The organism is Actinoplanes sp. TBRC 11911 (genome assembly GCF_012933445.1).
Lineage (GTDB): Bacteria > Actinomycetota > Actinomycetes > Mycobacteriales > Micromonosporaceae > Actinoplanes.
In genome coordinates this window covers 1-115,343 of sequence record NZ_JABBNC010000023.1, presented here as the reverse complement: position 1 = coordinate 115,343, position 115,343 = coordinate 1, and the positions used below count along the sequence as shown (strand labels likewise).

Here is a 115,343-nt window from a genome sequence, read left to right as displayed (position 1 = left end):
TGGCCGCGCTGACGCCCGGCGGCTCCTACCTGGCCGCGTTGCCCGCCTTGGCCGGCGCGATCTGTGCGATCGTCGCGATCCTGACGCGCGGCTGGTGGTCGGTCCTCGCCGTCACCGCCGGGGCCGCGGTCGCGGTGATCATCCTGCTGCCCACCGTGGTGATGCTGTTCCCCGCGCTCGGCATGCCGCTGGGCGGGGCGGACGCGTTCCTGGTGGTGCTGCTCGCGCTCGCGCTGCTGCCGGTGGTCGATCTGGTGCACACGGAGGCGTACGGGAAACGCGGTCTTGAGGCTTTGAATGCGGGTCGCCGGGGTGCCTTGCCGACCGCGATCGCCCTGCTCGCGGTGATCGTGCTGAGCGCGGTGGGGCTGCGGGTCGACCGGTTCGACGCCACGCATCCGTCGCTCACGCAGTTGATGTACGCGCTGAACGCCGACACGAACACGGCTCAATGGGTCAGCGACGAACCCAAGGTGCAGAAGTGGACGTCTCAGTTCGTGTCCGGCGATCTGCACGCGGTGCAGGAGTCGATGCCCTGGTTCGGCTCCGCGAAAGTGCGCACCGGGCCGGCGACGGCGGCACCGCTCCCGGCCCCGAATCTCACCCTGGAGCGGGACGCCCGCCAGGGTGACACGCGCACGATGACCTTGCGGCTGACCTCGCAGCGACCGGTCCGGCTCACCGGGCTCAACCTCGACCCGGCGACGCCGGTGCTCGCCTTCACGGTCCAGGGGCAACCGCTCACGGCCGATCAGCGCGGCTTCGTCTTCCACGCTCCCCCGGCCGGCGGCATCGAGATCAATTTGACCGTACGCGCGTCCGGGCCCCTCAGATTCCGCGTGATGGACGGCAGCGACGGGCTCAGCGACCTGCCCGGCTTCAAACCGCGGCCGACCGGCGTGGGGATCGTCGGCTCACACACCAGCGAACTGTGCGCGGTCGCGAAAACCTACTCACTCTGAGCGAGGATGGGGCGCATGGCAAAGGTGCTCTACTCGGCGACTATGTCCCTGGACGGCTACATTTCCGGCCCGGGCGGCGACATGTCGTGGATGGCCCCGTACTCCGGGCGCAACCCGACCGCGCGGGACCTGGCGACGCGCACCGGCGCGCTGCTGGTCGGGCGCCGGACGTATTTCGGCGACGACCCGAACCAAGGCACCGATGCCGAGGGCGCGTTCGGCGGGAAATGGCACGGTCAGCAGTTCGTGCTCACCCACGAGCCGCCGGTGGAGATCCCGCCCGACACCACCTTCGTCACCGACCTGACCAGCGCGGTGGAGGCGGCCAAGGACGCGGCCGGCGACAAGTACGTGTGCGTCCTCGGCGCCGACGTGGCCCGGCAGGCGCTGGCCGCGGGCCTGGTCGACGAGGTGCTGACGTTCATCGCGCCGGTCCTGCTCGGCGACGGCACCCGGCTGTTCACCGGGTCGCCGGTGCGGCTCGAGCCGCTCACCCAGAAGGAGCACCCGAGCGCCGCCGAGCTCTGGTACCGGGTGATCCGCTAGCGGCCCCGGCCGCGGCGCCCGGTCGACTCGTTGAAGCGGAAATGCACGAACAGCCGGCCCCAGTTGTCGCCGTCCTTCTCAACCCGGTGGTAGAGCTGCTTGATCTCCTTCTGGTCGAGGAACCGCAGCACCTTCTTCTTCAGGGCGCCGCTGCCCTTGCCCGGGATGATCTCGACCAGGGTCGCCTTCTTCTGGACCGCCTCGTCGATGATGCCGCGCAGCGCACGGTCGATGTCGCTGCCCTTGTTGAAGATGTCGTGCAGGTCGAGCTTGAGTTTCACGTCACGATCCTACGGAGTTCTTGCCGAGCCACTCCTCGACCCGTTGCAGGGCCTCGGTGTACTCGGTCTGCTGTTTCATGGCGGCGGCCAGCCGCAGGTGCGGGAGCGCCTCACGGAATCGGCCGCCCCTCTCCAAGGTGCGGCCGAGCACGTGATGCGCGTAGTGATCCGATGGATCACGCTCGACCAGGAATCTGAGCTGGGCTTCCGCGCCGCCGAGCTGGGCCGAGTTGAAGTATGCCCGGGCGAGCAGCTGACGAACGGCGGTGTTGTGGGGCTCGGCCGCCACGATCGGCTCCAGCAGTTTGGCGGCGCCGAGCGGGTCCCCGGACTCGAAGAAAAAGGTTGCCCTGCGGTACTCCTCGAGAAGATCCACTTACACGCTCCCCACGCTCGCGCCGCCGACAGAGACCAACGCTGGCACAACATCGGGCCGACGGCGAGTGTTCCGCCGATCCGAGCTTGGCGACAAATCGCCGCAAACGGCAACCTGCTCCGCGCACAATGCCTGCGTGGGGGACATTCCGAGTCATGTGGTGTTCGTGCCGGCCCGTCCACGATTCGGACGGCTCAGACCGGCCCTCGGCGCGGCCCTGCTGGTCGCCCTGTGCCTCACGCTCACCGGCGGCACCTCGATCCCCGCGGTCAACTCGCCGGCGTTCCTGATCGCCGGGATGAGCGACATCCCGTCGCCGCCGCGCGGCACGTCCTGGTCGCCGGCGCCGGTCACCGCGAACGGGTTGTCCGTGCTCGCCGCGGCCGACGGGCAAACGCTGGAGCTGCACACCGCGGCCGGCGACCGGACGTTCCTGCCCGGCGTCAACCTCTCCCCCGGTACGCCCGGCGGGTCGCCGATCTCCGCGGCTCAGTACCGGGCGTGGTTCGCGGCGATGACCTGGCTCGGCATCCGGGTAGTACGGATCTACAGCGTTCACCCGCCCGAGTTCTACCAGCAGCTCGCCGAGTACAACCGCACCAACCCGGACCAGCCCCTCTACTTCATGCAGGGGGTTGAGCAGCGCGGTGACCAGTCCTTTCAGCGGGCGGTACGGGACACCGCGACGGCGGTGGCCGGCGAGCACGGCGCCTGGGACACCGACGCCAACCCGTGGCTGGCCGGCTGGATCATCGGTTCTGAACCCGACCCGCGCACGACGATCCCTGCGGCGAAGCCGGCCGACGGCAAGTATTTCCGCAGCACCGAAGGTGCATCGCCGACCGAGCGGTGGCTCGCCACCCGGATGGACGAGCTGGCCGGGCTGCAGGCGAAACGCGGGTACAGCCAGCCGATCGCGTTCGTGAACTGGGCTACCACGGATCCGCTGCGGCACCCGGACGAGCCGCTCGAGCAGGAGGATCTGCTGCAGCTCGACGCCAACCACGTGCGGCCCACACCGCAGTGGCCGGCCGGGACGTTCGCCAGCTACCACGCGTACCCGTACTACCCCGACTTCCTGCGCTTCGAGCCCGGCCTGGTGAACACCGGCGACCCGTACGCGGGCTATCTCGCGGCGCTGCGCCGGCACCACCGTGACATGCCCACGCTGATCACCGAGTTCGGGGTGCCGTCGTCGCTCGGCTCGGCGCACGACGGGCCGCTCGGCCGGAACCAGGGCGGGCTCGCCGAGCAGGCGGCGATGCGGATCGACGCGGACCTGCTGCGGATCATCGGACGGGAGGGCCTGGCCGGTGGCTTCCTGGCCGGCTGGGCGGACGACTGGAACCGGTCCACCTGGAACACCGTCGGGCATCAGGTGGACACCCGCCGCTCGATGTGGCACGACCCGCTGACCAACGAGCAGTACTTCGGGCTGCTCTCGATGGATCCGGCCGACGACGACGCACCGGGGCGGCAGCTGTTCGACGCCGACGCGGCCTGGCCGGCGACGAAGGTGACGGCCCGGACCGACGCCGCCTACCTGCACCTGCGGATCAAGCTGGCGGACTCGCCGCCGACCACCTTGCTGATCGGCTTCGACGTGCTGCCGGAGCTGACCGGGCCGCCGATGGCCGGGAGCGCGGACCGTCGTCCGGACGCGGCCTTCGCGCTCAACCTCGCCGGGCACGACGGACAGGCGTACCTGCGAAATCAGCTGGATCCGGTCCGCCTGGACGTCGGAGTCCCGGCCTCGGCACGAGGGCCGGCGCCGGAGGGCTGGAAGCCGTTCGAGTTGCTGATGGGCCGCGCGATGACGATACCGACCAGCAAGATCGAAGTGCCGGTGGCGCTGCAGAATCCGGGGCGGCTGGAGTACGGCGATTGGCGGTCGGGTGCCAGTCTCGCGCTCTGGCATCGCGACGACGACACCGTGGACGTGCGGGTGCCGTGGGCGATGCTCGGATTCGCCGACCCGTCGACGCACCGGGTGGGCGTGCCCGCGAAGGGCAGGCTGACCACGAAGGTCAGTCCGGGGGTGACAGTGTCGCTGACGGCATCCGGGACCGAACAGGCCATCGGTCAGGTGACCTGGGAAAGCTGGAACCGGCCGCAATACATCGAGCGCTTGAAGCAGGGAGCCGGCCAGTTCCGGGACGCGGCTCTGGCGCAGACCTCCGACTGACCTCACGCCGACCGGCGGCCAGCAACAACATCGCCCCACCCGCGATCAGCAGGGCGCCGAGCGTCACCAGCGCCATGAGCGCCAATACCCTCTCCGAGATCCACACGCAAGCATTATGCGGATTTTGTCCGCTTTTGAGGCTCTCGACACACCGGTTTGCATGACCTACCCCAAACACAGCTGGTACACAGGAAGCGAAAAGCTGACGCAAAGCGTGGCCCGCGAAAGTGGGGGCATGACGATGGCGAACGCAGATCCCAGCACCGACCTCCGGCGGGCCGACGGCACCCCGGTCCGGGTCCTCGTGGTCGACGACGAGCCGACGCTGGCCGAGCTGCTGTCCATGGCCCTGCGCTACGAGGGCTGGGAGGTGCGTAGCGCCGCCGACGGGCAGTCCGCGGTGCGCACCGCCCGCGAGTTCCGCCCGGACGCCGTCATCCTCGACATGATGCTGCCCGACATCGACGGGCTCGAGGTGCTGCGCCGGCTGCGCGGCGAGACCCCCGAGGTCCCGGTGCTGTTCCTGACCGCCAAGGACTCGGTCGAGGATCGCATCACCGGCCTCACCGCGGGCGGCGACGACTACGTGACCAAGCCGTTCAGCCTGGAAGAGGTGGTGGCCCGGCTGCGCGGGCTGATGCGCCGGATGGGCCGCGCCCCGATGCGCTCCGACTCCGAGCTGGTCGTCGGCGACCTGTCGCTCGACGAGGACAGCCACGAGGTGCGCCGCGGCGGCGACCTGGTCACCTTGACCGCTACCGAGTTCGAGCTGCTGCGGTATCTGATGCGCAACCCGCGCCGGGTGCTGAGCAAGAGCCAGATCCTGGACCGGGTGTGGAACTACGACTTCGGCGGCCAGGCCAACGTCGTCGAGCTCTACATCTCGTACCTTCGTAAGAAGATCGACGCGGGCCGCGCGCCGATGATTCACACCATGCGTGGTGCCGGCTATGTCCTCAAACCCGCGGACTGACATGTCCGTCCCCCACCCCGCCCGCTGGCGTAGCCCGGCGGGCTGGTCCATGCAGGCCCGAATCGTCGCGATCATGCTGGGGCTGCTGACCCTGCTCGGCGTCGCGGTCGGCGGGACCACCGAGCTGTTCCTGCACAAGAACCTGTACGGCCAGGTCGACGCGAAGCTGGACCAGGCGTCCGGCGCGTTCCACGGCGGGCCGCAGGGACCCCGGCCGGGCGGCAACGCCGCGGAGAGCCGCCCGTACGGCGAGATCAACTCGATCTCGCTGCTGTTCGACAACGGCACCGTCGTCAACGGCGGCATGATCGTCGGAAAGCAGGACCCGTACGGCCAGCCGTACGCCGACTGGGTGCAGCTGAACTCGGGAAACCTGGCCAGGCTCACCGCCGTCACCCCGAACGGCACCAAGTCCAACGTCACGATCGACGGCTACGGGGACTACCGCGTGATGGCCGTCGCCTTCCAGACCCAGGACGGCACCACCGGTCTGCGGATCATCGGTATGCCCTTGAAGTCCACACAGGACACCCTGATGCGGGCGGGCATCGTCATCGGCGCCGCGCTGCTGATCACGCTGATCATCGCGGGCTGGGCCGGCGCGGCCATCGTCCGGCGCACCATGCGCCCGCTGGGCCGGGTCGCCGCGACCGCCACCCGCGTCTCCGAGCTGCGGCTCGACCGCGGCGAGGTGGAGCTCGCGCAGCGCGTGCCGCTGCCGGACACCGACCCGCGCACCGAGGTGGGCCGGGTCGGCGCCGCCCTCAACCGTCTGCTCGACCACGTCGGCAACGCTCTCGAAGCCCGGCACGCGAGCGAGATGCAGGTGCGGCAGTTCGTCGCGGACGCCAGCCACGAACTGCGCACCCCGCTGGCCGCCATCCGTGGCTACGCCGAGCTCAGCCGGCGCAGCCCGCAGCCGGTCCCGGACGAGATCGCGCACGTGCTCAACCGGGTCGAGTCCGAGGCGAAACGGATGACCCTGCTCGTCGAGGACCTGCTGCTGCTGGCCCGCCTGGACGCCGGCCGGCCGCTCGCCCACGATCCGGTGGACCTGACGATGCTGGTGGTCGACGCGGTGAGCGACGCGCACGCGGCCGGACCCCGCCATCAGTGGCACCTGGACGTGCCCGACGAGCCGGTCACGGTCGACGGCGACGGCGCCCGGCTGCATCAGGTGCTCGCCAATCTGCTCGCCAACGCCCGTACGCACACGCCGGACGGCACCTCGGTGACGGTCTCGGTGAGCGCGACGCCCGAGGCGGCCGTGTTGCGCGTCACCGACGAGGGCCCGGGCATCCCCGCGGAGCTGCAGCCGCACATCTTCGAGCGGTTCGCCCGCGGCGACAGCTCACGCTCGCGCGCGGCCGGGAGCACCGGGCTCGGCCTCTCCATCGTGTCGGCCGTGGTCGTGGCGCACGGCGGCGGCGTCTCCGTGGAGAGCGTCCCGGGCCGGACCGTCTTCACCGTGCTGCTCCCGCTGGCGGCCACACCCGCGATCACGCCGGCCGCATGACCGCGCTATGCTCCCCCACGTGTTACGTGGTTATTGGCGCTTTACGAGGCCGGCTCTGCAGCCGGTGCCTCGGGCGTAACCACGTGACCTGAGACACCACACAGAGCCGGTAGAGGTAGCGACAGTGTCGCTGCCTTTTATTTTTGCCTAGAGCAAAAGCCGGCTCTCTTGGTGGGCGCCGGCAGAGGAGATGAAGACCGTGATCGTCCCCGAGGTCCAGCGCGTGCGTGACCAACGCATTGACCGCATCGTCCCGCTGATGAGCCCCGCCCTGCTGCACCACGAGCTGCCCCTGACCGCCGAGCTTCAGGACACGGTCCTGGCCGGGCGGCGAGAGGTCGAAGAAGTGGTCGCCGGCCGCGACCGACGACTGATGGTGGTCGTCGGTCCGTGTTCGGTGCACGATCCGGTGGCCGCCGGCGAATACGCCGGCCTGCTCGCCGAACAGGCCGCCCGCCTGCAGGAGGACCTGCTCGTGGTGATGCGCGTCTACTTCGAGAAGCCGCGTTCCACCGTCGGCTGGAAAGGCTTGATCAACGACCCGGGGCTGGACGGCTCCGGCGATGTCGGGACCGGCCTGCGGATCGCCCGCAAGCTGCTCCTGGAGATCGTCGGACGAGGACTGCCGACCGCCGTCGAGTTCCTCGACCCGATCACGCCGCAGTACATCGCCGACACCGTGTCCTGGGGTGCGATCGGCGCCCGTACCGTCGAATCGCAGGTCCACCGGCAGCTGGCCTCCGGCCTGTCCATGCCGATCGGCATGAAGAACCGCCCGGACGGCAGCATCGCCACCGCCATCGACGCCATCCGGGCGGCGGCCGCGTCGCACGTCTTCCCCGGCATCGACTTCGGGGGCACCCCGGCGGTCCTGAGCACCAACGGCAACCCGGACACCCACCTGGTGCTGCGCGGCGGCGACGGCCGGCCGAACTACAGCGCCGCTGACGTCGAGGGCGCGCTGCAGCTGCTGCGCAAGGCCGAGCTGCCGGAGCGCGTCGTGATCGACTGCTCGCACGGCAACAGCGGCAAGGATCACACCCGTCAGCCGAGCGTGGCCGACGACGTGTCCGGCCAGATCGAGGCCGGGCAGAACGGCATCGTCGGGGTGATGCTGGAGAGCTTCCTGGTGCCCGGGCGGCAGAACCTCGGCGGCGAGCTCACCTACGGTCAGTCGGTGACCGACGCCTGCATGGGCTGGGACACCACGGTCGAGGTGCTGGAGAGGCTGGCGCGGGCGGCGCACTCGCGACTCACAGCCCGCCCACAGTAGCGGCACATCGGCGGGATAGGGCAACCACCGACAGTTACCGAGGTAAGCATCCCCTGCCCCGTGGAGAGCCTCGATGACCACGACGTTGCCCGTCCCGCCGCTTGTCGTCCCTCAGGCGCCGCCGCCGACCCGCCGCTGGATCCGCCCGGCCCTGGGCGTCCTGCTGCTGCTCACCGGAGTCCTCTACCTCTGGGGGCTCGGCAAGAACGGCTGGGCCAACTCGTTCTACTCGGCGGCGGTGCAGGCCGGCTCGGTGAGCTGGAAGGCGTTCTTCTTCGGCTCGTCGGACGCGGCCAACTCGATCACGGTCGACAAGACGCCGGCGTCGCTGTGGGTGATGGCGCTCTCCGCGCGGGTCTTCGGGGTGAACGCCTGGAGCATCCTGGTGCCGCAGGCGCTGATGGGCGTGGCCAGCGTGGGGCTGCTGTTCACGTCGGTGCGCCGCTGGTTCGGACCGGCCGCGGGACTGCTCGCCGGCCTGGTGCTGGCGCTCACCCCGATCGCGGCGCTGATGTTCCGGTTCAACAACCCGGACGCGCTGCTCGTGCTGCTCATGGTGGCCGGCGCGTACGCGACGACCCGCGCCATCGAGAACGGCTCCACCAAGTGGATCATGCTGGCCGGGGTGTTCGTCGGGTTCGGTTTCCTCGCGAAGATGCTGCAGGCGCTGCTGGTGGTGCCGGCGTTCGCGCTGGCCTACCTCTTCGCCGGGCCGCCCAAGCTGGGCAAGAGGATCTGGCAGCTGCTGCTCTCCGGTCTTGCGGTGGTGGTGTCGGCCGGGTGGTACATCGCGATCGTCTCGCTCGTGCCGGCGTCCATGCGGCCCTACATCGGCGGATCGCAGAACAACAGCCTGCTCGAGCTGGCCCTGGGCTACAACGGCCTGGGACGGCTCAGCGGGGACGAGACCGGCAGCGTCGGCGGTGGGGGCGGCGGAGGCGGGGGTGGCGGCTTCTGGGGATCGACCGGCCTGTTGCGCATGTTCGCGCCGGAGCAGGGCGGTCAGGTCGCGTGGCTGCTGCCGGCCGCGTTGATCCTGCTGGTCGCCGGCCTGGTGATCACCTTCCGCCGGGTGCGCACCGATCGGCAGCGGGCCGGCCTGATCCTGTGGGGTTCGTGGCTGCTGGTCACCGGGCTGACGTTCAGCTTCATGCAGGGGATCTTCCACGCGTACTACACGGTCGCGCTGGCGCCGGCCATCGGTGCGCTGGTCGGCATGGGTGCGGCGGTGTTGTGGCGGCATCGGCGGCACTGGGCGGCGGCGGTGACACTGGCCGTGGCGATCGCGGTGACGGCGTGGTGGTCGTACGTCCTGCTGGCCCGTAGCGCCGACTTCCTGCCCTGGCTCAAGTGGGTGGTGCTGGTCGGCGGTCTGCTCGCGGCGGTCGCGGTGCTGGGCTCACTGCGCCTGCCCACCCGGGTGGGCGCGGTGGCTGCCGGCCTTGCGCTGATCTTCGTGCTTGCGGGGCCGGCCGCGTACGCCGTACAGACCGTGTCACAGCCGCATACGGGTTCGATCCCGTCGGCGGGGCCGGCTACCGACGCGGCATTCGGGCCCGGTGGTGGGCGCGGGTTCGGCGGCGGACGCGGCGGTGGCGGATTCGGCGGCGGGCGCGGCCAGAACGGGACGTTCCCCGGTTTCCCCGGCGGCACGCAGAACGGCGGCGGCTTCCCGGGCGGTTCCCAAAACGGCGGCGGCTTCGCCGGCGGTGCCCAGAACGGCGGCGGCTTCCCCGGCCTCCCGGGCGGCTCGCAGAACGGCGGCCTGCCCGGCGGATCCCAGAACGGCGGCGGCTTCCGCGGCGGTGGCGGCATGGGCGGCCTGCTCGACTCGGCATCGGTCAGCGCCGAGATGAAGGCCCTTCTCCTGGCCGACGCCGACAAGTACACCTGGGTCGCCGCATCGGTCGGCTCGCAGAACGCGTCCGGCTACCAACTGGCCACCGGTAAGCCGGTGATGCCGGTGGGCGGCTTCAACGGCAGCGACCCCTCCCCGACGTTGGCCCAGTTCCAGGAATACGTGGCCCAGGGCAAAATCCACTACTTCATCGGCGGCGCCGGCTTCGGCGGGCGCAGCGCGGGCGGCAGCAACGCGAGCGCCCAGATCGCCGAGTGGGTCCAGGCGAACTTCACCGCCAAGACCGTGGGAAACACGACGGTCTACGACTTGACGGCGCCCACCACGAATACGACAGCCTGACACTTCCCCGAATCGCGGGCGGCTCCCACACGGGAGCCGCCCGCACGCGTTTTCGCTGTTCATAGCGAGGGCACAGGGCGGGCACAAATGCAGCTCAGGACCGAGCGCGACCTTGGAGCCCATGAGCCTTGAGACACTGTCCGCCGACGCCCCCGACACGACCCCCGCCGGCGCCCCGGTCCTCGACGTGGTCGTCCCCGTCTACAACGAGGAACGCGACCTCGAGCCGAGTGTGCGACGGCTACGGGCGTACCTCAAAGCGCATTTCCCCTACCCCTTTCGGATCACCGTCGCCGACAACGCGAGCACCGACGCCACGGCCCAGGTGGCGCGGCGGCTGACCGAGGAGTTTCCCGACGTACGCTCGGTGCGCCTCGACGAGAAGGGCCGCGGGCTCGCGTTGAAGCACGTGTGGACGCGCTCGGACGCCGCGGTCCTGGCGTACATGGACGTCGACCTCTCCACCGACCTGGGTGCGCTTCTGCCCTTGGTCGCGCCGCTCATCTCGGGGCACTCCGACCTTGCGATCGGCTCCCGGCTGGCGCGTGGCTCCCGGGTCGTCCGTGGCCCGAAGCGCGAGTTCATCTCCCGCGGCTACAACCTGCTGCTCCGGGGCACGCTGGCCGCCCATTTCTCCGACGCGCAGTGCGGTTTCAAGGCGATCCGCGCGGAGGTGGCCGCCCGGCTGCTGCCGATGGTCGAGGACCCCGGCTGGTTCTTCGACACCGAGATGCTGGTGCTGGCCGAGCGCGCCCGGCTACGCATCCACGAGGTCCCGGTCGACTGGGTAGACGACTCGGACAGCCGCGTCGACATCATCCCCACCGCCGTAGCCGACCTGAAGGGCATAGTCCGCCTGGCACGCGCGCTGTCCACCGGCCGCCTCCCCCTGGCCACCCTGCGCGACCAGCTGGGCCGCGATCAGCCGGCCCGGGAGCAGCCCGGCGGCGGTCAGCTGCCCGGCGGCGGTCGCCTGGCCGGGGAGCAGGCCGTCCGCGATCAGGCGGGCCGGGATCCGCTGCGCGTGGCCGGCCTCCCGGCGGGGCTGCCGCGCCAGCTCGTGCGCTTCGCGGTGGTCGGTGTCGCGAGCACGCTAGCCTACCTGGCGCTGTTCGCGTTGCTGCGCACCGGAATGGGCCCGCAGTGGGCGAACTTCACCGCCCTGCTGATCACCGCGATCGCCAACACCGCGGCGAACCGGCGCCTGACCTTCGGCGTACGCGGCACCGAAAGCGCCTGGCGTCACCAGGCACAGGGCCTGATCGTCTTCGGGATCGGCCTGGGCGTCACGAGCGGCTCGCTGGCCCTGCTGGACGCCACCACGGTCCAGCCCGCCCGGCTCATCGAGCTGTCGGTGCTGGTCATCGCCAACCTGATCGCAACCGCCGCACGCTTCCTGCTCATGCGCATCTGGGTGTTCCGCCCGGCCCGAGCCCTGCCGGCCGAGCGGTAACGTCGTCGCCCGGGTTGCTAGACCCGGTGCCGCCTCCGCTCCCGGATCACGCCGTAGATCATCACGGCGAACACGACGATGCCGCAGAAAGCCGTAGCCGCGGCCGCGATCCACCACATGAAGACCGCGAGCACGATGGCGCAGGTCCACACCACGATGGCGGTGAGGATGAGGGACAGAGGAACGCGCTTACGTGGTAGGGGTGGGAGCTCGCCAACTGTGAACCGCGCACAAAACTCTGGATCGTCCTCTAGCAGTTGGCGCTCCAACTGCGCCAGTCGCTGGTTGTCTTCCCTACTCAGCATCGTCGCCACCTCCGGTCTGGCCCGGGCCGCACATGATCGGAGGGGCAGCCTCTCCGATCAATGACATTGTTACCCGCAAGTTGCCGTTGCGAAAACTGTTCGCGTGCCAGTTGACGCGTGTGAATCTGGCGACACGTCCACAGTGGTCACTCCACAGCCACCGTGACGTCGGAAACTCCCCGGCCACGGGCCACCTCGGCCGACTCGTCCTCGAGTTTCTTGCGATGCGCCGCGGTCAACCGGCCGAACGGTGTCACGGTCAAATCGACCCGCTTGCGGCCGGCCATCTTCGCCCGCCAGACGCCGGCGACCTCGCCGTCGACCAGCAGCGCACCCGGGTTGCCGAGGACGCGCCACACCTCTTTCTGCCGGGCACGATCAGGAATCAGCAGGTCACGGTCGCGCGCTTGCAGGAACGGATCCATCGGCGGGATCAGCCGGACCCCGGTGACCGGAGCCGCGGACGTCAGCTCGTCGACCGAGGTCTCGGGCAGCCACGTGGCGCGCCCATCGAGAGTGATCTCCACCACTCCGGACGGCCAGACCTTCTTCATCTCGGCGGTGCTGCTGCCCAGATACTTCCCGACCTCCACGGGGGTGGCTGGGCCGAAGAACCGTAGATACGTCGTGATGAGCGCGCCGACCCCGGAATTCTTTTTGGGCTGCGGCGGCGCCTTCGTGATCGGGGCGAGCATGGCGTCCTTGCCCCGCGACACCACCTCGACGCCGCCGGCCAGCCCAGAGTGTTGCCAGACGTTGCCCGCGATGTGCCGCGCCTTGCACGTGCGGCAGTCATACGTCAGGGACCGTGGCACCCGCTTGCTGACCTCGGTGCTCACCTCGCCGCGCGGCATCGGCTCGTGCAGCACCTCGCGGAACGCGGCCGCGGTGACCCGGAACGCCTCGACGCCCAGTTTCACGCCGTCGGGGATCTGGGCGCTGTTGATCCGCACCGAGGCATCCGCGTCGCTGACCGGCCACAGCTGTTTGACCAGGGCCGCGAGGTCGGCGCGGCGCAGCAGATGGGGAGCCCCACGAGCCGCCCACACCATGATCAATCGGTCGTCGTCGAAGTCGGCGGTGGTGCGCGCGGCGAGCGCCACTTGGACCGAGCCCGGCGTGTATTCCTGGATCCCCAGGTCGAGCACGTGCAGGTCGCCCGGTCGCTCGGAGCCCCTGGTCGCGAGCCCGAGAGCGCGCGCCCGGTAGGCCATCACGTGTGCACGATCAACGCTGATCATGACACCTCCAGCAATGAGGAATCTCAGGTGCGACGACCGTACCGCCGGGCTGCGACATTTCTCAGCCGTTCCAGCCGGGCGCCGGTCCGCCCCTCGACCAGCTCCCACGTGTCCAGGCTGGTCGGACCGTACGGGCCCTCCTGGAGAATCGGCGGCTCACCGGTCAGCCGGTAGCCGCAGCGGCGGGCCACGGCGGTGCTCGCGGTGTTTCCCGGATCGATCCGGAGCAACAGCCGGCTTAAGTTCAGCGAATTCTGGGCGTACGACGAAAGCAGCGACAACGCACCCGACGCGAGTCCTCGTCGCCGATGCCCGCGGCCCACCAGATAGCCGAGTTCGGCCTCCTTGAGGCCGAGATCCACGCCGAAGAGCAGCACCTCACCGAGCGGCCGGCCGCCGTCCGTGGTGATCGCGAGCTGGATGCGCTGGCCGCCGATGCGTCCCTGGTACGCCCGTTTGAGGTACGCGATGCCGGCCTCGACGTCGAACGGCGACGGCATCGGCGTCCAGCGCGCGATGTCCGGCTCGTCCAGCATGATGACCAGGTCGTCGAGGTCCTCGGAGCGCCACTCGCGCAGGATGATGCCGTCCCCCGTCAGGGTGAGTGGATACGGAAGACGGCTTGCGGCCATGATTCGATCCTGCCCGTATGGACCCGGTTCCGGCCAGTAGCGATCGATATGAAGCCCATGAGTGATTACTCATGCCCTGCGAGTCGGGTTTCTGCTACCGCTCTTTGTGAAGGTGTTGTGTGCGACCTGGCAGAACGCCGTTTCGGCCGCCTACGTTGTTGATCATGAGAGCGATCCGCGTGTGGCTGGCGATCTTCATCATCGGGCTGGTGCTCAGCGGCGCCACCGCGTTTCCGCTGGTCAGCGAGGTGCGGCTGCTGACCTTTGTGCTTCATCACGCGCCGGCCCCGGACGCGCTGGTGGTGTTCCTCGACCGGGTTCGCGAAGGCCTGCTGACAACTGACACTAATTACCCATTTATCGCGTACGGGACAGATTGGCTCGCCTTCGCGCACCTGGTGATCGCCGTCGCGTTCGTCGGTCCGTGGCGTGATCCGATTCGCAACATTTGGGTGATCGAGTGGGGAATGATCTGCTGCGTCGGCATTGTCCCGCTCGCCCTGATCGCCGGCCCGATCCGGCAGCTGCCCTGGTGGTGGCTCCCGATCGACATCTCGTTCGGAGTGTTCGGCATCATCCCTTTGATCATCGTCCACCGATTGATCAAGCGACTTGATTCCGCGCCCACCGCACATTCACCGATCGCCGACCGGCACACAGTAGACGATCACGCATAACGTGGGAGCGTGGACGACCATACAGCGGTAGCGACGAAACGGGGCGAAAAGTACGGCGGCCTCTCCCGCACCGAACGCGCCTCCGAGCGACGAGCACGCATCGTCGCGTCGGCCGTGCACCTTTTCGGCACCCGGGAGTACGAATCGATCACCGTGGCCGAAGTCTGTACCGGCGCGAAGGTCTCCAAAAGGTACTTCTACGAGCATTTCCACGACCGCGAGGATCTGATCGTCCAGGTCCACCGCGAGACGAACGAGTGGCTCCTGACCGGCGTCGTGCGCTCCGCCCCGGAACACCCCGCGAGCATCGAGGAGTTGCTGCGCCCCGCCCTGCGGACGCTCGTGCGCATGCTCCGTGACCAGCCCGAACGCGCCCGCGTCATCTACATCAACGCACCCCGCATGGAGACCCGCCGCCGCGGCGTCCTGCGCCACGACGCCGAGTTCCTGGCCCACGTGCTGCGCCGCGTGTCGACCGGCCCCGAGGACCAGGTGCGCTACGGCCGCACGCTGCTGGCCCTGGTCGCCGGCATCAGCGAGGTCATCATCGACTGGATCACGAACGGCATGGACGACCCACCGGACCTGCTGGCCGACCACCTCACCGGCATCGCACTGGCCCTGCTGAACAACTAGAGACGCTTCGGGGTCGTGGTCCGAATCCGCACCGTTCCCAAGCCGGGCCGCAGCGGATCTCGATGCCATGCGGGTCCAGCAACCGGCGACCCGTAATCGGCGACCCACAGCAGTCCGCGGCGCGCAGCAGTCCGCAGCCCGGCAGCGGCAGCGGCAGCGGCAGCCGAGGTGACCACGAGCCGCACAGGTGTCCAGGTCGACGTGCACCTCGTCCGTCCATCCCACTATGTGGCGACCCCGGCCATATTCTGGACTCTCTTGAGACCTTGGAGAGTTGCGCCCACATGTGAGCCCGAACTCTCCAAGGTCTACCAAACATGGCGAGAAGCGCCGGAGCAAAGGGTACGAATGTGAAGAAAACGGCGCTCCACTGTGGACGCGAATCTCGCATTGTGGACGCGCTGCCACGATGTGGACGCCGGTCCCATACAACGGACAGGGATCCCACATCATGGCCTTGCACGGCACTGACTGGCGCTACCTGACGCTGCCTGGCGCGCACCCCGGTCGGCGGCGCGCGGCAATGCCCATCCCGAGCCGCCGTGTTACGGTCGCGGCCGCGAGGCTGCGAAACGACCCAGGCTGCCATCGACAGAGCCGACCCGACCAGATGAGCCGAGCAGCAAGGCCGACAGCGCCGGTAACAAGCCGATCAGCACCGAGACCTCAGGCGCGAAAGATCTCTAGCCCGGTCACGCAGGCCACGGGCGCAGGCCGAACACGCGGGGCGGCCTACGCCCGGTGTGCCGAGATCTCCACCCCGGCCGCCCGCAACCGGGTCACCAGCGGGTCGCCGAGCGCCGTGGCCGGGGTCAGCACGCCGCCGGCGGAGGGCGGCAGCTCGTCACGGTCGGCCGTCAGCGTGAGGGCCGATTCCCCCAGCAGAACGGCGGTCGCCGCGTATCCGGGATCGCCCTTCTGCCGGACCCGCGCCCGATACCGCTCACCCTTGGCGGTGGTGGCGAAGAAATCGAAGGTGTAGTGCCCGGCGCTGCGGATCCGCTCACTCGGCCCTTGGCCCGGCTTCGGCAGCACGCGGTCCAGCACGAACCGCGTCGGTGGCAGGGTGAGCCCGACGAAGAGAGCCCCGATGCCGGCCTTGATGCCGTTGGCGACGACCGGCGAAAGCGCAGACGTGCCGGCACTCATCAGCTCGCGATAACGGAAGCTTCGTCCGTACGCCCATCCGCGTAACGCGTTGCTGCGCCGCACCACCCGCGTGTTGTACGACGCCATGAAGAACGGCGCCAGCGTGCCCCGTAACGACGGGTCGACGACGTCGCCGCGAACGGTGGCCATGTCGCTCTGCCGGCCGAGATCCGGTTCAGCGGCGCGATCCGGAGTCAACGAGTACGGGCTGGCTGCCATCCGCCGCAGCACGCGATCGTCGTTCACGACGTCGAGCTGGCTGCGGATCGAGTCGATGGTGCCGCCGCTGGCCGCGCCACGCAGCCCGGTCACCACCATCGAGGTGTCGGCGAGCTCGCCGGCCCCGTCCGCGATCACCGCGTCGTACAGCACGTGCACGCCCAGATCGGACGGGATCGAGTCGAAGCCGCACGAGTGCACGATCCGCGCCCCGGTCCGGCGCGCGAGCTCGTCGTTCGCGTCGATGCTCCGCCGCGCGAAGACCACCTCACCGGTCAGATCGACATAGTCGGTGCCGGCCGCTGCGCACGAGTGCACGAGGTGCTCGCCATACCTCACGTACGGCCCGACGGTGGTCACCACGACGCGCGTCGAGACGGCGAGCCGATTGAGCGCGACCGTGTCGGAGGCGTCCGCGACCACGATCGGCCAGTCGACCCCGAGCCGGTCCCGGACCGCGGCCAGTTTCGCGCCCGAGCGCCCGGCCAGCGCGATGTTCGTGCCTTTCGGCGCATGGGCGGCCAGATATTGGGCGACAAGCACGCCGACGAAGCCGGTGGCGCCGTACACGACGATGTCATGATCGCGGTCAGGTTGGCTCATGACAGTCGATTGTGCCGCAAAGTAAGCTTCCAGCATTACCCATGAGTAATTTATCGTTCTCGCACGTGGGCCGCCTCGATCGTGATTAGCGTCGGCCCCGACCCGTGAAGACGGGCACCGCGGGCGGAACGCCGAATCCCAGCCGCCGCCGCGCGGAACTCGAACTCAAGGCCTGGGAGCGGGGGACCCAAGTTCCACGGCGTGCCACGCATGTCTCGGGGTGAAGCCGCCACCGGCGGCCGGGCTCCTCGGCCCGAACCCGACAGCTGACCTCGCAGGCGTGGAGGTTTCAAGCTCATGGCACAAATGAAGAAGAACGCCCGGCTGGCCGTCGGGCTGGTGAGCGCTTTCGCGTTGCTCGCTCCGGCGGCACCGGCGGAAGCAGACGTGAACTGGGACGCGATCGCGCACTGCGAGTCGAACGGGAACTGGGGAGCCAACACCGGCAACGGCTATTACGGTGGGCTCCAGTTCAGCCGGGGGACGTGGCGGGCGCACGGCGGCGGCAAGTATGCGCGAACGGCCAACCGGGCCACCCGTGCCGAGCAGATCAGCGTCGCCGAGAAAGTGCTGCGGCGGCAGGGATTGGGCGCGTGGCCCACGTGCGGCAAGAGGGCGCATCACGCGAAGCGCCACAAGGTGACGAACCACCGGACAACGGCCCGGAAACCGAACACCCGACGGGCCGGCGCAACCTACGTCATCCGCAGCGGTGACACGCTCAACCGGATCGCGAAGAGGTGGCACGTCAGGGGCGGATGGCATGCGCTTTACCGCCTGAACCGGGCGACCGTCCACAATCCACATCAGATCTATCCCGGCCAGCGCATCAGGCTCTGAGGCCCGGGGCCGCCGCGGTCGTCCGCTCGCGGCGGCCCCACTCACGCCTTCGAACCCGCCCCCGGCGAGTTATCCACAGGCCGGCAAATCGGCATGACGCCCGAGTCGCCGCCGGGCTAACTTCTCCGCATGAACGAGACCCCACTGCGACAGAGACTCCGAGAAGCGTTACCGGCGGCGATGAAATCGCGCGATCGAGCGGCGGTGTCCGCGCTGCGGGCGACGCTCTCGGCCATCGACAACGCCGAGGCCGTCGCGGTGGATGACGGCGTCCGGCAAGGTCTGGCCATCGAGCAGACACCGATCGGGGCGGGCGCGGCGGAGGCCGAAAGACGGGTGCTGAGCGAGGCGGACGTGGAGCGGATCGTCCGGGCCGAGATGGCGGAGCGGGAGGCGGCGGCAGTGGAATACGAGAGGGCCGGCCACACGGATCGGGCGGCGCAGTTGCGGGCCGAGGCCAGAGCGTTGGCGGCGAGCGCCATGGGCTAATAACTTGTGATCCGGACCACCATTAGGCTCCCCAGCGTAGTGGCACTATTGATCAAGCCGTCCCCCGGTGCACGTCACCTGACTGATGCTAACGAGCCCGTCCCCTGGTGAGGATCTCCTGCAGAACTCCACGATGAAAGGGCGAGAACGCAGATGCCAAAGCTGACTGTCGGGGAAGAGAACGGCTCCCCGATTGAGCTTTACTACGAGGACTTCGGCGCCGGTACGCCGGTTGTCCTCATCCACGGATGGCCGTTGTCCGGTCGTTCGTGGGAGCGTCAGGTTCCGGCGTTAATTGAGGACGGTTACCGGGTCATCACATATGACCGACGGGGTTTCGGTAACTCCTCGCAGCCGTACGGCGGGTACGACTACGACACCCTCGCGGCCGACCTGAACCGCGTCCTCGAGCACCTCGACCTGCACGACGTGACGCTGGTCGGGTTCTCGATGGGCGGCGGTGAGGTGGCGCGGTATGTGAGTCGCTACGGCGTCGACCGGGTCACCAAGGCCGTGTTCGCGGCCGCGGTCCCGCCGTACCTGTACAAGACGGACGAAAATCCGGAAGGTGCGATCGACGAGGCGCTGCTGACGTCGTTCCACGAGAGCATCCGGCAGGACCGGGCCGCGTTCGTGGACGGGTTCGTGACGAACTTCTTCTCGGTCAAGGGACGCACCGACCTGGTGAGCCCGCAGCAGCAGGCCTACAACTCGCAGATCGCCGCGTTCGGGTCGCCGCAGGGCACGCTCGAGCTGACGACCGCCTACACGAAGACCGACTTCCGCGAAGATCTTCGGCAGTTCTCCATTCCGACGCTGGTCATTCACGGTGACTCCGACGCCATCGTGCCGTTCGAGGCCAGCGGGCGGCGGACCGCCGAGATCGTCACCGATGCCAAGCTGGTGGTGGTGCCGGACGCGCCGCACGGGTTCAACGTGACGCATGCCGACATCTTCAACGCGGAGCTACTCGCCTTCCTGCGCGGCTGACTTCTTGGGGGAGAGTCAGCCGACTGGCGGCGGGGTGCGTGGTCGCCCGCACCCCGCCGCCCTGGGCGAGACGTTCAGGTATTCGTCCAGCCGGGCCGCGGCGGTGAGCATTGCCCGCCCGCGAGCGGTCAACCGTTCGCGCCAGTCGTGCAGGGAATCGGCGAGAGCGTTCGCCCCGCCCGCCTCCCGCACATGCCTGAGCACGGTCGCGATGTGGGCCAGCGGATAACCGCCGCGCCGCAGCAGATGGGCGAGGTCGGCGTCGCGTACGTCGTCGGATGAGTAGACCCGGTAATGCGTGACGGGATCCCTTACCGGGGTCAGAATTCCGGCCCGCTCCCATTTGCGTAGTGTCGCGGGCTTCAGCCGCAGCCGATGCGCGAGCGCACTGATCGGCAACGCCCCGCCGGGCGCGCCAAGGCCGCGGGCCATGCCGCGCGGCGCGCCAGGAGTGCCGGCCGCGCCAGGAGTGCCGGCCGCGCCGGCCGGGATCGGGGCGTCGCCGGTCAGCTCTTCGATCGCGGCCGAGACCGCGTCCAGCGTTTGCCGGTCGCGGGACAGCTGCTCGTGGCTGGCGTCGAGGGCCTGCAGCGCCACGTCCAGCGCGCCGTCGTTGACCGCGCGCATGATGGTTCCGCTGGTCGCGTAACCGTGTGCCGAGATCAAGGCCAGGTACGCGCGAAGGGCGGCGGCATGGACCTCGGTATACCGGCGGTAACCGGAGGCGCTGCGTTCCGCGGGTGGGAGCACGCCGTCGCTTTCGTAGTTCCGCACGGCCTGCGCGGAGAGGCCGTGCTCCCGCGCCAAGTCGACCGGCCTGCGGTTTGAGGCTTGAGCGGTCATTTCCCGAGAGCCCTCCGGGTAAAGTCTCCATGGGCGGTTCAACGATACGGTCTAGTCTATGACCTTCGATATCGGTGCCTTCCTGGACGCGTACGCCATGAAGCCCGGCCTGCTCGCCCTGGGTGAGCCGACGCACGGCGAGCCGGCCTTTCCGCAGTTGCGTAACGACCTGTTCGAGGCGCTGGTGGAGCGTGGCTTCCGGTCGATCGCGCTGGAATCCGACCGGGTGGCCGGGCTGACCGCCGACACGTACGTGCGTGGTGCGGACGTGTCGCTCGATGGCGCGTTCTCGCACGGCCTGGGAGAGTTGCCGTCCACGCGCGACCTGATGGTCTTCATGCGCGACTACAACGCGGCACATCCGGGCGATCGGCTGACGTTCTACGGCTTCGACGGCCCGTACGAGATGACGACCGCACCAAGCCCTCGCCCATATCTGAAATATGCGCACGATTTCCTCAAGCACGGCCAAGCCCGATGGGCGCAGATCGACACGCTGCTCGGCCCGGACGACCGCTGGGCCGACACCGCCGCGCTGATGGACTACCGAAGGTCGATCGGCCGCACGCCGCAAGCCGACCGCCTACGCGAGATCGCCGACGAGATGATGGCGAGCCTCGCCGAAGCCGGCGATACCGCCGAACGGCATCGCGCCCGAATCAACCTCGCCACCGCCATCGACCTTCTCCGCTACCACGCACTGGCCGCGGAGCCCCTCCCGCAGGCCGCACGCACCTCCCGCCTCCTGGCCGAACGCGACGCAACCATGGCCCGCAACCTGATGGCGATCCGACGCCGGGAATCCGACCGAGGGCCAACCCTCCTCTTCGCCCACAACCGACACATTCAACGCAACCCAAGCAAATGGACGCTGGCCGGCATGGACCTCGAATGGCCAAGCGCCGGCGCCGCAGTCAGCGAGCACCTCGCCGACCGATACGTCGTCATCCTCGGCAGCCTCGGCGCGAGCCCCACCCTGGACATCCCGCCCGCACCCCCAAACACGATCGAGGACCAACTCCCGTACGGGCTGAGCAGCGCAACAAACGCACCAACAGCAACCCCGAGGCCCGCCACCCCCGGCTACTTCCCGTTGGACGCCGAGACCCTCAACCATGCCGACGCGGTCCTGCACATAAACACCGGCCTAACCCCCGCGACCGTCGCGACGCTGATCCGCTCCCACCCCGACGTCGACGAGCTGATCGCGAGCATTGACAACGGCGCTCCCGAGGGCGCCTGGGGCGACCGCTTCTTCTACGTAGGCCCGGACCGCCGCCAACCGTTCGCGACCATCGTGGAGCACGACGTCCCCGGCTTCGACGAGGATTCCCTGCTCGACCGGCCCGGCGTCTTCCGGCTCAACGTCGAGCTGGGCCGTACCGAGTTCGAGCGACGCTTCGGCTTCCCCCCGAAGGAGTTCGACAAGCATCGGGCCGAATACGACTTCGCCCGCGCCGACCGGTTGATGCCGCATCCGGGATACGCGCTCTACGGCTGGGCGAGCATCGTCAGCCCGGGCCCGCAGCTGCTCGACGAGATCGACGCGCTGGTCACGCACGCTCGGGCGCGGGCAGCGGAGCGTCATGCTCGATCGCTGCGGCGTCCGCCGGCTCCTCCTCGGGATTGACGTGCCGCACCGACCGCAGCGCCCACGCCAGCAGCGGCACCCCGAGCGCGACGACGATGCCGCCGACCCACATCGCGACCTGGTAGCCGGCGATGAACCGGTGCGCCTCGCTGCCGGTCGCGGCGTTCGAGCCGGCGGACAGCACGGCGCCCAGGATCGCGACGCCGAGCAGGCCGCTGACCTGGATCGACACGTTCAGCGTGCCGGAGGCGACACCGTTACGCCCGGGCGGGACGGCCGCGACGACCACGCTGTTGATCGGAACGAACGCGCCCGCCCCGATGGCGTACAGGAGATAGGCGGGTTGCAGGTCGAGCCACGAGGTGCCGGCGCCGTAGAAGCCGAGCCAGGCGACCGAGATCGCGATCAGGGCGAGGGCGGTCGCGAGGGTGCGGTCGTTGCCGAAGCGTAGGGCGATCTTCGGCGCCAGGCTCGCGGCCACGGTCATCAGCGCCGCCATCGGGATGAAGGCGGTACCGGCCAGGGTGGGCGAGAAGTGGAGTCCGTTCTGGAGATAGAGCCCCAGGTAGAAGACCGCCCCGTAGATCCCGAACGCCCACAGCCCGACACCGACGATGCCGCCGCTGAACACCCGCAGCCGGAAGACGCCGAGGTCGATCATCGGGTTCCGCGACTTCGCCTCGATGAGCAGGAACGCGGAGGCGGCCAGCACCGCGACGACGAACGAGCCCACGATGAGCGGCGAGGACCAGCCGCGTGCCTCCCCTTCGATCAACGCGTAGGTGATCGCGAGCAGCCCGAGCGCGGACACGACGAGACCGGGCAGGTCCATGCCCGAGGACCGGTGACGCTGCGAGCGCGGCATGCTTACCGCGGACAGGACCACCGCGAACACGCCGACCGGAGCGTTGACCAGGAAGATCCAGTTCCACGAGGCGTACTGGCTGAGCACTCCGCCCAGGACCGGGCCGAGAGCGACCGGGACGGCGCCGATCGCGCCCCAGATGCCGATCGCGGTGGCGCGTTCGCGCGGGTCGGGGAACAACTCGATGAGCAGCGCGAGGCCGGCCGGGGTGATCAGCGCGCCGCCGACGCCCTGCAGGACCCGCGCGGCGATCAGGACGGTCTCGTTCGGTGCGACACCGGCGGCGACGGAGGCGATGGTGAACAGCACCAGGCCGGCCAGGAACGCCCGACGCAGGCCCAGCACGTCGCCCAGGCGGCCGCCGACCAGCAACAGGCTGGCGAAGGCCAGCAGGTACGCGCTGACGATCCACTCCAGGGACTGCAGGCTGATCCCGAAATCCCGCTGGATGGACGGCAGCGCGAGGCTGACGATGTTGGTGTCGAGGTCGGTGATGAACGTCCCGAGCGCGACCGCGACGAGTGCCCACCATCTCTTGCTTTTCAATACAACTCTCCGCACGTTGTCCGGGGGTGCCTGCCACCCCGGACAACGTGCGGATCGATGAACAGTTCTAGATGGCTGCGATAACTTCCTTTTCTGGCACGACCTCCGGCTCGCTCGCCCCGGTGTGCCGCAGCGCGATCCAGCTGACCACCGCGCCGGCCGCGATCAGGGCCGCCGCGACGAGCAGCGAGAACTGGTAGCCCTGCAGGTAGCGGTGCAGTTCGGTGCCGGTGGCGGCGTTCGAGCGGTTGGTCAGGATGGCGCCGAGGATCGTGATGCCGAGCAGGCCGAACACCTCGCGGGAGACGTTGAGCATGCCCGAGGCGATGCCGGCCCGCTCGGTCGGCAGCGCCGAGACGATCACGTTGGTGAGCGGCACGAGCACGCCGCCGCCGAGCCCGTAGAGCACGAACCACGGGAGCAGATCCCAATAGGTGGTGCCCTCGCCGTACAGGGAGATGCCGGCGATCGCCGCGGCCATCAGCGCGAGTGAGACGGAGACCGTGCGGGCCGTCCCGAAACGCGCCTCCAGCCTGGGCGCCAGTGTCGCCATCACGGCCAGGACCAGCGCCATCGGCACGAACGCGGCGCCCGCCTCGGTGGGCGAGAAGCCGAGCACGTTCTGCATGTAGATGGCCGTGTAGAAGTAGATGCCGAAGACGCCGAACGCCCACAGGCCGATCGCGACCAGGCCACCGCTGAACACGCGCTGCCGGAAGACGGCCAGGTCGATCATCGGGTTGGCCGAGCGCGACTCGATGACGAGGAAGGCGGCCGCACCCACCGCGGCGAGGGCGAAGGCGCCCAGGATGTCCGGCGAGGTCCAGCCCCGCGACTCGCCTTCGATCAGGGCGTACGTGAGGGCGAACAGCGCGATCGACGAGCTGAGCAGGCCGGGCATGTCGAAGCCGCGGCGACCGGTCCGGCGCTGCGAGGCCGGGATGCTGACCGCGGCCAGCACGGCGGTCGCGATGCCGATCGGCACGTTGATCAGGAAGATCCAGCCCCAGGACGCGTGCTGGCTGAGCCAGCCCCCGGTGAGCGGGCCGATGGCCAGCGCGAGGGCGCCGACGCCGCCCCAGACACCGAACGCGGTGGCGCGTTCGCGCGGCTCCGGGAACAGCGCCGGGAGCAGGGCCAGCGCGGCCGGGGTGAGCAGGGCGGCGCCGATCCCCTGGACGGCCCGCGCGCCGATCAGCATTTCCTGGTTCTGCGCCAGGCCGGCGGCGACCGAGGCGAGCGTGAACACGCCGAGGCCGGTGAAGAAGGTGCCGCGGGCGCCGAGCACGTCGGAGATGCGGCCACCGGCGAGCAGCAGTCCGGCGAAGACCAGGATGTACGCGCTCGCGATCCATTCCAGTCCTTCGATGCTCAGCTGAAGATCTCGCTGGATCGACGGCAGCGCCACGTTGACGACGTTGTTGTCGAGATACGTCATGAAGGTGCCGAGAGCGACCGCGAACAGCCCCCACCACCTGCGGTTTTTCTCCATCAGGTCCCCCTGTACGGTGTCCGTGTACGTCGTCCAAGTACGCCGTACATGTACGGTGTATATGACACCTGTACGTTGTATGGTTGTCAAGTGGCAGGCGAAAAACTGACGAAGGCTGCGGTCGCCGAGCGCGCGTTGCGCCTCGGGGACGAGGCCGGCGTGGACGCGGTGACGATCCGCCGGCTGGCGCAGGAGCTGGGGGTGACCCCGATGGCCCTGTACTGGCACTTCAAGAACAAGGACGAGCTCCTGCAGGGCGTCGTCGATCACGCGCTCAGCGGCGTGCGGGCCGACCGCACGACCGGCGATCCGTGGCAGAAGCAGCTCCGCTCGATGGTGGAGACGCTGGTCACGGTGATGCGGAGGCATCCGGTCCTGCCCGACCTGCTGTTCTCGGTCGAGAAGGACACGGTGCTGAGCTTCAACCGGGCCACCGACGACGCGCTCGCCCTGCTCCGCGACGGTGGCTTCAGCGTTCAGGAGGGCTGGTGGATCGCGACGTACCTGCTGCACGGCTCGATCGGCCTGGTCCGGGCCCAGCCGGACTGTCCGTCGAACGTCCCGCCCGAGCAGGCCGGGGAGTGGCGGCGGCAGCGCCGGCTCAAGATCGAGCGCCTGCCGGCCGACGAGTTCCCGATGCTGGTGGCCTTCGCCGGCACGTACGCCGAGCCACAGGACACCGAGGCCTTCTATACGTTCGGGGTCAACCTGCTGATGGCGGGGGTCGAGGCCGCGGCGCAGCGCCGGGAGTGACGAAGCGCCCCTTACATAGTTGCTTGCGCAAGCGTATTTTTTGGGCGTGACCAAAGTCGACTTCTATTTCGACCCCGCCTGCCCCTTCGCCTGGATCTCCTCCCGCTGGATTCTCGAGGTCGCGCGCCAGCGCGACCTCGACCTTCGGTTCCGAGTCATGAGCCTGTACGTGCTCAACGAAGACCGTGAACTCGACGAGAAGTACCGGTCCTTCCTCGATCGCGCGATCGGACCGGTGCGGGTCCTGACCGCCGCCGCCGAGAAGCACGGCGAGGAGGTTCTCGCGGACCTCTACACCGCCCTCGGCACCCGCATCCACAACCAGGGCAACAAGGACTTCCCGGCGGTGATCCGGGAAGCGCTCGCCGAGGTCGGCCTGCCCGCGGAACTGGCCGACGCCGCCGAGAGCACCGACTACGACGAGGCCCTGCGCAAGAGCCACCACGAAGGCATGGACCCGGTCGGCATGGAGGTCGGGACGCCGACCATCCACATTGACGGGATCGCGTTCTTCGGCCCGGTGCTGAACAGCATTCCCCGTGGTGCGGACGCCCTGCGGATCTTCGACGGTGCCGTGGCGCTCGCGTCCTATCCGGACTTCTTCGAGCTCAAGCGGACGCGTACGGGATCGCTGAATTTCTCCTAAATGGACGTTGGTCGGGCGGCGTTGCGGCGTCGCTCGGTCAGCCGGCTGGACTTCACGGCGGTGCCGCAGTCGTCCATCGAGCACCACCGGCGCGAGGCGTTGCGGCTGCGGTCCAGGAAGAGAAAGCCGCATCGCGGACACGCGCGCAGCCGGCTCCGGTCGGCGTGGCGGACCAGGTCGACGAGGGCGTCGGCCAGCCGGTCCGGGATCCGGTGGGCGGCCTCGGTGCCGACGTGCAGAACCGCTCGGCCCTCGCCCGCGGGGTGCAGCGCCGAGCGGGCGATCGCCTCGGTCCAGCGCCAGGTGAGCGCGTCCAGGTCGCGGCCGTCGAGCACGGGATCGATCAGCGCGCGCAAGGTCAGCGTGTCGCGCCGGGCAGTCTCGGCCGAGACCGGTGCGGCCGCCCAGGCCTCGGCGACCTCCGCGGCCTCGTCGCCGCTTAGCAAGCCGACCAGTTTTGCCCAGGTCAGGAGCGCGGCGGGGTCGGTCAGATAGTCGGTGCCATCCGGGCCGCGCGGTGCGACCGTATTCGCCAGGTCGAGCGCCGGGTGGCCGCCGACGATGCGCAGTCCATCGAGATCTCCCGTTCCCATGTCTCCACTGTAACGCCAAACGGTGGTAGCATTCCTGAGGGCAGCACCCCCACTGCAAGTGGCGCCTGCTGCTGGCCGAGCCGAGGCGCGCCCGTCAGCTTGTCGGTGCAGACTGATCGCCATGCGCGCATTCGTGATCACCGGGCCCGGCAAGTCCGAGGTGATCGAGGTGGAACCGCCGGTCGCCCGGGCCGGCGAGGTCGTCGTGGACGTGGAACGGGCCGGCGTGTGCGGCACCGACATGGAGTTCTACTCGGGCGACATGGCATACCTGGCCAGCGGCGACGCGACGTACCCGATCCGCATCGGCCATGAATGGTGCGGCGTCGTGTCGGCGGTGGGTTCCGCGGTTTCGCCGGAATGGATCGGCCGCCGCGTGACCGGCGACACCATGCTCGGCTGCGGACGATGTCGCTTATGCCGCACCGGCCGCCAGCACACCTGCGCCGACCGGTACGAGATCGGCATCCGGCACGGCTGGCCCGGCGCGCTGGCCGAACAGCTCGCGGTGCCGGTGACGGCGTTGCTGCCGCTTCCCGATGCCGTCAATTCCATGCTGGGCGCGCTGGTCGAGCCCGGCGGTACGGCTCGGCGTGCGGTGCAGGCGACCGATCCGGTGCCGGGCAAACCGGTGCTGGTGACCGGCCCCGGCACGATCGGCCTGCTGGTCGCGATGTTCGCCGCCGCGCGCGGCATGGACGTGCACCTGCTCGGCGCCGACCCCGGCTCACTGGAGTTCGCCCGCTCGCTGGGCTTCGAGCAGGTGTGGACCAGGGACACGCTCCCGCCGGTGCCGTTCGACGCGATCGTCGACGCCACCAACGCGGCTTCGCTGCCCGCTTTCGCGATCGACCGGGTCGAGCCGGGCGGCCGGGTGGTTTACATCGGGCTCTCCGGCGAGCCGTCGCTCATCGACACCCGGCGTGCCGTTCTGAAAGACCTGACCGTGGTGGGCGTGCTGAGTGCGTCCGGCGGTCTGGCCGACACGATTGAGGCGTACGCGTCCGGTGCGGTCGATCCCCGCCCCCTGGTCGCCGAGACGGTTGGCCTGGATCAGGTCGCCGACCTTCTGGCCGGTCACCGCCGTAGTGTTGCGGCAGGTGAGCGGCGCGGTGCCGGTCCGAAGACACTTATCAATCCGCGAGGATGAAGCCATGACTTATGTCGTAGTCGGCGGCGGCCTGGCCGGCGCCAAGGCCGTCGAAACGCTGCGGGACGAGGGCTATACCGGCCCGATCACCCTTTTCTCGACCGAGACCGACCGGCCGTACGAACGTCCGCCGCTCTCCAAAGGCCTGCTCCTCGGTACGGACGAGCCGGACAGCCCGTTCGTCCACGAGTCCGGCTGGTACGCCGCACACGACGTGGACCTGCGCCTCGGCACCACGGTCACCGCGATCGACCGCGCCGCGAAGGTGGTCCGCACCGGCGAAGGTGAGTCGGTCACCTACGAGCGTCTGCTGCTCACGACCGGATCCTCGCCGCGCCCGCTTCCGGTCCCCGGCGGCGAACGCGCGCTGCTGCTGCGCACCCTGGAAGACTCGAAGCGCATCTCGGACGCGGTGACCAGCGACACCCGCGTGGTGATCATCGGGGCCGGCTGGATCGGCCTCGAGATCGCCGCGGCCGCCCGCAGCCGTGGCGCCGACGTCAGCGTCGTGGAGATGGCCGCCCTGCCGCTGCAGCGCGTGCTCGGCGACGAGATCGCCTCGGTCTTCGCCGACCTGCACCGCTCCAACGGCGTCAAACTCCACATGAACGCGCGGCTCGACCGGGTAACCGCCGACACGGTGGAGCTCGCCGACGGCACGTCGCTGCCCGCCGACGTGGTGATCGCCGGCATCGGCGTGACGCCGAACGTCGGCCTGGCCTCGGACGCCGGCCTCACCGTGGACAACGGCGTCCTGGTCGACCGCAGCCTCGCCACCAGCGACCCGGACATCTTCGCGGCCGGCGACATCGCCAATGTGGACCATCCGTTCCTGAAGGCCCGCGTCCGCGTCGAACACTGGGCGACCGCGCTGAACTCCGGCCCCGCCGCCGCCAAGGCGATGCTCGGCCAGGACGTCAGCTACGACCGCCTGCCGTACTTCTACACCGACCAGTACGACCTGGGCATGGAGTACACGGGCTGGGTCGACCCGAGCGCCGCCGCCCCCGAGGTGGTCATCCGGGGCAACGTCGCCACCCGCGAGTTCATCGCCTTCTGGCTGGTGAACGGCAAGGTGGTGGCCGGCATGAACGTCAACATCTGGGACGTGACCGACCAGGTCGACGCCCTGATCCGCTCGGGCGTCGAGGTGGACCGCGCCCGCCTGGCCAACCCCGACGTCCCCCTGCCCGACCTGCACGCCTGACCGGTTTCCGGGGCGCCGCGTCGGCGGCACCCCGGTAGCCAACCAAGGGACTGCCGGCGCCGGCTCGGGAAACCGTCGATCCGGTGGCGTCCGTCTGACGGGCGATCCCGGCCGCAGCCCGGTGTCGCCAGGGTATGGGACGAACGTCTCCCGGCGGTGTCGCCTATTTAGACGGGTAAGTCCTAAGCCGAGTCAGCGGCCGCAAGCGAATCAGCGGCCGCAGGCGAGTAAGCGGCCGCAGGCGAGTCGGCGATGTGATCGCCGTCCGTCCGCCAGCCAGCCCCGACCCACCCCTCTCGCATATCCGACATTTCCTGAGATTCGTCGGATTGACTGGGCCGCTGGACGGGCGGGCTCGGCGCGCGGCCGCGCGGCGCTTCCATTCCGTGAGACGGGCGACCGCCTGCTGAGACCCGCGCCCGCATCATGGACCCACCGTCCACGATGCGGGATCAGCGTCCATTGTAGAGAGTATCTTTGTCACGTAACGAGGCTTTCGCCCGTCAGACTTCTCCGGCCGAATGTGAACCTTGGAGAGTTATGGCTCGTATGTGGGCACAACTCTCCAAGGTTCACAAAAATCCATGATGTGACCACGGTGTCCCACATAGCGGGACCGCCCGGCCGCGAACGGATCGCCACGGCGCCTCAGCTCCGGCACCACCACACCACTGCGCCCGGCGCGGACGTATCGGCGGCGCACGCGAACGCGCAGCGCCGCCGTCCTCTCACGTCAGTAGTGCCACTTCTGGTTGCCGGTGCCGCCGCAGTCCCAGATCTGGGCGCGCACGTTGTTGCCCGCGTCGTGGTCCTGGACGTCGACGCAGCGGTCCGGCTGCATGGCGACCAGGTCGTACGAGGGCTTCAGGGTGAACTTCTGGTTGGACGCGCCGGTGCAGGAGGCGGTGTGCAGGCCGGCGCCGTTCTGGACGCCGGCCAGCTGGACGCACTTGCCGAGGACGCGCAGGGTGCCGTCGCCGGGGAAGCTGAACTTCTGGCTGTCCACGCCCTGGCACTGCCACAACTTGATGTAGCCGCTCGGGTCCCGGGCGTCCAGGCAGGTCGACGTCTCGAAGCTGGAGATCTGCTTGCCGACCGCGGGCGGGTGCGCCGGCGGTTTCGTGGTGGCCGGCGGCGTCGTCGGGACCGTGGTGGGTCCGCCGCCACCGGTGGGCGGTGGGGCTCCGGGCGTGGTGGGGATCGGCTGGCCCGGCGGCGGTGGCGACGAGGGGGCGCCCGGCGGCAGTGCCGGGGTGGACGCGCCGGCGCTGGTGGAGGGCCTCGGGACCGCGCCGGAGTTGCTGGGCGCGCCGGGCTGCTCCGGGTTGCCCCAGATCGCCGACGACTCGCCGTCCGGGTTCTGGGCCGCGGCGGCCGTGTCGCCGGTCGCGGGCGAGTCCGTGAGCAACGGCCGGGTCACCGCGACACCGACGGCGATCAGGATCACGGCGAGGCCGGCGCCGACCGCCCACCAGCGGCGCGAGGTGCGGTTCGGCCGGGTCGGGTCGGACGACAGCGTCGAAAAGGCGGGGGCGGGCGCGGGGCTGCCGGCCGGGTTGCCGGTTTCGCCGAGCTTTGCCTTATCTCCCGATTTTTCGAGTTTTTTCGTGGCGGGCGGCGCGGAGCCATTGGCCGCTGGCTGCCCGGAGCCGTTGGCGTCGCGCTGGGCAAAGGGATGCGAGGCGGGCCCGTTCGGGCCGGGCTGGGCGAAGGCATTGGGGGCGGGCTGCGCAAACCCGTTCGGGGCGGGCTGCGCAAACCCGTTCGGGGCGGGCTGCGCAAACCCGTTCGGGGCGGGCTGCGCAAACCCGTTCGGGGCGGGCTGGGCGGACCCGTTCGGGGCGGGCTGGGGGGAGGCGTTCGGGCGCCTGGGCGCCGGGTGGCCCGCGGTCGACGGCCCGGGGACCGAATGGCCGGACGTCGGATACCCGAGGGACGACTGCCCGGGGCCCGGCCGCGGGGACACCTCGGGCATCACCCCGTTAGCCGCGTCCCGCAGCAGCCGCTCCGCCTCATCCGCGTACGCGCGCTCCGACGGATCCTTCCGCAGTAACGCCTCCAGAGCCGGCCCCAGCACCCCGGCCCGCTGCGGCACCGGCGGCGGGTCCACCATCAGCGCGGCCAGCGTCGCCATCGGGGACGACTTCACGTACGGCGGCCGGCCCTCCACCGCGGCGAACAACGTCGCGCCCAGCGACCACAGGTCCGAGCCGGGACGGGCCGGCTCGTCGAGCGCCCGCTCCGGCGCCAGATAGGACGGCGAGCCGAGCACCACCCCCGTACGGGTCATCGTCGAGTCGCCGGCCAGCGTCGCCAGGCCGAAGTCGGTCAGCACCACCCGGCCGTCGTCGGCGATCAGCACGTTCGCCGGCTTCACGTCGCGGTGCAGGATGCCCGCCCGGTGTGCCGCCTGCAGCGCGCCGAGCATTTCCAGCCCGATCCGCGCCACCCGCTCCGGCGGCATCGGCCCCTCGTCGTTGACGACGTCGAGCAGCGACCGCGACCGGACCAGCTCCATCACGATCCAGGGCGCGCCGCCCTCGGTCACGACGTCGAAGATCCGCACGACGTTGGGGTGGCTGACCTGGGCGATCGCGCGTGCTTCGCGGTTCGCCCGCTCGCGCAGGTCGCCGAGCTCGGCGGCGGACAGCCCGTCGGGGCTGATCTCTTTGATCGCGACATCGCGACCGAGCAACTCGTCGCGTGCCTCCCAGACGCGGCCCATGCCGCCCTCGCCCAGCAAACTTACCAGCCGGTAACGCGCAGCAAGGAGGCCGTGTGGTATATCGGACACGACGGCACCGTACCGACCTCAGGGCTTGTCATGGGGACGGTAGCCATGCGTCAATCCTTCGCTTGAGATCACATTTACGCTGGTCAGAACCCCGGTGTGAAGTGGCTTACATCGGCACGCGGCACGGGGTATGGCGCGCATCACGCCACATATTGATGGATTGCTATGGAGCGAAGGGCCCAGTAGCGTACTTAGGCACTACTTCGGTGCGAATCGTGGGCGCGCCGTCTCTCTCCTACCAAAAGGTTGGTCATGAAGAGACGACTCACCACGTACGCCGCCGCGGTGCTCGCGGCCCTCGCTTCCGTCCTGTTCTTCGTGCGTCCCGCGTACGCGGCGACCGGCCTGCACATCAGCGGCCGCACTATCGTCGAGGCGAACGGCCAGCCCTTCGTCATGCGCGGCATCAACCATCCGCACGCCTGGTACGCGAGTCAGACCAGCTCGTTCGCGGCGATCAAGGCGGCCGGCGCCAACTCCGTACGCGTGGTGCTCAGCGGCGGGCGCTGGACGACCAACACCGCCTCGGACGTCGCGAACGTCATCAGCATGTGCAAACAGAACAAGCTGATCTGCGTGCTGGAGGACCACGACACCACCGGTTACGGGGAGGACGGCGCGGCGTACACCCTGGATCAGTCGGTCAACTACTGGATCGGCCTGAAGAGCGTGCTGGTGGGCCAGGAGGACTACGTCGTCATCAACATCGGCAACGAGCCGATCGGCAACACCAACCCGGCCCAGTGGACGAGTGCCACCACCGCCGCGATCCAGAAGATGCGCACCAACGGCTTCCAGCACCTGCTGATGATCGACGCGCCGAACTGGGGTCAGGACTGGCAGTTTGTCATGCGGGACAACGCGCAGACCGTCCTGAACGCCGACACCCAGCACAACACGGTGCTGTCGATTCACATGTACGCGGTTTTCCATACCGCAGCGTCGATCACGTCCTACTTGGACTACTTCCAGAGCCGCGGCTGGCCGCTCGTGGTGGGCGAGTTCGGCTGGCAGTTCGCCGCCGGTGAGGTCGACGACCAGACCGTGATGTCGGCCGCCGTGACTCGCGGCATCGGGTACCTAGGCTGGTCCTGGTCCGGCAACACGGATCCCATCCTGGACATGACGACCGGCTTCAACCCGGCGCAGCTGACCACCTGGGGCCAGCGGATCGTGAACGGCACCAACGGCCTGAAGGCCACCGCCAAGCAGGCCACGATCTACGGCGAAGGCGGCGGCGGCCCGAGCACGCCGCCGCCGACGGCCGGCTGCGCCGCCGCGTACACGTCAATAGGACAGTGGAATGGCGGCTTCCAGGGCGAGGTCAAGGTCACCGCGGGCAGCGCCGCCATCAACGGCTGGACGGTAACGCTGACCTTCGCGAACGGCCAGGCCGTCACCCAGTCCTGGAACGCGACCCTAACCAGCAACGGCGCCACGGTCACCGCACGCAACGCCGGCTACAACGGCCGCCTCTCCGCCGGGGCCACCGCCACCTTCGGCTTCCTCGGCTCGTGGAACGGCACCAACAACGCACCCACCCTCTCCTGCACCGCGAGCTGAGCGATCCACCCGCGGGCGCGGCGCACCAACGCCGCGACCGCGGGTCCAGCCGGATCCTCCCGATCGAGCCGGCCGGACCAGATCGCCGCGTTCAGCGCCGCCCACGCGGCGCCCAGCAGCAACGCGGCGATCGTCTCGCTCAGCCGGCTCCAGCCCAGGTAGACCCACGACCCGGCGCTGACCGTCGCCAGCGTGACCGCGGCCGCCCACACCACCGTCCGCAGCGAGCGGGGCAGATGCCGGCCGATCAGCCAGGCCAGCAGACCGCACGCGGCGGCGAGCGGCGCCACCGAACCACCGGCCAGCTGCGCGAGCCGGGCACCCGCGGCGACCGGCAACGGTCCGTCGAACTCGGTCACCGGCGGGAAGAACACGACCTCCGGCGGCGACCAGCCCTTCCAGTTCACCGCCAGCACAAGGACCGCCAGCGGCACGACCGGGCCGAGCGCCAGCAGCATTCCGGCCGCGTCGCGCCGGCCCCGCCGCCGCGCCGCCCACCAGGAGCCGAGCGACACCAGCGCGGCGACGAACAGCAGCTGCGGCCACTCGATCGTGGTGGCCGCGTCCAGCGCGAAAAGATATCCGTCGGACGTCCATTGGCCACGAGCCCAGAAAGCAACGGCCGCGTCCGCCGAAGCGAGCCCGCTGAACCGGACCACCAGCGGAACGACCAGCACCAGCACGATCGCCAGGACAGTGAGCGCACCGAGGCTCAGCACCACCGACGACCCCAGCCGGCTCCACCGGCCCGGGTGCCGGCCGAACCAGCGACCCGCCAGCACCAGGCCGACGACCATCGCGGCGAAGACCGCCAGCGCGCCACCGGCCTGGCCGACGCGCGCCGCGAGCACGTGATACGACGCCCCGGCCAGGTACGACGCGCCGACCATCCACAGTGACCAGAGGACCCCGGAGGGCATCTGCCGCATCGCGAACCGCCGGTACGGCATACCGTTCAGTCCGGCCAGCCGCGGCACCAGGGTCCGCGCGCCGACCAGCCACTGGCCGAGGAACACGGCCCGCCCGCCGTAGCGCTGGAAGAGCCGATCGGCGCGCTCCCAGCGCTCCGGACGGCGGGCACGCAGTTTCGGGCCGGTGCGCTTCCCGGAGGCGTACGCGAGGGAACCGCCCAGCACGGCGGCGAGCGCGCCCACCAGGATGGCCGGCACCACGGCCACCACGCCCGCGTTCGCCAGCAACCCCATCGCGATCAGCGCCGTCGCGGCCGGCAGAACCAGTCCGGCGACGAACGCCGATTCCGCCGCCACGAGCAGCGCCACGACGGCGTACACGAGAAGGGGTGGAAGTCCCCCGAGAAACTCATCGACCACAGCTGAACCCTAGGAACTGGGGGTCACGCTCCGGATCGGTGAGATTCCCCTAAGGTCTATTCAGGCCAGTCGGAGTTCTCGATGACCTCGACGAAGTCGATGTGGCGATAGCCGGGCACGCGATGCTCCAGCACGTCACCGTTCACCGTGCCGAAGGTGGAGTCGGGCCGGTCCCGGAAGCCGTTCGCGAACGCGTCGACGATCGCCTTCTTGAAACCCGGACGCGGGTGCGCCGCGGTGACCGCCTCGATGTCGCGCACATCCAGGTAGTGGTAGCCGATGCCCAGCACGTCGGTCTCGACCCCGGCGGTGACCAGCGCGACCTCGGCCTCCATCCGCCACGGGACCTCGGGCGTGGTGTGCAGCGCGATCGCCTCCCACACCAACCGGGTGGACGCCTCCGGCACGCCGTGCGCCTGCAGGAAACGGCGGGCCTCGTCCGCGCCGTCCAGCTCGAAGCGCTGGTCCTCACGGCGATAGAGCGGGGTCAGGCCGAGGTCGTGGAACATCGCACCGACGTACAGGAGCTCGGGGTTGAATGGCAGGCCGAGGCGGCGGCCGTGCAGAGCGCCGAACAGGAAGACCCGCCGCGAATGGTGGAAGAGAAGGTCGTCCGTGGCGATCCGGACGAGGTCGGTGGCTTCGCGGATCATCTTGGAGTCGGGGATGTCGATTCCCGCGATCGACTGGTACACGGCATTCCTCCGGGGTCGGGTGGCTGATGGGCCAAGCGTCACCGAGCGGAACGGGGTAACGCCCCGAATTCTCTGCCATGCTTCCCTTGATTTGGGACATGACCAGCGGAGCGGTGGAGGCCGGCCCGGGAGAGTCGCGGGTCCCCCGAGCCGGCCCGCCCCGGCACCGGGCCGCGCCGGGGCGTGGGCGAAAGTCAGGGCGTGACGTAGCCGAGCTCGATCGCGCGGCGGGTCAGCTCGGCCTTGTTGCCCGCGTTCAGCTTGGTGCGGATCCGCTTCACGTACGTGCTCACGGTCGCCTCGGTCAGTCCCATCCGCTGGCTGATCTGGCCGTGCGTGAGACCGCGTGCCACCCACTGCAACGTCTCGACCTCGCGGTTGGCCAGCTGCGGTTCGCGCGACGGCGGTTCCGGCGCGATCTGCTTGACGAGATGAGCGAGCAGATCGACGCATACATGCAGCCCGCCGTCGCGTACGGTCTGTACCGCGGCGAGCAGCTCGGCCGCGCCGGACTCCCGGGTCAACAGTGCCCGCGCGCCACCCTGGAGGGCGACCGGCAGGTTCGGCGGATCGTCCGGCCGGCACAGCGCGATGATCCGGCTGTCGGCCGGCATCAGGCTCCAGTAACCCGGTCCGAGACGGGAGCTGCGCTGCCCGTACAGGTCGAGCACGACCAGCGCGGGCGGCTCGCTGGCCGGCAGCGCGGTGATGCTGTCCACCCGGTGGCGCACGCTGACGCCGGGCGCGCCGGCCAGCACGTGCGTCAGGCCGCTGCGGATGATCGTGTTGCTGGACACCACGGCGAGCCCCAGTGGCTCCTGACCGCCTCGGTATACGGCGTCCGCCCTAGGCTGCATCGCGATGCTCATCTGCTCCTCGTTCACCGGCTTCACGGACACCCGGCGGCGCCCTTGCCCCATGGAAAGTCCCAATTCGGTCGTCGCCTAGGCGGAATTGGCGGCGGGGTTGCTAAAACTGCCGGTTCTGCCGCCGGAACGGCTGTGTCGATCGCTACTATGGCCGGTTTGAACCCGCCAGCGCGTCGCCGGCGGCCTGCGTCTCGGCATCGGCGGTGCGCATCGCCGCGAACAACCGCAGGATCTCGGCCGGCTCGTCGTGCGTGCTCAGCAGTTCCTGCGCCAGCAGCGTCAGCGGTTCCGCCAACCGGTAGGAGCCGGCCGGCAGCGCCTCGAGCAGGCTGGCGTCGGCCAGTTTCTCCAGCACCCGTCCGGTACGGTCGGCGTCGCTCTCGATCAATGCCGCCGCGACCGGCGCGGTGATGGTGGTGCCGCTGGTCAGCGCCAGCCGGCGGAACAGCCGGCGGCCGGTGGCGTCGAGCAGCGCGTACGAGCTGAGCAGCACCGATCGCACCGAAAGGTCGCCGCAGACGAGCTGGGAAAGCCGGGTGCGTTCGTCGCGCAGGAGCCGGGTCAGGTCGGCGATGGTCCACTGCGGACGCACGGCGAGACGGTTGCCCGCCACCCGCAGCGCGAGCGGCAGCCGGCCGCACAACTCGACGAGTTCGAGCGACGCGGGTGGTTCCGCGGCCAGCCGGTGCCACCCGGCGATCTGCCCGATCATCCGCAGCGACTCGCTGCGTCCGAGGCGGCCCAGCGCGAACCGGCGGCCGGCGTCCAGCCCGCCGAGCGTGTTGCGGCTGGTCACGATGACCATCGACGACCCGCCGCCGGGCAGCAGCGGACGGACCTGCGCCTCGCCGGCGGCGTCGTCCAGGATCAGCAGCACCGATCGGCTTCGGATCAGTGATCGGAAGAGCCCGACGCGGGCCTCCAGCGTCCTCGGAAGGTGATCCCCCGGCGCGTCCAGCAGGCCGAGCAGGACGCCGAGCACCTCGTGCGGATCGCGCGGGACCTGCTCCAGCCCGCGCAGGCTCACGAAGATCTGCCCGTCCGCGAACATCTCGGCCAGGCGGTGCCCGGCGTGCAGGGCGAAGCTGGTCTTTCCGGCACCTGGCGCACCGGACACGACGACCGGGTCGTGGCCCAGGTCGGGCGTGTATCCGACCCAGGTCAGCAGTTGGTCCAGCTCGGCCTCGCGGCCGAGGAAGTCGGCGGGGGCGGCCGGGAGCGGGTTGGCCGCGCGCTTCACCACGGCTTTGTCGGGCCGGGCGCCGCCCGCGCGCGCGGGCCGGGCCGCGGCGTGGAAGGCCCGCGCCTCCGCGCCCTCCAGCCCCAGGGCCGCGACCAGGGCGTCCACCGTCCGGCGGTGCGGGCGGCCGATGCGGTCACGTTCCAGATCGCTGACCGTCCGGATACCGAGTTTCGATCGCGCGGACAGCTCTTCCTGCGTCATTCCGGCACGTCGGCGGGCCTCGCGGAGCACCACTCCGAGGTTTTCCGTCGCCCGTTGCATGCGGCCACATTAGCCCGCCTCAAACCATGGCCGGCGATCTTGAAAAATTTGCTGTCGGCTGGATCACGCGGACCCATTCCGGGGACTGCGCCCGGCAGCCTGTGGCGTGCCGGACGCATCGCTGACCTGTGTAGTCGCGTTCCCTACACCCCGGCACGTTCCCTTTTGTGGACGCGCCTCCGATGCCACCCGCCGTCTATCGTCGGGCTGACCGGAGTTCATATTCGGCCGGAGTTCTGCGGGGGATTTCCATGGGCGACACCACGCTTGATAAGTCCACACTCGACGGTCTTATCGAATTCAAATTTGGAAGTGACTTCGCGGACGACCCCACGCGGCTCGATCTCGTCGCCCTCAGCCGGACGGGCCGGTCGCTGGACGCGGTCGCGAAGGCCGATCTGCGAGAGGTGCGGTGGGTCACCGACCTTTACCGCGGCCCGTCCGGCGGGTGGCGGCCGCTCGCGGTGCCGCCGCAGCTGCGCCGGATGTACTCGGCGACCGGCCACCACACCGTCGTCGGCGACGTGGCCATGCGCCCGGTGCGATACGGCGTCGCGGTCCCACTGCTCGCCGACCAGGCACTCGACCCGCCGGCGCGGGTGGCCTCGGCGGAGTCCGCGCACTTCGCGGCGACCGCCGTGTGGCTGGCCGAGATCGCGTTCGACCTGTCCCGGCCCGGCGAGTACCAGCGGCCGCCGATGGTGCTGAGCCACGACCCGGCCGTCCGGTCCGCGATGGCCACCGCGGTGAGCAGGCATCTGATTACCCTGGGCGTCGCCCGGGAGGAGGCGGCCCGGCTCACCGAGCGGATGTTCCGCGGCCCGGCGTATTCGGGCACGTCCGTGATCGAGGTGCGACCGGCACCGGACGAGCGGGTGACCGGCTACGGGCGGACGGTGGCGGTGCTCGATCTGCCGGCCGACGTGGATCCGCGGCAGGTGGCGTCCGCGTTGCTGCGGCGCGGGATGCCGCGGCCCGCGTGGGTGCCGCCGTCGGCCCGCGGGATGGTCGCCAATGAGCTGCTGTCCTCCGGTCCAGCGATCGCCGAGGAACTCGCCGGCCAACTGGCAGTGCCGGTCGCCGGCGAGGTGTCGGACCGCGCACTGCTGGATGTCGAGGCGCTGCTCTACGCCGAGGTCGGGTGGACCCCGGTGCCGTCGCTGGCCCGTCTCGCGCACGCGGTCCGGGCCGCTCCCGAGCCGGGTGTGGCCCTGGTGCGTCTGCGCGCGCCGGATCACTCCGAGAAGACGTCGGCGCTGGTGGCGACCCGGGAGGGCGTACGGTGGATTGATCTTGCGCAGTGCCGGCCGCTGCCCGCCGGGGAGATTCCCGATTTCGTACGCCACGCCGAGTCCGCCACCGTGCTGTCGTGCCCGCAGGTACGCAACGCGCTCTGGTCGCCGATCGCCGCACCCGTCGCCCCGCCACTCAAGATCCGTCTCGGCGGCGAGCTGCTGCATCTGATCGACGAGCACGGCCCGGAACTGGCCACGGCCCGCGGATTCGGGTATGAGGTGGCGGCGCGCCTGGCCCCGCCGACCGGCGCGTCCCCCACGATCATCGAGTTGATGACGCTGTTCTATGACCAATTGTCGGCTTTGCTGCTGAGCCAGATCGGGCCCGCGTCGCCCACCTTCACGGTGGACCGGCCGGCCGTGCTGAACGCCGCCGCCGGCACGTCGCTGCAGCGCATGCTCGGCCAGGCCACCGTCGTCCGCCGGTTGTTCGCCGACAAGTTCGTGACCGCGAATCCGGGCTACATGGCCGACCTGCGTGCCGAACGCGACGTGCCGCCGCGCCCGCGAACCCTCTGGCCGGTGGCGATTCTGGGCCGGCACGGCCTCCCGCTGTTCACCGCCGGCCGCTACGCCGACGAGTTCCTGAACCCCGACCCCACCAAACCGCGACTGGACGCGCCCGCCCTCACCGGCTCGGTCGGGCTGCACGTCTCCCGCGGTCCGCGTTTGCGGGCTGATCGGAGGAGGCAATCGATCTCCGCCCTGGCGTAGCGTCCGGGCATGAAGGCGCTGACCTGCGTTGTCGGCTGGCACAAGTGGGTGCGTCGTTCCACGCCGGACGGCACGCGATACCTGCGGTGTTCCCGCTGCGGCAAGGACGGGGACGGCAATCGCCCGCACCCGCTGGCCGGGGGCGCCTAGCTCGCGGCGTGACGAGAAACACGCTGTCTACAACCGCACGTCACTCCGATTATCGAATTCGGCGCGCGCGGCATCGATCGCCTCGATGTTTTGCAATCCCCAGCGCACCAGCGGCACGGTCGCGGCCAGAAGCGTCCGGCCCAGTGGCGTCAGTTCATACGTGACATTGGGCGGCATCACGCTGTAGACAGTGCGGGTGACGATGCCCTCACGCTCCAGCCCGCGCAACGTCGCGGTGAGCACCTTCTTGCTGATTCGGGGCATCGTGCGCTTCAGCTCGCCGAATCTCTTAGGCCCGGCGCTGAGCGTGTCGACGACGCCCAGCGACCATTTTTCGGCCACCAGGTTGAGGGTCTCGCGGGCCCGGCAGTCCTGCGTTGGCGTCATTGGTTACCTCCAGGGAACCGGGCACGAGAAAGTGCCTCATTGACCCGGCTCACAAGCTACTCCAAGGTGCAAGTGAACTGCGCAAGCAAAGACGGCATTGAAGGAAGTTCACCGCATGATCGGCGAGAAGTTCGAGCTAGGTGTCTACAGCTTCGGAGTCGCGGGACCTGACTCCGACGGCGACTTCGTCAGCACCGCCCAGGCGGTACGAAATGTTCTCGAGCAGATCCGCCTCGCCGAGCAGGTCGGTCTCGACTTCTTCGGCGTCGGCGAACATCATCACGAGCGGGTGCCGGTCTCGTCACCGACGTCGGTCATCAACGCCGCCGCCGCGATGACCTCCTCGATCACCCTGTCCACCGCGGTCAGCGTGCTCTCCACCGACGACCCGATCCGGCTCTACCAGCAGGCGGCGACGGCCGCGATCGTCAGCGGCGACCGTGTGGAGATCATCGCGGGGCGCGGGTCCTCCACGTTGCCCTTCCCGCTGTTCGGTTACGACATCTCCGACTACGACCGCCTTTACGCTGAGAAGTTCGCTCTGTTGCTGGCGATCAACGACCGCGACCGGGTGAGCTGGGACAGCACGATCCGCCCGCCGCTTCAGGACGCGCTCGTGGTGCCGCGTCCGGAGAAGCCGCTCAAGATCTGGCTGGGCAGCGGCGGCAACCCGAGCTCCTCGGTGCGCGCCGGGTCGCTGGGGGTGCCGATCTCTTACGGCGCGATCAGCGGGACGCAGGAGAACTGGGGCAAGCTGGGCGAGATCTACCGGCAGAGCGCGGCCGAGGCCCGGGTGGCGCCGGATCGGCTGGAGATCTCGGTGGCCAGCCACGGTTTCGTCGGCCGCGACGGCCTCGCCGTCAAGCAGCGGTACCACCGCCACGAGGTCGCGTCGTACGCTCTGGCCAACCGGTCCATCCCGGCGCGCTGGGAGGATGTCCGGCCGAATTACTCCCCCGGCGGCATGGTGTTCGTCGGCGAGCCCGCCGAGATCGCCGAACGCATCGTCGGTTTGCATCAATGTCTGCGGCACCGCCGGCACTTCCTGCAGATGGACATCGGCGGCATGCCGCACCGCGACGTCCTCCGATCCATCGAGTTGTTCGGCACCGAGGTGGCCCCGCTCGTGCGCGCCGAACTCGGCAGCCGCTGAACTCTGGCGCAAATAATCGCGACGATCAAGCATTCTGCCGGCCCCGGCACCGATGCACGCTTGACGCGATGCGATTCCTGATCGTTTTGTTGCGCCTTTCGCAAGGTCGTTTCGCATTTTCATCTGGCATTAGTTAATTGCCCGGAGATCAACTGTGTCCGAAAACGATATCTGCTTCCAAGCTTGACCGTACGCGTCGAGGGTGGTGACGGTCAGCTGGGGGGCACGACCGTCGCCGCTCAACGGATTGCCCCCGGTTTTCGAAAGGCAACCGTGACAACCGATAACGCGCATCTCGCGCCCGACCCAGAAATGCGCATGAACGCGATGTACGCGGAGCACGCGGGCCCACTGATGCGGTTCCTGCTCGGACTGACCGGAGGCGAGCGGTACGCCGCCGAGGACCTGCTCCAGGAGACGATGCTGCGGGCGTGGCGGCGTCTCGACTCGCTACCGCCCACCCGCGGTGAGGTGCGGCGCTGGCTCTACACCGTGGCCCGGCGGCTGACCATCGACGCCGCCCGGCGCCGGCGGGTGCGCCCGCAGGAGATCCAGCTCGTCGACCTGCGCGGGGTGCCGACCGCCGACGAGACGCTCGGGGCGGTGCTGGCCGCCGTCACGATGCGGCGGGCGCTCGCCGGGCTCAGCACGAGCCAGCGCGCTCTGCTGGTGGAGCTCTACGTGCACGGCAAGACCATCAAGCAGACGGCCGAGATGCTCGGCGTGCCCGACGGCACGATCAAGTCGCGAGCGCATTACGCCGTGCGGGCGTTGCGCGAGGCCGCGGCCGACACCGGCGAACGTTCCTTTGTTTCCTGACGTGAGGTTTTAGGACGAGCATGAGCAGTGACCCGCTGTCCGACGCCCTCGGGCTCGTCCGCGCGCGGTGTCTGATCTCCCGGGGTTTCACCGCCGGCGGCCGCCCGTGGGCCCTGCGGTTCGACGCCCGGCACCGGCTGAAACTGCACGCCGCGGTGCGCGGCGAATGCTGGCTGATCCTGGACGGCCGGCCGCCGGTACGCCTCGACGAGGGCGATCTGGCCGTCACCAACGGCACCGAGGCCTTCATCCTGGCCAGCGACCCGACGGTGCCCCCGCTCGACGCCGAGGAGTTGTTCGCCACCGATCCCGCCCCGATCGTGCCGCTGGGCGGCGAGGAGGTCATCGGCATCGCCGGTCACGTCCGGTTGGACAGCTGTTGCGAGGACTTGATTCTGGCCGCGCTCCCCACGATGACCCGGATCCGGGCCGCCGACCCCGCCGCCACCGTACTGCGGTATCTGCTCGATCGTGTCCTGGTCGAACTCGCCCATCCGGGCCCCGGCTCGGAGTTCGCCGGTGAGCAGTACGCGCAGCTCATCCTGGTGGAGGTCATGCGGTTCGCGCTGGACGGGCGAAACGTCCCGGAGACCGGTTGGCTGCGTCTGCTCTCCGACTCGGACCTGCGCCCGGCGCTGGCGTTGATGCACGAGCACCCGGCGCACCCGTGGCGCCTGACCGACCTGGCCCAGGCGGTGTCGATGTCCCGGAGCACCTTCGCGACCCGGTTCCGCACCCTGTCCGGCGTGCCGCCACTGACCTATCTGCACAATTGGCGGATCCGCCTCGCCCAGGCGGCGCTGCGCGACACCGACGCGACCGTGGCGTCGCTGGCCTCGCAGTATGGGTACGCCTCGGAGAGCTCGTTCAGCCACGCGTTCACCCGGACCGCCGGCGTCTCCCCGAGGCGTTACCGTTCCCTGCACCGCAACCGCGCTACCCCGTGATGAGACGCGCGACCTCGTCCGGGTGCGAGACCATCGCCAGGTGACCCGACGCAACCTCCACTGTGGTCGCTCCCATCCGGGACGCGAACAGCCGCTCGGCATCCGGCGGGATCGCCTGGTCACCGGCGGCGACCAGGTATCGGGACGGAAGCGACTTCCACGCCGGTACGCCCATCACATCCGTGAAGGTGGAACCGTTGAGCGGCTGCTGGACGGCGTGCAACACGCGTGCCCGTACCGGATCGACGCCGGAGGCGAAATGGGGCACGAAGTCGTCCTCCGGCAGCCAGACGAATCCCTGCTTGTCGGTCACCGGGTGTTCCAGCGCGGGCGGCGTCGGCCCCTGTGCCAGCAGCGCGCCCAGCGACTCACCCTGGTCGAGGCCGAACGCGGCGATGTACACCAGCTCGGTCACGTTCGGAGCGTCGGTACCCAGCGCGGTGACGATCTGCCCGCCGTACGAGTGCCCGGCCAGCACTGTCGGGCCGTGCTGTTGTTCGAGTACGTGCCGCAGCCGCGCGACGTCGTCGGCCAGCGAGGTCAGCGGAAACTGCGGGGCGGTCACGTGGTAGCCGGTGGCCTGCAGGCGCTCGATCACGCCGCTCCAGCAGGACCCGTCGGCCCAGGCGCCGTGCACGAGGACGATGTTCGGTCGTACGTCCATCTCTGGTGCTTCCTTCCCGGAACGTCAAAGCTCTCCCGCCATGCTCGTGGCCCGCGTCACGTCCGGGTATCAGCATGTTGACTGCACAACTACGCTGGCGCGCATGGCCGGCTTGAGGGGCCGCGACGCCGAGCTTTCGCAGCTGAGCCGCCTGGTCGCACCGGCACCGACGGCGAGCCACGTCCGGGTGCTGCTCGGCGAGCCGGGCATCGGCAAGACGGCGTTGCTGTCCGAGGTCGCCTGGCGGGCCGCCGCGGCGGGTTCGCGGGTGCTGACCGTCGTCGGCCACGAGTCCGAGCGCGATCTGGCGTTCGCCGGTCTGCATCAGCTGGTGCGGCCGATCCGCGACCGGGTGCCCGCCCTTCCGGACCGGCAGGCGCGAGCGTTGCTCGGCGCGCTCGCCCTCACCCCGGACCCGGTGCCGCCGGACGCGCTGGTCACCGGGATCGCGCTGCTCACCCTGTTGTCCGGGCTGGCCGCGGACGGCCCGGTGCTCATCGTCGCCGACGACGCCCAGTGGCTGGACCGCTCGTCGCTGGACATGCTCGCCTTCGCCGCGCGGCGCCTGGAGTCCGAACCGCTCGTCCTGCTCGTCGCGGCCCGCACCGACGTGCTGGACCGCGGCTTCCCGTCGCTCACGCTGCCACCCATCGAAGCCACCTCGGCCGCGCGGCTGCTCGACGAGCAACCCGACCCGCCACGTGGTCCCGCGCGGGAGCGGGTGCTCGCCCAGGCGGCCGGCAATCCGCTGGCGCTGATCGAGCTGGCCAAGACGATCGCCGCCGGCCGGCGGCTGATCGACGAACCACTTCCGCTGACCGACCGGCTGACCGCTGCTTTCTCGGTACGCGTCGACGACCTCCCGGCCCCGACGCGAGCGGCGTTGGTGCGGCTCGCGGTCGCCGGCTCGGTGGCCAGTCCGGCTTCGCTGGCACCGGCCGAGCGGGCCGGCCTGATCCGGGTCGACGCCGCGGGACCCCGTTTCACCCACCCGCTGGTACGCGCCGCCGTCTTTCACGCCGTCCCGTTCGCCGAGCGGGCGGCGGCCCATCTCCGGGTGGCTTCGACGCTGCACGACCAGCCGGACCGACGCGCCTGGCACCTGGCCGCGGCCGCCCTCGAACCCGACGAGCGAGTCGCCGCGCTGCTGGAGGAGACCGCCGCCCAGGCACAACGCCGGGGTGGCGTCGCCGCGGCCGCGCGGGCGTGGGAGCGGGCCGCCGATCTGAGCCCGGCCGCCGCCGACCGCGTCCGCCGCCTGCTCGCCGCCGCCGGCCTGGCACAGAGCACCGGCCAGGCGGACTGGGTGAACGACCTGGCCACCCGCGTTCTGGCGTCGACCGGCGACCCGGGGCTGCGCCTGATCGCCCGGCAGCGGATCGGCTGGGCGCAGGTCTGGTCCGGCCGGCACGCGGCCGCGCTGGCCACGCTGCTGGCCGTCGCGGTCGAGGCGGCACCGGCGTCGGGCTGGGCCGCCCTCGGTGTCGCCGCGACCGTCGCCTATCAGTCCGGCACCCTGGCGGATCGGGCGGCGGTGCTGCGCACGCTGGACCGGATGCCGTCCCCGGACGAGCATCCGGAGCAGCTCGTCTGGGCCCGGGCGTGTACCGAACCGCTGCCCGCCGAGGACACCGTCGGGTCGCTGCGCCGGATCGCGGCCGGCCCGGTCACCGACGCGGTCATGGTGGGATCGGCCGCCTGGCTGCTGGAGGAGACCGACCTCTCGATACGGCTGCTGCGCGAGGGCCTCGACCGGCTGCGTGCTCCGGGACTGCGTGGCGGCAGTGGTGGTGCCATGTCGTCGCTGATGTGGGCCTGTGTGGACGGCGGACGGTGGGACGAGGCGCTGGCGGTGGCCCGCGAGGCACGGGAGGCGGCCGCCGCGTACCGGATGGAACCGGTCGCCGCCTCGGCCGAGCTCTGCGACGCGTTCCTCGGCGCGCTTCGCGGCGAATCGTTGGACACGCTGCCGCCGACCGACACGGAATACCATTCCGCGGCGGCGCGCGCCCATCACATCGCCGGGCTGGTGGCCTTCACGAATGGTGACGTCGTCGGGGCGTACGGGAAGCTCCTGCCGTTGTTCGGTGACGACGGTTCGCCGTTGCACCATCGGGTGTCCTATTTGGCCATCGCGGATCTGGCGGCGGCGGGGGTGCGGGCCGAGCGGACGGCTGAGGTGCGGGCGGTTGTCTCGCGCGCCTTGTCCCGGGTTTCGGGCACACCGCTGGGACCGCGGCTGAGCCAGATCGCGTCGCGTGCGCGCGCCCTGCTCGGTGCGTCCGAATGCTACGAGGAGGCGTTGGCCGATCCGGCCGGCGAGACGTGGCCGTTCGAGCGCGCCCAGCTTAGGCTCGACTACGGGGAGTGGTTGCGCCGGCGCCGGCGGATCAACGACGCGAAACCGGTGCTGGCGGCCGCGCTGGACACCTTCCGTCGGTTGCGCGCCGAGCCGTGGGCGAAGCGGGCCGAGGCCGAGCTGCGGGCGTGCGGGGTGGCGACGACGACCGCACCGGACGTCCTGGCCGAGCTGACCTCGCAGCAGCGGGAGATCGTCCTGCTGGCCGGACGAGGTCTGACAAATGCCGAGATAGCCGACCGCCTGTTCTTGTCACCGCGAACCGTGGCGTCCCATTTGTACCGCTCGTACCCGAAGCTGGGCGTGGCCGGGCGGCACCAGCTTCGTGACCTCGCCGAAACTTCGCGCGCGGAGTGAACTCCCCGCCGGGCGGACCGTTGATAAATGCGGCAGCAATGGCGGTCAGCACGCGACAAGAGAGCCGGACATGACTCATCTCATCGGGCAGGTCAGGGACAACATGCCGCTGCTGGTGACCGCTTTCGAGCAAAAAGCAAAGTTCCTCGGCACCGACCACCCGATCCTGATCACCGGCATCGGCAAGGTCAACACCGCGATCGGTCTCACCCAGACGCTCGCCGCCAGCACCGCCCGTCCCTCGGTCATCGTCGCGCTCGGCACGGCCGGCGCGCTGAGCGACGACCACGGCGGCGGCCTGCACGTGATCAGCGAGGTGATTCAGCACGACCTCGACTCGGGCCCGCTCGAGTCGATGACCGGGCAGGTGTACGGCGCTCCGATCGAGCTGTCCGACCGCACCGGGGTCACGCTGGCCACCGGTGACACCTTCATCGCCGATTCCCAGGTACGCGCCAAGCTCGCACACCGCGCCGCGCTGGTCGATCTGTGCGGATACTCGCTGGCCGCGGCCGCCAACGCGTTCCACATCCCGATCCGCATCGTCAAGTACGTGAGCGACAACGCCGACGAAAGCGCGATGCTGACCTGGGGCGGGGCGATGGAGTACGCCGCGTGGCACATGGCGGGCTGGGTGCGCGCGCACGTCCACTGATCCCCGCCGGGGCATCCCGGTCGCTGAAGATCACTTAGGATGCCCGCCATGCGGGGAGGCGAGGCACGGGTTCGGGGCACTCTGCCGCTGCGGGCGATGGTGCAGGGCGAACTGCTCGACACGGCCATCCTCCTTTTCCGCGCACGCGCGCTGCCGTTGCTCCTGATCGCGGCGCCGCTGCTGGCGATCGAGCAGGTGGTGCTCTGGTTTGCCGGGGCGTACTGGCTCGACGGGTTTGCCGAGTTCAGCGACTGGTGGCGGGTGATCGCGGCGCTGCTCGGCTGCGAGGCGGTGATCGGCGGGCCGCTCGGGGCGTACGCCGGAGCCGCCGCCGTGCCCGCGCTGCTGGGGCAGAAGGTCGGCCACTGGCAGCTGGTCAAACGGATGCGGCCGCTTCCGGTGCTGGTCACCATGGTCATCCCGGGTGCGGCCGCGTTTCCCGCCGCGTACTTCGGGCTGGTCGGCTGGTTCGTGATCTACGGCTTTCTCGGGCTGGCCGGCGTCGCGCTCGTGATCGACCGGCCGGCGTGGCCGTTCGGGGCGCTCGGCCGTTCCGCGGCGCTGGCGGCCCGGCTGGGCTGGCGCGGTTTCTGGGCCCGGTTCCGCGGTTTCCTGGTCTGGTTCGGCATCCGGGTGGCCCTCGCGATCGGCCCGATCACGTTCCTCATGCAGTTCGGGCTCGTCGCGAACGGCTACTTCGGCGACTGGCCGGTCCTGATGATGTGGGGGCTGGCCGGCACCGTCACCGGCGCGGCGCTCGCCTGCTTCGACGCCGTCCTGCTGATCGACACGCGGATCCGGACGGAGGGCCTGGACATCGCGTTGCGCCGCGCGCTGGCGAACGGGACGGATCTCGCCGGCGTGCTGACCCACACCCGGCCGACGATCGTCACGCCGCCGCTCGGGGTGCCCAGTCTCGGCCCGTCCCGCCCTGCGGCGCCCGAACCGACGGTTCCGCCGGGGCGTGCGTCGTGACCCGCGACTACGACGAGTTCCTGGCCCGGCTCTTCGACACCATCGGCCCGGGCTGGGTCGCACTGTTCCTGCTCGCCGCGGCCGTCGCCGCCGCACTCCTCTGGTACACGTTCCCGGCCTGGCTCCGTTTCCGCTTCTTCTCCGTCAAGTTCTTCTCCGTCAAGCGCAAGCCGCGCAAGAAGAAGGAGAAAAAGCCGAAACCCGCCAAACCCGAGCCCCGGTCCCGTACGCCGGAGCCGGAACTCGAACCGCAGCCCATGGCCGTCGCCCTGTCCCCGGCCGACCGCCTGGCCGCCGAGGGCCGCTACGCCGAAGCGATCCGGGAACGCCTGCGCGAGTCGGTGGCCACGCTGACCCGTCATCGGGTGATCGCGCCCGCTCCGGCGTGGACGGCGCACGAGGTCGCGGCTAACGCGAGTCAGAACCGGCCCGCCGTTTCCGCGCCGCTGGCGGGCGCGACCGACATCTTCGCCGAGGTCTGGTACGGCCATCGCCCGGCCGGCCCGGACGAGGACGCGCGGATGCGCCGGCTCACCGCCGAGGTCAAGGCAGCCCTGGAGAGCCCGCGATGAAACGGAAACGCAGCCGGCGCTGGTTACGCATCGCGATCCCGCTCGCGGTGGTGTCCGCCGTGTTCATCGCGACCGGGATCATCCACGCGATCCAGCAGGCCGACCCCGGCGACAAGGACTACCTCAACCCGGACAGCCAGGCACCGATCGGCTCGTCACACCTGGCTCAGGCGCTGCGCGACCAGGGCATCACCGTGCAGCGGGTGACGTCGACGTACGAGGCGAGCACGACGCTCTGGGCCGAACCGCAGTCGACGCTGCTGGTGACCGCGCCCGGCTACACCGACGTCGAGCATCTGGGCGAGTCGCGCTGGTATCCGCCCGGGAGCCAGATCGTGCTCGTCCGCCCCGACGACGGCTTCCTCCAGCAGACGGACTGGCCCACCGACACGTCCACGGCCGGCGAGCGGTGGACGGCGTCCGCCCCGGCACCCGGCTGCGACCTGTTCACCACCCCGGCGGCCGTGCACAAGCGGTACTACGACACCACCGGGACGAGCTGCTACCAGGGTGGCGTCGTCCAGCTCCCGGTGCACACCGCGTCGGTCACGCTGGTGGGCGCCGACGACCCGTTCCGCAACGACCGGCTCGGCGAGCACGGCAACCGGGCGTTCGCGTTGTCCCTGCTCGACCGGCGCCCGCAGGTGATCTGGCTGGATCTGCACAAGCAGGACCGCTGGCCGACGTCGGACGGGGTGCCGGTGACCGACCGCCCGGCGCCGGACGGGCCGGGCGGGACGGCCGCCACCCCCGAGGACACCACCGACGACTACGGCGACAGCGACACGTCGCAGGACGGCCAGACCGGCAGCGGCGACGAGGAGCAGCAGCAGCAGCAGCAACCGGAACGCGAGCACCACGCGCGCGGCGCCCGCCCGCAGACCGACACGTTCCCCGCGAAGGTGTGGGCGATCGTGCTGCTGGTCCTGCTGGCCGCGGCGGCGTTCGCGGCCGCCTCGGCGCGGCGTCTCGGCACCCCAGTCGCCGAACGGTTGCCGTCACGGGTGCCGGCCAACGAGACGATGCTCGGCCACGCCCGGCTCTACCAGCGCGGCGGGTCACGCGGCCCGTCGCTGGACATCCTGCGGCAGCACGCCCGGCGCCGGATCACCGACCACCTCGGACTGCCGCCCGCCGCGACCGACGAGGCCCTCGCCGCGGCGTCCGGGCTTCCGGTCGAACGCTTCACCGAGGTGTTCTCGTCCGATCGGCGGCTCAAGCGCGACGCCGACCTCGTGGCGGCCACGAAGCAATTGCAGGATCTGATGCGCGACGTCATGAACGAAGGAGAAACCCAGTGACCTCCGAATCGCACGAGGCACGCCTCGCGCTCGGCCGGTTACGCGCCGAGGTCGGTAAGGCCGTCGTCGGCCAGGACCCGGTCGTCGGCGCCGTCCTGGTGGCGCTGCTCTGTGGCGGTCACGTGCTGCTGGAGGGTGTGCCCGGGGTGGCCAAGACGCTGCTGGTGCGGGCCGTCTCCGCCGCGCTGGACCTGGAGACCAAGCGCCTGCAGTTCACGCCCGACCTGATGCCCGGCGACGTCACCGGTTCGATGATCTACGACGCCCGTAACGGTGCGTTCAACTTCCGTGCCGGCCCGGTCTTCACCAACCTGCTGCTCGCCGACGAGATCAACCGGACGCCGCCGAAGACGCAGTCCGCGCTGCTCGAGGCGATGGAGGAGCGGCAGGTCAGCGTCGACGGCGAGCCGCGCCCGCTGCCGCAGCCGTTCCTGGTTGTGGCGACCCAGAACCCGATCGAGTACGAGGGCACCTACCCGCTGCCCGAGGCGCAGCTCGACCGGTTCCTGCTCAAGGTGTCGGTGCCGCTGCCGCCGCGCGAGGAGGAGCTCAACGTGCTGCGCGCCCACCACCGCGGCTTCGACCCGCGCGATCTGAAGGCGGCCGGCGTCGAACCGGTCGCGAACGCCGCCGATCTGGCGGCCGGGCGTGCGGCCATCCGTCAGGTTCAGGTCGCCGACGAGGTTCTCGCCTACGTCGTGGACCTGGTCGGCGCGACCCGGGTGGCGCCCGCGCTGGAACTGGGTGCGTCGCCGCGCGGCGCGATCGCCCTGCTGGCGGTGTCGAAGGCGTACGCGTGGCTGAACGGACGCGACTACGTGATCCCGGACGACGTGAAGGCGTACGTCGTGCCGACCCTGCGTCACCGCGTACGGCTGCGTGCCGACGCCGCGCTGGACGGCGTCACCGTCGAATCGGTGCTGGGCGCCGTGCTCGCCGCCGTGCCGGCCCCGCGCTGAGCCGGCGATGGTCACCCGGCGTTTCGCCGTGCTGGTGGTGCTCGGCATCCCGCTGCCGCTGCTGCTGCCCTGGCCGTGGCTCGCGGTCCTCGCGGTGGTGCTGGTCGCGGGCGGCATCGCGGCCGCCGACGCCGCGCTGGCCGGCCCGCTGACCTCGGTCGCTCTGCGGCGCGACGGCGATCGTACGGTCTGGCTCGGCGGCCAGGCCACCGTCACCCTTACCGTGGTCAACGAGGGCACCCGCGATCTGCGGCTGGACGTGCGGGACAGTTGGGTGCCGTCGGCGGGCGCCGGGCCGTTGCGGCACCGGCTCACGCTCGCCGCGGGTGAGGGCCAAAACCTCGAGACCACACTGCTTCCCGTACGCCACGGCAACCGTCCCGCGGCAAGGGTGACCGTACGCTCGTACGGGCCCCTGGGTTTGGCCTATCGTCAGCGCTCGAACCGGTGGAACACCGAGCGCACCCCGGCCTGGAACCTGCGCGTCCTGCCGCACTTCCCGTCGCGTCGCATCCTGCCGGAGAAGCTCGCCCGGATGCGGGTGATCGACGGCTCGCAGGTGACGCGCGGCCGCGGCCAGGGCACCGAGTTCGACGCGCTGCGCTCGTACGTGCTCGGCGACGACGTCCGCTCGATCGACTGGCGCTCCACCGCCCGCGCCGGTCACGTGGTGGTGCGCACCTGGCGCCCGGAACGCGACCGTCGTGTCTACTGTGTTCTGGACACCGGCCGCACCTCGGCGGTACGCGTCGCCGGCGTGCCCCGGCTCGACTCGGCCATCGACGCGGCGCTGCTGCTGTCCGTGCTCGCCACCCGCGCCGAGGACCGGGTCGACCTGCTCGCCCTCGACGCCGAGGTGCGCGCCCGGGTCGAGCACGGCGGCGAGAACCAGAAACTGGCCCGCATCATCGACGGCATGGCCTCGCTCGAACCGGCGCTGGCCGAGACCGACTACTCGCTGCTCGCCACCGAACTGCTGCGGCGCGGCCGGAAACCGTCGCTCGTCGTCATCTTCACCGCGCTCGACATGGCCCCGATGATCGCCGGGTTGCTGCCGTTGCTGCCCCAGATCACCGCCCGGCATCACGTGATCGTGGCCGGGATGCGCGACCCCGAGGTCACCCGGCTCGCCTCGTTGCCCGGGAAGTTCGGCGCGGCCGACGTGCACACGGCCGCGGCGGCGCAGCGGTCGCTGGCCGAACGGGACCGGATCGCCGACGTGCTGGGCCGTTTCGGCGCGACCGTGGTGGACGCCGGGCCGAGCGAGCTGGCCTCCCGGGTCGCCGACCTCTACCTGCTGTTGAAGGCGACGGGCCGTCTCTAGGCCGTCGGCACCAGGTAGGCGGCCGGCTCCGCGTCTTCCGGCTGGCGCACGGCGCTGACCACGCGGCCACGACCCACGGCGTACGCGAGGAACAAAAGCCAGACCAGTGCACCGATGCCGACCCGGAGCAGCGGCGGAAGAGACGACGGCGTCACGTACGACTCGAGGATGCCGGCGACGGCGAGCGTGCACGCGAGACCCACCGCGATGCGGACGCCGGCCCGGCCCTCGTCGACCATGGCTTGCACGCGTGTGCGGCTCAGACCCGGTGCGATCCACGCCCAGCCGATCCGCAGGCCCACCCCGGCGCCGATGAAAACGCAGGTCAGTTCCAGCAGGCCGTGCGGCGTGAGGTAGGTCAGCAGGGTGCCGGTGCGGCCCTCGCCCGCCATCACGGCACCGACCAGCGCCAGGTTGAACATGTTCTGGAACAGGATGTAGAACACCGGCAGGATCAGGACGCCCGCGGCGAGGCACTTCGCGGTCACCACGGCGTTGTTCGTCCAGACCTGCAGCCCGAAATGCGACGCGTGGTATTGGCTGTAGTAGTCGACGAACTCGTGGTCGGCCACGGATTGCGCCTCGACGCTGTCGAGGACGGCCAGCGGATGCGCCGTGAGATACCACGCCATCGCCACCGTGATCGCCACGCTGGCCAGCGCCGTGATGACCCACCAGCGCCGCGCCCGGTACAGCTCGGCCGGCAGCGTGTGAGTGAAGTACCGGGCCAGCGGCCGCCACCCGAATCGCGGCCCGCGGACCAGTTTGGCGCGGGTGGCGATGACCAGATTGGACAGTTCGATCAGGATGGTGGAGTCGGGGATGCGGCTGCGCACGATCGACAGGTGCGTGGTCGTGCGCTGATACAGCATGACCAGCTCGTCGGCCTCGTCCGCGTCGAGACTCGGACGAGCGACCAGCATGCGCAGCCGGCGCCATTCGCCGCCGTGCTCGGCCACGAACGCGTCGAGATCCACTGTTCGCCTTTCCATCGTTCCGCCGCTTTTCGAGAGGGTATCGGTTGCCGGCGGGCGGGGTCGCCCCGCCGACGTGGCTCGTGTTCACTGTCCGGGTGAACCTGTTGCCCGCCCCGGTCGCGCCCGGCGACGCCCCTGCCGTCAGCGGGCTGGTCAGCGCCGAGGCCGTCGAGATCGAGCTGCGCCCGGCCCGCCTGCCGTCGCGCAGCCTGGCGCTTTTCCTCGACTGCCTGGTGATGATCGTGCCGGGATTCTTGGCGGTCGCGCTGGTCCGGTCGGTGGCCGAGCACACCGACGTGGCGCTCGCCCAGGCCGCGCTCACCGTCGGCCTCGTGCTGGTCTTCGTGGGTTACCCGGTGCTGTGCGAGACCTTCCTGGACGGCCGCAGCCCCGGCAAGCGGGCGATGGGCCTGCGGGTGATCCGCGAGGACGGCGGCCCGCTGCGCGCCCGGCACGCGCTCACCCGCGCCCTGGTCGGCCTCGCCGTCGAGTTCCCCGGCATGCTGCTGGTCTTCGTCTGCTGGCCGGCCGGCATCATCACCATGCTGGCCTCCCGGCAGGGCCGCCGCCTGGGCGACCTGGCCGCCGGCACGCTCGTGGTGCACGAACGCGACGCGGCTCCGTGGCGGGCCGCCCCCGCGATGCCGCCCCTCCTGGCCGCGTGGGCCGCGACGCTGGATTTGACCGCCGTGGACGACACGCTGGCCCTGGAGATCCGGCAGTTCGTGACGCGGGTGCGCGAGTTGCGTGAGCCCTACCGCGCCCACCTGCTGCGGGAACTGGCCGGCGAGGTGACCAGCCGGATCGTTCCACCGCCGCCGTCCGCGATCTCCCCGTGGCTGCTGCTGATCGCGGTGCTGGCCGAACGGCGCCGGCGGCAGGAAGCGCAGTTGGTGGTCGGCCGGCGGATGACGTACCGGGTGCTGCCGACATTCGGCCACCACGCCAGCCGCTTCTGACCCGTGTCAGGTGCGTGTCAGGGCGGTGGCAGCCCGGGCCGCGATGGTGGTTCTCACGACGGACGGCAACACGACGCCGGCCCCAGCCCCGGAGGACAGCACCATGCAGAACTTCGCCACCACCGCCCCGATCACCGCCATCCTCGAGATCCCCGCCGGCCGCGTCGAACTCGTTGCCGCCTCCTCCACCAGCGTCGAGGTCCGGCCCGCCGACGCATCGAAGAACCGTGACGTGAAGATGGCCTCCCAAGCCAGCGTCGAGTTCGCCGACGGGGTGCTGCGCATCCACACGCCGGGCACGCTGTTCGGGCCGACGGGATCCCTGCACGTGCTCGTGCACCTGCCCGCCGGATCCCGGGTGCAGGCCAAGACCGGCGCGGCCGAGCTGCGCACGACCGGGCGGCTGGGTGAGGTCGGCTTCGACGGCGCCTACCGCGCCATCACGATCGAGGAGGCCGCGGGCGTGCAACTGACCGCTGTCGACGGCGACGTCGAGATCGGCCGGCTCACCGGACCGGCACAGATCAGCACCGCCCGCGGCGACATCCGCGTCGGCGAAGCCACCCACGGCAAGGTGCTTCTCAGCACCCAGTACGGCAACATCACGATCGGCGCCGCCACCGGCGTCTCGGCCGCCCTGGACGCCGGCACCGGCTACGGCCGGGTCAGCAACTCGCTCAAGAACGACGGCACCACCGAACTCGACATCCACGCCACCACCACCCACGGCGACATCACCGCCCGCAGCCTGTAAAACACCACCGCTCTAATGCCGGCCGCCTCGTTGGCGGCCGGCATTTAGCATCGGCCGCATGATCGTGTGGATCAACGGCACGCACGGGGCCGGCAAGACGACGACCAGCGCGCTCGTGCAGCAGCTGATCCCGGATTCCCGGGTGTTCGACGCCGAGAAGGTCGGCGAGACCCTCATGGACATCAAGCCCGGGCTCCCCGAAACCGACAACTTCCAGCACTGGCCCCCGTGGCGGCCGCTCGTGGTGGAGACGGCCCGCCGGGTACTCGACTACACCGGCGGCACCCTGGTGATACCCATGACCGTCCTGGTCGAGCCGTATTGGCGCGAGATCAGCACCGGCCTGGCCCAGCACGCGATCCCGGTGCGGCACTTCGTCCTCCACGCCGACCAGGCGACCCTCCGCAGCCGCATCGCGGGCGCCAGCCCCGTCCCTTCCCCGTTTCGCCTCAAATACCTCGCCGCGTACGCCGAGGCGGCCCGCACGTGGCTGCACAGCGAGGCCGAGGTCGTCGACACCACACACCGCACGCCCGCCGAGGTCGCCCGGCAGATCGCGGGAGAGGTCCAGCGCGTACGAAAATAGCCGTGGGGTACGACAGAAACGTACTGAGGGCCCGAAGCGGAGCCGGAAGCCCGGCGGCCGGGCCGCCACCACCGCTTAGCTAGGCCGCCACCAGCGCCTTGACTAGATAGATGCGCCGCGATGATGCCGCCGCTAGAGATCCTTCGCGCTAGATGTCTCTTCGCTGATCGGCTTCTGGCGACGCTAATTGGTCGTGTCGACCTTGCTACTCATGTCATCTGGGCGGGTCGGCTCCGCGGACCGCGTCCCAGGTCGTTTCGTAGCGCGGCGGCAGCGATTGCAGCGCGGTGGCTCGGGAAGGGCATTGCCGCGTGTCGCTGACCGGGCCGCGTCAGCCCGCGCCCCGCCGCCCTACGAGGCCATAATGTGGGATCTGTGTCCGTTCTACGGGACTGGCGCCCACATCGTGGCAGCGGGTCCGCAATGCGAGATGTACGTCCAAAGTAGGTAACTGTTCAGCTGGTTCCGTCGCCGGGAGTCCCCGTGCGAGGCGACGCCGCCAGGCCCGGCCAGGTCCCAGCTCCCCACAATGTGCGCCCCCACCCGGGTGTGGGCAGTCGCGACGCCGGGGAGGCTGCGGCTCCCCACACCACGGCCACCCCCACCCACGCGTGGGGAATCGCGACGCCGGGAAGGCCCTGGCTCCCCACACCGCGGCCACCCCCGCCCACGTGTGGGCAGTCACGACGCCGGGGAGGCTGCGGTTCCCCACACCATGGCGACCCACAGCGGGTGTGGGGAACCGTCACGGCCGGGACGTCCCCGTTCCCCACAGCGACGGCCCTCAGGTCAGCCACGCAAGGCCACCGCATCGGAGGGTGAGCGGCGCGAGAACCAGCTGAACAGTTCCAAAGTAGAGTAATTTTCCTCGCTTTTGCGCCCTTTATTCGGCTGCTTTCCCCGACGTTTTCGTAGACCTTGGAGACTTATGGCTCGCATGTGGGCGTAACTCTCCAAGGTCTCGAGAAAGCCCAGAATGTGGCCGGGATCGCCGCATAGTGGGATGGGCGGACGAGGCGCGGGTCGACCTGGACACACGTGCGGCTCGTTGGTCACCTCGGCGGCCGATGCCGGTCGCGGGCTGCCGGTCACGCACCGCAGCGGGTCGCCGATCGCGGGTTGCAGGTTGCCCGTCGCGGGTTACCCAGTTACCCATTGCCGGATGCGGGTCGCGCAGAGCCGGATGGCATTGCAGCTCGCGCATTGCCGGATGCCGTTGCAGGTCGCGCATTGCGGGATGCCGTTGCAGGTCGCGCATTGCGGGATGCCGTTGCAGGTCGCGCATTGCCGGATGCCGTTGCAGGTCGCGCAGAGCCGGATGCGGCTGCGGGTCGCGCACTGCCGAACGCCGGCTGCGGAGGCTCGACGCGCACCGGATCGAGATCCGCCCCGCTACCGGGCTCCGGAACGGTAACGACGCGGATTCGGACCCTGACCGGAAGGGTCTCTAGCGGCCGGCGGACGCGTGCCGCTCGACGGTGTCGGCTGCCAGGCGCGCGCCGCCCGTGCTGGTGTGCGGGCCGAAGTCGCGCTCCAGCGTCCGCCCGAAGGCTCGGTCCACGACCAGGCGGCCGGCCAGCTCGCGGAGGTCGGCCGGGGTCAGGGTGGCGAGTTCGCCGACGCTGCCGGCGCCGAGCTCGGCCAGCCGCGCGGCGTTGAGCCGCTGCTCCGGGGTCAGCGGGAGCGCGACCACGGGCACGCCCGCGACGAGGGCCTCCATCAGCTCGGTCATATCCGCCTGGCAGACGAACGCGGCGGCGTGACGCAGGACGTCGCGGTGCGGGAGCCGTGGCGCGATCTCGAAGTTGGCCGGGGCGGTGAGCTCGGTGCGGTCGCCGACCGGCAGCACGACGTGCCAGGTGGTGCCGGTGAACGCGTTCACGCAGAGCCGGTGGAAGTCCGGCCGGCGGGGCGCCGAGACGTACAGCACCCGGTCACCACCTGGCGGCGGCGTCCAGTTCCGCGCGGCCGGGGTGCGGTGCGGCTCGGGCCCGACAAAGGTGAACGTGTCGTCGAAGGTATGCCCGTCGAGCTGGAAGGAACGCGGGATGAAGACCAGCGTCGGTGTGCCGGCCGGGTCCCGTGGCGGCGCGATGTCGTGACAGAGCAGAAAGGCGTTCCTTTCGTACGCCGCGAGCCGCGCATCCTGCGGATCGAAGCCGTGCGCCGTCATCCGGTCGGCGACCGACACCCGTGCGTTCTCCGCGAAGCCGGTCGCCAGCCGCAGGTCGGCGACGCCCAGCAGGGTGGCCACCGACGCACCGATCACGGCCGCCGGATTGTGGCAGATCAGGTCGGGCGGATCCGCGCGCAGCGTCTCGACGATCGCCGGGGTGACCGCCCGCAGCCGGTCCACGAAGACGTCGAGCACCTCGGCCATCCGGGTGGTGCTGAAGCCGCCGACGAGGTCGTCGACGGCTAGCGGAAATTCGATCGTCTCCGCACCGGTGCGGCGGATCCGCGCGGCGGTGGCCGCACCGGTGACGTAGCGGACGCGGTGTCCCCGGGCGACCAGCTCCCGGACCAGCGGCAGGGTCGGGTTCACGTGACCCGGTGTGGGCGGTGCCAGGAACGCGACGACAAGAGTCATGGCGCGCGCGTGTTCATGCCATGGATTCCTGAGCCGCCTTCTCGATGAAGGCGACGGTGGTTGCCGGATGCGAGGCGAAGACCATGTGCGAGGAGCCCTCGACGACCTGCACCGTCGCGCCGGAGCGCTGCGCCATGAATTCCTGCACGGCGGGCGGGATGATCCGGTCGGCGCCGGAGATCAGGTTGTAGCTCCGGATGCTCTGCCAGGCCGGTACGCCGGGTGCCGGCTCGCCGAGAGCGGCGCCGGTGGCCGGGCGCTGGGTGATCGCGTACAGGGCGGCGTCCTCGGCGGACAGGTCGGCGGCGAAGTTCGCGTGGAACACCCGCGGGTCGATGTAAAGGTCGACCTGCCCGTCGGCGAGCGGCACCGGCTTCAGCGACTCCCCGACCGTGCTGCCCGGGAACTTCCCCACCAGAGCCTCGGCGCTCTCGCCGGTGTCCGGCACGAAGGCGGCCAGATAGACCAGGGCCTTGACCTCGGCGTTGCCGGTGGCGGCGGTCGAGATCACGGAGCCGCCGTACGAGTGTCCGACCAGGACGATCGGCCCCTCGATCGAAGACAGCAACGCGGTCAGGGCGGCCGCGTCGGAGGAGAGCCCGCGCAGCGGGTTGGCCGCCGCGATCACCGGATATCCGTCGTTGACCAGCCGCTTGGCGACCGCGTTGAAGCCGCTGCCGTCGGCGAAGGCGCCGTGCACGAGAACGACGGTGGGAACGGGAACGTCATCAGTCATTGCTGGAAGGTAAGTTCGCGCACTTGACGGACAATGAAGCGGCTCGTTCAGTCACCATCAAGACGGCCCCGGCGCGTAGCCTTTCCCCAACTCCTACCCAGTCTGAGGACATCGCGATGCCGGCCGACCACCCTGCCCGATTGACCTTCCAGGTCCTCGGTCCCTTGCGTGTGTGGCGCGACGGGGTCGAGATCGACACCGGCTCGCCGCAGCAGAGCTACCTGCTGGCGTTGCTGCTGCTGCGGGCGGGTCGGCCGATCAGCGTTTCCGACCTCATCAGCCTGGTCTGGGACGACGACCCGCCCGCGTCGGCGTTGAACATCGTGCACAAGTACGTGGGGACGTTGCGGCGCCTGATGGAACCGGAGCTGCCCGCGCGAACGCCCGGTTCGTTCCTGCACCGCCACGGCAACGGCTACCGGTTCGACGACGGGCGGGCGTCGCTCGACCTTACCGAGTTTCGCCGGCTCCTCGGCGAGGCCCGCGCCGCACGGGACGGCGTCGACGCGTACGGGCAAGCCTTGTTGTTGTGGCGTGGATCCGCTGGCGATGGGCTCACCCTCAGCGCCACCGCCGGCCCGTTGTTCACCGCGGTCGACCGCGAGCTGCTCGACGCCTGTGTCGAGGCGGGTCGCGTCGCGGTGCCGGCCGGTCGCACCGAACGCATCGTGCAACCTTTGCGCCTGGCCGCCTGGATCGCACCCTTCGACGAGACCGTCCAGGCCACGCTCATGACCGCGCTGGCGACGGCGGGGCGGCGGGCCGAGGCCCTGTCCGTGTTCGAGACGGTGCGGGCACGGCTGGCCGACGAGCTGGGCATCGATCCGGGTCGCGAGCTTCGTGAGGCGCAGCGGCGGATTCTGCAGCAGACCGAGGCCGTGCCGCCATCCGCCGGCCCTGTCCCCCGGCCCGGCAGTCTCGTCGGCCGGCACGAGGAGCTTGCCCTGCTGCGTCAGGCCGTCACCAAGGCCACGCAGGTCGTCCTCGTCGAGGGGGCGCCCGGAGTGGGCAAGAGCCGGTTGCTCGACGAGGTCACCGGCGAGGCCGAGGCGACCGGTGCCCTCGCCGTCTGGGGCCGCTGCCAGGACGGTGGCGGTGTCCCGTCGATGTGGCCCTGGATCCAGATCGTCGAGGGTTTGACCGCGTCGCTACCGGATACCGAACGAGCACATTGGACCATTGAGCTTGGCGACCTGCTGCCACAGCCCGCAAACGAGGCCACGGCTCGGAAGCGGCCGGACGCCGGAGCCCAGTTTCGTCTGTTCGGCAATGTCGTCGCACTGTTCAGCGCGGCCGCGGCACGCCGCCCCTTGATCGTGGTAGTCGACGACCTGCACTGGGCGGACGAGGCGTCGCTTCAACTGTTCACCCACCTTGCCGAGTCGGTCCCGGCGCGGAGCGTTCTGCTGGGCACGCTCCGCTCGCATGCCCCGACGCCCGGCCGGCACGTGCGGCGGATGTTGGCGGCGGTCGCGCGCCACGAACACCACCGCCGCATCGCTCTCGGTCCTCTCGATCCGGCCGATGTCGCCGAGTTGGTGCGCCAGGAGACCGGCGAGTCGCCGAGCCCCGATGTGGTCCACGGCATTCAGGCCCGCACCGAGGGCAACCCCTTGTTCGTACGCGAGTTGGCGCGGATCCTGGCCGAGGAAAATCAGCTGTCCGACCAGGCTGCGGCCCGCTCCGCTGTCCCGGCCACGGTGCGCGACATCGTGCGCGACCGGACGAGCAAGCTCGACGACGAGGAACGCCGCCTCATCGAGATCGCCGGCTTGATGGGCCGTGACATCGACGTCCGCCTGCTGGCAAGCGCGGCCGGCGTCGACGCGTCGCGGTGCCTCACCCATCTGGAGGCCCTCGAAGCGCTCGGTCTGGTCGAAGCGAGCCCGGACTCCCCGCATGACTGGCGGTTCGCGCACGATCTCGTCCGCGAGTCGGTGGCCCGCTCCGCCACCCGTTCGGACGCGGCTCGGTTTCATCTCAGCATCGCGACGGCGCTCGCCCAGCGGCCGGACATGGCCGAGGCACTCGCACACCACCTGTCCTCGGCCGGCCCGCTCGCCGCACCGGAGCAGACGGCGCAAGCACTCGTCGCCGCCGCGCGTATCGCCACGCGGCGCTCCGCCTACGAGACCGCCGAGACGCAGCTCGACACCGCCGCCCGGATAGCCCGGAACGCCGGGCTCCTGGAGCTCGAGCTGACCGCATTGACCGAGTTGACCGCCATCGCGGGTATCCACGCCGGCTTCGTCGGGGCGACCATGGATCATCTGGACCGCGCCGAGGAGGTCGCGCGGGCCCTCGGCCACGAACGGGTGGCCACCGGCTTCCTCTTCTCCCGATTTCTGGCGCATGCCCAGGGCATCCAGCTCGACGCGGCCGGCCGTCTCGCGCGCCGCCTGCTCGGTTACGGTCAGCGCTCCGCGGACCCGGTCGTGCAGGCGTCCGGCCATCACGCTTGGGGCGTCCACCAATGGAGTTCCGGCAACGTGGGCGAGGCGTACCGGAACCTGAGCCGATCTGACGCACTCATCCGGGCCCGGCGGGACGCCGAGCCGTTGCGCCACCGCTTACAGATGATGACGCCGGTCATGCTGGCGCTGAACACGGCGCTGCACGGCGACCCGGCTGCCGCGCGCCTGCGGTTCGACATGCTGGAGGCCGAGGCCGGCGACGACCCGTACGCCATCAGCATCTGGGGTTCGTTCGCCGTCACCGCCGCGGCCGCCGCGGGCGACTTCGCCTGGGCACTGCGGGCGGCCGAGACCGCGATCAAGGCCGACCCGGACTTCTCCTTCACGTTCTCCGGCAGCTACCCCCGACTGGCGAAACACTGGGCGCTGGCCATGTCCGGCGCTGACCCGGTCGCGTGTGCGGCGGAGGTGGAACGCATCATCGAGACGAAGCTGGTCGACCCACCTCGGTCAAACCTGGCCACCTGGTACGCCCTCCTCGCCGAGATCCACCTGCGCGCCGACGATCCCACGGCCGCCATGACCGCACTGGACAAGGCGGCGAGCTTCATCGAGGCGTACGGGGAAAGGTATGCCGAGGGTTTGGTCCTTCTCATCCGCGCGAAGGCGTTCCAGGCCGGTGGGAACGTGGAGTCCGCCGAGCACGCCGCCCGCCGCGCGCTCGTCCTGTCGCAGGAGCGCGAGGCCCACCTTTTCGCGGCGCGGGCCAACGACTTGCTGACCCTTTACTGCTCGGAGCCGCGCGCATAAAGATCGTTCTCGGTCAGAACCGGCGCGGTGTTGTCCTCGGGCCGCCCGACCCGCGCGGCCGACCCGAACATCGCCCCGCGCGCCGGATGCAGCGGCGCAAAGGCGGCGAAGCCACGGTGGTGCGGGATGTCGTCGTACACCGCCTCCATGCCGCCGCGCAGCAGGTAGGTCTCGTGCCAGAAGCCGGTGCCGCCGCTGTCCCGCAGGAAGTTGCGCCACCACAGCCGGTGCGGCTCGGACCGCGCCCAGGCCAGCAGCGAGGGCAGGTCCTGCCAGTACTGCCGGATCCCGACATGCATCGGGAACAGCGACCACATCAGCGACTCGGAATGAATCAGCCCGGCCGGCTGGTCTTTCGCGGACCGCCCGATCTGAGGGCCGTAGCCCATCAGAGTGCGCAGGCCGTAGAGCCGGTTCACGCGCATGCCCAGGTAGACGACCGTCAGGTCAGGGTAGGACGAGAGGTCGACGGTCTGTCGATTGACGCGGGTCGGCATGGCCGGGCCCTCCTTCGAAGTCGGTGTTGCGCTGACGCTAGGAGAGCACAGTGAACGACTACTGGACGCCCGCCTCGCCGCAGATCACGGCCGCAGTGCCACGTTGCGCAGCCGGCTGCGCGATGTGAGAATTCCGGGATGACGATCATCCGAAAGGATCATGCCGCGTAAGCGGCCGGGCGCTATCCGCGCCACACAGCAGGGCACCGGTCACACTGTCCGCCAGTGGTCCCGCGAAAGCGGCGGCACCATTGACCGACTTTCTCCTGCGACCACGGCGACAATACGAACGGTCGAACACGGCGGCTACTTCAGCCCGTACGCGGAAACTCGGGAGAGCTACCACCCCGACCCGTTCAACGAACACGTCCGCCCCGGACATACAGCGAAGTTTCTCCTGAAGTATCGGAGCTTTTTGCAGCAGCCCGGACAGAAACTCCGCCTTGAAGCTTCGGACTGTCCCTCCTGTCCCAGCTGCCAATACCAGGATGTAGCCCTCGTACGAGACGCGTTAGAAGCTGTCACCCGCCGCCTGCCGTCGCACGCACGCGCCGAGATGCGCCGACTGCTGAATCGCCTCGACCGAGAATTTCGGCGCCGGACGATCCCCGATTGCAGGCCCAGAAGGAGCTGGGCTGATGAACCGTTGCCCTGGTGGCATCGTCGCATCTACAAGGATTAGCCCGCTCCCGCGACCCCTGTTGTAATCACGGTGGCGCGAAGCCCTCGGGGAGCTTGGCGGCGTCTGGTCAGAGGCGACGTCGGTAGGCGCAGGCACACCACTGCCCGCGGAGTCCACAACGAGACAGCCAGCAGGTCCGGTACGTCGCGGCCGGCGCATCCGAGCGACGCTCCGGACACTCGGCACAGTACGGTCCGCACCTTCACCGAGCGAAAGCTTCGGACGACCACATACAGTTGGCCTCCATGAGCAGGCAGAGATGCCGCAAGGCACCGGCCGACGCCGAGCCGTTCCCGCTCGACGATTCGCTGATCGTGCTCGACGGCAGAACGTTCTTCGTGGCGGGCTACACCTCGGGCGGCGCGCCGTATGGCGTTTTCCTCAATGAGCCGACGACCGAGGAGCGGCAGACCGATCAGGATTGTTGGCCTGAGCCTCCGTTCTGAATTGGCGCGCGGTCCGTGTTTCGTGCGAGCCCGGTCAGGAATGCCCAGGCGCCGGGTACGTCGAGCGCGCGAGCCGCGTACGCGGCGGTGAGCAGGTCCTCGCTCAGGTAGCGGTCGTACTTGTCGTGGTGCTTGGCCCGGACCGTGGCGGCGATGGCGACCGGGTCCGGCGGTGGGCCGGCTGCCAGGCTTGCGATCGTGTCGAGGAGGTGAGCGGGCGTGCAGCCGCCCACGGTGATCGCCAGGCCATCCTGCCCTACGTGCAGGCCGTTCATCCCAAGGATCGCGGTGAGCGTATTCATGACGCGGTCGCCACGCCAGGGAAACAGCAGGGTCTCGCTGTCGCGGGCGAAGATGCGCCGCGTCCCGTGCCCGTACGCGTGGAAGGCGGCCCGCCCCTCGGCCAGCAACGTTCGCGCGGTGGCGTCCAGGTATCGGGGGATGTCGGCCGACCGGTACAGCTGGAACATCCGACGTCGTACCTGGTCCGCGATCTCACCACCGGTGCCCGGGAACACGGGCGGCTTGCCCGCCTCGGCCGCGGTCAGTTCGATCACCCGTTGCGCGGTGTCCACGGAGCGGACCCGCCATCTCGCTCCGCTGAATATAAGCAGCGTGCCGGGCAGGATCGGGCGGTCCACCGGGAGGGAGCCGAGGGTGTATCCGTCGGCGACGAGACGGTAGTCCAGCGAGGTGTGAAAGGAGGCGTAGAAGCTGTAGTGACTCAGCAGTCGTTCGCCCTCCTGCGCCGCAAGCAGCGTGCCGTCGGCCTGTTGCTCCAGGAGGCGGCTTCGGCCCATGTCCCGCAGGAGACGGGCGAAAAGGGATCGGTCGACACGACGAAACGGGCCCTTGTCACAGAGTTCCGTGAAAAGCTGACTGGCCGTCGCGCCGCCGGACTGCGCGCTGATCGACAAGATCTGCTGGATCAACGCGGAGAGGTGCAGGCCCGCGTCGTCCGGGGGCTCGTACCATGCCTCGGTCAACAGCTCGATCATGGCGACGGTCTGGACGAGTTCCGGGCGCAGCGCGTCGGCCGGGGTGATCCCCGCGGTGAGTTCCGGCTCGGCCACGTACACGCGCAGAACGGCCGGCTGGCCCGGCCGGCGACCGGAACGGCCGAGCCGTTGCCGCAGGCCGGAGACCGTCGGCGGGGCGCCGACCTGGGCGACCGAGTCCACCGAGCCGACGTCGATGCCGAGTTCGAGGGTGGAGGTGCAGATCGCGGTCACCGGCGTGGCGGGATCTTTGAGCAGCTCCTCGACGTGCTCGCGTACCTCCTTGGACAGGCTGCCGTGGTGTGCGAGGAAGCGGTCCGGCGATCGGGCCTGGCCAGCGCGCTGGGTGAGCATGTCGGCGTACACCTCGACGGCCGCGCGCGAGTTCGCGAAGACCAGGTTGTCGGTGCCTCGCAGAGTCCGGAACAGATGGTCGGCGATCGCGGCGCGATCGGCGGGCTCCTGGCCCGGGCCGGGCGGTGTGGCGGGGTTGACGTAGCCGCGGACCTGGAGCCGGATCTCGCCGCCGGGCTCGGCGGAGGACACGACCGCGACCCGGGCGCCGTCGCCGGGCCGGAGGAACTCGGCCGCCCCGGAGAAGTCTCCGAGCGTCGCGGAGAGCGCTATTCTGGGCACCCGCCGCCCGGCGGCCGTCTCCACCCGGTGGAGCAGCGCCTGAAGCTGGGCGCCTCGTTCGGCACCGATGAACGAGTGCAGTTCGTCGACGACCAGGTATCGCAATCCGCCGAAGATCCGGCCGACCCGGTCGCCGTGCCGGACGAAGAGCGCTTCCAGCGACTCCGGTGTGATCAGGAGCAGGCCTTCCGGTGCGCGCAACACCCGAGCCTTGCCGGATGCCGGTGCATCGCCGTGCCATCGATGCAGGCGTACGCCGAGCGGATCGGTGAGACCGGAGATCCGATCGAACTGGTCGTTGATCAGTGCCTTCAGCGGGCTCACCACCACCGCTGCGACGCCCGCGCCGAAGCCGTCTTCCCGTTCGCGGGCGAGGACCGAGCAGATCGGTAGCAACGCGGCCTCGGTCTTTCCGCTGGCGGTAGCCGACCCAATGATCACGTCACGCTGCCCAGCGTCGATCAACGCCGCGGCGCGTTCCTGGACATCGTGCAGCCGGTCCCAGCCCTGCTGGTAGATCCACCGCTGGATCGTCGGGTGGTAGCGGGCGTACGCCTGCGACGGAGGAGTCTCGGTCATCGAGTCACAACTGGAAGGACGTGAGTTCGTCGTCCTCGGTGCCGGCCTCGCCGACGTCGAGCTTGCCGATCAGGTCGGGCCAGCGCAGGTCGGGGTGCTGCTCCAGGAGAGCGAGCAGATCGAGGAAGCCGCGGATCGTCTCCCGAGGCGTACGGAAGTAGGCGTCCCCCAGCCGTGCGGAGCAATACGCCATGTAGGCGGTGAGCGCGTCGTCCGGAACCAGGTACCGGCTCGGGTCGCCTGCGGCGTGCACGTGCCGGATCTTGGTCAACAGGACGAAGACGTCCTCCGGGGTGAGGTTACCCAGCCGCATCACCGGGCCGGAGTGGTCGCTCCGGTCGGGTCCGGCGAAGCGGTTCGGTGCCAGCCGCGAGGCGAGGGCTGGGTACGAGAACAGGCCGCGCCGCGGATCGAGCAGGAACTCGGGCGTTCCACCGAACAGGAAGCCCAGATGGGCGGTGCTGCCTTGGGCCGTGTCGTTGACGATGCGCAGTAGCTGCTCGTAGTTGGCGTTACGCGGCGTGGAGCCGGTGATCTTGTATAGGTTGACCATTTCGTCCAGGCAGACCAGCAGACCGCCGAAGCCGGCCAGCCGGACGAAGCGGGCCATCAGCCGAAGGTGGTCGTAGAAGCTGCCGTCGTCGACGATCGTCCGCACACCCAGCGCGGCCCGGGCGTCCACCTTGCTGGTGAATTCGCCGCGCAGCCAGCGCACCGCGTCGGCGCGTAGCCGCTCGTCACCGTCGTCATAGCCCCGCCAGTAGGCGCCGATCACGGCCGCGAAGTCGTACCCGCCGGGCATTTCCGTCAGCGAGGCCAGTCGCGTCCGGATCGTCGTGGCCGGGTCGGCGCCCTCAGCCAGCGCACCCGTGACGAAGCGTTCCACGACGGTGGCCAGCGCGGCTCCCTCGGGTCGTGCCCGGGTGGCCAGGTTGCCCATCAGCTCGGCGTACAAGCCGCGCACCTGCCCCGACGTACCGTGCAAGCGCCTGTCCGGCGACAGATCCGCATGCACGGTGACCAGCCGTTTTTCCAGGGCGATCGCGCGGACCAGATGCAGCAGGAACGTCTTTCCCGATCCGTACTCGCCGATGACGAACCGGCAGGCGGCGCCACCGTCGGTGATCCGCTCGACGTCGCGCACCGCCGCCTGAACCTCGGCCGCCCGGCCGACCTGGATGTGTTGCTGCCCGATGCGCGGGACCATGCCGGCCCGAAGCGAGGCGACGATCGCATCGCGCTCGCGGGGCCGGATTCGTCCGGTCGCGGGCAGGGTGCCGGGATCTGTCATGCGAGCAACTCCAGGAGCACATCGTTGACAACGGTGAGGGTGGTGTCGCCCTCGACGACCGGGGCTCCGACGTTGTCGAGGGCGACCTCGTTGAGCAGGTCGAGGGCCCCGTCCGGGAGCACACCGTGCGCTGCCGCGAGCGCCTCGAACTCCTCGCGGGCCAAAGTCGGACGCTCGCCGAGCGCCTGCAAGAGTGCGGTGTGTGCCCGGTCGAGCCCCGGAACCAAGGGCGCCGGTTCCTGGTGCTCTTCCTCCGTGTCGAAGATCGCGCCAAGGAGGGCGGCGGCCGTACCGCTCTCGGCCACCTTTTGCCGGATCAGGGAGCCGTCGAGCTGGATGCCAGGCGACGAGGTGTCCGCTGACATCGCCCAGGGCAGGCCGAAACCGTTTGGCTGACCGTCGGCCGCTTGTATCACGACAGGTTCGTCCGGCCCTTCGACAGCTGTCTCCGGGACCCGGCGACGAGCCTGCGCCGGCGGATCGCCGGCACGGCCGAGCCGGGGCAGAATCGCCCGGCCACCCGTGCTCCGATCGTGGAGTCGCTGGAAGACGAGATCCACCGCCAACCCGAGAATCCCGTACACCCTCGTCGCCGCGGCAACCGTGGCCGGGCCGATCGTGGGATCAGCCGTGACCGCGACCGTGACCAGGTAATGTCCGGCGATCTCCCGTTCGGCCAGGGTCATCACGCTCGTCTGCCGGCCGAGCCGGTCGACCTCCACCCGCGTGGTCAGGAGCCAGCTCAGCCGCGCGGCCAGCCGCAGATCCTCGCCGGGATCAAGGTCGAGGGCGGCGGCCAGGCCGGCGACGGTGGCGAGCAGCGTGGCCCCAGGTGGGCTTTCCGGCGCGGCCGCGAAGGCCACCGCGGCAGCGCACCGCGCGATGGCCACGGCACTGGCGAAGTGCGGCCCGGGTCGATCGGCCGCCGGGCCACCGAGGCGGAACAGGACGGCTGGACCTCGCGCCAGTGGTGGCGCACCGAATCGCACATCGGGCTCCACGCCGAGGCCGAGCCTGGCCAGCACGTCCAGAAGTGCGGCGGCCTCCTCGGCGGCCATCCGCTCCGGGTCCGCCGCCGACCAGAATTCCCGGAGCTCACTGGCGTCGATCAGTGTCCGCGGCCGGCCGTCGAGTCGCCGTTCGGCCCAGACGCGCAGCGCCCCGAGTTTTCCGTACCTGACGTCGACCAGTTCGGCGGGCAGCAACGGCACCGCGGCGAGCGAATCCCGGCCCTGCGGGAATCGGGCCAGCCACCGGCGGTACGGGTCGAGCGCCGCGGCCACCTCGTCGCGCAGTGCGACCAGTGGACGGACCCGGCTCGGCTCGGACAACAGGTCGGGCAGGTCCGCCCTCCAGACGAGGGTGGTAGCCAGGCCCGGATTGGACGGGTGGTAGCGCAGCCGAATGCCGCTCCCGCCGCTGGCGACGGTGATCCCGCTGCCGTGCCGCTCCCGGTATCGGAGGGTGAACAGCCGCTCGAACTCCGCCGGACAGTCGCTTTCGGTTCGGCGCGGGGTGAACGACGGGTGATGTCGTATCCACGTACGAGCCCAGGCGGTGGGAACTGGGGCCGAGGAGATGGCGAACCGGGCCAGCCCGACCCGCACCGCAGTCGGTGTCTCCCGGTCGGGCGTGTTCGCGGGTGCGTCGCGGCCGGCGGTCAGCAAATCCAGCAAGTCGAGCAGGCGGTCCAATGCGTCACGCAACGTGGACTTGCCCTCGCCGTGTCCATGCCGGAGACCGCGAACCTCGGCCCTCAGGGCCGGCAGCTCCCGCTGGACCGTGGGATCGGAATCCCCGTCGAGCAGGATCCGTCGTTCGACGCCGAAACAGAAGAGTAGGACGAGGCCGGGTGGGACATCCTTCCGCCGGCCGCCGGCGAGCCATTCCAGGTACGCCTTTCGGGCCGCCGGCGACAGGTGACGGTATGCCAATTCCGGACCGCTGCCCGGCACGGTGTATCGACCAGAAGCCGAGGCGACCGGCAGGTCAGGATCGATCAGAGACGGTTCGGCAGGGCTGGTCGCGGCAGGTAGGCGCTGGCCAACGTAGATCATGCCGCCGGGGATAACATGGCCACCGACCGTCAGCGGCTCCCCGAACGGAACCCATCGCCCCGAGGCGGATTGCAGCGTCGTGACCACACGTCCCACTGTATCCAGCGGGTGATGTCGCGATTCGGGAGCAGCCGTTACTCTCCGCAGAATGGATCCCACTCGTGTCAGACTCGAACCTCGCTGAGATGGTCGACGCCTCGACGGAAGAACCGCAGCCGGGGGAAAGCATGGAGGCCGCGCTCGTCACCATCGAGCGGGCGTTGGACGGTGCGCTACGCGGTGCGAACTCCGCCGTACGGGAGCTGAAGCGGGCGCTTGGCGCCGCACGTAGCGGTCAGATCCGAGACCTGCGGAAGGCCCTGGTTGCGGCGCAGACGGCAGCCGACGGGCTGGCCGTGGACACCCGGACGCTTGGCGACACGTTCGATTTCGACGAGCGGACCTACCTGGCCTCCGGCGATTACGTGAAGGAGTTGCTGGCCGAGGCGGCGGCGCACGGGCTGACGATCGTCGAGGGTGACGACGACCGTCTGCTGTGCTATCCGTCGTTGCTGCGTATCCTCCCCGCGGAGGCGGCCATCGAGATCGACAAGGTACGGGATCGGCGGCTGCGCCCCTCGGTGCTCGTGAGCGCGTTGGCCCGTGCGCAGGAAAAAGGGGTGCGCTTCAAAGCCGAGCAGTTCCTCGACAGCCTCCGGTCGGCCTACGAACTGCGTGTGGCCGCGGACGGCAAGCGTGACGACGCCGTGGTCCGGCTCGTGGATATCTGGACGGTGCTGACCATGATGCCGGGCCAGCGTACGCAGTACTCGCGGCAGGAGTTCGCCCGCGACCTCTATCTGCTGGACCAGAGCGGCGTCACCTGCACCGACCGGAGCCCGCGGACCCTGCGCTGGTCGGCCAGCACCGGCACGAAGGGTTCCGGGGTGCTCACCACGGTGGCTCGCAACGGTCAGGAGCAGCTCTACTGGGGAGTGTCCTTCACCGTCGCCGCCACCGAGCCGGCGCAGTCATGAGTACCGCCGAGATCGACGTCGACGTCTACCTGGAATTCGTCGACCGCGAGTACCTGTCCGGCTACATCACGGGCGGCGGTGCCTCGGTCAAGCTGTTGTGTCCGGCGGACGACGCAGCCCGGACCAGGCTGTCGGCTGGGTTCCCCGAGATCGGTGACGGTTTCGCGTACGCCGAGGTGAATGCCGCAACCACCCGCATTCACCTGATCGACCAGGTGTTCACCACCATCGCCCGGCAGCTCGACTGGGTCGGCCTGGCCGGGTCGGTCGTGCGCGCGGCTCTGGACCACGCGGGATTCCCCGCGCCGGCCGAGATCGACGGCGTTGACTTGGGCGCGATCGCTCGTCATCACGACGTGGACGCCGCTGAGCTGTACCGCAGCACCCGCCGTGCCGTCGAGCAGTTGGTGCTGCGAGACACGGAGATGAGCCACGAGTTCCGGGTGGCGATGCTCCGGCTGTGCCAGGAACGCCTCGGCCGGGGTGACGTCACCCCCGACGAACGGGAAACGGTGATCGGCTGGCTGCACGGCGAGCGGTTGCCCGCCGCGGATCTTCGCCGGGTGGGTCTCAACGCGAAGGTGAACCGCTACAACGCCCGGCCACTGTTGCTGTCGCTGACCCGCTGGCTCCGCACCGCCGGCCGGTCCGGCCTGGTGCTGCGGCTGGACCTGGACCGGATCGCGGTGACCCGCCGCCCACCGGCGGGCCTGCGCGACGGCTTCTACTACACGAAGGCTACGGCGCTCGACGCGTACGAGCTGATCCGCCAGTTGATCGACGCGATCGATGAGATCGAGGGGTTGTTCGTGGCCGTTCAGATGCCGCCGGCCCTGGTCCACGACGAAGCCCGCGGCCTGCCCGCCTATACGGCTTTGCAGTTGCGGGTGGCCGACGAGGTCCGCGACCGGCGCCGCCAGAACCCGTATGCCGCGCTGGTACGGCTGGGTTCCGACTCCATGGAGGTTTCCTGATGACGGCCGACGTCATGGCCCGGCGTGCGATCGAGGCGCTGCGTGCGGGGGTGCCCAGCCGGGATGCGGTCGCGGCGCTCGGGAGCGGCCAGTCGGCGATCGAGGATCGCTTCGAGGCGATGTGCGGATCCGTGACGTCCGGCGCTGCCGGCAGCATGCTGATCGGCGGCGGGTTCGGTACGGGCAAAAGTCACCTGCTCGAGCATCTCGCCCGGCTGGCGCTGAACGCGGGCTGGACGGTCAGCCGCGTCGTGGTCAGCAAGGAAACGCCGTTCCACGACCCGGCCAAGGTCTTCCGAGCGGCCGCCGACTCGGCTCTGCGGGCCGGGCAAGCACGGCCCGCGATCATCGAGGCCGCCGCCGGGCTCGACCTCGACGGCCGGTCCTACGCGGAGTTGCTGCGCTGGGCGTCGTCGAGCGGCTCCGAGCTGAACGAACGTTTTCCGGCGACCCTTTCGCTGTTCGCGAGCCTGCGTGAACGGGATCCGTCGTACGCCGAGGTAATCCTGCGATTCTGGTCGGGCGACCCGATCGCGATCCCCGAGCTGCGGAAACGGATGCGGGAGATCGGCGAACAGCGCCCCGCTCTTCCCTCGATCGCGGCGGCAGAACTTGCTCGGCAACGCTTGCGATTCGCGGCCCGGCTGCTCGCCGCTGCGGGTTCGCCCGGGTGGCTCGTCCTCTTCGACGAGGTCGAGCTGATCGGCCGGTACTCGTTGCTTCAGCGCGCCAAGTCGTACGCGGAACTTGCTCGATGGATGCGCGGCGAAAACGGCAGAGGCGTCCCGTTGGCCACGGTGCTCGCGATGACCGACGACTACGAAGCGGCCGTCATCACCGGGCGAAACGACCGGCATGTCGTACCGGAGAAGCTGCGGGCCAAGGGAACCCCGGAATCGGCCGAGCTCGCGACGGCCGCCGAACTCGGCATGCGGATCATCGACCGCGAGACGTACCTGCTCACTCCTCCGGACGACACAGAGCTCAAGCAGGTGTACGCGCGGTTGCGAGACCTGCACGGTCAAGCGTTTGGCTGGCAGCCGCCCGAGGTGACGGGCCTGGAGCGGTTGGGCGCCACCCGCATGCGGCAGTACGTGCGAGCCTGGATCAACGAGTGGGATCTGGTGCGCCTAGACCCGGGATACCGGCCGGAGACCGAAACGATCGAGGTGGCCAGCGACTACCGAGAGAACCCCGACCTGGAGTCCACCGAAACCGACTAGTTAAGATATCGCGCCCGGCAATTAGTTCACGTGTAAAGCCTGTCAAGGCCAATGAGTTGGATGCCGGGATCGGCGGCAGCTATCGCAACAAGGTCGTCGGTGAAGCCGCCGCCGCTGAACAGCACCAGCCGACACCGGTCCGCACGAATGTCGTTCCGGCCGTTGAGCAGGGTCCGGATGTGGGCCAGCCGCTGCAGGTGGCCCGCTCCGACGGTCTCGTTCCACTTAGCCTCGCCAATCGCCAGAAGATCCTCTCGGTCCTGGTCGTCGCGGCCGAAGACGGCCACGTCCACTTCGTGCTGGGTTCGGGCAGCGGCGTCGTTGACGATGCCCGCCGCGACCCTGGTCGGATAACCGCCGAACAGGGCCGGGTCAGCCTTCCACCGGGCCCAGTTCCGGCAGATCGTCTCGAAATGCGGGCCGACGACCTTGCTCAGAAAGGTGCGCTGCAGGCGGGGCCAGACCTGCCGAGCGCGACCGGTTCGTTCGAGGTCACCCCAAGCCAGGCGCATGACGGCGTGGTAGAAGGTCAGGAGCGGCTCAGCAGTCCGGTAGACGCCCCTGTTGCTCTTGAACGCGTCCTCCTCGCGTACCACCAGCCCGGCGTCCTCCAGAACGCCCAGCGCATGGGCCAGGTCGGACGGTTGCCGGCCCAGGAAGTTGGCGATCTCGCCGCGGCGGGTACGGCCATCGGCGATCGCGGCCAGGACCGAGTGGTACAGGGCGGGATCTCGGATGTCGGGTTCCTCCGCGAGCAGGTATCGGGCCTCCCGGAACAACGGACGGGCCGGGTTCAGCACGGCACGGACGACCCAGTCGTCGAAGTCGCCCGGCCCGGCCGGGGAGTCGTCCTGGGTGAACTCGTGCCGATAGGCAGGCGTGCCGCCGACGATCGCGTTGACGAGTAGGGCGGTGCGTGGGTCGTCGATGTCCCAGAACCGGGCGGCTGCCCGATAGTCCAGCGTCCGGACCACCAATTCCAGGCCGGCTCGTCCCCGCAGCGGCGCGGTCCCGGACAACAAGCCGCCCATGAACGACAGCGCCGAACCACACAACAGCAGCCGTACCTGCGTGTTCGAGCGCTGCCCGGCCGGATCGAGCGCTCGCTGGATGATCGAGGGCAGTGCTAGGCTGGCGCGGGCCAGGAAAGGAAACTCATCGATCACCACCGGCATGGGTCCGCGCCGGGCCATCAACATCGTTCTCGTGATCGCTTCGTCCCAATTGACGAACCGCAGCGGTGTCGCCTCACCGAGGTGGTCGCCGAGTGCCTGCCCATACTGCCGTAGCGCATCAGCCTCGGACGATTCGGTAGCGGTGAACATGAATCCGCCACCCGCCCGGACCAATGCGTCGAGCAGGAACGTCTTGCCCTGACGCCGACGACCGGAAACGACACCCAGGGTCGCCCCGATCTGGGGCAGCGAAGCGAAGCGGACCAGTTCGTTCCACTCGTCGTCCCGGTCGAAGATCTCGCTCGGCTTTTCCACGACCCTCCTCATGTAAGCGTAGTTACCATAACTATACTTACATGGGCGTCCTGGCCTGCGATCGGATGACAGGCTGTCGCCAGCCGGACAGAATCCGCCGATCTGCTGGTCGGCCTCACAGCCATCGACGACGGCGGCTATCCGCGACTGTTCTGGTTCATGCCGTCGTGAAGCCGAGTGTCCGGTATCCGGGCATGCGGCGTTGCAGTGAGGCGGCCAGGACGGGGGTGGCAACGTCGTGGTAGTCGTGGACCTCGGCGATGTCCTTGCCTGGTGCAGCTCGGAGGACGCGGCCTACGCATTGGACGAGCAGGCCGTCGTAGGAGATCGGCCCGGCGAGGAAGAGTGTATCGAGGGCTGGGGCGTCGAAGCCTTCGCCGATGAACGGTGTGGTGCCGATGACCAGCAGAGCGTCGCCGGCTTTGGCTGTGTCAAGTCGTTCGACAATCGCCCGGCGATCGGTGGTGCTCATTGCTCCTTGGAGCACGAGCGGCTGATGTCCCCGTGCAGCGAGCATTGCGGCGAGAGCCTCGACGTGGGCGACCCGTCGGGTGAGGACCAGGCAGTTGCGGCCGCGCGTCAGGGCGGCGGCAACGTCATCGGCGACCAGAGTGTTGCGTTGCTCGTCGAGGGCCAATCTTCGGTGCACCTCGGCCAGCGCTCCCGGCGCGTCCAGGTCGACGTCGCCGGCCTTGAACTCGGTGTCGTGCTGGAACAGCACGCGTCGCGGTCCGGTGCCGGCGTTCATGGCGGCGGCGAGAGTGCCCTGCTCCTCGTCGGTCATGGTGTGTCGCACGGGGCCGAGTTGCCAGGTGACGAGTTGACCGAGGCCGTCACGCCGGGTGGGCGTGGCGGTGAGGCCGAGCCAGAACTGCGCGGCGATCGCTTTGACGGAGTGCTCGTACGCGGCTGCGCCGAGGTGATGGCATTCGTCGACAACCACATGCCCGTACTGGTGAGTGAGGGTGGCGATGTCGTCGCGCCTGGCCAGCGACGGCAGCAGCGCGATGTCCACGGTGCCGGTGAGCTTGCGCCGGCCGCCGCCGAGTTGGCCGGGTTTGATGCCGAGGAACTGCTCGACGCGCATGCGCCACTGATCGGCGAGGGCTTTGCGGTCGACGAGGATCAAGGTGGAGGTGCCACGCTCGGCGATCACGGCGCAGCCCATGACGGTCTTGCCGGATCCGGGCTGGGCGATGAGCAGCCCGTCGTCGTGGGCGAGGAGGGCGCCGACCGCGGTGCTCTGCTTGGCGGTGAGTTCGCCGGTGAACGCGATGTCGATCTCCTGGCCGGGATTTCGCGCGTCGGTGACGGACAGTCTCGAACCCGCGTGTTCGACGATGGAGTTGATGGTGTGGCGCAGCCCGCGGGGCAGGACCAGGTGGTCGTCGATGGTCAGGTCGTAGCCGCGGATGAACCGTGGGGTGTCCCAGGTCGATTTCCGCAGGCGTTGCAGTTCGTAGAACTTCGGATTGGCCATGGCAGCCGCGTGTTTGAACGTCGCAAGCGCGGCCGGGGTGAGTTGAGCGGTGTCAAGGGTCAACCCGGCACTAAGTTCCGCGTGGACCACCGCGGGCAGCGCGGGATGGACCCGCGTTGCGGCGGATTTGCCGATCGTGGCGACGTCGGTTCCGGTGGCGGAGCGTTTCGCATTACGGACGAGCGATTCCGCATCGCCGGGGCTGAGCCGATCCAGCGTGGAGAGGAACGCCCACTGATCCTCGTACGGTTCGAGCGTGCCGAGATCGAGGAACGTGGTGAGGCCTTCCTTACGCCGGCGGCCGTACAGCGGCGCGGCGATCAGGTTGCCGAACCCGCCGTCAGGTACGACGTCTTGATTGGGAAACAGCCGATCATATGACCGCAAATCCATCGACCCGCGCAGCACCATCGCCTCGTGCAGCAACGCGGTACCGACAGCCCGCGCCGTCGCCGCAGGAAGCGCCTCAGTGAAGAAGATCCACACATGGGCCCCACGACCCGACTGGGAAATCTCCAGCGCGGCCGGCACCGCACTGGCCCTCGCCGCCTTGACGTAGGCGAGCGCGTCGAGCATCGCCGCCGCACCGTCGAAGTCGGCGACAAGGAACTGACATGTGTTCTTCGGCAACAGTGGGTAGAGGCCCATAAACACGTCACCGACGAGATGAGCGGCGACGACTTGCGGCGTACGGGGGAGGCGGACAGCGCTGCGCCGATCCATACCCTTGCGCCAGCCGCCGGCGACGGCTGGCGACCACCCGGATGCACCCGTACGGGTGTTTTCCCAGCGGACGGCGTACACGTCGGTACGGGCCCGGAACCGGTCGGCGAACAAGGCGAGCTTGTCCGCCACCGGCGAGGCCATCGTTACCATCCCGGGCGCGGCGACCGGGGCGGATAGCTGCTCCGGGGACGGGGCGGTGTCATGACCACGCAGTTCCAGCAGCCGCGACAACCTGGCGTTTTCGGCCTGTAGGCGCTGTACCTCCCGGCGCAGGTCGGCGTGCTCAGCCGTCGCATCCACCCGATCATTCTCGCGTATCGGGCTTCGAACCTGCCACGACAGCCCGCTATCCTCCGCCGATGGCACCGAAGCGGAACGCGGCGCTCGAGGCGACGATCGAAGAAGCCACGGTCGACGCGTATAACGACGACGAGCAGCTCACCGGCCTGTTCACCGGCACTGGGCAGGACGGTAGACCACGATGAGTGAATATCAGTACTACGAGTTCATCGCCGTGGACCGGCCCCTCACCACCCGTGAACAGAGCGAGCTGCGGTCACTCTCCACCCGGGCCGACATCACCGCCACCAGCTTCGTCAACACGTACGAATGGGGCAACTTCAAGGGCGATCCCCGCAAGCTGATGGAGCGCTACTTCGACGCGCACCTCTACCTGACCAACTGGGGTACCCGCGATCTCGTGCTGCGCCTTCCCAAGCGAGTGCTCGACCCCGCAGTCGTCGCCCATTACTGCATCGGTGACAGTGCGTCCGCCTGGACCAGCGGCGAGCACCTCATCATCGGCCTCAACCGCGAGGACGAGGACGGCACGGACGAGTGGGACATCGGCGGCGAGGGCCTGCTCTCCTCGATCATCGGAGTCCGGGCCAGCCTCGCCGCCGGAGACCTGCGCCTGCTCTACCTCGCCTGGCTGCGTTGCGTGCAATCGCTGGAAGTCTCTGACGACGCACCCGAGCCTCCCGTCCCGGCCGGATTGGCCACGCTCGACGCACCACTCACCGCCGCCGCCGAGTTCCTGTGCATCGACCGTGACCTGATCGCCGCCGCGGCGGTCGGCTCGGCCTCGGCCTCGGCCGCAGCAGCACAACCCACCGCCGCGCAACTACGCACCTGGGTCACTCAGTTGCCCACCCGGGAGAAGGACATCATCCTGAGCGACCTGGTCACCGGCCACGACACCCATCTCCGCGCGCAACTCCTGCGGCGTTACCGCGACGCTCATGCCACCGAGGCATCCACCGCGACGACCCCACGCACCGCCGGTCAGTTGCTCGCCACCGCTGACGAACTGCGCGCCGAACGGGAACGTTCCGACGCGCAGCAACGGGAACGAGACCGGGTCCGACAGGAGCGCTCCGCGGCCGCCGCCCGGCAACAACACCTGGACACCCTCGCGGTCGATCAGCCCGCCGTTTGGCGGCAGGTCGACGAACTCATCGCCACGAAGAAGCCGCGCGAATATGACTCAGCTGTCCAACTGCTCGTCGACCTGCGCGACCTCACCGAACGTGACGGCGGCACCGCCGCGTTCGAGCATCGTCTGACTTTGCTGCGGGTGAACCACGCGCGTAAGCCCGGCCTGCTGCAACGACTCGACCTGGCCGGCCTGTTTGCCTGAAACACACGGCCGGGCGACTGCCGCGCGGGCTCCGGGCATGCCACACGCCGCAGCAAGCCGAACCCTGAGCGACCTACAGGGTTTCGATACGCGGGACCGCTCGCTTTCGATTTGCGGCAGCCTTCATGTTCGATATGCGGGGACTCAGCGTTCGATCTGCGGCGACAAGACGTTGGAAGCCACGCGCCGGGCGCCTCGCAGCGAAGTGCCCGGCGACGTGCCGCAGGAAGCACACCGGTGCACTAACGATCGCTCGCCCCCTTGCGAACATCAAGTCGACCGCCCAAGCCTGATCGAGACGTGGTCAGCCGCACCGATCCGGCGTACACGACGGCGGCGGCCGGGCTGGCTGGGCAAACGGCCGATAACAAAACTCGCATATGTCACATTTCCGGCATAGATCAACAGGACGGCCGACGGTCATTGTCAGGTTTGCGGCGCAAGGGGCTGCCCGAACCGCAGGGCCGGACATGTCGCGACTGCGTCAGCCTGCCGGCGTTACCCACGTTCGTCGGCGGCTTCCCCGCTCGGGCATAGCCGCGCGGAATCGCAGCCACCGCCCGGCTGGAAGCACGGTGACCTGTCACCCGGTCGGATGATCCGTCTCAGCGTGAACTGGCACGTACGGGATCAAGCCCTGCCGCCATGCCTGCACCTGTAGCTCCGGCGGTAGCTGGCGCGCGTCGACGAGGAACCCGTTAACCTCCAGCAACCAGGCCATCGGGTTCTTGTCCAGCATGTCGCGCCTGCTGAACTCGGGATCCATCAAGCCGATCCGCAAGGTGTCCATGACGAGGCGGCCTTTGCTGGCCATCGTGGTCTGCTTGACGCCGAGCAGGTCCGCCAGATCATCGGTGCGTAGATGGGGCTCCTGGCTCCGGTCGGCGAGGAAGTTGACCCGGCCGATCGCGTACACGATGCCGGCGGCCCAGATCCGGCGGTCACCGCGGAGCAAGGGCGAGGGTCGCTTGCGGGCAAGCTTGGCGGCCAGCTTGACACAGAGTCCGGCATATTCCGCGTCCAGATGCTGCTGGCAGAACAGATCGGTGATCGAGACGATCTCGTCGAAGACCGGCTTCACCGCGGCCGGCACTTTCGGCGGCGCTGGTGCCGACATGATGATGTTCCTTTCACCGTCGCAACGCGCTGGCGGGAGAGCCTACAGTCCCCATCCCTGGCCGGTCTCGCCCAGATAGGGCAAAATCGACGGGTGCGTCGACAGACTGCGGTTCGCCGCCTTCGAACGGTCGCCGAACGCTGTCAGCGGGCCAGCGGCATGTGGGACGACGAGCCGTTGCTGCTCGCCGCGTACGCGTTCGGCTCGGTGTTGGAATCTGTCGCCGACGTGGACGTGGTTGATCTGGCGTTCGTGCTCAACCTGCCCGCCGAGGAGTTGCCCTGGTTCGTGGAGCCGCAGTCGCTGGCCGGCTTGCCGAGCCTGCTGGAGATCGACAAGGCGCCGGTGCGGTGGTACTGGCGGCCAGCGGTGTGGCCGGTCGCCAACCGTCTGATTCACCGTCCACTGCGGGTGTGGTCGCTGGACGGACCTGACGAGAATGCGCTCGACGCCCTGGAACGTGGCCAAGCGGAGCATCTGCGCATGCCGGAACCCACGGCCGAGCAGCAGCGGGAACAGTTGAGCGTCGAGTTGGCCGAGAGCCTCTCCCACCTACGCAGCGTCGAGGCAGGCTTCTGGGAACGCGACTGGCGTTCGGCCCACAGGGGATCTGGGATCTATCCAGAAAACCACCTGTGGAACGGCGTCCACGGCTACCTGGACCTGCTCGCCACAGCCGATCAGCAACAACCGGGACTCACCATTCGCCTCAACCCACCCGAGAGGACATGACCACGTGTCGGGCCGGCGCGAACTGCGTGACGCGATCTTGATCGGGGTGGTCCGCCGGTGGGCGAATGAGGTGCGATTCGGGCATTGGTGCAGATTGGCGCTGTCGACTTCGGTAGGAAAGCTGTTTCAGGCGGCGTCGACAATGCGCTCCATGCGTGCCCCGACCAGCGAAGGAACCGCCCCGAGGGCACCGATTGGCACCCTGCCGGACGCCCGGGCACTCGCGAGAACCGCAGCTCGGTACAATACGGGGAGCAAGCCCTCGTAGCTCAGGGGATAGAGCATCGGTTTCCTAATGTGGAGCGCCGAATCGCCGACGGCGCCACTACCTGCGGGTTTGCTGATGGTTCTGGCAATCGAGGTTGCCTACCTGCTCGAGCCGTGCTCCACCGGTCAGCACATGTGGATCACGCCAAGTGCCTATCATGCCAGCCGCGTGACGGCAGACTCACAGTAGAGTGGCCCACTGTCACATTCGACGGAACACTCCGACTCCGAGGCGGCTCCCTGTAAGGCTCAACCTTGCTACGAATCCGGGACAGATCGACGCGACGGCCACCCCCGCTGTGCAATGGAAGCGTCGCCGGGCTACCCACTCGACCTTCCCGACAGCCGCATACTTAGGGCAGACCTCGATGTGATGTGAAACGTAACCAACTACGCCCAGCGGACCGACGCGCTCCTCGTGCAAAGCGAGGATGCGTGGGCGCGGATCAAACGCAGCAGAAGGTACGCTGCCCCCATCCACTGCCGCGTCCACACCCTGACGGGAGACAATGCATGACGGGCTCGGGACCGGAGATGTTGGAGGTCGTTCGCCAGGTGAAGCACGCTCTAGATGGCGCTAGGAGCACGCCGACACCTCCGGTAACGAACCTTGACATCCGGCTAGACCTCCTTAGCAGCCTCGCAGCAGAGCCCTTCAGTGAAGATACCCTTGCGGAGAGGCTGGTCCGCGATGCGAATCAGGATTGAGTCACACACCCGACGCGGTTTACGAATCATTGAGGACATTCCCGACAACGCGCTAGGCAAGATCGAGGGATACAACGGGATAGGCAAGACCAACGCAATCAAGCTTCTTCGTTTGTGTACAGGCGACCAGCCTTTCCAAGATGAAGCTTCTTGGCAAAGCTTTCGCGACCATCTCGCGCACGCCAACGTTGAGATTACCGGCCTGCAGGGCGCCAAAAAAATTGAGTTCGACCTCGACCCCACCAATTGGCTACCCTTGCCGGAACCACCAGGTAGACGCCTAGGACGAATCACGGTGGACGGGGCTTCCGCCGATCATGACGCCATTCGTTCTTTGCTTAAGGTACACCACATCTTCACCGCCGAGACGCCGCTCGACGTTCTAAAGGACCGTATCAGTCAAGCGCGCAGAACAGTCGTGGGGTGGGTTGACACGTTGGGGGCTTTTCGCCAGCAACAACTCGATGTTAAACTCGGCGAAATACAAAAGCTTCTCCGCGGCAGCCTTCCCGCCCAACTACAACTCGACATTAATGCGGACCAGGAGGCGCGCCGATTCGCAGAGGACGCGACGGTCCACCTAGCTAACCTTAAGAAACGTACCACGCTTCTCGAAGAAGCCGTCGATGTGTCTGAGAAGCTTGGCCAGGTACGGGGTCGCGGCTCTGAGATGGATCTCAAAATACGAGACCTTGAGCGCGATATTGCGGAAATTGACGCGAAACGCGCCGAAATTGACCGACAGATTGCGGAGCTGAGTGAGCGGCAACACAGCAATAAGCAGGCAGAGAGGGCCTTCAACAATGCCCAAAAATTTGTCGTAGCAAAGGGAAAAGCACTTCGCGAGGTAACGCAACACTTTGAAAGCTCTATAGCAGCAGCAAACGTCACCGCTGACAAGACGAGTTGGGCGCCGGAGCGCGCCACCCTCGAGAAGCTCTTACAAACTCTCGTGGACCAGCTCCCTCAGGTTAACGCTACTCCGATGCTGATCGCTATCCTGGAAAGTCTGGCGGACCGATTGGTCGAGGCCGAGCGCCACGACCTTGGAAACGCAACGCTGATAGACCCCACTGTGAGCCGGCCAGCTTGGACAGTGCACGACCTTCGCGAAGCTTGCCTGCAGCAAGCAGGAAATCTCTCGCGTCGGGCGCCCTCCGCTGAGGCCCAGGAACTAGCCAGCCGGATCACAGAAACGCGAAACCGTATTAGCGCCCTGGCGCGAGCGGAATCAGTTTTAGAGCAACTTGAGCAAGCCAAGCTAGACTTTGAACGCGCCGAAGGTCGACTGCGCAATGCGGCAAGAGACCTGCCGGCTCAAACCGCCCAGACGCTCGACACGATCATGGAAAATAGAAATGGCTTGGACGATCAGGGCCGGGCCATGCAGGCGGAGCATGCGCGGCTTTCTCATGCGCGTGAGTTGCTCGGCGGCGGAATGACTGAAGAAGCATTGGCAGCTCAGCTGATAACTCTATCAAGAGCCGCCGGCGCCGACCCAGCGCGAATCCGAGGGCAGCTCGATCAAATCCGCGGTGAGCTAGATAGCGCGACCAAAGAGCACGCTATCGCAACACAGAAGTCGGAACGAGCGGCACGTGCGTTGAATGACCATGTTATCTCAGTACGCCGCGTTGTCGCGGACTTGCAAGAGTCGCCCAAATTTACGTGGCTGCGTAGCGCTTTTCCGGAGATAGATGGATGGGAAATACTTACCGCTACCGAACAGGCTTCAGCGATCGAGCATCTCGAAGAAAGGATTGGAACCGCACGAAGCAATTTGGCGTCTGTCTTACGCAACGTTCAAGCTATTGGCAGGTCCTTTGGCGGGCTCTACGATTGGCTGAGTCAGCGCACGAGCCAGACAGATGGCCTCGAACAGGTCGACGTCGCGACCCGGCTTTGGCTGGCAGATCAGGTTCGTCTGTGGTTTCAGGATCCCGTCGTCAGCGACGCGCTTTTCGATAGTTCAACTGATGTCAGACTTGATTGGCAAGACCTAACTGTCCATTGGACGGTGAACGGCGAGCCTCGCAACCGACCCCTCATCAACTTTTCGAGTGGTGAGCAGACGTTCGCGTACACGCATGCGCAGCTGGCCCAGCTAGAGCGTACGGACGATGGCGTCGCGAACCGACTCATAGCTCTTGATGAGTTTGGATCGTTTCTTGATACGAAACGGATGCAGAATCTAATCGAGTACTTGAAGGAGCGAGTGCAGCGTATACGCAGAGATCAGATTGTCGTAATACTTCCACTGGAGTCGGCCTCAATGATTTCCTCGCAGGACGGCACTGAAAGCCGATCATCCATCCGCGAGCTCGAGCTTCGAGGCTACATTTCCCAGTCGCTAATGTAGTAAGAACACAAGAAGAAGATATGAACGACTCAATTTTCGGAATAACGCCAGTACTCACCGGCGTCGAGGCAGCGACAGTGCTCCGGTCGTTCTCGACGCTGTGGAATTTAAACTACGGTCAGCAGATCGGTTCGCTCACAGATGATCTCAACCTATGCAGGCGGTTTTTCGATCCCTTGGCAAGGGGACACACGTTGCGTAACCGCCTGTCAAGTTTAGGTTCCGCTCCTCCTGGTTTAGCTAAGGAACTTGGCGACTACAAACCGCCACTAATCTACGACGCGGGAGATCAGACTTTCATCATCGGCGTCGAAGGGAGGCTGCTTATAGCGATGTTGAGTGAAGAAGACCTATCGGACGCGGTAATTGTGTTTTCCGCATCACGTATTGCTCAGGCAGAACACACTGCATTGCAGATATATAGGGATTGGTCTACCGCTCGTCTCTCGCAAGTTATCGACCTTCGCAATGGGCGCGGACGCGAGGTGATGCAAGCTATCGCCGTTGGCATAACACTCGCACTTCTCGTCAACCGTTCAGACTCCCCTGATCGGGCTGTGGAAAGCCAGGGTCGCGAAACTGAGTACGGGGCTGACCTTAACGAAGCCGTTTTCAATGGGGCGGAAAGTTTTGCGACGATTATCTCTGGTAGTCGGCGAGGCCGGTCCGTCGATGAGCAGAAGTTAAAGGGCGGATATGGAATAACGGAAGCGCGACGTAGGCTAGCGCATCGCATTGTGCTCGCGCCAAGCGTAGAAACGGGAACCCCTCGTGTCTACATACCTTCCGAATTCCGGAACGATGTAGTCACGTTCCTCGCCCGAGACCTTGCCCGACGACCCTCACTCAACACAGCCCAGCTCGGAGTGGCTTTCGATGCACTCGTCTCGGCTCTCCGCGCGAACGCCGGGAGCTTAGCTCACAAGTCAAGGACATTCGAGATGGCCAGCGACACTCTTGACCTACGCGACGAATTACTGGAGGCGTTTGACGAGGCACGTCAATAATGAGAATAATCAATTTCTCCGCATGAGTAGGAGCCGTTCAGATAGGTCTACGGTGTGACGCGTCGTATTCTTGGACCACCTTTGCCCGCGCCGACGGAGTATCACATTTTGCTCCGCGGTGAAGCCAACTTGTGCGGCCAACGCGCTAATAATTGCCGGCGTGTCGATAAAGACACCATAAGGGGCACTGTCTCCTATGAGCCAGACAACAGGAGCCCCCGGACGGAGATTGGCCGCTAGATTTGTCAACACATCGCTGATAGACGCAAAATAGTCCGGGACGACGCGGTCATACTCCTTTCCGCGCTTTCTACTCACCCTCTCTTTTTCGAGTTCCTTCGTTAAACCGGCGATCTTGGTGGCAACGTCCCCGAACTTCACTAGCTTTTGAGTAGCGGCGAGAGCGGTTGCAACTCTGCTTTGTTGGGTCGTTGCTGTAATCATCTTCGATCGAATCATAGAGCACAGTTCCGCCCAGCTATCGACCTCACGCCAGAAGTACATCTCAAGCCGTGTTGCATCTGCATAATCGAAGTTGTTTAGATAGGGTGGCGAAGATACGCATCCGTCGCCTAAGTCACCGGCAAGCGGCTGCCAAGAACGCAGCTTCGTCGAATCGCCGTGCACTGCTTGGAGACGCCTGTCTGGTTCGTCTTCTCTTAATGTCAGGCCGGAAAGGTCTTCGGAGATCCACTCTGCTCGCTGGAGGAAGCGCGCTAGTGGATCACTATAAAGTGCTTTCCGCTCTTGGCTGGGGTTCTGATAAGGCCACCCCACACGCACGGCCGCGACATCGCGCAAGGTCGACAACAATGACCATTTTGCGTGCAAACTCCATTCTTGAGCCTGCCCTGACTCAATCAATTCACGGACAGCGACGAGCTTCGCCAAGACAGACGGTTCAAAACTTCGACGAATGAGATCCGCCTCGCTGCCCAGGTTGCCTTGCAATCTTGAAGAGTTGCGGTCTGCGGCCGCGACGAGGTCCTTCGCGCACGCCAGAAATTCGGTCGGGTTGGCCGGCGGTGGCAACAGCTTGAGTGACGCGAGCTCCGCGACTGCTGGGTGCGCCTCGATGCCGTAGAACGAATGCCCCATCCGACGAGCCGACGTGCCAGTCACACCCGAGCCAGCGAAGGGATCAAGAACAAGGCTGGACTTCGGAAGTTGAAGCCGGTCTAGTAGCAGCTCGACATAATCCGACGCGAAGCCGGCGGGATAGCGAAACCAACGGTCGAACGGCTCGGTACTACTTGTGCCGTGTCTCCGCCCTCGCCCCGTGCCGGGTTCGGGTGAGCTGGTGTCCTTTTGAGCCAGATCTTCAAAATCGGGCACCTGCGCCGCTGCGCGACCGTGGATCAACACCGGTACATTGCACCACGGTGTTGGGATTGGCGCCAGTTTTCGCTTGTGGCGCTGTGAGGTTAGCTTGCAAGCAGGCTCGTCAAGACGATACTGCGAGCCCGCCACCCGGCTTCATGGTAGTACGCGACAGTGTCAGGATGGCCTGCGATCTCGCGAGCGACAGCCCTAGCCGCGTCGTCGCCCAGTTCGCCTAACCACTCGAGGGTTCGCGCGCGTTGAGGTTCGTAACCCCATTTGACATCGGCGCGCATATACGCAGCTGCAACGTCCTGTATCAGCCCGTGTTCCCGTAGCTCTGCCAGGCTCCGCAGAACACCAAGCACAAAGGCTAGTGGGGTCTCGACATACTGAACGTCTCTCCCGTCCCAAGGCGATGCGTGAACGTGCTCTGCCATCAAGACCGCCAAGTGAGCCGCACGCTCGGGCTCGTCCCGGGCCCACGGCCTCATGCGCGAACTGGTCACTTGCGCAACGAAATCAAAGAAGAGGTCGTAGTTTTCCGGGTATCCTTCTGCTAACGCAATCAGTGCCCGTAGACTTTCGTCGTCTCCGAGCAGCAATTCCTCCACTAGCTTCGCCCCTCTGACAAGCGGCGGTTCAGTCCTGTGGAGGGCAACTTCGCGCAACGACTGGCCGAGGCCTGCCATTGTTTGAATTCTCCGCGTGACGTCCTGCTGCGTACTTTCTCTGACGAATTTTCGCCAGTGCAGAGTGTTCTCCTTTTGAGGGAGTAGCTGAACTCCGGGCCGCGGGTCCTTCTCGGATAGGAACCATGCTGCGACTCGACCCAAGCTGTACACATCTACGGCTGCGGTTGCTAACCTTGGGTCTTCATCTAACTCAGGGGCGTCGTACCCGGGTGTTCCCATACGCTGGCCGGTACGGGTTAACACCTTCGACATATTATTAGGGTCAACGCGAACCATGCCCCAATCGGCTAACACCCATCGGATACCGCCTGCAGAGGTTCCAGTCATCCCTAGTATGTTTTGTGGGGAGATGTCACGGTGGATTAGTTTTTGCTCGTGGGCAACATTGAGCGCATCTACAAGGTCAAAAAGAAGGGACTCTAGGTCTTCCTCATCAAGACGAGAGCGTAATGCCTTCAGCGAACCCTCGGCAATCGGCATGGCGTACCATAGGAAATCCTGGCCGTGATCCCATATTGGCATGATGTTCGGATGAGCGAGCTGCGATTGAGCTTCGATCTCTCGCTTTATTCGACCGATGGCTTCCGGTGTCGAGAAAGCACGTTTCAACGCGACTTGCTGCCCATCAGATTTCCGCTCTGCTTGCCTTACTTCCGCGTAGGTACCAATCCCCAGAGTTTTCGGCGCTAAACGGTATCGAGCTTTTACCTCGGCGCTGGGCTCTATCACGGGCATGCCGCTAGCCGACGCGAGAACATGCCGACGGGATATGTCCCATATTGGGAGTGATCCCTCCTCACCTCGGACGCATGCCAGGCCGTCCCATTGATCATCACCGGCGTTATGCGGCTCAGTAATAGCGGCGGGGACGCGCTCGCACCCGGCATAGTAGACCATCAGTTCGTCCAACGCATCTACGGCGCGAGCTGTGCCCGGGCGATCTGGACAAACTCAGACGCCGGGCTGGCTAAGAGGATGGCCGCGCGAGTCGGTGCTTGATGTCTTGCGGCGGTGTTCGGCGACCCACGCCTCAACGTCCCTGGCAGCCCAGATACGGCCGAGCTGGAGTGAGGAGAGCGGCTTGGGGAAGGTGGGGAGGTTGGTGATTTGGTGAGCGCGTTGTCTGGAAACTCCGTGTCGTCGCGTGATTTCAGCGGTGCCCATCATGCGGATGCCGGTCGGACGTGTCCAGTCGATGAAGCGTTCGAACGCCTCTGGATCGGGGCCCACGTCGAGGACGAATTCTTGGAGGTGGGACCACATCACGATACAAAGCTGGAACTGACTCTCGATGCCCTCGGCGCCTACTTTTCTAACCAGAGCTTCACGTACCGGGACGCAGGGCCAGTCCTTTCCACAGGCTCGGCAGTTCCATGTCGGCCTTGTCGGCTCATGCTCTTCAACGTCCACACACATGTCCTCTGTCGCGGTCGGTGGGTGGGTCGAGACGGACTTATGCGGCGTTTCGTCTCTTGGCCTTGATGCGTTCGGCGACGGCTCCGGCGGCTTCGTGGTGTAGTTCCTTGGCGACGCTTTGGTAGGTGTCGCGCGTGAGCGTGGTGGTGGAGTGGCCGAGTTGTTCGGAGACGACTTTGATGTCGACGCCGGCTTCGAGGGCGATCGTGGCGGCGCCATGCCGTAGGTCGTGAAGCCGGATCGGTGGGAAGCCTCCGCGTTGGACGAGGCGGCGGAAGCGTTGGGATACCGAGCTGGGGTGCCAGGCTTGGCCGTTGCGGCGGACGAAGAACATGCCGGTGTCGGGCCATGCTGGGCCGGCGGCGAGCTGCCATTTCGCACGCTGGGCTTTGTAGCTGGTGAAGAGGGCGACCGTGTCGGGGTCGAGGATGACGTCGCGGTTTCCGGCTTCGCTTTTGGGTTTCTTGTGGTGGAGGCGGCCGTCGCCGTGGACGGCGATCTGGTTGATGATGCCGATTTCGGCTTTGCGGAGGCGGACCTCGGCGTCGAGCAGGCCGCAGGTTTCGCCGCGCCGGGTGCCGCGGTAGGCCATGAGGTGCAGGTCGGGGGCTTTGATGGCGGCGTAGTCGAGGAAGCCGGCGAGCAGTTCGTCGGTCCAGACCATGACGGGGCCGGGGAGTTCGCCGGTGGCCTTCCATCGTTCGACGCGTTCGGGTTCCCAGACGATCGGTCGCTGGCCAGGTATTCGGCGAGAGTGGGAACGCCGGAGAGCGCGCCGCCCGCGCGGAGGCGCTGTCGCACGGTTTCGGCGTCGGGCAGGGTGCCGGTGGTGCGTCGGCTGGTTTGGATGACGTCGGCGATCGCGATGAGCTGTTGCTGGTTCTTCTCGGCGAGGCTGAGTAGTTGGCGTACGTGGTCGATTTCGTCCTGGGCGGCCTCGCGGTCGGCGAAGCCGGTGCTGGGCCGCAGCTGGCGTCGCTTCCCGTCGCTGGTCAAGGGGAGTTCGAGCTGGTACGCCCACTGGCCGTGGGTGGGGCTCCAGGAGCCGTTGCCACGGCGTAGTTTCGGGCATTCGTTACGAAGTGGTTTGCCGGTATCGGGATCTTTGCAGCGGCAGACCTTGAACGGGGTGTCGGTGGCCACGAGGCGCAAACTCCAAACGTACGAGGGTGTGCACCGGTTTTCGCTGGTTGCTCGACATTCACGTTCTGCTCCTCACATTGATCAAGTCGACGTGGTTGGTGGTTACGACGCGTCGCCGCTGATCGCGGGCGGCGCTTCGGCTTTCGGGTGGAGGGCGGCGATGAGGGCCGCGGTGGGGACTCGGTACTGGGTGCCGACGCGTACGAGGGGAAGGGGGAACGCGCCGCGCCGGGCCAGGCGGTAGGCGGTGTTGCGGGAGATACCGAGGAAGTGGCCAGCGGTGACCACGTCGGTGGTGGCGCCGAGTGCCTGGAGGTCTTCGAGGCTCCAGGCGGGCTTCCGGCTGTCCTGTTTGCGGTGTTGCGGGCCGGACGGTGTGCGGGTGCGGCGATGGTCGGTCAGGGCTGGCTCCCAGGGGTCGTGTGGGCGAGCTGAATCGGGGCGGTGTCGGCCGTTGTCTTGGCGTTGTCGGCCAGTTCGGAGGCATGGCGGTCGCTTGTGGCGAATGGTCCCGACATCGATGGCTATAGCGGCTTTATGCGTTGTTTCATGGGCTACGGTCGGGCTATGGATGATCGAGTTGCCGGTGGAAGCTGGGGAATCTGGCTGACCGGCGACACGCGATCGGTGCTGGAACGGCCGGAGCGGCTGCCCCGTGAGGCCGACGGCGCCGCGGATGCGGTCATCCGCGTACAGGTGCTGGGCAGGCCGGCCATCCTGAGCGTTCCCGAGGATCAGCACGTCCGGGCGTCATCAGTGGAGTTTCTGACGTATCTGATCGCGCGCGGCGGCAGCGCGGGCCAGGATGAGATCGTCGCCGATCTGATGCCCGAGTTGCCTCGGCGTACAGCAGCGCAGCGGATGCACACCTACACGTACAACCTTCGGCAGATCTTTGCCCGGCTCGGCGGCGGCAGCGACCATCTTCGGCTGCACCGGCACCGGTATGTGCTGGACCGCGCCGGCTTCGACGTTGACTTGTGGACGATGCTCGACGCCGTCGCGGATGCCGGTGCCGCACCCGACTCGCAGGCACGTCTCCTGGCATTACGCAGAGCGCTGGACTTTGCACCGGCCCGTTGTACTTGTGGCTGCGCCATTATCAGGACCTCGTACGCCGGGAGTACGTCAACGCAGTGATCTCGCTGGCCGAAAGCCTCGCCACCCCCGCCCTCGCCGTGGTGGCCGAGGAACGGCGTCACCACCCCGACGACGAACGGCTCACCGCGGTGCTGACAGCGCTCACGCCGCAGTAAGCGCCTGCTCTCAGTGCTGGGACGGGGCTGCCTTGCCTCCATGGCGGCATGACAGCCCCGACCGGCCGTACGAGGTGATGGATGGGTTACATGGTGGCGGATTCCGCCGGCCCATTTGAGCCGGCGGAGTTGTCGTGCTCGCGGGCGAAGACGCGAAGCACCCGGACAGCCTGGAGCAGGCTGGCGTGGGCACTGGCCGCGTCGCCATCGATCAGATCGTCGAGGAGTTGTTCGACGATGGCGATCACCGGCTCCGTGCGGATCACCTCGGCTGGGCTGCCGAGCAGCCACGCCTTGGCGAACCGCGTCGATTCTCCCGGCCGTGAGGTGGCCTCCTGCCCGAGATCCCGATCGGCTTCGAATCGGTCCTCGGATTCAAGCCGGCTTCGGCTGACCTGATCTTCGCGGGTAGCGGTGGCGAACACGACGAGCAGATCGACCGCGCGCCGCAGAGCAAACAGGGCCTGCGCCGCCGGAATCTGCTCGTCACGTAGCGTGGCCGCTGGCCGAGCGCTGGAAATCGCGTGGCGCCTGTACATCTTTCCGACGGTGGTTCCGCTCGCGTGCCTGAGCGCGTTGAAGACCCCTTCGAACGCGAACAGCACCACCTGTTCGAACGGCGAGCCGGCTTACTGCTGTGAGCCGCGGGCCTCACGATGATCCTTCTTCTCCGGCGTTGCCGTCCCTACGATCTACGCGCGGGGTCACTCGTTGGTCCAGGCACGAGCCGAAGGATCCCAGACGCCGGTTGCTGTCGCGTCCAGGATGGGGTCGAAAATCTGGCGTGCGAGGCCGACAGCGGTGTCGTAGTCCGGGACGGTGCCGGGGGCCTCGGCCGCGACTCTCGGGTAGCGGTTCGCCCAGACGTCGCTGGGCACCACGAATCGTGGGGGAAGTTCAATCTTGCGTATCGCCGCGTTGATGACGACCGCGGTGCGTAGTCGGTCGGCGCTGATGGTTTGCGTGCTGGCGATGATCGCGATGTCGACGAGGTCCTTGACCCGGCTGCTGTTCGCAGGCTGTCCGTCCCGGGCGTAGGTGCCGATCGTCGCGCAGAGCTTGTCGGCCAGGTGGTCAGGGATCGGAAAGACGCGATAGTGCGGCCGGACGAGACCGTCTATAGCGAGCGGCGTCAGCGGCGCGACGATGTCCGGTGCGCCTGTCATGGCCGTGCCCACCACGACATCGATGTGGAAACCGGCAAAGGACGTCGGACCGAGCCGCGCGTTGACGTGCACGCGCGCACCCTTGGCCTCCTCTTGGAGGGCAGCAATTCGGGTGATGTCGAACGCGAAATGATCGCCGATATCGGAACGGAGTGCCGTACGCAGAGCGTCAACAGCGTCGTCGACTGCAGCATCGGTGGCGTTGAAGAAGACGTCGACATCCTTGCTGTGCCGAGCTGTGGCGAGGCGGGCCAGCAGCGCTCCCGCGCCCTTGAGCACCCAACGGTCAGCGTCACGGGAGCTGAACAGCCGGGCAAGTGCCCGGTCGTAGGCGAACTGCCGCTGGAGCTCGGCGAGCGGGTAGCGCCGGTCGGTACGCGCGATCTGCCCGAAGCGTTCCTTGAGCGCCGTCCTAAACGCTGACGGCGTCTGATATTGGAACGTGGGCTCGGTCATCGGCTCGTCCCCTTGCCAGTGAGTACCCGTGCGAACTCGCCCGGGTCGGTGTGGCCGTAGGCGGTCGCGTAGGGCGCGACGATGGCGCCGAGCTCCTCATCACGCAGCAAGCCGAGCCCAATGGCATCCCGTACGACCTGCGCTATCGCAGATTCGTCCTCGCCATCGGAGAGCAGGTCAACCACGATCGCCGAGACGATGCGCACTGGAAGCCCGTCCCAGATCTCCCAGCTGTCCGGAGCGAGCTGCGACCGAACCCGGAGTTTGACGTCGGTGCGCCGTGGTCGCAGCCGGGCGGTGGTGTAGAACTCGTGTTTGTACGGAATCAGATCACCCAGTCCGCGCAGATGCGCGGCACTACGGTGGCTGATGACCAGGTTTGGCGCGGCAGTGCGTTCCTGCCACGACTGGTCGCCGCCGAGTTGGAGCCAGGCCGCGCGTAGCGGATCGAGATCGGGGTCCTCGGGTGCACCGGTGAGCCGGTACACCCGGGTGGCTTGATCGGCCAGGGCCAGCGTGCCGTCGTCGACGAGCCGGTTCAGGTCCTGCCGGGATACCTCGAGCTGGCGGACTTGTCCCGCCGTGATCATGCCCCACTGCTCGCTGGCCACGGGGCTTATCGCGGCTAGCGCAGTGCGTCTCGACATGGAGCGATCGTAACAATAGTGCGACGAACGCTCCATGTCCTTCGGCCGGCGCGGCAAGTCCGTGCCCAGAGAAAGCGCCTGCCACCCGATGGCTATCACCAGGCTAACCTCGCCGGCGCGGAGCGGTATGCGCTGCCATCGGCCGGAAGGTGGCTGGATCGGAGTCGGAGATCCAGATAGCGCGGGCTCGATAGCCTGTCGGGAGATATCGACAGGAGTGAAACCGTGGACGGTATCGAGCGGATTGATGCCTGGGAGCGGTCCATCGCCCATCGCGCCGAGCAAGCGCGTGCCTTGGCGCGGCGGGCGTCGAATTTGTCGGCGACCGCGCGCAGCCGTGACGGACTGGTTGAGGTGACCGTCGATGCGGAGGGCCAGCTCACCCGCTTGCGTCTCGATGAGCGGACTCGCCAGCAGTCCTCGGCTGCAACCGCGGACGCCATCATGCAGACCTTGCAGGCAGCCAAGGACGGACTGGTCAGACAGTTCGAGGAAGCCACAGCCGAAACGGTCGGCGCGGACAGCGAAACCGGCCGAGCCCTGAACGAGGCCATGCGCCGGCGGTTAGGACCACCCACCGAACCGACCGGCGGTCACCGGTGAGCGGGCCGGCGTTCCAGGTCGATTCGGCCGCCCTCGGCACCCACGCCGACGCGCTTCACCACGTCGGCAACGGGCTCAGCACGGCAGCAGACGCCGCACACACCGTCCAGACCGACGCTGGCGCCTACGGACAGTTATGCCAGTTCGTGCCGGCCCTTCTCAACCGGCTTCAGCAGGCGATGGTGGACGGCATGGCTACGGCGGCTACCTCGGCGCACGAAACCGCCGACGCACTGCGGTCGGTCGCCGCCGAGTACGACACCGCCGACCGCGCCTCAGCCGACAGGCTGCGAAATACCCAATGAACCCGCTCAGGTCGCCGCTCGTTGCCGTCCCAGGCGAGTCGAGCGATCCGCTGGCCGGCATCTGGATCGCCGAGGACATCGAGGCTATTCTCGACGGCGTCCGCAGCGGCAATTGGATCGACGGCACACTCGGCGCCACCTCGGCCGGACTCGACACCCTCGCCTTCGTCTCCGACCCGATCGGCGGCCTCCTGCAATACGGCGTCGCCTGGATCATCGAACACGTCAAACCCCTGACCGAAGCACTCGACTGGCTGGCCGGCGATCCGACGCAGATCTCCGCCCACGCGCAAACGTGGCGCAACATTTCCGCTGCTCTGCGGGATCGTGCAGCAGAACTCGATCACGGGGTGCGCTCGGACACCACTGACTGGGTCGGTGAGGCCGCCGACGCGTACCGAACCTGGTCCGGTCAGCAACGCGACTCCGTCGGCGCGCTGGCGACCGCGGCCGAGACGATGGCCGCGATCACCGAAGGCGCCGGAACGCTGATCGCCGCCGTACGCACGATGGTTCGCGACGCCATCGCGGTCCTTGTCTCCAGACTGATCTCGTACGCCTCGGAAATGGTCTTCACGCTCGGCCTGGCTACACCGCTGGTCGTCGAGCAGGTAAGCACCCTGTGCGCGTCCTGGGCCACCCGAATCGCTGGCTGGCTACGCGGACTCGTCCACAGCCTCGAACGTCTGCGCGGGTTGTCCGGGCGGATGGACGACGCGATAGAAGCCATCAAGACGCTCCTGACCCGCCTTCGTGGCCGTAGCGACGGCCTCACCACACCGTCCGGCACACCAGACCCAGGCCGCAAGCCGCGTGGGAATCGCACCGCCGCGCACCCAACGAGACTCAAAGAAAAGCCGCTGCGCCGAGAAAACGAATCCGCCGACGCGCTGGCCCAGAATGGCTATGACGTCGAACAAAACCCGCCGACGAAGCCCAACGGCAAGAACCCCGACTACCGTATCGAGGGCGAGTACTTCGACAACTATGCGCCGCAAACCGGCAACCTCGACAATATCCGCAAGAAGCTCAGCGAAAAGGTGTCAGAAGATCAAGCGGACCGTCTCGTGCTGAACCTGGACGACACGACGCGTTCCACGGCGGACATCGAAGGCATGCTTCGCCGCAGGCCCATCGCCGGCCTCCGCCAGATTCTCGTGGTCAAGGACGGTACGGTCGTTCCGTTCTTTCCTTTTGAAGGGTGATGAGAGTGGCCCTCGAGTACGACTGGTCCGGCGACACGGCGATAGACACCCCAGCTTTGCGGTCCTTCATCGCGACCGCGACCGGCGGTCAACCGGCTCCGGACGGCACCATCTTCCTGAACGGCATGTACGTGATGGCCAACCTGGACTCCGAGGACGACGCGAATGAGGCGATGCGCCTCTTCGGATTCGAGGACCGCTTCTGGGTCACGTTCCGATTCGCGAACCTCGCAGACGAGACCACCAAGACTCACAACACGGCGCTGATGGTGCACGTGCTCATAGCGTTCGCCCAAAGCCACAGCGGAAGCGGAGTGTTGCTGCACAACGGTGAACGGGCGGTCCTGCAATACGGAAAAGACGGCCTCATCTTCGACGCCGATTGGGAGGACTGGACCGAGAATCCTGAAGTAGCCCCGCTGCTCACACAATTCGCCAGCCGAACGCTCCCGCAACCCCTGCTGTAACAGGTTCAGCGGCGGCACCCCCGAGTCGGCGGGCTTGTCCTCCGGTGATCGTGGCCCAGGCTGTGGACGAGGAAGTCGGCGTCGACGCTAGCGCGGCGGCCATCCCAGGCCGCCAGCAGCATCCCACCCTCCCATGGATAGAAAACTGGGCTTCTCAAGCCTGAATGACAAGGGATCTATCCAGGGGATTCCGCTACCAGCGCCTCGAAGCCCAACTCCTACAAGAGCACCGGCAGTGCCAGTACGCTGAAGGCGTGGACGAGCCCGCGAAGGACGTCAGCACAAGGCGGGACGGGCGAGTGTCCGGGCCGCCGGCGGGCTACCTCCCGTACGGAGATCGAAAGCCCTACGTCGTGGCCGACACGCTCGCCTCGTTGAGCGGCCCAACCCGCGGCGTAGTCACGTTGCCGCACCACCTCGACTGGTCCGGTAAACCCGAGTACAACCTCGACCGGCCCGCGCTCTTGGCCAGCATGTACAAGGTGGTGCTCACCGAGGCAGCAACCGCCGAGGACCTGAATACCTGGCTGTCCGGCGACTTACTTCTCCGGCTCTGGCCCACACTCTGGCTACCACCACAGCTCCGGCGGCGCTGGGAGCAGCGATTCCCCGAACTCGCCGCAACTCGCATCGATCACGCATAGCACGTGGATCCGTTTCACGGACAGCCCCGAGAGCACCTGCATCGGCCGCTCCAGGATCTGGAGGACAGGGCGTACGACAGCGAGACTCCGACCCTCCAACGGCACAGGGACTCCACGCCATGACAGGTGACCAGCCTGTGGAAACACCCATCGAGAGCGTTAGTTGCGGGCTGGTGCTCCGCAACATTTCTTGTACTTACGTCCCGAATCGCACCAGCACGCCTCGTTACGCTCGGGCGGCCAGAGCCGTACCCGGTCGGGCCGCGCCTTGGCGCACCATTCGCCATAGTCTCGGCGGGTCGACGGGGCGGCCGGATCGCGTTGCTGCGCCTTCGCGTACGCCTCGTAGTCCGCAAGGCTTCCGGATATCAGGCGAACCCGGGTCGCGCCTGACTGTTCATACAAGCGGGCCTCCTGCTGGATCCGCCCGGCGTACGTCTCGTAATTGTCTCCATAGGTATTCGTCGATTCTGGCCAGCGCGAGCGGACCGCGCGGAAGTCCGCTCGAACCCACCGCAGGACGATCCCGTCGAACGCCTCCTCGTCACGGGCTGAGTAGACATCACTGCCCGGCTGGAAAGGTTCCAGCGTCTCGCGAATCGTCGCTGCGAGTTGCGCCAACGACGAGTCTGCCTCCCCTCGCGCTGCAAGATCGTCCTCGTCGAGCTCTACGCCCAGCCTCTCCCGCAGGTAGGAGCGGCTGACGAGCAGCGCGTGCCGGCGCTCCTCGACCCCCGGGTCGTCGCCGGCTTCGACCGCCCGATCCACTCCGGCCTGGCACCAATCGAGGGCCAGGTGGTCTTGACCGGCGTCGGACAGCATCTCAGTCATGTCATCGAAAACTCGCACAGTTCCCAGGCCGCTGGGTTGGTCGTCCAGTTCTGCCCGCAGGGCACGCTGGACCTCGTCCGCTTCCTGATCACGATGCAGCTCGTAGAGCTGCTCCGCGATGCCGACCTGAGCGTCCCTGCCGACCTCACCGCCAAACCCCGCGGCCTGGCGGAACAGCTCCAGCGCCCTGTGCCCGGCGAGCGCGCGGCGGCAGTTGACGGATGGCGGGGAATCCGGAGCGCACGATCTCCTCGGCGTAGTCGACCAGGTTCAGCGCAGTGCTTCCGCCCACGGCCGGCCGCCGTCCGGTGAGCAGTTCCCCAAGGCTGACCGTCGGCTCGGCCAGGGCCCGCTCGGCAAGGCTCATCGGTCGCACCCGGAGCTGGACGATGCGCCCGGCTCCGGAATGTGTCGGCGCGGACGTGGGGGTGGCGCTGCCGGTCAACAGGAACCGGGCTGGTGCGGGACTACGGTCGACGCTGCGCCGTACAAAGTCCCAGACTGCCGGTTCGCGCTGCCACTCGTCGACGAGGACCGGCCCCTGGGCGCGCACGAACGATCGCTCGCTCCCTCGCGAACATCAAGTCGACCGCGCAAAGACTGAGCGAGACACAAACGCCCCGGATTTGCTCGGCGAGTGGATAGGAGCCGAGATCAGTGATGGGCACCCGCGGTCACCGCTGGGCAACCAGTTACGGGTGTGCCCGCAATTTCTCCGCCTGTCCTCCGACCAGCGACGACCCCGCCCGAACGGACCGGACGGCACCCGTAGGCACCCGACGGGACGCCCGGGCACTCGTGAGAACCCCCAGCTAGGTACGATATGGGGCGCACGCCCTCGTAGCTCAGGGGATAGAGCATCGGTTTCCTAAACCGTGTGTCGTAGGTTCGATTCCTACCGGGGGCACTCCTTTACCAGGGCAAACGCCTCTGTCGGCTGCTGCAAAGCTGCCCAGCGGCGGGCGCCCAGGCGCCACGCGGCGACGCCGACCGTGAGCTGATGCACACAGCGCCTGCGGACGAGCAAGGTTCGCGCACACTCTGAGTGGCGTCCGTACGATGCGACCATGACGCCGCCGTGGCCGCTTCGGAACTATGCGCTGGTCCTCGCCGCGTCCACGGCCCTGGGAGTCGCGGCGTGGTTTCTTCCCGATGCGCTGCGGGTTTGGGCCGCGGTCGGTGCCCTTGCCCTCGCGGTGCTGGCGATTGTGGACGCGCTCGACATGGTTCGGATGCTCACCGAGTGGCTTACGCGTGACCGGACGCGGGCGATCCACATCGAACTCGGTGGCGACTCTCTTGAGCTCGGCTCGGTGCCGCGCGAGGAGCAGGCGGCGCTCATCGAGGCCTTCCTCGCCAAGCTCGACGAACGTCTCGGACACCTGCCCTCGGCCGCCGACGTCGAGCGAGGCCAGGCGCGGACACGCGAGTCACTCGTCACGGCGATCGATGTTCTGACCGGGGAGATGAACGCCCTGCGGGACCAGCTCCGGGCCGAGGAGATCCGGGCCCGGCGGTCGAGCATCCTGAGCTTCTGGGGCCGGGTCGCCATCTCGATCCCGATCGGCGTCCTGATCAACATCGCGACCGGGTGAGGAAACCGCAAAACCACGCTTGACCAGGTCAAACGCGAGAGCGCCGAAACGAATTCTAGATCTTCCCCACATTGTCGATTTGTGGTATTGGTGCCAAGCTTGGCCAATGGATCAGGAGCAGTGGGCGCGGATCGCGGACGGCTCTGGTTTCCTCGCCGCGCTCGATCAGAGTGGGGGCAGCACGCCCAAGGCGCTGCGGCTCTACGGTGTGCCCGAGACGGCCTACTCGACCGACGCCGAGATGTTTGACCTCATGCACGAGTTCCGGGAGCGGATCATCACCGCTCCGCCCTTCGACGGTTCGCGGGTGCTCGGGGCGATTCTCTTCGAGCAGACCATGGGGCGCGACGTCGCGGGCATCGCCACCCCGACGTACCTCTGGGAGCGCCGCCACGTCGTCCCGTTCGTCAAGGTCGATGAGGGGCTCGCCGAGGAGAAGGACGGCGTGCAGCTCATGAAGCCGTTCACCAAGCTGGGCTCGGTGCTGGAGCGGGCCGGCAACCACGGCGTCTTCGGGACCAAGATGCGGTCGTTCATCCGCGCCGCCGACCGGGCCGGGATCGCTGCGGTGCTCGACCAGCAGTTCGCGTACGCCGCGGAGATCCTCGACGCCGGCCTGGTGCCGATTCTGGAGCCCGAGGTCGACATCACGATCTCGGACAAGGCGGACGCCGAGGAGCTGCTCAAACGGGGCATCCTGGAGCGGCTGCCGTCGATCGACGAGGGGCGTCGGGTGATGCTGAAGCTGTCGATCCCCAGCGAGGACGACTTCTACGGCGAGCTGATCACGCATCCCAAGGTGCTGCGCGTGGTCGCGCTCTCCGGCGGCTACTCCCAGCGGGACGCCGACGCCCGGCTGGCCCGCAACCACCACCTGATCGCCAGCTTCTCGCGGGCGCTGACCGAGGGCCTGCGCCGCGACCAGACCGACGACGACTTCGACGAGACGCTGGACGCCTCGATCGCGAACATCTATCAGGCCTCGAAGAGCTAGCGCGGCAAGAAGAAAGAGCTAGCGCAGGAAGAAGTCGGCCAGCAGCGGCGCCAGGAAAGCCGGATCGGCGACGTGCCCCTGCCCGGTGATCACCAGCCGCGTGGCGTCCGGCAACGCGTCGACCGCCATATCCGCGGCCTCCTCGAAAAGGGCGCCGGTCGCCACCAGCACCGGCGCCTTGACCCGCGCCAGCATGCGCACCGGCACACCCCCGTCGCCGAGGCAGGCCGCGTCGTAGGCCAGCGTCGGCGCCAGCCGTTCCAGCCCCGGCCACACGGGCGCCTGCCGGGCCGCCGCGATGTCCGCGTCCGGGGCGCCGGCCAGCCGCATGAACAGCTCGACTGCCGCGCCGTGCTGTCCCGATTTCAGCAAGACCGCAAGTTCCCTCCCGTACGCCTGGAACGCCGTCACCATCGAAGAGCTCGTCATATACGGGACTTCATAGACGGCGACCCGCTCGACCGGCAGCCCGGCCGCGGCCGCGTGCAACGCCAGCGCCCCACCCGACGAAGCCCCGAACAGGTGCACCGCCCGGCCGGCCACCGAGATCAGGGCGCCCAGGTCTTCGATCTCGCGCGCGACGGCGTACGGGAGGGTGTCTTCGCTCCGGCCCCGGCCCCGGCGGGCGTAGTTGTAGACCGTGGACCTGTCCGCGAGCAGGGGCATCAACGGCGCGTTCTCGGCACCGTCGTCAAGCCCGCCGCCGACCAGGATCAGCGGCGGCCCGGTACCGGCCGTGGCGTACCACAGCGAAGTTCCGTCCGTCGATGTCACGCGGGCCATGAATGAGAAGCCTAGAACACGTACCGTTGCTATTGGCTCACCGGGCGTCGCCCGTACGATCGGGGAATGATCGGGATCGGGGTCGTGGGCTTCGGCTGGATGGGACGGGTGCACGCGCAGGCGTACGCACGGGTGCGGCACCACTATCCGGACGCCCTACGGCCGGAGTTCATCGCGGTGGCCGACGACGTGCCGGGCCGGGCGGAGGCGGCCGCCGAGCTGTTCGGGTTCAGCACCGCCACCGACGACTGGCGGCAACTCGTCGACGACCCGCGGATCCAGGCGGTCAGCATCACGGCGCCGAACTTCCTGCATCGCGAGATGGGTGCGGCGTTCGCGAGCGCGGGCAAGCACATCTGGATCGAGAAGCCGGTGGGTTTGACAGCGGACGACGCCCGCGCGATCGTCGGCGACGTTCAGGTCACGGTCGGCTTCAACTATCGCAACGCACCCGCCGTCGAAAAAGCCCGAGACATCGTGAAAAATGGGGAAATCGGGGTGCCGACGCATGCTCGCTTCCGGCTGCTCAGCGACTACGCGGCCCACCCGGAAGGCGCGCTGAGCTGGCGTTTCGAACGCGACCGCGGCGGCAACGGCGTCCTTGGCGACCTGGGCTCGCACGGCGTGGACCTCGTCCGATACCTGTTAGGCGAGATCGACGAGCTCATCGCGGACACGGCGATCTTCATCCCGGAACGCCCCCGCCCGCTGGCCGCGACCGAGGGCCACCAGCGCGGCGGCGGCGCGGTCGGCCTGGTCGAGAACGACGACTACCTCGGCTGCCTGATGCGCCTGACCAGCGGCGCCCGCGTCACCCTCGACTGCAGCCGGGTGGCCGTGGGCGAGCAGAACAGCTACGGCTTCGAGATCCACGGCACCCACGGCGCCCTGTACTGGGACTTCCGCCGCATGGGCGAATTGGTCCTCAGCACCGGAACGTCCTACCAGGACGAACCCAACCGCACCATCCACGTCGGCCCGCACGACGGCGAGTTCGGCTCGTTCCAGCCCGGCGCCGGAATCCCGATGAGCTTCGACGACCTCAAGGTGATCGAGGCGCACCGCTTCCTGCTCTCCATTGCCGACAACAAGCCACACGGCGCGACCCTGACCGACGCGATCCGCAGCGCCGAGGCGCTGGACGCGATGACCCGCTCGGTCAAGACAGGTTCCTGGGTCAAGCTATAAGAGGTGCCACGCAACTGTGGCCGCAAGCCTTTGGCTGCGGGGCCGCGGCCGCATCGCCGGGTATCCCGCCTCGGCGTTGGGGATCATGCCGCACATGTAGAAGTGGCCTGGCCCTAGCCGCCGGACGCGCGCCCCTGCACGATGACGTGATCGGGCGTCACTCGGTCCCACTATGTGGGCGACAGCCACCACGTTCTGGACTTTCCCGCGACCTTGGAGAGTTGCGCCCATATGCCAGCCATAAGTATCCAAGGTCCACGAAACAGCGCGAAAACCGAGCGAACAAAAGCCGCCAAAGGGGAGGAAAGAATATCTACTGTGGACGCGAATCCCACATCGCGGACCCGCAGCCACAATGTGGACGCCAGTCCCGCACAACGGAACTGTTCAGCTGGTTCCGTCGGCCGGGAGTCCCGTGCGAGGCGACGCCGCCAGGCCCGGGCAGGTCCCAGCTCCCCCCAATGGGCGCCCCCCACCCGGGTGTGGGCAGTCGCAACGCCGGGAAGGCCGTGGCTCCCCACACCACGGCCACCCCCACCCACGTGCGGGGAATCGCAACGCCGGGAAGGCCCTGGCTCCCCACACCACGGCCACCCCCACCCACGTGCGGGGAATCGCAACGCCGGGAAGGCCCTGGCTCCCCACACCACGGCCACCCCCACCCACGCGTGGGGAATCGCAACGCCGGGAAGGCCCTGGCTCCCCACACCACGGCCACCCCCACCCACGCGTGGGGAATCGCAACGCCGGGAAGGCCCTGGCTCCCCACACCACGGCCACCCCCACCCACGTGTGGGGAATCGCAACGCCGGGGAGGCTGCGGTTCCCCACACCGCGGCGACCCACAGCAGGTGTGGGCACCCGCCACGGCCGGAACGTCCCAGCTCCCCACAGCGACGGCCCTCAGGTCAGCCACGCAAGGCCAACGCATCGGAGGGTGAGCGTCGCGAGAACCAGCTGAACAGTTCCGCACAACGGACACAGCTCCCACATCGTGAGCCGGCCGACGAGGCGTGCATGCACGCCGCGGCCACGAACGGCGGCGCAGCGGGGCAAGAAGCCCCGTTTCGTCGGGCCGGGACCATGCGGCCCCGGCCCGGTGAGCAGCCGTCAGACGGACGGGGCCAGCTCGGCCGCCGCCTCGGCGTTGCGGGTCTCGGTGACGCGGGCCGTCCACCGCCCGCGCGCCCAGACCGCCAGCCCGATCAAGGGCAGAGCCGCGCCCAGCAGGCACGCCCCCGTCCACCCATACCGCGCGTGCAGGACGCCGGTCAGGGCCGACGAGATCGCGCCGCCCGTGAAGACCGAGGTCATGAACACCGTGTTGATGCGGGCCCGGGCATCCCCGCGCAGGGCGTATATCTCGTGCTGGCTCATCACCTGGTGCGAGTTCACCGCGAAGTCCAGCAGGACGCCGGCCACCGCCAGGATGATGACGCTGCGGTGACCCACGGCCGCGAGGATCAGCATGAGCGACGCCAGCGCCAGGGCGGCGCCGCTGGCCTTCTGGCCCCAGCCGCGGTCCGCCAACCGGCCGCCCAGCGGGGCGGCAGCCGCGCCACCGGCCCCCACCAGCGCGAAGATGGCGATCTCGCCCTGGCTGAAGGCGTGCTCGCTGATCAGCTCGTAGGCGATGGCGGTCCAGTACGCGGTGAACGCGCCGAACATCATCGCCTGGCAGAAGGCCCGGCGGCGCAGGGCGGGCTCCGTCCGGGCCAGCGTGCCGACCGTGCGCAGCAGCGACACGTAACCGGCGGTGTGCTCGGGCTTGCGCTCCGGGAGCATCCGGCGCAGCACCAGGGCCAGCACGATCATGAGCCCGGCCGAGATGAAGTAGATCGTGCGCCAGCCCCACAGGTCGGCCACGAAGCTGGACACCGTGCGGGCCAGCAGGATGCCGGTGAGCAGGCCGCTCATCACCTTGCCGACCAGCGCGCCGCGTTGTTCCGGCGGCGCCAGGTGGGCGGCCAGCGGCATCAGCACCTGCGCCACCACCGATGTGGTGCCGACCAGGACGGCGACGATCAGGAAGACGGAGTACGCCGGTGCGAGCCCGGCCAGCAGCACCGCCGCGGCCGTGCCGAACAGCAGGCGGACGGCGAGTTTGCGGTTCTCCAGAAGGTCACCCAGCGGGACCAGGAAGAGCAGGCCCAGCGCGTACCCGATCTGGGTCAGCGTGACCACGACGGTGGCCGCGCCTTGGCTGACGCCGAAGTCGTGCGACACCAGGTCGAGCAGGGGCTGCGAGTAGTAGAGATTCGCTACGGTCAGACCGCAGGCGACTGCCAGGATGAAAGTCAAGCCACGACGCACTTGCCCTAGTCAACCGTGCGCACGTGCCCAGCGGCGACAGGAGTGACTGATAACTCAGTCCTTACATCGGGTGGGCCGCCACGAACGCCGCGATGTAGTCGGGCAGGCGGTGCTCGGGCTGCCAGCCGAGGCCGGCCGCCTTGGTGATGTCGGCCTGGCCGCGCTCCCGCTCGCCGGGCAGGGCCGGGATCATCTCGTACGCCACCCCGAACATCTTCGCGACCTCGAGGAGCGGCCACTCGTGACCGGCCCCGAGCAGGTAACCGTCGCCGCTGCCCTTCTGCGCGACCAGCACGATTCCGCGGACGATGTCGTCGATGTGGGTGAAATCGCGGGTCTGGGTGCCCGGCGAGACCACCGGAAGCGGCTCGCCGTGCAGGTATTTGTCTTCGAAGATGCCGATGACCGTGGCGTACTTGCCGCTGACGATCTGGCCCGGCCCGTACACGTTGTAGAAGTACGTGATGGCGTAGTCGAGCCCGTACCACGTCGCGTAGTTACGGATGTACTCGATGTTCTTCGCCTTGGTCCAGGCGTACGGGTTGAGGTTCTCGTCCTGGCCGTCGTTGCCGAACTTCGAGCTGGAGCCCGCGTAGATCAGTTTGGCGCCGCGCGCGGACGCGAACTTGACCACCTCTTTGGTGCCGAGGAGGTTGAAGTCCCAGGTCAGGTCGTGGTCGTCGAACGAGGTGACGATCCGCGAATACTCCCCCATGTGGAAGACGATCTCGGGGCTGGGCAACCCGCGTGACGCCCAGGTCTTGGCGATGTCGACCGTGGAACCGTCGATATACGTCACCCGGGGGTCGTTGACGTGGTTCGACGGCGTGCCGGTGAAGTAGTTGTCCAGCGAGACGATCGCCGCCGCGGGGAAGTCGGTCAGCAAGGCCTTGATGAGAGCGGAACCGACAAAACCGGCACCACCCGTCACCAGCAAAGTTTGACTCAACACTTCCTCCGTCGACGACGATGACGAGACGGACCAGGCTATCAAGACGGCGATGGCCCCATCCGAATTACCCGGACGGGGCCAGCGCACGGCTCACCAGGGCGACGGTGCCGGAGGCGCCACCACCGGCGGGCGGTCATCGCACGTGATCGTGTTCGGCAGCATCCACGGCTGCAGCCAGCCGCCGTCGTTGCCGCCCAGGTCGGTCACGCTGAACTCGGAGCCGGTGGCCGGGAAGTTGAACCGGCCGCAGTTGTTCACGCCGACCGCGCCGACGTTGCGGGCGTCCACGTTCTCGAACGTGGCACCACCGCCGACCCGGGCGCTGAGCACACTCGTACCGGCGCCGTCGATCTTGATGTCTTTGAAATGGGCGTTGGTGATCGAGTACAGGTCCTTCACCGGGAAGTCCGCGACCATCATGATCGCGTTGTACGTGTTGTCGAGGAAGTTGTCGCCGACCACCTCGATGTCGGCGTCGATGTTCTTCTCCAGCGCGTAGATCCAGATGGCGCCAAGACCGATGTTCCAGTTCAGCTCGTACGTCCCCGCGCGCACCGTGGTGTTCCCGGTGATCTTCAGGACCCCGGCGAACGGCTCGGCTCCGAACCGGGAACCGGCGTGGATCGCGCTGCCCTCCCGGATCGGGTCGGCCACCAGGTTGTTCGAGACGGTGTTGTCGGTGCCACCGTAGATCGCGATGCCGTTCGCCAGGACCGGCGTCTGGACCGTGTTGTGATCGAACGTGTTCCGCGCGTTGGTCGTCTTCTCCGCCCACATGGCCAGGGCGTCGTCCCCGGTGTTCCGGACGAAGTTGTTGCGCACCAGCGAGTCGGTCACCCCGATGTGGAAGTTCAGGCCGTCGGCGATCTGGTCGGTGATCACGTTGTTGGTGACCTTGACGTTCGACATCGGGCCGTCGAACCACAGGCCCACCTTGGTGTGGTGAATGTAGAGGCCGTCGATCGTCGAGTCGCTCATCGCGCCGCCGATGCCGTTGACCTGGTCGGTGTCGATCCGCTCGCGGACGTCACCCTCGATCGCGAAGCCGGAGAGATGCACGTTGCGGCTGTTCGCCCCGTAGAAACCCACACCGGTGTGCACCGAGCCGTCCGGGGCGGGCGTCGAAAGCGCGACCTCGTGGCCCTTGACGATCGTGTACCAGCTGCCGGCGCCCTCGATCGTCACATTGTCGACCATGATGTGCCGGTTCACCTGGAAGACGCCCGGCGGAACATAGACCTTCAAACCATGCTTTTTCCCGTACGCGATGGCCCTGTCGAACGCGTCCGCCGAATCACGCCTGCCGGTCGGGTCGGCGCCGAACAGCAGCACGTTGGCCGCGACGAGGTCGACATGCGGGAGACCGACCATTTCGGAGTCGAGCAGGTCGATCACGGTCCAGGCGGCGCCCTTCGAGGCGGTCAGCCTGATCTTCTCGCCGGCCTTGACGGTCTTGCCCAGCAGCAGGCGCTGCTCGTCGTAGAAGTGGCTGGGCCGGAACGGCTTGGTGATCACCGGAGCCGGGGTGGTCGCGGCCGGCACGCAGGCGCACTCGGTGATCCACCAGTCCGGGTGCAGCAGGTCGCCGTTCGGGTCGTTGCTGAACGGATATTGGTTGTAGAGCCAGGCGTACTGCGAGGTCAGCGGCATGGTGCGGGTGGTCGAGCCGGCCTTGACGGTCAGCGGCGCGGTGATGCCGCCGCCGGTCGGGGCGTCCGGAATGGAGTACCGCACGGTGATCGCGTTGGCGGCCTTGGGCACGGTGAACTCGACGTACTGGCCGGGGGTGAGCCGGACCGCGGACCGGCCGGAGGCCTCGGACGGCAGGGTGTAGGCGGTGCGGTCGGGGCCGATGACGGTGCCGTTGGTGGCCGCCTTCTCGGCTTCCTGCTCGGCAAAGGGGACGGTGGCGCCACGGCCGGCGGTCAGCGCGGGGTCGATGGCGGCCCGAGTCACGGCCGGCTTGGCCGTCACACGGCCGGCGGCACCATGAGCGCCGCCGGCCGCGCCGGCGAGTGCGGGGTGGGCCGCGCTGAGCACGATGCTCAGGCCGACCGCCGACGCGGCGGCCAGGGCGGTCCAGCGCGGTGGCACGCCGGCCCGCCTCAGTTCGAGGAACATCAGCAGACTCATTTCTGGTAAGCGGGAGAGGGGAGTGACGGTGAGGTGACCATAGAGTTGCTGTGATGTAGTCCACAAGGTCCAGTCGACTATTTTCGTCAGATTGCTCGGTGATTGCATGAACCTCTTGCTTTCTTGCGCCACTCTGCTGTTGATGATCGCGGCGGCCGGCTCGTGCGACAAGCCGTCCAAGTCCGACATGTGGCTCCGGATACCGCTGCCGGACAGCGCCGGGGCGACGTTGCGCGACGTGGCGGCCTGCGACGGCCGATGGCTGGCGGTGGGCGGCAAGGACGGCGCCCCGGCGGCGTGGCGCGGCCCGTCGGCCGGCGCATCACCACCCGGGACCGCAGCGAACGGCGCGAGCGCGGTGAAACTCGCGTTCACGCCGCTGCCCGGCAGCTTCTACGGTCCGCTCCAGCAGATCGGCAGCGTCGCCTGCGCGACCGGGCGGGTGGCCATGCTCGGCGCGGTACCGGGTGGGGCACACGGCAACCCGCGGGTGAGCACGTGGCGGCTCGACGGCGACGTCATGCGGGAGAACGCCGCGCCGTTCGAGACGTACGGCGGGGACGAGGCCGTGGACGTGAACCGGGTCGAGGCAGGGCGGGCCGGGTTCGCGATCGCGGGCAACCGCACGAGCGGGGCCGCCGCCTGGTTCTCCGCCGACGGAAAAACGTTCATGTTGACCGAAAAATCGGATACGACCACGGTGGCGCGCGACGTCGTCCCCCTCCCCGACGGCCGATGGATGGTGGTCGGCGGATCGGCGATCAGAGGCTCGGCCGACCAGGAGCCGGCGGCCTGGATCGCCACCGTCCAGCCGCCGACCGACCTGCCCGCGGTCATCTGGCGGGCGGCCGACCCGCCGGCGTCGACCGGCTACAACGAACTGCAGCGCGCGGTCCGCTACGGCGACGACGTCATCGCCGCCGGCATCCGCGGCACCCGCTTCGCCACCTGGCGCTGGCACGCCGGAACGTGGTCGGCGCAGGACCCGTACGACGAGGGTGATCCCGGCGGCGTCCGCTCGCTCGCCGCGGTCGGCAGCCACCTTGTGCTCGTCGGCAACGGCCTCTGGATCGACGGGCGGCGGCAAGCCACTCCGGCGACCCCGGTAGCGGTAGCGGGCACCGGCAATGTCCTCCTCATGGTGACCGCCGACGGTCTCTGGCGGGCGACCCTGCCCTGACTTCGGCGTTTCACCACGTACCCCGGCGGACCCTTGACATGCTCCCCAGGTGACACGCCACCACCACGACCAGCCACCGCACGACCATCCGGTGACCCGGCGCGCCCTCATCGGCGGGGCCGCGAGCAGCCTGCTCATGCTCGCCGCCGCCCCGGGCACCGCGCGCGCGAGCACTACCGGGATCGCCGACGGCTACCACCACGGCCACGGCGCCGACCGCGCCTCCCGGATCACCAAGGGCACCACGCTGGTACACGCCGACCTGCACAACCACACGCTCATGTCGGACGGCCGCGGCGACCCGGAGATCGCCTTCGCCACCATGCGCTCGGCCGGGCTCGACGTGGCCGCGCTGACCGACCACGCCACGCTGATGGGCATCCGGGGACTGTCCGACAAGGACTGGGACCGCACCGGCGAACTCGCCGACGCGGCCGACGACCCCGGCCACTACACCGCGCTGCGCGGCTTCGAGTGGTCGCATCCGCTGCTCGGGCACGTCAACGTCTGGTACACCGGCAAGTTCACCGACCTCGACGAGTCGCACAGCATGGCCGGCCTCTACGAATGGATCAGCCGCCACGGCGGCCTCAGCAGCTTCAACCACCCCGGGCGCCAGCTGGTGCGTTTCGACGATTTCGCGTACGCCTCGGCGATGCGCGACCGGATGGTGGCGCTCGAGATGTTCAACCAGCGCGACGACTTCCTCTTCGACGGATGGGCGGACGGCCGTACGTCTCCCCTGGTCGCCTGCCTCAACGCGGGCTGGCGCACCGGCCTGACCGGGGTGACCGACGAGCACGGCGACGACTGGGGACTCACCGAGGGCAAGGGGCGGACCGGGCTCTGGGTCGCGCAGAACACCCGGGCCGGCGTCGAGGAGGCGATGCGGGCGCGGCGGTTCTTCGCGACCCGGATCAGCGGTTTACGGATCGACGCGCTGGCCGGAGGCGTACGAATGGGGGGAAGCCTGCCGATCACCAAGGGTGACGTGAAGTTCGTGGTCGACCTCGACCGCGGTGACAGCTGGCAGGGCAAACCGGTGAAGTTGCAGGTGTTGCGGCCCGGACCGGAGGCACCCGACGTGGTGGACGTGATCGATACGGAAGTCGGCCGGACGACGGAGTTCACCGTTCCGCTGGACCGCGCCGACGGCGACTGGGTGGTGATCCGGGTGTCCAACCCGAAGAAGGTCAACAAGACACCGGGGCCACACCATCACCCCTGCAACGACTTCGGCATCGCCTACACCAGCCCGTGGTGGCTGTCCGGCGAAAACACGTCAGGTCCGCCCGGTAGCGGCCGATAGGCGGACTCGTGAGAAACGCGGAGCAGACGGAAGGCACCCAGCTCGTCCACGTGGGGCGCCAGCCGATCTTCGACCTCAGCGGCGACGTGGTCGCCTACGAGCTGCTGTTCCGCGGCAGCATGGACGCGGTCGCGGCGGGCCGTCAGGACACGTACGCGACCGGGTCGGTGCTGATCAACGCGTTCACCGAGTTCGGCATCCGCGAGGTGGCCGGCGACAAGCTGTGCTTCATCAACCTGACCCGCGAGTTCCTCACCGGTGAGCTGGCCCTGCCGTTCAGCCCGGGGCAGGTCGTGCTCGAGGTGCTGGAGACGGTGGAGATCGACGACGCGGTGGTCGCCGGGGTCACCGCGCTCAGCGAGGCCGGCTATCAGATCGCGCTCGACGACTTCGTCTGGGGCTCCGGGCACGAGGCGCTGTTCGGCCTGGCCTCGTACGTGAAGCTGGACCTGCTCGACGGCGACCTCGCACACCTCGACGAGATCGTCGCGGAATGCCGGCGCCACCCGAAGATCAAGATCGTGGCGGAGCGGCTGGAGACCGAGGAACAGCTCGCGATCGCCGACCGCCACGGCATGGAACTGCGCCAGGGGTACGCGCTCAGCCACCCCCAGGTGCTGACGGTCGCCAGCCTCTCCCCCTCCCGGCTGCGCCGCCTCGAGCTGATCTCCGCGCTCAGCTCCGCCGACCCCGACCTGCAACGCATCGTGGAGATCATCGCGAGCGACCCGGCGTTGTCGCTGCGCGTGCTGCGGGCCAGCAACTCGGCCGCGGCCGGGCACGCCAACCGGGTCTCCTCGGTGCGCCAGGCCGTGGTCATGGTCGGGCTCCCGCACATCCGGCAGTGGGCGATCCTGATGATGTTCGACGACGTGGGCGGCGGCGCGGCCGAGCACATGCTCGGCGTGCTCACCCGGGCCCGGCTCTGCGAGAACGTCGCGGACTCGCTCGGTGCCGCGCCGGACGCCGCGTTCATGGCCGGCGTCATCAGCGGCGTCGCGCACCTGCTGATGGTCACGCCGGCCACGATGGCCGAGCAGTTCCCGCTGGCACCGCAGGTGAGCGCGGCGCTGACCGACGGGACCGGGCCGCTCGGGCAGGTGTTGCGCGCGGTCGACGCGTACGAGAACGGCGAATTCGGCACGTCGGATCTGGCCGGCCACTTCATGGACGCGGTCCGCTGGTCGACGCGCGCCCTGGACGCCTCGAACCGCCTGGCCGCCGCCTAGCCCCGACTCGGCCGATCACGCGCAGGCCCGCACGCCCTCAACCGCCTTGCCTGCGGCGCTGGATTCTTGACTCGTGTTCGGTCCCGTACACGGTGCTGCCGGAGCGCCGCGTCGGGGGCGGCTTGAGTGTCTCGGTAGGTCCACAGCGCGGGGCACTCCCTGGTTGGTGGTGTCACCGCCGCTGCTCCTATCCGACAAATCAGCATAAAGCCGTAAATTTGCTCCATGAGTCGTACGGGTACGCCGTCGCGATGGTCCAGGATCGAAGGTCCACACCGGGTGCCATGCCGGCCGCGCCTGGAGGTGTCCCACAATGTGGTCACGCTCATCCACATGACGGACGATCATCCGAATAGGACGGTCGTTTTATCCCCGCTCGCCGTTTTTGCGAGTGTCGTTGGCCGCCCGTTTTGGAGACCTTGGAGAGTTACGCCCATATACGAGCCCTAACTCTCCAAGGTCTCGAAATCCGGCTGCGGGAATCCGAGAAGGGGCGGCGCAAGTATCCCTAAAACGGGCGAAGGGTCGCTTGATGGCGCCCCCTCGCGAAGCCGGACGGGATCTGCGCCGCGCGGTGGCTGACACACGCGCGTGTGCGGAGATTCGCCCGCGCAGAGAGTGACAAAAACGAACGCTCGTTCGCTTATCCGCGGGCGCAGCACAGCCGCACAGGAAGCCCACCGCAAAACGAACGCTCGTTCGCGGATGCCGGGGCAGCCGCTGCCTGCCTCTTAACGCTTCCCGGTTCAGCGCCGCGGACCCCGGATGGGGAATCAGTCGTCAGCGCCGGTCCGGCCGATCACGCGTGGCTGCGCCGACCTCGTCGGCCCTGGTCAGCAGGGCGCGGCGCTCGACCTCGGAGGGCGCCTGCCGGGCCGCCTCCCTAAACAGCTCGGCCGCCCGGTCCTGATCACCCGCCCGGGCGCTCAGATCGGCCTCGACCGCTCGCGCGTAGCCGTCCGGCACACCGTCGGCCTCGGCCAGGAGATCCAGGCCCGCTTGCGGCCCGTACGCGTACCCGTGCGCGACGGCCCGATTCAGCGCGACCACCGACGTCGGCTGCACGCGCGCGAGCTCGTCGTACCACTGCGCGATCGAGCGCCAATCGGTGCCCGCCGCCGTTTCCGCGCTCGCGTGGCAGGCCGCGATCCGGGCCTGCAGCGCATAGGGGCCGGTCACCGGCGTACGGGCAAGGATCTTGAGGGCTTCGGCGATCGCCGCGTGATCCCATCGCGACCGGTCCTGCCGTTCCAGCATGACCAGCTCACCGGCCGCGTCCCGGCGGGCGTGCCGGCGCGAGTGCTGCAGCAGGAACAACGCGAGCAGCGACGCCACCTCGGGCTCGTCCGGCATCAGCTCGCCGAGCAGCCGCGCCAGCCGGATCGCCTCGGCCGCGAAAGCCGGCTCACCGTCCGCGTCATAACCCCTGGTGAAAAGCAGATAAAGCACTCCCAGTACGCCGGTGAGACGCCCCACGAGCGCACCACCCTCGGGCACGCGGTACGGGATGCGGGCGTCCGCGATCTTCGACTTCGCCCGGGTGATCCGCCTGGTCATGGTCGACTCGCTGACCACGAACGCGCGGGCGATGTCCGGGGTGGGGACCCCCGCGACGATACGCAGCGTGAGCGCGACCCGGGCGTCCAGGGCGAGCGCCGGATGGCAGCACGTGAAGATCAGCCGGAGGCGGTCGTCCTGGATCTCGGGTTGTTCCCGCTGCTCACCCCACAACATCGCGACCTCCTTCAACTTGCGGGTCTCCACTGCCGAGCGGCGCAGGACGTCGATGGCGCGGTTCCGGGCGACCGTGGTGAGCCAGCCGCCCGGATTCCGCGGGACGCCCTCGCGCGGCCAGCGCTCGAGTGCCTCCGCCAGCGCGTCCTGGGCGCAGTCCTCGGCCAGGGTCCAATCGCCGGTCGCCCGGATGAGGGTGGCGACGATCCGGGCATATGACTCCTGGCCGACCTGCGCGACGAGATCCATGTCAGTCGGCGTACGGCCGCAGCTCCACCCGGCCGACGTGCGCCATCGGGTGCCGGGCGACCACCGCGATCGCCTCGTCCAGATCGGCGACCTCGAGGATGTCGAAGCCCACGATCACCTCCTTGGTCTCGGCGAACGGGCCGTCGCTCAGCAGCACCTCGCCGCCGCGCACCCGGACCGTGGTCGCCGCGGACGGCGGCGCGAGCTTGTTGCCCAGCACCCGCGCGCCCGAGGCGTCGTGCTCGGCCACCCACACCTCGACGTCCGGCACCAGCGTCTCGTCGGTCTCCGGCTCGGTGTCGTCACAGACGAACATCATGTACTTCATGGTTGTCTCCCTTGTTCGTGATTCACCAGGGTGACGATCGGCCCACGCGGATCCGGACAGGCGCTCCTAAAAATCTTCCGGCGGCATGTTCAGCGGCGTGATGACCTGGACGGCGGCGCGGACCGGTTCGGGGTGCGCCCGCAGCAGGGCCAGGCACGCCCGCCGCAGGTCGCCGCGCAGGTCGCGGTGCAGGACAGCGGAGATGCGATGGGCCCGCAGCAGCTCGGCGTTCTCCTTGTCCAGCTCGTTACCCACGAATACGTCGTAGTTGCGGTGGCTGTCCAGGAAAGCCTCGACGATCGCGCTGTTGGCCGCGCCGGGAAGAAGCGAGTAGACGGCCCGGACCGAGGGGTTGTCGTCGAGCAGCGCCCGAACCGCGTCGACGTCGGCGGCCTCCCGCAGGCGCCGGTGCCCGGCCATGGCCCGCTCGAAGTCCGCGGACCGGCCGCCGACGATCAGCACGTCACCGGCGCGGTCGGCCAGCCATTGCTCCACCAGGTAGGCAGCGGTGGCCCCCGCGTCGGTCCGCGCCGGCAGCGTGATCGTCGGGATGCCGGTGAGCCGGTGCGCCGCGGGGTCGTATGACGAACGAGCGTTCGTTTTACGGCCGTCCGAGGCCTCGGCCTGCGCGGCGAAGCCGCGCACGGCCTCACCGCGCACGGCCTCACCGCGCACGGCCTCACCGCGCACGGCCTCACCGCGCACGGCCTCACCGCGCACGGCCTCACCGCGCACGGCCGCCTGGATGATCAGGCCCTGTGAGCGGGAGCGGGCGATCTTGGCCAGCGCCGCCTCGGGATCGCCGTGGTGGAAACGGGCGTGGACCACGGCGGGCCACAGGCTGGGGAGTTCGGCTTCCAGGGCGGTCCGGACCGCTGGCGGGGCGATCACGTCGATCTGGATGGCGGTGGCGGTCTGCGAGCGGCCGTCCGAGTCGAGTTGCTCGATGGCCCGGTGCACGTCGGCGATGGTGCTTTCCCGGACGCCCCCACGGTGGTGCAGCACGCGGTCCACGGTGGCCTGGCTGACGCCCGCTTGCGCGGCGATCTCGCGGATCCGGTGCGCTGGTTTCACGCGTACAGGATGAGGGGTTTTTGAGGTTTTATGGAAGGTCTTTGATGTTTGTTAGACCCGTTCGCGTGACGCTTTTCAGCCTTCGCTTCGGGCGCGCAGCCGATCCAGCTCGGCGACAATCTCGCGGTGCTCGTCGGCCATCAGCGCGAGGATGAGGTGGCGCTGGGTGGCCGGCATGTCCGGGTTGTCCATGAGGGCGTCCAGGTTGGTGCCGAGGCCGTCGAGCTGCGGCCGCAGGCTCAGATCGAGCCCGTCCAGGTCCAGCGCCTCGGCCTGCGGCCCACCCGGCTGCGGACCGGCGGCGCGAGCACCCTCGGGCTGCCAGATCGTGACGTCGACCGGTCGCTCCACGGTCGAAACGATCTCCGGCTGCCTCTCGGGCGGTCGGCTCGCCTGCCGTCGCCCATCCGACATTCCCGAAATATCCGGTGCTGGGCCCGGATGCATGGGAAGTTCCCGCGTGACCGAGTCGGCCAGCGACGTCCTATCCCGCGTGACCGCGTCCGCCGGCCCGGGTGCTTCCGGGACACCCTGGTCGGCGCGCATGACTATTTCCCCGGTGACCGCGTCGCCCGGCGTGAGTGCTTCCCGGGTGACCGCGTCGGCCTCCCACGCCTCGCCCGAAGCTGACTCCGTGCTGACGCGGTCCAGCATCGCGTTCAGCGTGCTGGACAGCTCGGCCACCTCCCGCGGACTCTTCACCTCGGGCAACCGATCCCCGGGGCGCAACCCGCGCGCCGCCGCGATCAAGCGCTGGAACGGGCGCAGCACGCGGCCCGTCGCGAACCAGACTCCGGCGGCGCTGAGCAACGCCGCGAGCACAACCAGGAGATCCACCTTCAGCACGTTAGACGTGTGCTGCTCGCGGACGTTCGTCAGACTGACCAGAATCTGCATCTGCGCGCCGCTGATCAACGTCTCGGAGAGCGACCGCCACTCCGAGCCCCCACCCGCCACATTCGTATAACCGTCGCTGGTCGGCAGCGGGAGTTGCGCCGTCGTGCCGACCTGCTTGACGACCTTGCCGGCGGAGATGAGGCGTACGGCGTAGGTGCCGTCGGTGGGCAGCTTGCCGGACTGAATCGCGGCCGTCCGTACGGCGGCCGCCTTGCTGGATAGCAGGTTGTCGATCTGATCGGTGGCCTGGTTGTCGTTGCGCATGACGATGAGCACGCCGGCGACCGCGACGACGAAGGTCACAACGGCCGCCACGACGACGGTGAGCTGGGTCTGGATCTTCATGCGCGAGGCACCCTGCCAGTCGAATCCCATGGGGCGGTCCGCAAAGACTAGTCCGGGGCTAGACTGTACGGGCCCCCGCCGAGAGGCGCTGCAACGGATCGTGGGATCCGCCACGCTCGGCCGCTGGGCTAGCTGACTGAAAGGGCGCCTCCCTGATCGAGGGAGGAGACCCTCTTTCATGACTACTGACCGTCGGTATCAGACCGTCAACGGCCTGGAGTTCGCGATTGCGGACATCAAGTTGGCCGAGGCTGGTCGTCACCAGCTGCGCCTGGCCGAGCACGAGATGCCCGGCCTGATGGCGCTGCGTAAGGAGTTCGGCACCGACAAGCCGCTGCAGGGTGCTCGCATCGCCGGTTCGCTGCACATGACCGTGCAGACCGCGGTGCTGATCGAGACGCTGCGCGAGCTCGGCGCCGAGGTGCGCTGGGTGTCCTGCAACATCTTCTCCACCCAGGACGACGCGGCCGCCGCGGTCGTGGTCGGCCCGGACGGGACCGTCGACGCCCCCGCGGGT

At 68.5% G+C, this 115,343-nt stretch carries 103 protein-coding genes, 1 tRNA gene and 2 riboswitches (1 of these 106 running past the window's edge); of the genes, 59 read left to right on the top strand and 45 right to left on the bottom strand.

The annotated features are described in order from the left end of the window. Window positions 1-962 carry the end of a M28 family peptidase gene (locus tag HH310_RS27455; protein WP_169178548.1) on the top strand. It extends 1,369 nt beyond the left edge of the window, so 962 of the gene's 2,331 nt are visible here — the last part of the coding sequence; the start codon falls outside the window, past its left edge; it ends in the stop codon at window positions 960-962. Between the two features lie 15 nt (window positions 963-977). Beyond that, entirely contained in the window at window positions 978-1,508 is a 531-nt protein-coding gene (locus HH310_RS27450; protein ID WP_169178547.1) for a dihydrofolate reductase family protein, read from the top strand. Here the strand turns inward: HH310_RS27450 and HH310_RS27445 are convergent. Both HH310_RS27445 and HH310_RS27440 read right to left on the bottom strand, forming a co-directional pair. Then, window positions 1,505-1,789: a Smr/MutS family protein gene (locus HH310_RS27445; RefSeq protein WP_169178546.1), complete on the bottom strand. Its 285-nt coding sequence runs from the start codon at window positions 1,787-1,789 to the stop codon at window positions 1,505-1,507. The genes HH310_RS27450 and HH310_RS27445 overlap by 4 nt on opposite strands. 1 nt (window position 1,790) lies before the next feature. Beyond that, window positions 1,791-2,165, bottom strand: coding sequence for a M48 family metallopeptidase (locus tag HH310_RS27440; RefSeq protein ID WP_169178545.1), 375 nt, complete (start codon window positions 2,163-2,165; stop codon window positions 1,791-1,793). Between the two features lie 136 nt (window positions 2,166-2,301). On the opposite strand from HH310_RS27440, the gene HH310_RS27435 reads away from it, so the two are divergent. The 6 genes from HH310_RS27435 (at window position 2,302) to HH310_RS27410 (ending at window position 11,765) form a co-directional block, all read left to right on the top strand. Beyond that, window positions 2,302-4,350, top strand: a complete 2,049-nt coding sequence (locus tag HH310_RS27435; RefSeq protein ID WP_312034355.1) for a hypothetical protein — start codon at window positions 2,302-2,304, stop codon at window positions 4,348-4,350. Window positions 4,351-4,585: 235 nt separating this feature from the next. After that, window positions 4,586-5,323 carry a response regulator transcription factor gene (locus HH310_RS27430; protein WP_169178544.1) on the top strand — a complete coding sequence of 246 codons (738 nt, stop codon included), beginning with the start codon at window positions 4,586-4,588 and terminating at the stop codon, window positions 5,321-5,323. Between the two features lie 49 nt (window positions 5,324-5,372). After that, window positions 5,373-6,839, top strand: coding sequence for a sensor histidine kinase (locus tag HH310_RS27425; RefSeq protein WP_396027549.1), 1,467 nt, complete (start codon window positions 5,373-5,375; stop codon window positions 6,837-6,839). 190 nt (window positions 6,840-7,029) lie between these two features. After that, a complete protein-coding gene (locus tag HH310_RS27420) occupies window positions 7,030-8,112 on the top strand; it encodes a 3-deoxy-7-phosphoheptulonate synthase (protein ID WP_169178542.1) in 1,083 nt (360 codons plus the stop codon). 73 nt (window positions 8,113-8,185) lie between these two features. Next, complete coding sequence (locus tag HH310_RS27415; RefSeq protein ID WP_169178541.1) at window positions 8,186-10,312, top strand: glycosyltransferase family 39 protein; 2,127 nt, start codon at window positions 8,186-8,188, stop codon at window positions 10,310-10,312. Window positions 10,313-10,433: 121 nt separating this feature from the next. Continuing rightward, window positions 10,434-11,765 (top strand): bifunctional glycosyltransferase family 2/GtrA family protein, encoded by a 1,332-nt coding sequence (locus tag HH310_RS27410; protein ID WP_169178540.1) that lies wholly within the window; start codon window positions 10,434-10,436, stop codon window positions 11,763-11,765. Window positions 11,766-11,782: 17 nt separating this feature from the next. Here HH310_RS27410 and HH310_RS27405 read toward each other — a convergent pair whose 3' ends face one another. From HH310_RS27405 to HH310_RS27395, 3 genes are all read right to left on the bottom strand, one after another. Further along, a complete protein-coding gene (locus tag HH310_RS27405; protein WP_169178539.1) occupies window positions 11,783-12,070 on the bottom strand; it encodes a DUF3040 domain-containing protein in 288 nt (95 codons plus the stop codon). Between the two features lie 146 nt (window positions 12,071-12,216). Further along, the gene (locus HH310_RS27400) at window positions 12,217-13,311 is read right to left on the bottom strand and encodes a winged helix DNA-binding domain-containing protein (protein WP_169178538.1); all 1,095 of its coding nucleotides are present in this window, start codon (window positions 13,309-13,311) and stop codon (window positions 12,217-12,219) included. A gap of 23 nt (window positions 13,312-13,334) precedes the next feature. Then, window positions 13,335-13,943, bottom strand: coding sequence for a GNAT family N-acetyltransferase (locus HH310_RS27395; protein ID WP_169178537.1), 609 nt, complete (start codon window positions 13,941-13,943; stop codon window positions 13,335-13,337). A gap of 179 nt (window positions 13,944-14,122) precedes the next feature. Here HH310_RS27395 and HH310_RS27390 point away from each other — a divergent pair, with 179 nt between their 5' ends. Both HH310_RS27390 and HH310_RS27385 read left to right on the top strand, forming a co-directional pair. After that, window positions 14,123-14,620, top strand: a complete 498-nt coding sequence (locus tag HH310_RS27390) for a hypothetical protein (protein ID WP_312034354.1) — start codon at window positions 14,123-14,125, stop codon at window positions 14,618-14,620. A 9-nt stretch (window positions 14,621-14,629) separates the two neighbouring features. Beyond that, on the top strand, window positions 14,630-15,256 hold the full coding sequence (locus HH310_RS27385) for a TetR/AcrR family transcriptional regulator (protein ID WP_169178535.1): 627 nt from the start codon (window positions 14,630-14,632) through the stop codon (window positions 15,254-15,256). 732 nt (window positions 15,257-15,988) lie between these two features. On the opposite strand, the gene HH310_RS27380 is transcribed toward HH310_RS27385, so the two are convergent. Continuing rightward, the gene (locus HH310_RS27380) at window positions 15,989-17,227 is read right to left on the bottom strand and encodes a trans-acting enoyl reductase family protein (RefSeq protein WP_169178534.1); all 1,239 of its coding nucleotides are present in this window, start codon (window positions 17,225-17,227) and stop codon (window positions 15,989-15,991) included. Window positions 17,228-17,346: 119 nt separating this feature from the next. Continuing rightward, window positions 17,347-17,523: riboswitch (cyclic di-AMP (ydaO/yuaA leader) on the top strand. 1 nt (window position 17,524) lies between these two features. Between HH310_RS27380 and HH310_RS44950 the strand changes: the two genes are divergently transcribed. From HH310_RS44950 to HH310_RS27365, 3 genes are all read left to right on the top strand, one after another. After that, entirely contained in the window at window positions 17,525-18,067 is a 543-nt protein-coding gene (locus HH310_RS44950; protein ID WP_169178533.1) for a transglycosylase family protein, read from the top strand. Between the two features lie 129 nt (window positions 18,068-18,196). Next, window positions 18,197-18,556 carry a hypothetical protein gene (locus HH310_RS27370; protein ID WP_169178532.1) on the top strand — a complete coding sequence of 120 codons (360 nt, stop codon included), beginning with the start codon at window positions 18,197-18,199 and terminating at the stop codon, window positions 18,554-18,556. Window positions 18,557-18,709: 153 nt separating this feature from the next. Further along, complete coding sequence (locus tag HH310_RS27365) at window positions 18,710-19,546, top strand: alpha/beta fold hydrolase (protein ID WP_169178531.1); 837 nt, start codon at window positions 18,710-18,712, stop codon at window positions 19,544-19,546. A gap of 15 nt (window positions 19,547-19,561) precedes the next feature. Here HH310_RS27365 and HH310_RS27360 read toward each other — a convergent pair whose 3' ends face one another. Beyond that, window positions 19,562-20,389, bottom strand: coding sequence for a TioE family transcriptional regulator (locus HH310_RS27360; protein ID WP_169178530.1), 828 nt, complete (start codon window positions 20,387-20,389; stop codon window positions 19,562-19,564). Between the two features lie 58 nt (window positions 20,390-20,447). On the opposite strand from HH310_RS27360, the gene HH310_RS27355 reads away from it, so the two are divergent. Beyond that, complete coding sequence (locus tag HH310_RS27355) at window positions 20,448-22,019, top strand: DUF6194 family protein (RefSeq protein WP_169178529.1); 1,572 nt, start codon at window positions 20,448-20,450, stop codon at window positions 22,017-22,019. Here HH310_RS27355 and HH310_RS27350 read toward each other — a convergent pair. Beyond that, window positions 21,943-23,391 carry an MFS transporter gene (locus tag HH310_RS27350; RefSeq protein WP_211192686.1) on the bottom strand — a complete coding sequence of 483 codons (1,449 nt, stop codon included), beginning with the start codon at window positions 23,389-23,391 and terminating at the stop codon, window positions 21,943-21,945. The genes HH310_RS27355 and HH310_RS27350 overlap by 77 nt on opposite strands. Before the next feature lie 67 nt (window positions 23,392-23,458). Further along, entirely contained in the window at window positions 23,459-24,883 is a 1,425-nt protein-coding gene (locus HH310_RS27345) for an MFS transporter (RefSeq protein WP_169178527.1), read from the bottom strand. A gap of 90 nt (window positions 24,884-24,973) precedes the next feature. Between HH310_RS27345 and HH310_RS27340 the strand changes: the two genes are divergently transcribed. Then, window positions 24,974-25,636: a TetR family transcriptional regulator gene (locus HH310_RS27340; RefSeq protein WP_312034353.1), complete on the top strand. Its 663-nt coding sequence runs from the start codon at window positions 24,974-24,976 to the stop codon at window positions 25,634-25,636. A gap of 46 nt (window positions 25,637-25,682) precedes the next feature. Further along, window positions 25,683-26,282, top strand: coding sequence for a DsbA family protein (locus HH310_RS27335; protein ID WP_169178525.1), 600 nt, complete (start codon window positions 25,683-25,685; stop codon window positions 26,280-26,282). Here HH310_RS27335 and HH310_RS27330 read toward each other — a convergent pair. Continuing rightward, window positions 26,279-26,875 (bottom strand): CGNR zinc finger domain-containing protein, encoded by a 597-nt coding sequence (locus HH310_RS27330; protein WP_169178524.1) that lies wholly within the window; start codon window positions 26,873-26,875, stop codon window positions 26,279-26,281. The two genes, HH310_RS27335 and HH310_RS27330, sit on opposite strands and share 4 nt — an antisense overlap. 121 nt (window positions 26,876-26,996) lie before the next feature. On the opposite strand from HH310_RS27330, the gene HH310_RS27325 reads away from it, so the two are divergent. Both HH310_RS27325 and HH310_RS27320 read left to right on the top strand, forming a co-directional pair. Next, window positions 26,997-28,025, top strand: coding sequence for a zinc-binding dehydrogenase (locus HH310_RS27325; RefSeq protein WP_169178523.1), 1,029 nt, complete (start codon window positions 26,997-26,999; stop codon window positions 28,023-28,025). Window positions 28,026-28,029: 4 nt separating this feature from the next. Then, window positions 28,030-29,232 (top strand): NAD(P)/FAD-dependent oxidoreductase, encoded by a 1,203-nt coding sequence (locus HH310_RS27320; protein ID WP_169178522.1) that lies wholly within the window; start codon window positions 28,030-28,032, stop codon window positions 29,230-29,232. Window positions 29,233-29,965: 733 nt separating this feature from the next. On the opposite strand, the gene HH310_RS44945 is transcribed toward HH310_RS27320, so the two are convergent. Further along, window positions 29,966-32,026: a protein kinase domain-containing protein gene (locus tag HH310_RS44945; RefSeq protein ID WP_169178521.1), complete on the bottom strand. Its 2,061-nt coding sequence runs from the start codon at window positions 32,024-32,026 to the stop codon at window positions 29,966-29,968. Between the two features lie 252 nt (window positions 32,027-32,278). Here HH310_RS44945 and HH310_RS27310 point away from each other — a divergent pair, with 252 nt between their 5' ends. After that, on the top strand, window positions 32,279-33,589 hold the full coding sequence (locus tag HH310_RS27310) for a cellulase family glycosylhydrolase (protein WP_169178520.1): 1,311 nt from the start codon (window positions 32,279-32,281) through the stop codon (window positions 33,587-33,589). Here the strand turns inward: HH310_RS27310 and HH310_RS27305 are convergent. The 4 genes from HH310_RS27305 to HH310_RS27290 form a co-directional block, all read right to left on the bottom strand. Next, on the bottom strand, window positions 33,487-34,920 hold the full coding sequence (locus HH310_RS27305; protein WP_169178519.1) for a DedA family protein: 1,434 nt from the start codon (window positions 34,918-34,920) through the stop codon (window positions 33,487-33,489). The genes HH310_RS27310 and HH310_RS27305 overlap by 103 nt on opposite strands. A gap of 56 nt (window positions 34,921-34,976) precedes the next feature. Further along, entirely contained in the window at window positions 34,977-35,615 is a 639-nt protein-coding gene (locus HH310_RS27300) for an HD domain-containing protein (protein WP_312034352.1), read from the bottom strand. Window positions 35,616-35,809: 194 nt separating this feature from the next. Further along, complete coding sequence (locus HH310_RS45500) at window positions 35,810-36,514, bottom strand: response regulator transcription factor (protein ID WP_169178518.1); 705 nt, start codon at window positions 36,512-36,514, stop codon at window positions 35,810-35,812. Window positions 36,515-36,629: 115 nt separating this feature from the next. Continuing rightward, the gene (locus tag HH310_RS27290) at window positions 36,630-37,988 is read right to left on the bottom strand and encodes an XRE family transcriptional regulator (RefSeq protein WP_169178517.1); all 1,359 of its coding nucleotides are present in this window, start codon (window positions 37,986-37,988) and stop codon (window positions 36,630-36,632) included. Window positions 37,989-38,239: 251 nt separating this feature from the next. Here HH310_RS27290 and HH310_RS27285 point away from each other — a divergent pair, with 251 nt between their 5' ends. Beyond that, on the top strand, window positions 38,240-39,997 hold the full coding sequence (locus HH310_RS27285) for a hypothetical protein (RefSeq protein ID WP_169178516.1): 1,758 nt from the start codon (window positions 38,240-38,242) through the stop codon (window positions 39,995-39,997). A gap of 9 nt (window positions 39,998-40,006) precedes the next feature. Next, window positions 40,007-40,147 carry a hypothetical protein gene (locus HH310_RS27280; RefSeq protein ID WP_169178515.1) on the top strand — a complete coding sequence of 47 codons (141 nt, stop codon included), beginning with the start codon at window positions 40,007-40,009 and terminating at the stop codon, window positions 40,145-40,147. 27 nt (window positions 40,148-40,174) lie between these two features. On the opposite strand, the gene HH310_RS27275 is transcribed toward HH310_RS27280, so the two are convergent. Beyond that, on the bottom strand, window positions 40,175-40,534 hold the full coding sequence (locus HH310_RS27275) for a helix-turn-helix domain-containing protein (protein ID WP_169178514.1): 360 nt from the start codon (window positions 40,532-40,534) through the stop codon (window positions 40,175-40,177). Window positions 40,535-40,649: 115 nt separating this feature from the next. On the opposite strand from HH310_RS27275, the gene HH310_RS27270 reads away from it, so the two are divergent. The 3 genes from HH310_RS27270 to HH310_RS27260 all read left to right on the top strand — a co-directional run bounded on the left by HH310_RS27270 (window position 40,650) and on the right by HH310_RS27260 (window position 43,453). After that, window positions 40,650-41,687 (top strand): LLM class flavin-dependent oxidoreductase, encoded by a 1,038-nt coding sequence (locus HH310_RS27270; RefSeq protein ID WP_169178513.1) that lies wholly within the window; start codon window positions 40,650-40,652, stop codon window positions 41,685-41,687. 273 nt (window positions 41,688-41,960) lie between these two features. Further along, a complete protein-coding gene (locus HH310_RS27265) occupies window positions 41,961-42,506 on the top strand; it encodes a sigma-70 family RNA polymerase sigma factor (RefSeq protein WP_211192684.1) in 546 nt (181 codons plus the stop codon). Window positions 42,507-42,526: 20 nt separating this feature from the next. Beyond that, a complete protein-coding gene (locus HH310_RS27260) occupies window positions 42,527-43,453 on the top strand; it encodes an AraC family transcriptional regulator (RefSeq protein WP_169178512.1) in 927 nt (308 codons plus the stop codon). Here HH310_RS27260 and HH310_RS27255 read toward each other — a convergent pair. Further along, entirely contained in the window at window positions 43,443-44,117 is a 675-nt protein-coding gene (locus HH310_RS27255) for an alpha/beta fold hydrolase (RefSeq protein ID WP_169178511.1), read from the bottom strand. The genes HH310_RS27260 and HH310_RS27255 overlap by 11 nt on opposite strands. Before the next feature lie 103 nt (window positions 44,118-44,220). Here HH310_RS27255 and HH310_RS44940 point away from each other — a divergent pair, with 103 nt between their 5' ends. The 7 genes from HH310_RS44940 to HH310_RS27220 all read left to right on the top strand — a co-directional run bounded on the left by HH310_RS44940 (window position 44,221) and on the right by HH310_RS27220 (window position 52,619). Next, window positions 44,221-46,833: an AAA family ATPase gene (locus tag HH310_RS44940; protein WP_169178510.1), complete on the top strand. Its 2,613-nt coding sequence runs from the start codon at window positions 44,221-44,223 to the stop codon at window positions 46,831-46,833. 70 nt (window positions 46,834-46,903) lie between these two features. Next, window positions 46,904-47,488, top strand: a complete 585-nt coding sequence (locus HH310_RS27245) for a nucleosidase (protein ID WP_169178509.1) — start codon at window positions 46,904-46,906, stop codon at window positions 47,486-47,488. A 48-nt stretch (window positions 47,489-47,536) separates the two neighbouring features. Continuing rightward, the gene (locus HH310_RS27240; RefSeq protein WP_169178508.1) at window positions 47,537-48,463 is read left to right on the top strand and encodes a hypothetical protein; all 927 of its coding nucleotides are present in this window, start codon (window positions 47,537-47,539) and stop codon (window positions 48,461-48,463) included. Continuing rightward, entirely contained in the window at window positions 48,460-49,035 is a 576-nt protein-coding gene (locus HH310_RS45495; protein ID WP_169178507.1) for a DUF4129 domain-containing protein, read from the top strand. Before HH310_RS27240 ends, HH310_RS45495 begins: the two co-directional genes overlap by 4 nt. Continuing rightward, complete coding sequence (locus HH310_RS27230) at window positions 49,032-50,336, top strand: DUF4350 domain-containing protein (RefSeq protein ID WP_169178506.1); 1,305 nt, start codon at window positions 49,032-49,034, stop codon at window positions 50,334-50,336. The genes HH310_RS45495 and HH310_RS27230 overlap by 4 nt, the downstream gene beginning before the upstream one ends. Then, window positions 50,333-51,295: a MoxR family ATPase gene (locus tag HH310_RS27225; RefSeq protein ID WP_169178505.1), complete on the top strand. Its 963-nt coding sequence runs from the start codon at window positions 50,333-50,335 to the stop codon at window positions 51,293-51,295. The genes HH310_RS27230 and HH310_RS27225 overlap by 4 nt, the downstream gene beginning before the upstream one ends. 7 nt (window positions 51,296-51,302) lie before the next feature. Further along, window positions 51,303-52,619 carry a DUF58 domain-containing protein gene (locus tag HH310_RS27220; protein ID WP_169178504.1) on the top strand — a complete coding sequence of 439 codons (1,317 nt, stop codon included), beginning with the start codon at window positions 51,303-51,305 and terminating at the stop codon, window positions 52,617-52,619. On the opposite strand, the gene HH310_RS27215 is transcribed toward HH310_RS27220, so the two are convergent. Continuing rightward, window positions 52,616-53,611 carry a stage II sporulation protein M gene (locus tag HH310_RS27215; RefSeq protein WP_169178503.1) on the bottom strand — a complete coding sequence of 332 codons (996 nt, stop codon included), beginning with the start codon at window positions 53,609-53,611 and terminating at the stop codon, window positions 52,616-52,618. The two genes, HH310_RS27220 and HH310_RS27215, sit on opposite strands and share 4 nt — an antisense overlap. Before the next feature lie 80 nt (window positions 53,612-53,691). On the opposite strand from HH310_RS27215, the gene HH310_RS27210 reads away from it, so the two are divergent. From HH310_RS27210 to HH310_RS27195, 4 genes are all read left to right on the top strand, one after another. Further along, window positions 53,692-54,555, top strand: coding sequence for an RDD family protein (locus HH310_RS27210; protein ID WP_169178502.1), 864 nt, complete (start codon window positions 53,692-53,694; stop codon window positions 54,553-54,555). A gap of 43 nt (window positions 54,556-54,598) precedes the next feature. Then, window positions 54,599-55,309: a DUF4097 family beta strand repeat-containing protein gene (locus HH310_RS27205; RefSeq protein ID WP_312034349.1), complete on the top strand. Its 711-nt coding sequence runs from the start codon at window positions 54,599-54,601 to the stop codon at window positions 55,307-55,309. A 58-nt stretch (window positions 55,310-55,367) separates the two neighbouring features. Continuing rightward, window positions 55,368-55,895, top strand: coding sequence for an AAA family ATPase (locus HH310_RS27200; protein ID WP_169178501.1), 528 nt, complete (start codon window positions 55,368-55,370; stop codon window positions 55,893-55,895). Window positions 55,896-57,057: 1,162 nt separating this feature from the next. After that, on the top strand, window positions 57,058-57,309 hold the full coding sequence (locus HH310_RS27195; RefSeq protein ID WP_169178500.1) for a hypothetical protein: 252 nt from the start codon (window positions 57,058-57,060) through the stop codon (window positions 57,307-57,309). A gap of 33 nt (window positions 57,310-57,342) precedes the next feature. Here the strand turns inward: HH310_RS27195 and HH310_RS27190 are convergent, their stop codons facing one another. Beyond that, window positions 57,343-58,485 (bottom strand): nucleotide disphospho-sugar-binding domain-containing protein, encoded by a 1,143-nt coding sequence (locus HH310_RS27190; protein WP_169178499.1) that lies wholly within the window; start codon window positions 58,483-58,485, stop codon window positions 57,343-57,345. Window positions 58,486-58,498: 13 nt separating this feature from the next. Next, entirely contained in the window at window positions 58,499-59,221 is a 723-nt protein-coding gene (locus tag HH310_RS27185; protein ID WP_169178498.1) for an alpha/beta fold hydrolase, read from the bottom strand. Between the two features lie 140 nt (window positions 59,222-59,361). Here HH310_RS27185 and HH310_RS27180 point away from each other — a divergent pair, with 140 nt between their 5' ends. Next, on the top strand, window positions 59,362-62,445 hold the full coding sequence (locus HH310_RS27180; RefSeq protein ID WP_248294457.1) for an AAA family ATPase: 3,084 nt from the start codon (window positions 59,362-59,364) through the stop codon (window positions 62,443-62,445). Here HH310_RS27180 and HH310_RS27175 read toward each other — a convergent pair. Next, window positions 62,421-62,942: a monooxygenase family protein gene (locus HH310_RS27175; RefSeq protein WP_169178496.1), complete on the bottom strand. Its 522-nt coding sequence runs from the start codon at window positions 62,940-62,942 to the stop codon at window positions 62,421-62,423. The genes HH310_RS27180 and HH310_RS27175 overlap by 25 nt on opposite strands. Before the next feature lie 927 nt (window positions 62,943-63,869). On the opposite strand from HH310_RS27175, the gene HH310_RS27170 reads away from it, so the two are divergent. Then, window positions 63,870-64,070 carry a hypothetical protein gene (locus HH310_RS27170; RefSeq protein WP_169178495.1) on the top strand — a complete coding sequence of 67 codons (201 nt, stop codon included), beginning with the start codon at window positions 63,870-63,872 and terminating at the stop codon, window positions 64,068-64,070. On the opposite strand, the gene HH310_RS27165 is transcribed toward HH310_RS27170, so the two are convergent. From HH310_RS27165 to HH310_RS27155, 3 genes are read right to left on the bottom strand one after another with little or no spacing between them, the layout of a single operon-like run. Beyond that, window positions 64,040-66,283 (bottom strand): DEAD/DEAH box helicase, encoded by a 2,244-nt coding sequence (locus HH310_RS27165; RefSeq protein ID WP_211192683.1) that lies wholly within the window; start codon window positions 66,281-66,283, stop codon window positions 64,040-64,042. The two genes, HH310_RS27170 and HH310_RS27165, sit on opposite strands and share 31 nt — an antisense overlap. 4 nt (window positions 66,284-66,287) lie before the next feature. Beyond that, window positions 66,288-67,574 (bottom strand): ATP-binding protein, encoded by a 1,287-nt coding sequence (locus HH310_RS27160; RefSeq protein ID WP_169178494.1) that lies wholly within the window; start codon window positions 67,572-67,574, stop codon window positions 66,288-66,290. Next, window positions 67,571-69,718, bottom strand: a complete 2,148-nt coding sequence (locus tag HH310_RS27155) for a TerB N-terminal domain-containing protein (RefSeq protein ID WP_169178493.1) — start codon at window positions 69,716-69,718, stop codon at window positions 67,571-67,573. Before HH310_RS27155 ends, HH310_RS27160 begins: the two co-directional genes overlap by 4 nt. Window positions 69,719-69,792: 74 nt before the next feature. Here HH310_RS27155 and HH310_RS27150 point away from each other — a divergent pair, with 74 nt between their 5' ends. The 3 genes from HH310_RS27150 to HH310_RS27140 are packed head-to-tail and all read left to right on the top strand — an operon-like array spanning window position 69,793 to window position 72,844. Continuing rightward, window positions 69,793-70,647, top strand: coding sequence for a hypothetical protein (locus tag HH310_RS27150; protein WP_169178492.1), 855 nt, complete (start codon window positions 69,793-69,795; stop codon window positions 70,645-70,647). Continuing rightward, window positions 70,644-71,621 (top strand): BREX system ATP-binding domain-containing protein, encoded by a 978-nt coding sequence (locus tag HH310_RS27145; protein WP_169178491.1) that lies wholly within the window; start codon window positions 70,644-70,646, stop codon window positions 71,619-71,621. Before HH310_RS27150 ends, HH310_RS27145 begins: the two co-directional genes overlap by 4 nt. Further along, entirely contained in the window at window positions 71,621-72,844 is a 1,224-nt protein-coding gene (locus HH310_RS27140) for a BREX system ATP-binding domain-containing protein (protein WP_169178490.1), read from the top strand. Before HH310_RS27145 ends, HH310_RS27140 begins: the two co-directional genes overlap by 1 nt. A gap of 26 nt (window positions 72,845-72,870) precedes the next feature. Here the strand turns inward: HH310_RS27140 and HH310_RS27135 are convergent, their stop codons facing one another. Both HH310_RS27135 and HH310_RS27130 read right to left on the bottom strand, forming a co-directional pair. Then, window positions 72,871-74,334, bottom strand: coding sequence for an ATP-binding protein (locus HH310_RS27135; RefSeq protein ID WP_169178489.1), 1,464 nt, complete (start codon window positions 74,332-74,334; stop codon window positions 72,871-72,873). A 157-nt stretch (window positions 74,335-74,491) separates the two neighbouring features. Beyond that, complete coding sequence (locus HH310_RS27130; protein ID WP_169178488.1) at window positions 74,492-76,840, bottom strand: DEAD/DEAH box helicase; 2,349 nt, start codon at window positions 76,838-76,840, stop codon at window positions 74,492-74,494. A 59-nt stretch (window positions 76,841-76,899) separates the two neighbouring features. On the opposite strand from HH310_RS27130, the gene HH310_RS44935 reads away from it, so the two are divergent. Together HH310_RS44935 and HH310_RS27125 are read left to right on the top strand one after the other, a co-directional pair. Then, window positions 76,900-77,025 (top strand): hypothetical protein, encoded by a 126-nt coding sequence (locus tag HH310_RS44935; protein WP_282438537.1) that lies wholly within the window; start codon window positions 76,900-76,902, stop codon window positions 77,023-77,025. Next, window positions 77,022-78,179, top strand: coding sequence for a hypothetical protein (locus HH310_RS27125; RefSeq protein WP_169178487.1), 1,158 nt, complete (start codon window positions 77,022-77,024; stop codon window positions 78,177-78,179). The genes HH310_RS44935 and HH310_RS27125 overlap by 4 nt, the downstream gene beginning before the upstream one ends. 583 nt (window positions 78,180-78,762) lie before the next feature. On the opposite strand, the gene HH310_RS27120 is transcribed toward HH310_RS27125, so the two are convergent. Continuing rightward, a complete protein-coding gene (locus tag HH310_RS27120; protein ID WP_169178486.1) occupies window positions 78,763-79,296 on the bottom strand; it encodes a DUF6398 domain-containing protein in 534 nt (177 codons plus the stop codon). A 159-nt stretch (window positions 79,297-79,455) separates the two neighbouring features. Between HH310_RS27120 and HH310_RS27115 the strand changes: the two genes are divergently transcribed. From HH310_RS27115 to HH310_RS27105, 3 genes are all read left to right on the top strand, one after another. After that, window positions 79,456-80,028 (top strand): hypothetical protein, encoded by a 573-nt coding sequence (locus HH310_RS27115; protein WP_169178485.1) that lies wholly within the window; start codon window positions 79,456-79,458, stop codon window positions 80,026-80,028. Between the two features lie 958 nt (window positions 80,029-80,986). Then, window positions 80,987-83,362, top strand: a complete 2,376-nt coding sequence (locus HH310_RS27110; RefSeq protein WP_169178484.1) for a hypothetical protein — start codon at window positions 80,987-80,989, stop codon at window positions 83,360-83,362. 20 nt (window positions 83,363-83,382) lie between these two features. Continuing rightward, a complete protein-coding gene (locus HH310_RS27105) occupies window positions 83,383-84,369 on the top strand; it encodes a hypothetical protein (protein ID WP_169178483.1) in 987 nt (328 codons plus the stop codon). Between the two features lie 9 nt (window positions 84,370-84,378). On the opposite strand, the gene HH310_RS27100 is transcribed toward HH310_RS27105, so the two are convergent. From HH310_RS27100 to HH310_RS45485, 5 genes are all read right to left on the bottom strand, one after another. Continuing rightward, window positions 84,379-85,734 carry a DNA methyltransferase gene (locus HH310_RS27100; RefSeq protein WP_169178482.1) on the bottom strand — a complete coding sequence of 452 codons (1,356 nt, stop codon included), beginning with the start codon at window positions 85,732-85,734 and terminating at the stop codon, window positions 84,379-84,381. A gap of 59 nt (window positions 85,735-85,793) precedes the next feature. Next, window positions 85,794-87,293: a serine/threonine-protein kinase gene (locus HH310_RS27095; protein WP_169178481.1), complete on the bottom strand. Its 1,500-nt coding sequence runs from the start codon at window positions 87,291-87,293 to the stop codon at window positions 85,794-85,796. A gap of 42 nt (window positions 87,294-87,335) precedes the next feature. Beyond that, complete coding sequence (locus HH310_RS45490) at window positions 87,336-87,794, bottom strand: hypothetical protein (protein WP_312034348.1); 459 nt, start codon at window positions 87,792-87,794, stop codon at window positions 87,336-87,338. Between the two features lie 43 nt (window positions 87,795-87,837). After that, window positions 87,838-88,464, bottom strand: a complete 627-nt coding sequence (locus tag HH310_RS44105) for a site-specific integrase (RefSeq protein WP_248294455.1) — start codon at window positions 88,462-88,464, stop codon at window positions 87,838-87,840. Window positions 88,465-89,045: 581 nt separating this feature from the next. After that, the gene (locus tag HH310_RS45485; RefSeq protein WP_312034347.1) at window positions 89,046-89,231 is read right to left on the bottom strand and encodes a helix-turn-helix domain-containing protein; all 186 of its coding nucleotides are present in this window, start codon (window positions 89,229-89,231) and stop codon (window positions 89,046-89,048) included. 279 nt (window positions 89,232-89,510) lie between these two features. Between HH310_RS45485 and HH310_RS27075 the strand changes: the two genes are divergently transcribed. Beyond that, a complete protein-coding gene (locus HH310_RS27075; protein ID WP_169178461.1) occupies window positions 89,511-90,083 on the top strand; it encodes a hypothetical protein in 573 nt (190 codons plus the stop codon). Between the two features lie 202 nt (window positions 90,084-90,285). On the opposite strand, the gene HH310_RS27070 is transcribed toward HH310_RS27075, so the two are convergent. The 3 genes from HH310_RS27070 to HH310_RS27060 all read right to left on the bottom strand — a co-directional run bounded on the left by HH310_RS27070 (window position 90,286) and on the right by HH310_RS27060 (window position 92,468). Beyond that, window positions 90,286-90,807, bottom strand: coding sequence for a hypothetical protein (locus tag HH310_RS27070; RefSeq protein ID WP_169178480.1), 522 nt, complete (start codon window positions 90,805-90,807; stop codon window positions 90,286-90,288). 96 nt (window positions 90,808-90,903) lie between these two features. Continuing rightward, window positions 90,904-91,821: a nucleotidyl transferase AbiEii/AbiGii toxin family protein gene (locus HH310_RS27065; protein ID WP_169178479.1), complete on the bottom strand. Its 918-nt coding sequence runs from the start codon at window positions 91,819-91,821 to the stop codon at window positions 90,904-90,906. After that, a complete protein-coding gene (locus HH310_RS27060; RefSeq protein WP_169178478.1) occupies window positions 91,818-92,468 on the bottom strand; it encodes a hypothetical protein in 651 nt (216 codons plus the stop codon). The genes HH310_RS27065 and HH310_RS27060 overlap by 4 nt, the downstream gene beginning before the upstream one ends. A 225-nt stretch (window positions 92,469-92,693) precedes the next feature. Between HH310_RS27060 and HH310_RS27055 the strand changes: the two genes are divergently transcribed. The 5 genes from HH310_RS27055 (at window position 92,694) to HH310_RS27035 (ending at window position 95,692) form a co-directional block, all read left to right on the top strand. Beyond that, a complete protein-coding gene (locus HH310_RS27055) occupies window positions 92,694-93,071 on the top strand; it encodes a YbaB/EbfC family nucleoid-associated protein (RefSeq protein ID WP_312034345.1) in 378 nt (125 codons plus the stop codon). Then, window positions 93,068-93,376, top strand: a complete 309-nt coding sequence (locus HH310_RS27050; RefSeq protein ID WP_169178477.1) for a type VII secretion target — start codon at window positions 93,068-93,070, stop codon at window positions 93,374-93,376. The genes HH310_RS27055 and HH310_RS27050 overlap by 4 nt, the downstream gene beginning before the upstream one ends. Continuing rightward, window positions 93,373-94,581 carry a hypothetical protein gene (locus tag HH310_RS27045; protein WP_169178476.1) on the top strand — a complete coding sequence of 403 codons (1,209 nt, stop codon included), beginning with the start codon at window positions 93,373-93,375 and terminating at the stop codon, window positions 94,579-94,581. Before HH310_RS27050 ends, HH310_RS27045 begins: the two co-directional genes overlap by 4 nt. Before the next feature lie 5 nt (window positions 94,582-94,586). Beyond that, window positions 94,587-95,048, top strand: a complete 462-nt coding sequence (locus HH310_RS27040; RefSeq protein WP_169178475.1) for a SitI3 family protein — start codon at window positions 94,587-94,589, stop codon at window positions 95,046-95,048. Between the two features lie 254 nt (window positions 95,049-95,302). Continuing rightward, complete coding sequence (locus HH310_RS27035) at window positions 95,303-95,692, top strand: hypothetical protein (protein ID WP_312034344.1); 390 nt, start codon at window positions 95,303-95,305, stop codon at window positions 95,690-95,692. A 159-nt stretch (window positions 95,693-95,851) separates the two neighbouring features. Here the strand turns inward: HH310_RS27035 and HH310_RS27030 are convergent, their stop codons facing one another. Beyond that, window positions 95,852-96,523, bottom strand: coding sequence for an SEC-C domain-containing protein (locus tag HH310_RS27030; protein ID WP_169178474.1), 672 nt, complete (start codon window positions 96,521-96,523; stop codon window positions 95,852-95,854). A 145-nt stretch (window positions 96,524-96,668) separates the two neighbouring features. Then, entirely contained in the window at window positions 96,669-97,076 is a 408-nt protein-coding gene (locus tag HH310_RS27025) for an AAA family ATPase (RefSeq protein ID WP_169178473.1), read from the bottom strand. 281 nt (window positions 97,077-97,357) lie between these two features. Between HH310_RS27025 and HH310_RS27020 the strand changes: the two genes are divergently transcribed. The 3 genes from HH310_RS27020 to HH310_RS27010 all read left to right on the top strand — a co-directional run bounded on the left by HH310_RS27020 (window position 97,358) and on the right by HH310_RS27010 (window position 99,112). Further along, window positions 97,358-97,430, top strand: a tRNA-Arg gene (locus HH310_RS27020). 160 nt (window positions 97,431-97,590) lie between these two features. Beyond that, window positions 97,591-98,118, top strand: coding sequence for a hypothetical protein (locus HH310_RS27015; RefSeq protein ID WP_169178472.1), 528 nt, complete (start codon window positions 97,591-97,593; stop codon window positions 98,116-98,118). Between the two features lie 106 nt (window positions 98,119-98,224). Continuing rightward, the gene (locus HH310_RS27010) at window positions 98,225-99,112 is read left to right on the top strand and encodes a fructose bisphosphate aldolase (RefSeq protein ID WP_169178471.1); all 888 of its coding nucleotides are present in this window, start codon (window positions 98,225-98,227) and stop codon (window positions 99,110-99,112) included. Window positions 99,113-99,130: 18 nt separating this feature from the next. On the opposite strand, the gene HH310_RS27005 is transcribed toward HH310_RS27010, so the two are convergent. Next, complete coding sequence (locus HH310_RS27005) at window positions 99,131-99,895, bottom strand: alpha/beta fold hydrolase (protein ID WP_169178470.1); 765 nt, start codon at window positions 99,893-99,895, stop codon at window positions 99,131-99,133. Between the two features lie 66 nt (window positions 99,896-99,961). On the opposite strand from HH310_RS27005, the gene HH310_RS27000 reads away from it, so the two are divergent. Continuing rightward, complete coding sequence (locus HH310_RS27000; RefSeq protein ID WP_169178469.1) at window positions 99,962-101,083, top strand: Gfo/Idh/MocA family protein; 1,122 nt, start codon at window positions 99,962-99,964, stop codon at window positions 101,081-101,083. Between the two features lie 1,110 nt (window positions 101,084-102,193). Here the strand turns inward: HH310_RS27000 and HH310_RS26995 are convergent. The 3 genes from HH310_RS26995 to HH310_RS26985 all read right to left on the bottom strand — a co-directional run bounded on the left by HH310_RS26995 (window position 102,194) and on the right by HH310_RS26985 (window position 106,469). Next, complete coding sequence (locus HH310_RS26995) at window positions 102,194-103,384, bottom strand: MFS transporter (RefSeq protein WP_248294454.1); 1,191 nt, start codon at window positions 103,382-103,384, stop codon at window positions 102,194-102,196. A 73-nt stretch (window positions 103,385-103,457) separates the two neighbouring features. After that, the gene (locus HH310_RS26990; RefSeq protein ID WP_312034343.1) at window positions 103,458-104,327 is read right to left on the bottom strand and encodes an NAD-dependent epimerase/dehydratase family protein; all 870 of its coding nucleotides are present in this window, start codon (window positions 104,325-104,327) and stop codon (window positions 103,458-103,460) included. A gap of 111 nt (window positions 104,328-104,438) precedes the next feature. Beyond that, the gene (locus HH310_RS26985; protein ID WP_169178467.1) at window positions 104,439-106,469 is read right to left on the bottom strand and encodes a glycosyl hydrolase family 28-related protein; all 2,031 of its coding nucleotides are present in this window, start codon (window positions 106,467-106,469) and stop codon (window positions 104,439-104,441) included. Window positions 106,470-106,587: 118 nt separating this feature from the next. Between HH310_RS26985 and HH310_RS26980 the strand changes: the two genes are divergently transcribed. The 3 genes from HH310_RS26980 to HH310_RS45480 are packed head-to-tail and all read left to right on the top strand — an operon-like array spanning window position 106,588 to window position 110,199. Beyond that, window positions 106,588-107,661: a hypothetical protein gene (locus tag HH310_RS26980; RefSeq protein WP_169178466.1), complete on the top strand. Its 1,074-nt coding sequence runs from the start codon at window positions 106,588-106,590 to the stop codon at window positions 107,659-107,661. A gap of 49 nt (window positions 107,662-107,710) precedes the next feature. After that, entirely contained in the window at window positions 107,711-108,970 is a 1,260-nt protein-coding gene (locus tag HH310_RS26975) for a CehA/McbA family metallohydrolase (RefSeq protein ID WP_312034342.1), read from the top strand. A gap of 8 nt (window positions 108,971-108,978) precedes the next feature. Continuing rightward, window positions 108,979-110,199 carry an EAL and HDOD domain-containing protein gene (locus HH310_RS45480; protein WP_169178465.1) on the top strand — a complete coding sequence of 407 codons (1,221 nt, stop codon included), beginning with the start codon at window positions 108,979-108,981 and terminating at the stop codon, window positions 110,197-110,199. Window positions 110,200-110,979: 780 nt separating this feature from the next. On the opposite strand, the gene HH310_RS26965 is transcribed toward HH310_RS45480, so the two are convergent. The 4 genes from HH310_RS26965 to HH310_RS26945 all read right to left on the bottom strand — a co-directional run bounded on the left by HH310_RS26965 (window position 110,980) and on the right by HH310_RS26945 (window position 114,826). Continuing rightward, the gene (locus HH310_RS26965) at window positions 110,980-112,182 is read right to left on the bottom strand and encodes an RNA polymerase sigma factor (RefSeq protein ID WP_169178464.1); all 1,203 of its coding nucleotides are present in this window, start codon (window positions 112,180-112,182) and stop codon (window positions 110,980-110,982) included. Window position 112,183: 1 nt separating this feature from the next. Then, a complete protein-coding gene (locus tag HH310_RS26960; protein WP_169178463.1) occupies window positions 112,184-112,510 on the bottom strand; it encodes a YciI family protein in 327 nt (108 codons plus the stop codon). Window positions 112,511-112,576: 66 nt separating this feature from the next. After that, a complete protein-coding gene (locus HH310_RS43285) occupies window positions 112,577-113,584 on the bottom strand; it encodes a LacI family DNA-binding transcriptional regulator (RefSeq protein ID WP_211192681.1) in 1,008 nt (335 codons plus the stop codon). A gap of 75 nt (window positions 113,585-113,659) precedes the next feature. Further along, on the bottom strand, window positions 113,660-114,826 hold the full coding sequence (locus HH310_RS26945) for a HAMP domain-containing protein (RefSeq protein ID WP_169178462.1): 1,167 nt from the start codon (window positions 114,824-114,826) through the stop codon (window positions 113,660-113,662). Between the two features lie 74 nt (window positions 114,827-114,900). Continuing rightward, window positions 114,901-114,983, top strand: a riboswitch (S-adenosyl-L-homocysteine riboswitch). Window positions 114,984-115,004: 21 nt separating this feature from the next. On the opposite strand from HH310_RS26945, the gene HH310_RS26940 reads away from it, so the two are divergent. Beyond that, window positions 115,005-115,343, top strand: a 339-nt coding sequence (locus tag HH310_RS26940) for an adenosylhomocysteinase (protein WP_211192680.1), incomplete at its 3' end; no start/stop codon positions are given.

Coding starts and splice junctions, on each gene's coding strand:
- HH310_RS27450 (WP_169178547.1), top strand. CDS start 978: ATGGCAAAGGTGCTCTACTCGGCGACTATGTCCCTGGACGGCTACATT.
- HH310_RS27430 (WP_169178544.1), top strand. CDS start 4,586: ATGACGATGGCGAACGCAGATCCCAGCACCGACCTCCGGCGGGCCGAC.
- HH310_RS27425 (WP_396027549.1), top strand. CDS start 5,373: ATGCAGGCCCGAATCGTCGCGATCATGCTGGGGCTGCTGACCCTGCTC.
- HH310_RS27420 (WP_169178542.1), top strand. CDS start 7,030: ATGAAGACCGTGATCGTCCCCGAGGTCCAGCGCGTGCGTGACCAACGC.
- HH310_RS27415 (WP_169178541.1), top strand. CDS start 8,186: ATGACCACGACGTTGCCCGTCCCGCCGCTTGTCGTCCCTCAGGCGCCG.
- HH310_RS27410 (WP_169178540.1), top strand. CDS start 10,434: ATGAGCCTTGAGACACTGTCCGCCGACGCCCCCGACACGACCCCCGCC.
- HH310_RS27405 (WP_169178539.1), bottom strand. CDS start 12,070: ATGCTGAGTAGGGAAGACAACCAGCGACTGGCGCAGTTGGAGCGCCAA.
- HH310_RS27400 (WP_169178538.1), bottom strand. CDS start 13,311: ATGATCAGCGTTGATCGTGCACACGTGATGGCCTACCGGGCGCGCGCT.
- HH310_RS27395 (WP_169178537.1), bottom strand. CDS start 13,943: ATGGCCGCAAGCCGTCTTCCGTATCCACTCACCCTGACGGGGGACGGC.
- HH310_RS27380 (WP_169178534.1), bottom strand. CDS start 17,227: ATGAGCCAACCTGACCGCGATCATGACATCGTCGTGTACGGCGCCACC.
- HH310_RS44950 (WP_169178533.1), top strand. CDS start 17,525: ATGGCACAAATGAAGAAGAACGCCCGGCTGGCCGTCGGGCTGGTGAGC.
- HH310_RS27370 (WP_169178532.1), top strand. CDS start 18,197: ATGAACGAGACCCCACTGCGACAGAGACTCCGAGAAGCGTTACCGGCG.
- HH310_RS27365 (WP_169178531.1), top strand. CDS start 18,710: ATGCCAAAGCTGACTGTCGGGGAAGAGAACGGCTCCCCGATTGAGCTT.
- HH310_RS27360 (WP_169178530.1), bottom strand. CDS start 20,389: ATGACCGCTCAAGCCTCAAACCGCAGGCCGGTCGACTTGGCGCGGGAG.
- HH310_RS27355 (WP_169178529.1), top strand. CDS start 20,448: ATGACCTTCGATATCGGTGCCTTCCTGGACGCGTACGCCATGAAGCCC.
- HH310_RS27345 (WP_169178527.1), bottom strand. CDS start 24,883: ATGGAGAAAAACCGCAGGTGGTGGGGGCTGTTCGCGGTCGCTCTCGGC.
- HH310_RS27330 (WP_169178524.1), bottom strand. CDS start 26,875: ATGGGAACGGGAGATCTCGATGGACTGCGCATCGTCGGCGGCCACCCG.
- HH310_RS27325 (WP_169178523.1), top strand. CDS start 26,997: ATGCGCGCATTCGTGATCACCGGGCCCGGCAAGTCCGAGGTGATCGAG.
- HH310_RS27320 (WP_169178522.1), top strand. CDS start 28,030: ATGACTTATGTCGTAGTCGGCGGCGGCCTGGCCGGCGCCAAGGCCGTC.
- HH310_RS27310 (WP_169178520.1), top strand. CDS start 32,279: ATGAAGAGACGACTCACCACGTACGCCGCCGCGGTGCTCGCGGCCCTC.
- HH310_RS27290 (WP_169178517.1), bottom strand. CDS start 37,988: ATGCAACGGGCGACGGAAAACCTCGGAGTGGTGCTCCGCGAGGCCCGC.
- HH310_RS27285 (WP_169178516.1), top strand. CDS start 38,240: ATGGGCGACACCACGCTTGATAAGTCCACACTCGACGGTCTTATCGAA.
- HH310_RS27280 (WP_169178515.1), top strand. CDS start 40,007: ATGAAGGCGCTGACCTGCGTTGTCGGCTGGCACAAGTGGGTGCGTCGT.
- HH310_RS27275 (WP_169178514.1), bottom strand. CDS start 40,534: ATGACGCCAACGCAGGACTGCCGGGCCCGCGAGACCCTCAACCTGGTG.
- HH310_RS27270 (WP_169178513.1), top strand. CDS start 40,650: ATGATCGGCGAGAAGTTCGAGCTAGGTGTCTACAGCTTCGGAGTCGCG.
- HH310_RS27260 (WP_169178512.1), top strand. CDS start 42,527: ATGAGCAGTGACCCGCTGTCCGACGCCCTCGGGCTCGTCCGCGCGCGG.
- HH310_RS27255 (WP_169178511.1), bottom strand. CDS start 44,117: ATGGACGTACGACCGAACATCGTCCTCGTGCACGGCGCCTGGGCCGAC.
- HH310_RS44940 (WP_169178510.1), top strand. CDS start 44,221: ATGGCCGGCTTGAGGGGCCGCGACGCCGAGCTTTCGCAGCTGAGCCGC.
- HH310_RS27245 (WP_169178509.1), top strand. CDS start 46,904: ATGACTCATCTCATCGGGCAGGTCAGGGACAACATGCCGCTGCTGGTG.
- HH310_RS27240 (WP_169178508.1), top strand. CDS start 47,537: ATGCGGGGAGGCGAGGCACGGGTTCGGGGCACTCTGCCGCTGCGGGCG.
- HH310_RS27230 (WP_169178506.1), top strand. CDS start 49,032: ATGAAACGGAAACGCAGCCGGCGCTGGTTACGCATCGCGATCCCGCTC.
- HH310_RS27220 (WP_169178504.1), top strand. CDS start 51,303: ATGGTCACCCGGCGTTTCGCCGTGCTGGTGGTGCTCGGCATCCCGCTG.
- HH310_RS27215 (WP_169178503.1), bottom strand. CDS start 53,611: ATGGAAAGGCGAACAGTGGATCTCGACGCGTTCGTGGCCGAGCACGGC.
- HH310_RS27205 (WP_312034349.1), top strand. CDS start 54,599: ATGGTGGTTCTCACGACGGACGGCAACACGACGCCGGCCCCAGCCCCG.
- HH310_RS27200 (WP_169178501.1), top strand. CDS start 55,368: ATGATCGTGTGGATCAACGGCACGCACGGGGCCGGCAAGACGACGACC.
- HH310_RS27195 (WP_169178500.1), top strand. CDS start 57,058: ATGCGGGTCGCGCAGAGCCGGATGGCATTGCAGCTCGCGCATTGCCGG.
- HH310_RS27190 (WP_169178499.1), bottom strand. CDS start 58,485: ATGACTCTTGTCGTCGCGTTCCTGGCACCGCCCACACCGGGTCACGTG.
- HH310_RS27185 (WP_169178498.1), bottom strand. CDS start 59,221: ATGACTGATGACGTTCCCGTTCCCACCGTCGTTCTCGTGCACGGCGCC.
- HH310_RS27175 (WP_169178496.1), bottom strand. CDS start 62,942: ATGCCGACCCGCGTCAATCGACAGACCGTCGACCTCTCGTCCTACCCT.
- HH310_RS27170 (WP_169178495.1), top strand. CDS start 63,870: ATGAGCAGGCAGAGATGCCGCAAGGCACCGGCCGACGCCGAGCCGTTC.
- HH310_RS27165 (WP_211192683.1), bottom strand. CDS start 66,283: ATGACCGAGACTCCTCCGTCGCAGGCGTACGCCCGCTACCACCCGACG.
- HH310_RS27160 (WP_169178494.1), bottom strand. CDS start 67,574: ATGACAGATCCCGGCACCCTGCCCGCGACCGGACGAATCCGGCCCCGC.
- HH310_RS27145 (WP_169178491.1), top strand. CDS start 70,644: ATGAGTACCGCCGAGATCGACGTCGACGTCTACCTGGAATTCGTCGAC.
- HH310_RS27140 (WP_169178490.1), top strand. CDS start 71,621: ATGACGGCCGACGTCATGGCCCGGCGTGCGATCGAGGCGCTGCGTGCG.
- HH310_RS44935 (WP_282438537.1), top strand. CDS start 76,900: ATGGCACCGAAGCGGAACGCGGCGCTCGAGGCGACGATCGAAGAAGCC.
- HH310_RS27125 (WP_169178487.1), top strand. CDS start 77,022: ATGAGTGAATATCAGTACTACGAGTTCATCGCCGTGGACCGGCCCCTC.
- HH310_RS27120 (WP_169178486.1), bottom strand. CDS start 79,296: ATGTCGGCACCAGCGCCGCCGAAAGTGCCGGCCGCGGTGAAGCCGGTC.
- HH310_RS27115 (WP_169178485.1), top strand. CDS start 79,456: ATGTGGGACGACGAGCCGTTGCTGCTCGCCGCGTACGCGTTCGGCTCG.
- HH310_RS27110 (WP_169178484.1), top strand. CDS start 80,987: ATGCGAATCAGGATTGAGTCACACACCCGACGCGGTTTACGAATCATT.
- HH310_RS27105 (WP_169178483.1), top strand. CDS start 83,383: ATGAACGACTCAATTTTCGGAATAACGCCAGTACTCACCGGCGTCGAG.
- HH310_RS44105 (WP_248294455.1), bottom strand. CDS start 88,464: ATGGTCTGGACCGACGAACTGCTCGCCGGCTTCCTCGACTACGCCGCC.
- HH310_RS27075 (WP_169178461.1), top strand. CDS start 89,511: ATGGATGATCGAGTTGCCGGTGGAAGCTGGGGAATCTGGCTGACCGGC.
- HH310_RS27065 (WP_169178479.1), bottom strand. CDS start 91,821: ATGACCGAGCCCACGTTCCAATATCAGACGCCGTCAGCGTTTAGGACG.
- HH310_RS27060 (WP_169178478.1), bottom strand. CDS start 92,468: ATGTCGAGACGCACTGCGCTAGCCGCGATAAGCCCCGTGGCCAGCGAG.
- HH310_RS27045 (WP_169178476.1), top strand. CDS start 93,373: ATGAACCCGCTCAGGTCGCCGCTCGTTGCCGTCCCAGGCGAGTCGAGC.
- HH310_RS27030 (WP_169178474.1), bottom strand. CDS start 96,523: ATGACTGAGATGCTGTCCGACGCCGGTCAAGACCACCTGGCCCTCGAT.
- HH310_RS27015 (WP_169178472.1), top strand. CDS start 97,591: ATGACGCCGCCGTGGCCGCTTCGGAACTATGCGCTGGTCCTCGCCGCG.
- HH310_RS27010 (WP_169178471.1), top strand. CDS start 98,225: ATGGATCAGGAGCAGTGGGCGCGGATCGCGGACGGCTCTGGTTTCCTC.
- HH310_RS27005 (WP_169178470.1), bottom strand. CDS start 99,895: ATGGCCCGCGTGACATCGACGGACGGAACTTCGCTGTGGTACGCCACG.
- HH310_RS27000 (WP_169178469.1), top strand. CDS start 99,962: ATGATCGGGATCGGGGTCGTGGGCTTCGGCTGGATGGGACGGGTGCAC.
- HH310_RS26985 (WP_169178467.1), bottom strand. CDS start 106,469: ATGTTCCTCGAACTGAGGCGGGCCGGCGTGCCACCGCGCTGGACCGCC.
- HH310_RS26980 (WP_169178466.1), top strand. CDS start 106,588: ATGAACCTCTTGCTTTCTTGCGCCACTCTGCTGTTGATGATCGCGGCG.
- HH310_RS26965 (WP_169178464.1), bottom strand. CDS start 112,182: ATGGATCTCGTCGCGCAGGTCGGCCAGGAGTCATATGCCCGGATCGTC.
- HH310_RS26960 (WP_169178463.1), bottom strand. CDS start 112,510: ATGAAGTACATGATGTTCGTCTGTGACGACACCGAGCCGGAGACCGAC.
- HH310_RS26945 (WP_169178462.1), bottom strand. CDS start 114,826: ATGAAGATCCAGACCCAGCTCACCGTCGTCGTGGCGGCCGTTGTGACC.